The organism is Sedimenticola hydrogenitrophicus, from assembly GCF_029017505.1.
In the GTDB taxonomy this organism is placed as follows: domain Bacteria; phylum Pseudomonadota; class Gammaproteobacteria; order Chromatiales; family Chromatiaceae; genus Sedimenticola; species Sedimenticola hydrogenitrophicus_A.
The window spans coordinates 1-99383 of sequence record NZ_JAQGEI010000019.1 but is presented as its reverse complement, the minus strand read 5'-3'; the positions used below and the strand labels follow the sequence as shown (position 1 = coordinate 99383).

87 protein-coding genes, 1 other RNA gene and 1 pseudogene are annotated in these 99383 nt (G+C 60.4%); 28 read left to right on the top strand and 61 right to left on the bottom strand.

The window, feature by feature from the left end; translation table 11 throughout:
- Positions 1-112 precede the first annotated feature (112 nt).
- From O9K64_RS13315 to O9K64_RS13225, 19 genes are all read right to left on the bottom strand, one after another.
- On the bottom strand, positions 113-5941 hold the full coding sequence (locus O9K64_RS13315) for a DUF3320 domain-containing protein (protein WP_275098566.1): 5829 nt from the start codon (positions 5939-5941) through the stop codon (positions 113-115).
- A 379-nt stretch (positions 5942-6320) separates the two neighbouring features.
- Positions 6321-7235, bottom strand: coding sequence for a hypothetical protein (locus O9K64_RS13310; protein WP_275098565.1), 915 nt, complete (start codon positions 7233-7235; stop codon positions 6321-6323).
- A 381-nt stretch (positions 7236-7616) separates the two neighbouring features.
- Complete coding sequence (locus O9K64_RS13305) at positions 7617-8579, bottom strand: M23 family metallopeptidase (RefSeq protein WP_275098564.1); 963 nt, start codon at positions 8577-8579, stop codon at positions 7617-7619.
- A 137-nt stretch (positions 8580-8716) separates the two neighbouring features.
- Positions 8717-8986: a type II toxin-antitoxin system BrnA family antitoxin gene (gene brnA, locus O9K64_RS13300; RefSeq protein ID WP_275098563.1), complete on the bottom strand. Its 270-nt coding sequence runs from the start codon at positions 8984-8986 to the stop codon at positions 8717-8719.
- A gap of 87 nt (positions 8987-9073) precedes the next feature.
- Positions 9074-9376: an HNH endonuclease gene (locus tag O9K64_RS13295; RefSeq protein WP_275098562.1), complete on the bottom strand. Its 303-nt coding sequence runs from the start codon at positions 9374-9376 to the stop codon at positions 9074-9076.
- A 514-nt stretch (positions 9377-9890) separates the two neighbouring features.
- Positions 9891-11378 (bottom strand): ATP-binding protein, encoded by a 1488-nt coding sequence (locus O9K64_RS13290; protein WP_275098561.1) that lies wholly within the window; start codon positions 11376-11378, stop codon positions 9891-9893.
- The gene (locus O9K64_RS13285) at positions 11372-12079 is read right to left on the bottom strand and encodes a response regulator transcription factor (RefSeq protein ID WP_275098560.1); all 708 of its coding nucleotides are present in this window, start codon (positions 12077-12079) and stop codon (positions 11372-11374) included. The genes O9K64_RS13290 and O9K64_RS13285 overlap by 7 nt, the downstream gene beginning before the upstream one ends.
- Before the next feature lie 301 nt (positions 12080-12380).
- Complete coding sequence (locus O9K64_RS13280) at positions 12381-12674, bottom strand: hypothetical protein (protein ID WP_275098559.1); 294 nt, start codon at positions 12672-12674, stop codon at positions 12381-12383.
- Between the two features lie 495 nt (positions 12675-13169).
- The gene (locus O9K64_RS13275; RefSeq protein WP_275098558.1) at positions 13170-18008 is read right to left on the bottom strand and encodes an NAD-glutamate dehydrogenase; all 4839 of its coding nucleotides are present in this window, start codon (positions 18006-18008) and stop codon (positions 13170-13172) included.
- A gap of 476 nt (positions 18009-18484) precedes the next feature.
- The gene (locus O9K64_RS13270) at positions 18485-18796 is read right to left on the bottom strand and encodes a hypothetical protein (RefSeq protein ID WP_275098557.1); all 312 of its coding nucleotides are present in this window, start codon (positions 18794-18796) and stop codon (positions 18485-18487) included.
- 77 nt (positions 18797-18873) lie between these two features.
- A complete protein-coding gene (gene recR / locus O9K64_RS13265; RefSeq protein ID WP_275098556.1) occupies positions 18874-19470 on the bottom strand; it encodes a recombination mediator RecR in 597 nt (198 codons plus the stop codon).
- Between the two features lie 13 nt (positions 19471-19483).
- Positions 19484-19807 carry a YbaB/EbfC family nucleoid-associated protein gene (locus O9K64_RS13260; RefSeq protein ID WP_260293247.1) on the bottom strand — a complete coding sequence of 108 codons (324 nt, stop codon included), beginning with the start codon at positions 19805-19807 and terminating at the stop codon, positions 19484-19486.
- A gap of 67 nt (positions 19808-19874) precedes the next feature.
- Complete coding sequence (gene dnaX / locus O9K64_RS13255) at positions 19875-21575, bottom strand: DNA polymerase III subunit gamma/tau (RefSeq protein WP_275098555.1); 1701 nt, start codon at positions 21573-21575, stop codon at positions 19875-19877.
- 195 nt (positions 21576-21770) lie between these two features.
- An RNA gene (gene ffs / locus O9K64_RS13250) (signal recognition particle sRNA small type) lies at positions 21771-21867 on the bottom strand.
- 549 nt (positions 21868-22416) lie between these two features.
- The gene (locus tag O9K64_RS13245; protein ID WP_275098554.1) at positions 22417-22752 is read right to left on the bottom strand and encodes a hypothetical protein; all 336 of its coding nucleotides are present in this window, start codon (positions 22750-22752) and stop codon (positions 22417-22419) included.
- Positions 22749-22997: a sulfur carrier protein ThiS gene (gene thiS, locus O9K64_RS13240; protein WP_275098553.1), complete on the bottom strand. Its 249-nt coding sequence runs from the start codon at positions 22995-22997 to the stop codon at positions 22749-22751. The genes O9K64_RS13245 and thiS overlap by 4 nt, the downstream gene beginning before the upstream one ends.
- Positions 22998-23255: 258 nt before the next feature.
- Complete coding sequence (locus O9K64_RS13235; RefSeq protein ID WP_275098552.1) at positions 23256-24512, bottom strand: NAD(P)/FAD-dependent oxidoreductase; 1257 nt, start codon at positions 24510-24512, stop codon at positions 23256-23258.
- A 127-nt stretch (positions 24513-24639) separates the two neighbouring features.
- Positions 24640-26490 carry an aldehyde ferredoxin oxidoreductase family protein gene (locus tag O9K64_RS13230; RefSeq protein WP_275098551.1) on the bottom strand — a complete coding sequence of 617 codons (1851 nt, stop codon included), beginning with the start codon at positions 26488-26490 and terminating at the stop codon, positions 24640-24642.
- Positions 26491-26505: 15 nt separating this feature from the next.
- Positions 26506-26988 (bottom strand): 4Fe-4S dicluster domain-containing protein, encoded by a 483-nt coding sequence (locus tag O9K64_RS13225; RefSeq protein ID WP_335342294.1) that lies wholly within the window; start codon positions 26986-26988, stop codon positions 26506-26508.
- A gap of 621 nt (positions 26989-27609) precedes the next feature.
- On the opposite strand from O9K64_RS13225, the gene O9K64_RS13220 reads away from it, so the two are divergent.
- The 4 genes from O9K64_RS13220 (at position 27610) to glp (ending at position 31268) form a co-directional block, all read left to right on the top strand.
- Positions 27610-28416, top strand: coding sequence for a substrate-binding domain-containing protein (locus O9K64_RS13220; RefSeq protein ID WP_275098550.1), 807 nt, complete (start codon positions 27610-27612; stop codon positions 28414-28416).
- 7 nt (positions 28417-28423) lie between these two features.
- Positions 28424-29125, top strand: coding sequence for an ABC transporter permease (locus O9K64_RS13215; RefSeq protein WP_275098549.1), 702 nt, complete (start codon positions 28424-28426; stop codon positions 29123-29125).
- Positions 29122-29847 carry an energy-coupling factor ABC transporter ATP-binding protein gene (locus O9K64_RS13210; RefSeq protein ID WP_275098548.1) on the top strand — a complete coding sequence of 242 codons (726 nt, stop codon included), beginning with the start codon at positions 29122-29124 and terminating at the stop codon, positions 29845-29847. The genes O9K64_RS13215 and O9K64_RS13210 overlap by 4 nt, the downstream gene beginning before the upstream one ends.
- Before the next feature lie 155 nt (positions 29848-30002).
- On the top strand, positions 30003-31268 hold the full coding sequence (glp, locus tag O9K64_RS13205; RefSeq protein ID WP_275098547.1) for a gephyrin-like molybdotransferase Glp: 1266 nt from the start codon (positions 30003-30005) through the stop codon (positions 31266-31268).
- A 217-nt stretch (positions 31269-31485) separates the two neighbouring features.
- On the opposite strand, the gene O9K64_RS13200 is transcribed toward glp, so the two are convergent.
- Together O9K64_RS13200 and O9K64_RS13195 are read right to left on the bottom strand one after the other, a co-directional pair.
- On the bottom strand, positions 31486-31968 hold the full coding sequence (locus O9K64_RS13200; RefSeq protein ID WP_275098546.1) for a GNAT family N-acetyltransferase: 483 nt from the start codon (positions 31966-31968) through the stop codon (positions 31486-31488).
- A 367-nt stretch (positions 31969-32335) separates the two neighbouring features.
- Positions 32336-36598 carry a PAS domain S-box protein gene (locus tag O9K64_RS13195; RefSeq protein ID WP_275098545.1) on the bottom strand — a complete coding sequence of 1421 codons (4263 nt, stop codon included), beginning with the start codon at positions 36596-36598 and terminating at the stop codon, positions 32336-32338.
- Positions 36599-37064: 466 nt separating this feature from the next.
- On the opposite strand from O9K64_RS13195, the gene O9K64_RS13190 reads away from it, so the two are divergent.
- A complete protein-coding gene (locus tag O9K64_RS13190; RefSeq protein ID WP_275098544.1) occupies positions 37065-37448 on the top strand; it encodes a glutaredoxin family protein in 384 nt (127 codons plus the stop codon).
- 428 nt (positions 37449-37876) lie between these two features.
- On the opposite strand, the gene O9K64_RS13185 is transcribed toward O9K64_RS13190, so the two are convergent.
- Positions 37877-38479, bottom strand: coding sequence for a TlpA family protein disulfide reductase (locus O9K64_RS13185; protein ID WP_275098543.1), 603 nt, complete (start codon positions 38477-38479; stop codon positions 37877-37879).
- A gap of 6 nt (positions 38480-38485) precedes the next feature.
- Entirely contained in the window at positions 38486-38923 is a 438-nt protein-coding gene (locus O9K64_RS13180; RefSeq protein WP_275098542.1) for a hypothetical protein, read from the bottom strand.
- Between the two features lie 215 nt (positions 38924-39138).
- Between O9K64_RS13180 and O9K64_RS13175 the strand changes: the two genes are divergently transcribed.
- Positions 39139-39492, top strand: coding sequence for a hypothetical protein (locus tag O9K64_RS13175; protein WP_275098541.1), 354 nt, complete (start codon positions 39139-39141; stop codon positions 39490-39492).
- A 15-nt stretch (positions 39493-39507) separates the two neighbouring features.
- Here the strand turns inward: O9K64_RS13175 and O9K64_RS13170 are convergent, their stop codons facing one another.
- From O9K64_RS13170 to O9K64_RS13145, 6 genes are all read right to left on the bottom strand, one after another.
- Positions 39508-40140 carry a trimeric intracellular cation channel family protein gene (locus O9K64_RS13170; protein WP_275098540.1) on the bottom strand — a complete coding sequence of 211 codons (633 nt, stop codon included), beginning with the start codon at positions 40138-40140 and terminating at the stop codon, positions 39508-39510.
- Between the two features lie 138 nt (positions 40141-40278).
- The gene (locus O9K64_RS13165; RefSeq protein ID WP_335342293.1) at positions 40279-41457 is read right to left on the bottom strand and encodes an acetyl-CoA C-acyltransferase family protein; all 1179 of its coding nucleotides are present in this window, start codon (positions 41455-41457) and stop codon (positions 40279-40281) included.
- Between the two features lie 377 nt (positions 41458-41834).
- Entirely contained in the window at positions 41835-42248 is a 414-nt protein-coding gene (locus tag O9K64_RS13160; protein WP_275098539.1) for a c-type cytochrome, read from the bottom strand.
- A gap of 268 nt (positions 42249-42516) precedes the next feature.
- Positions 42517-42897, bottom strand: coding sequence for a heavy-metal-associated domain-containing protein (locus O9K64_RS13155; protein ID WP_275098538.1), 381 nt, complete (start codon positions 42895-42897; stop codon positions 42517-42519).
- Between the two features lie 3 nt (positions 42898-42900).
- Complete coding sequence (locus O9K64_RS13150; RefSeq protein ID WP_275098537.1) at positions 42901-43371, bottom strand: c-type cytochrome; 471 nt, start codon at positions 43369-43371, stop codon at positions 42901-42903.
- Positions 43372-43437: 66 nt separating this feature from the next.
- Positions 43438-43818 carry a hypothetical protein gene (locus tag O9K64_RS13145; protein WP_275098536.1) on the bottom strand — a complete coding sequence of 127 codons (381 nt, stop codon included), beginning with the start codon at positions 43816-43818 and terminating at the stop codon, positions 43438-43440.
- 202 nt (positions 43819-44020) lie between these two features.
- Here O9K64_RS13145 and O9K64_RS13140 point away from each other — a divergent pair, with 202 nt between their 5' ends.
- From O9K64_RS13140 to O9K64_RS13100, 9 genes are all read left to right on the top strand, one after another.
- Positions 44021-44344, top strand: coding sequence for an ATPase (locus tag O9K64_RS13140; protein ID WP_275098535.1), 324 nt, complete (start codon positions 44021-44023; stop codon positions 44342-44344).
- A gap of 18 nt (positions 44345-44362) precedes the next feature.
- Positions 44363-45406 carry a V-type ATPase subunit gene (locus O9K64_RS13135; RefSeq protein ID WP_275098534.1) on the top strand — a complete coding sequence of 348 codons (1044 nt, stop codon included), beginning with the start codon at positions 44363-44365 and terminating at the stop codon, positions 45404-45406.
- On the top strand, positions 45399-47294 hold the full coding sequence (locus tag O9K64_RS13130; protein WP_275098533.1) for a V-type ATP synthase subunit I: 1896 nt from the start codon (positions 45399-45401) through the stop codon (positions 47292-47294). The genes O9K64_RS13135 and O9K64_RS13130 overlap by 8 nt, the downstream gene beginning before the upstream one ends.
- Before the next feature lie 103 nt (positions 47295-47397).
- Entirely contained in the window at positions 47398-47841 is a 444-nt protein-coding gene (locus O9K64_RS13125) for an ATP synthase subunit C (protein WP_275098532.1), read from the top strand.
- A gap of 9 nt (positions 47842-47850) precedes the next feature.
- Positions 47851-48201, top strand: a complete 351-nt coding sequence (locus tag O9K64_RS13120) for an ATPase (RefSeq protein WP_275098531.1) — start codon at positions 47851-47853, stop codon at positions 48199-48201.
- Between the two features lie 2 nt (positions 48202-48203).
- Positions 48204-48848 (top strand): V-type ATP synthase subunit E, encoded by a 645-nt coding sequence (locus O9K64_RS13115; protein WP_275098530.1) that lies wholly within the window; start codon positions 48204-48206, stop codon positions 48846-48848.
- Positions 48845-50644: a V-type ATP synthase subunit A gene (locus O9K64_RS13110; protein WP_275098529.1), complete on the top strand. Its 1800-nt coding sequence runs from the start codon at positions 48845-48847 to the stop codon at positions 50642-50644. The genes O9K64_RS13115 and O9K64_RS13110 overlap by 4 nt, the downstream gene beginning before the upstream one ends.
- Complete coding sequence (locus O9K64_RS13105; RefSeq protein ID WP_275098528.1) at positions 50641-52020, top strand: V-type ATP synthase subunit B; 1380 nt, start codon at positions 50641-50643, stop codon at positions 52018-52020. Before O9K64_RS13110 ends, O9K64_RS13105 begins: the two co-directional genes overlap by 4 nt.
- Positions 52021-52037: 17 nt before the next feature.
- Positions 52038-52679 carry a V-type ATP synthase subunit D gene (locus O9K64_RS13100; protein WP_275098527.1) on the top strand — a complete coding sequence of 214 codons (642 nt, stop codon included), beginning with the start codon at positions 52038-52040 and terminating at the stop codon, positions 52677-52679.
- A gap of 99 nt (positions 52680-52778) precedes the next feature.
- Here O9K64_RS13100 and O9K64_RS13095 read toward each other — a convergent pair whose 3' ends face one another.
- A complete protein-coding gene (locus tag O9K64_RS13095) occupies positions 52779-53528 on the bottom strand; it encodes an FAD-binding oxidoreductase (protein ID WP_275098526.1) in 750 nt (249 codons plus the stop codon).
- A 148-nt stretch (positions 53529-53676) separates the two neighbouring features.
- Here O9K64_RS13095 and O9K64_RS13090 point away from each other — a divergent pair, with 148 nt between their 5' ends.
- Together O9K64_RS13090 and O9K64_RS13085 are read left to right on the top strand one after the other, a co-directional pair.
- Positions 53677-54138 (top strand): Rrf2 family transcriptional regulator, encoded by a 462-nt coding sequence (locus O9K64_RS13090; RefSeq protein WP_275098525.1) that lies wholly within the window; start codon positions 53677-53679, stop codon positions 54136-54138.
- Positions 54139-54238: 100 nt separating this feature from the next.
- On the top strand, positions 54239-54745 hold the full coding sequence (locus tag O9K64_RS13085; RefSeq protein WP_275098524.1) for a hemerythrin domain-containing protein: 507 nt from the start codon (positions 54239-54241) through the stop codon (positions 54743-54745).
- 19 nt (positions 54746-54764) lie between these two features.
- On the opposite strand, the gene O9K64_RS13080 is transcribed toward O9K64_RS13085, so the two are convergent.
- A complete protein-coding gene (locus O9K64_RS13080) occupies positions 54765-55232 on the bottom strand; it encodes a DUF4863 family protein (RefSeq protein WP_275098523.1) in 468 nt (155 codons plus the stop codon).
- Between the two features lie 174 nt (positions 55233-55406).
- On the opposite strand from O9K64_RS13080, the gene O9K64_RS13075 reads away from it, so the two are divergent.
- A complete protein-coding gene (locus O9K64_RS13075) occupies positions 55407-56810 on the top strand; it encodes a class II fumarate hydratase (RefSeq protein ID WP_275098522.1) in 1404 nt (467 codons plus the stop codon).
- 86 nt (positions 56811-56896) lie between these two features.
- On the top strand, positions 56897-57205 hold the full coding sequence (gene hspQ / locus O9K64_RS13070; RefSeq protein ID WP_275098521.1) for a heat shock protein HspQ: 309 nt from the start codon (positions 56897-56899) through the stop codon (positions 57203-57205).
- 101 nt (positions 57206-57306) lie between these two features.
- Here the strand turns inward: hspQ and O9K64_RS13065 are convergent, their stop codons facing one another.
- Positions 57307-59331 (bottom strand): methyl-accepting chemotaxis protein, encoded by a 2025-nt coding sequence (locus O9K64_RS13065; RefSeq protein WP_275098520.1) that lies wholly within the window; start codon positions 59329-59331, stop codon positions 57307-57309.
- A 543-nt stretch (positions 59332-59874) separates the two neighbouring features.
- Here O9K64_RS13065 and O9K64_RS13060 point away from each other — a divergent pair.
- A complete protein-coding gene (locus tag O9K64_RS13060; protein ID WP_275098519.1) occupies positions 59875-60468 on the top strand; it encodes an ANTAR domain-containing response regulator in 594 nt (197 codons plus the stop codon).
- Here O9K64_RS13060 and O9K64_RS13055 read toward each other — a convergent pair.
- Positions 60435-61904, bottom strand: a complete 1470-nt coding sequence (locus O9K64_RS13055; RefSeq protein ID WP_275098518.1) for a PAS domain S-box protein — start codon at positions 61902-61904, stop codon at positions 60435-60437. The genes O9K64_RS13060 and O9K64_RS13055 overlap by 34 nt on opposite strands.
- Positions 61905-62125: 221 nt before the next feature.
- Between O9K64_RS13055 and O9K64_RS13050 the strand changes: the two genes are divergently transcribed.
- The gene (locus O9K64_RS13050) at positions 62126-62932 is read left to right on the top strand and encodes a CbbQ/NirQ/NorQ/GpvN family protein (protein WP_275098517.1); all 807 of its coding nucleotides are present in this window, start codon (positions 62126-62128) and stop codon (positions 62930-62932) included.
- A gap of 1 nt (position 62933) precedes the next feature.
- Complete coding sequence (locus O9K64_RS13045; RefSeq protein WP_275098516.1) at positions 62934-65039, top strand: nitric oxide reductase activation protein NorD; 2106 nt, start codon at positions 62934-62936, stop codon at positions 65037-65039.
- A 447-nt stretch (positions 65040-65486) separates the two neighbouring features.
- On the opposite strand, the gene glcF is transcribed toward O9K64_RS13045, so the two are convergent.
- The 8 genes and pseudogenes from glcF to dctP all read right to left on the bottom strand — a co-directional run bounded on the left by glcF (position 65487) and on the right by dctP (position 73752).
- Positions 65487-66695, bottom strand: coding sequence for a glycolate oxidase subunit GlcF (glcF, locus tag O9K64_RS13035; protein ID WP_275098515.1), 1209 nt, complete (start codon positions 66693-66695; stop codon positions 65487-65489).
- 14 nt (positions 66696-66709) lie between these two features.
- Complete coding sequence (gene glcE / locus O9K64_RS13030; RefSeq protein WP_275098514.1) at positions 66710-67774, bottom strand: glycolate oxidase subunit GlcE; 1065 nt, start codon at positions 67772-67774, stop codon at positions 66710-66712.
- Between the two features lies 1 nt (position 67775).
- Positions 67776-69248, bottom strand: a complete 1473-nt coding sequence (locus tag O9K64_RS13025; protein WP_275098513.1) for an FAD-linked oxidase C-terminal domain-containing protein — start codon at positions 69246-69248, stop codon at positions 67776-67778.
- A gap of 31 nt (positions 69249-69279) precedes the next feature.
- Complete coding sequence (locus tag O9K64_RS13020) at positions 69280-69714, bottom strand: GlcG/HbpS family heme-binding protein (protein WP_275098512.1); 435 nt, start codon at positions 69712-69714, stop codon at positions 69280-69282.
- A 95-nt stretch (positions 69715-69809) separates the two neighbouring features.
- A pseudogene (locus O9K64_RS13015) lies at positions 69810-70016 on the bottom strand (hypothetical protein); the annotation flags it as partial.
- Positions 70017-70070: 54 nt separating this feature from the next.
- Complete coding sequence (locus O9K64_RS13010; protein ID WP_335342292.1) at positions 70071-71624, bottom strand: TRAP transporter large permease subunit; 1554 nt, start codon at positions 71622-71624, stop codon at positions 70071-70073.
- Entirely contained in the window at positions 71621-72322 is a 702-nt protein-coding gene (locus O9K64_RS13005; protein ID WP_275098511.1) for a TRAP transporter small permease subunit, read from the bottom strand. Before O9K64_RS13005 ends, O9K64_RS13010 begins: the two co-directional genes overlap by 4 nt.
- A gap of 65 nt (positions 72323-72387) precedes the next feature.
- Positions 72388-73752, bottom strand: a complete 1365-nt coding sequence (gene dctP / locus O9K64_RS13000; RefSeq protein WP_335342291.1) for a TRAP transporter substrate-binding protein DctP — start codon at positions 73750-73752, stop codon at positions 72388-72390.
- Between the two features lie 62 nt (positions 73753-73814).
- On the opposite strand from dctP, the gene O9K64_RS12995 reads away from it, so the two are divergent.
- Complete coding sequence (locus tag O9K64_RS12995) at positions 73815-74555, top strand: FCD domain-containing protein (protein WP_275098510.1); 741 nt, start codon at positions 73815-73817, stop codon at positions 74553-74555.
- 303 nt (positions 74556-74858) lie between these two features.
- Here the strand turns inward: O9K64_RS12995 and O9K64_RS12990 are convergent, their stop codons facing one another.
- The 8 genes from O9K64_RS12990 to O9K64_RS12955 form a co-directional block, all read right to left on the bottom strand.
- On the bottom strand, positions 74859-75314 hold the full coding sequence (locus O9K64_RS12990; protein ID WP_275098509.1) for a GFA family protein: 456 nt from the start codon (positions 75312-75314) through the stop codon (positions 74859-74861).
- 82 nt (positions 75315-75396) lie between these two features.
- Positions 75397-76458: a carbon-nitrogen hydrolase family protein gene (locus O9K64_RS12985; protein WP_275098508.1), complete on the bottom strand. Its 1062-nt coding sequence runs from the start codon at positions 76456-76458 to the stop codon at positions 75397-75399.
- A 9-nt stretch (positions 76459-76467) separates the two neighbouring features.
- Complete coding sequence (locus O9K64_RS12980) at positions 76468-77403, bottom strand: carbon-nitrogen hydrolase family protein (RefSeq protein ID WP_275098507.1); 936 nt, start codon at positions 77401-77403, stop codon at positions 76468-76470.
- A 200-nt stretch (positions 77404-77603) separates the two neighbouring features.
- On the bottom strand, positions 77604-79289 hold the full coding sequence (locus tag O9K64_RS12975; protein ID WP_275098506.1) for a winged helix-turn-helix domain-containing protein: 1686 nt from the start codon (positions 79287-79289) through the stop codon (positions 77604-77606).
- A gap of 102 nt (positions 79290-79391) precedes the next feature.
- Positions 79392-79589: a DUF1059 domain-containing protein gene (locus O9K64_RS12970; RefSeq protein WP_275098505.1), complete on the bottom strand. Its 198-nt coding sequence runs from the start codon at positions 79587-79589 to the stop codon at positions 79392-79394.
- Between the two features lie 454 nt (positions 79590-80043).
- Complete coding sequence (locus O9K64_RS12965) at positions 80044-80307, bottom strand: RNA recognition motif domain-containing protein (RefSeq protein WP_260293196.1); 264 nt, start codon at positions 80305-80307, stop codon at positions 80044-80046.
- A 98-nt stretch (positions 80308-80405) separates the two neighbouring features.
- Entirely contained in the window at positions 80406-80606 is a 201-nt protein-coding gene (locus O9K64_RS12960) for a cold-shock protein (RefSeq protein ID WP_260293195.1), read from the bottom strand.
- A 277-nt stretch (positions 80607-80883) separates the two neighbouring features.
- Positions 80884-81522, bottom strand: coding sequence for a hypothetical protein (locus O9K64_RS12955; protein WP_275098504.1), 639 nt, complete (start codon positions 81520-81522; stop codon positions 80884-80886).
- A gap of 356 nt (positions 81523-81878) precedes the next feature.
- On the opposite strand from O9K64_RS12955, the gene O9K64_RS12950 reads away from it, so the two are divergent.
- Complete coding sequence (locus tag O9K64_RS12950) at positions 81879-82274, top strand: phasin family protein (protein ID WP_275098503.1); 396 nt, start codon at positions 81879-81881, stop codon at positions 82272-82274.
- 76 nt (positions 82275-82350) lie between these two features.
- Here O9K64_RS12950 and O9K64_RS12945 read toward each other — a convergent pair whose 3' ends face one another.
- The 9 genes from O9K64_RS12945 to O9K64_RS12905 form a co-directional block, all read right to left on the bottom strand.
- A complete protein-coding gene (locus tag O9K64_RS12945; protein ID WP_275098567.1) occupies positions 82351-82941 on the bottom strand; it encodes a DUF3501 family protein in 591 nt (196 codons plus the stop codon).
- Positions 82942-82976: 35 nt separating this feature from the next.
- The gene (locus O9K64_RS12940; RefSeq protein WP_275098502.1) at positions 82977-83264 is read right to left on the bottom strand and encodes a ferritin-like domain-containing protein; all 288 of its coding nucleotides are present in this window, start codon (positions 83262-83264) and stop codon (positions 82977-82979) included.
- 17 nt (positions 83265-83281) lie between these two features.
- Positions 83282-84613, bottom strand: a complete 1332-nt coding sequence (locus O9K64_RS12935) for a heterodisulfide reductase-related iron-sulfur binding cluster (RefSeq protein WP_275098501.1) — start codon at positions 84611-84613, stop codon at positions 83282-83284.
- A gap of 371 nt (positions 84614-84984) precedes the next feature.
- Entirely contained in the window at positions 84985-85401 is a 417-nt protein-coding gene (locus O9K64_RS12930; protein ID WP_275098500.1) for a rubrerythrin family protein, read from the bottom strand.
- Between the two features lie 205 nt (positions 85402-85606).
- On the bottom strand, positions 85607-86146 hold the full coding sequence (locus tag O9K64_RS12925) for a DUF3750 domain-containing protein (protein ID WP_275098499.1): 540 nt from the start codon (positions 86144-86146) through the stop codon (positions 85607-85609).
- A 134-nt stretch (positions 86147-86280) separates the two neighbouring features.
- Positions 86281-88863, bottom strand: a complete 2583-nt coding sequence (locus O9K64_RS12920) for an acyl-CoA dehydrogenase (RefSeq protein WP_275098498.1) — start codon at positions 88861-88863, stop codon at positions 86281-86283.
- Positions 88864-88959: 96 nt separating this feature from the next.
- Positions 88960-89685 carry a DUF169 domain-containing protein gene (locus O9K64_RS12915; RefSeq protein WP_275098497.1) on the bottom strand — a complete coding sequence of 242 codons (726 nt, stop codon included), beginning with the start codon at positions 89683-89685 and terminating at the stop codon, positions 88960-88962.
- 307 nt (positions 89686-89992) lie between these two features.
- Entirely contained in the window at positions 89993-90664 is a 672-nt protein-coding gene (locus tag O9K64_RS12910; RefSeq protein ID WP_275098496.1) for a cysteine hydrolase family protein, read from the bottom strand.
- 53 nt (positions 90665-90717) lie between these two features.
- Positions 90718-90948 (bottom strand): hypothetical protein, encoded by a 231-nt coding sequence (locus O9K64_RS12905; RefSeq protein ID WP_275098495.1) that lies wholly within the window; start codon positions 90946-90948, stop codon positions 90718-90720.
- Between the two features lie 142 nt (positions 90949-91090).
- Here O9K64_RS12905 and gcvA point away from each other — a divergent pair, with 142 nt between their 5' ends.
- From gcvA to O9K64_RS12890, 3 genes are all read left to right on the top strand, one after another.
- Complete coding sequence (gene gcvA / locus O9K64_RS12900) at positions 91091-91981, top strand: transcriptional regulator GcvA (RefSeq protein WP_275098494.1); 891 nt, start codon at positions 91091-91093, stop codon at positions 91979-91981.
- Positions 91982-92168: 187 nt separating this feature from the next.
- Entirely contained in the window at positions 92169-92894 is a 726-nt protein-coding gene (locus tag O9K64_RS12895) for a hypothetical protein (RefSeq protein WP_275098493.1), read from the top strand.
- A gap of 32 nt (positions 92895-92926) precedes the next feature.
- Positions 92927-93934 carry a DUF6976 family protein gene (locus O9K64_RS12890; protein WP_275098492.1) on the top strand — a complete coding sequence of 336 codons (1008 nt, stop codon included), beginning with the start codon at positions 92927-92929 and terminating at the stop codon, positions 93932-93934.
- A 102-nt stretch (positions 93935-94036) separates the two neighbouring features.
- On the opposite strand, the gene O9K64_RS12885 is transcribed toward O9K64_RS12890, so the two are convergent.
- Both O9K64_RS12885 and O9K64_RS12880 read right to left on the bottom strand, forming a co-directional pair.
- Positions 94037-94957 carry an energy transducer TonB gene (locus O9K64_RS12885; RefSeq protein ID WP_275098491.1) on the bottom strand — a complete coding sequence of 307 codons (921 nt, stop codon included), beginning with the start codon at positions 94955-94957 and terminating at the stop codon, positions 94037-94039.
- A 201-nt stretch (positions 94958-95158) separates the two neighbouring features.
- Positions 95159-97276, bottom strand: coding sequence for a TonB-dependent receptor family protein (locus O9K64_RS12880; protein ID WP_275098490.1), 2118 nt, complete (start codon positions 97274-97276; stop codon positions 95159-95161).
- Between the two features lie 519 nt (positions 97277-97795).
- Here O9K64_RS12880 and rssA point away from each other — a divergent pair.
- Positions 97796-98716 (top strand): patatin-like phospholipase RssA, encoded by a 921-nt coding sequence (gene rssA, locus O9K64_RS12875; RefSeq protein ID WP_275098489.1) that lies wholly within the window; start codon positions 97796-97798, stop codon positions 98714-98716.
- 115 nt (positions 98717-98831) lie between these two features.
- On the opposite strand, the gene O9K64_RS12870 is transcribed toward rssA, so the two are convergent.
- Complete coding sequence (locus O9K64_RS12870) at positions 98832-99170, bottom strand: hypothetical protein (RefSeq protein ID WP_275098488.1); 339 nt, start codon at positions 99168-99170, stop codon at positions 98832-98834.
- Between the last annotated feature and the right edge of the window lie 213 nt (positions 99171-99383).

Below are 99383 nucleotides of genomic sequence, written 5' to 3'. Positions count from 1 at the left end.
AGGTCAGAGCCGAATGCTACTTAGTTAAGAGAATATTGCGTTGCTTTTCAATAATAAGGTGACGGAGGGAATAAATAATATTCCCTCCGTCACTTTTTTGTTTCTTTTTTGTTTAAACCTCCTCATTTCTGGATGTAACCGCCGAAGATACTGCAGCTAACCTGGCTCTCATCTGCTGCGTCAGACGTGATATGCCAAGTGCCTGAGAAAACTCGACAAACTGGCCACTATCATTACAATCACGGAGGATCTGGGTGAGTTCCTCCCCGCAGATATAGTCCAGTTTTTTAGTATCATCATCTCGTCCCCGTGTGCGAGCAAATTGTATAGATGGATTCCCATCTAAACTGGGCCAGTAGAAGCTACCCACATCCTCCTGGGTACTATTTCGGTCCTTGTCAGCGGCTTGTATAACCCTATCCCGGATTTGTCGCCCTGCACGTTGAAAACCATGTTCGCGCGCAATTCTCCGCACCAGGACTTCCTCATGTATCGGGCCTTCGCTATCAATCACATGCAGAACCATGTCCTTGATCAAGCCATCATACTCTGGCTGGTAGAACTGTTCAGGATCGACATCAAATCCTGACAAAGTCGCCCGAGAATAATGCGTAATGATGCCATTCTGATTAGCGTCACCCCTTTCCTTAGAGGGCTCTTCGGGCTTGGCTGAAGGAACTGCATCAACGACCTCTTTCTCAGCCAACGCCGCCTTCTGCGCTATTTCTTCACGCACCTTCTCGAGGTGTTGAGTCAAGGCAACGTGCAGTTCGTCCAGCGCTTTGGTGCGGTTTGTCCACCAATCCGTAGACCACACCCGGAACAGGGTCCAACCCAGACTTTCAAGCACCGCTTGGCGGATTTTATCTCGTTCTCGGGCGTACGCGGAGCTGTGGTACATCGCACCATCGCACTCAATACCCGCCAGATAGAGGCCCGGTTCATCGGGATGCACAATGCCCAGGTCGATTCGGTACGCAGATACACCAATTTGAGGGTGGAGGGTCCAGCCCTTGTCCTGAAGCGCCCTGGCGACTGCGACTTCAAACGGCGACTCAAAGTCCCCCATGGAACCGTGAACAGCGGCTCCCAGAGCCGAAGCGCCGCGCTCTGCATACTCCAGGAAATGCTTGAGATCAGCAACCGCCCGGGCCTGCGTTCTGGCCAAGTCGATACGCTCTGGCGGCATGGTTGAAAACACCATCATCTCTGAACGTGCCCGGGTCATGGCTACGTTCAGACGCCGTTCGCCACCGGTTCGGTTAAGCGGGCCAAAGTTCATAGTGACGTGGCCGGCTTCGTCGGGGCCGTAGGTAATACTGAACAGAATAACATCCCGCTCATCACCCTGCACCGTCTCCAGGTTTTTCACGAATACCGGTTCCAGGATGACATCCTCGGAGAATGCCCACTCAATGGACGGAGCATCCGAGCGGGCCTTATCCAGCAAATCCTCAATCAAGGTCTGCTGTTCCGTATTGAAGGTCACCACACCAATGGACTGATTGCGCACAGCAGAATCGGACGATGTCAGCCTGCGCACGATTTCGGCCACAATCGCCTTGGCTTCGCCCTGGTTGTGACGCGCCTTGCCTCGGGCATAAAAGCCCTCTGGCCGCACCAGTGACACGCCCTTATCCGGGTGTACCGGGGCCGGGAAGGTAATCAGTGAGCTGTGGTAATAGCGACTGTTGGAGAAAGCAATCAGGCTCTCTCGTCGCGAACGATAATGCAGGTTGAGAACACGTTGAGGAATACTTGCCCCAATCAGCTCATCCAGAATACTCTCCAGATCACCCTCTGTGTCCACATCGCCATCCGGATCATCATCTGACCGGGCGAAGAAGTTGGTAGGCGGCATTTGCTTGGGGTCACCGGCAACAATCACTTGCTTGCCTCGCGCCAGGGAACCCACCGCATCCCAGACCGTAATCTGGGAAGCCTCATCGAAGATCACCACATCAAACAGCGCTTGCCCGGCGGACAGGAACTGGGCAATCGACAGGGGAGACATCATTAAGCACGGTGCGAGGGATGTAACAACATCCGGAATCTCCTCCATCATCTCCCGAACCGGCTTGTGTCGGGTCTTCTTCTGCAGCTCATGGCGCAAAACACCCCAGGAGGAACTGCGCTTGATGTCATCAGGGTCCGGTATTTCACCCGCGAGTTTTGCCGCAATGTACTGCGCCGTTAAGTCACTGAATTGCGTATCCAGCTCCCTGAAGTGCTGGATCGCCGCTTCATGCTCAGGCGAAGAGAAGGTTCTGAGTACCTCATCCTCACCGATCACCGCAGATGACCACCAGGCGCAGTAAGCGGCCTCGAACACATCGAACACCTCTCCAGCCGCTACGCCTCCATTTTCAATGGCCTCGACCAGCGGCCCCAGCTGGAAGTCCAGCGCCTCGGAACGTCGCCGCACCCAGGCACACCAGTCCTTCAGGGAAATATGGTGCTTCACAATCTCCTGACAAAGAGCCCCCACAGCCTCAAGCGCCGGGGAGTCAGCCGACAGCTGGGTACCCAGCGCACTGCCTATCAAACCCTGGAACTGTCCTTTGATAGCGTTGAAACTCTCCAGTGAAGCCAGGAAATCCGTAATCACCCGGCCAACGGGCGCATCCGGTGCCAGCAAATCATTGGCATCGTAAAGCAGCGTGCGGATCTTGGAGCGCAAGGTGGCCAACGATTCCGCATCATCCGCCAGCTTGCCCACAGCAACACGGGCACGGGAGCCGAGCAGTTTCAGCGAAGCAATCGCATCCGGGTCAGAGTTATAGGAGTCCCACTCACTCAATCCCTTCAGAACACCATCTAGACGGTCGATATTCCTGCCAGTTTCCCGCAGCTGCTTCAGCACCGCAATGTCGTTATCCGGATTCGGATCGCCCTGGGCGCCGCCCTCGCGCATCTGCTTCAGCACCTTGCGCTTGGCAAAGAAACTCTTGGGCCACCAGGTGTCGTTCGCCTCGGCCCATGACTTCTCGAGACTATCCGCATCAAGCTTCTGCCAGGCCAGCGCTTCATAACTGCAACTGAGTCGCGCCTGAGTCTCGATATAGGCTTTCAGTTGCGCGACCGCCGCTTCCAGTGCATCCAGACGATCCGGCGCATCCGGTTCCAGCGCAAAAGAGGCCTGTTTGCGGTAGGCATCCAGCAATACCTGACCGCACTCCGCAGCCGCTGCCAGTTTGGCTAGGTTCACAGTGCCAAGGCTTATTCCTAACGCCTTTTCCATGGCTGACAAATCGCGGGCCACATGATCCGCGCTGGCCTGTAACTGTCTGGCAGAACCAACCACCTCTTCCTGCCACTGAGGCCGCCAATCGTAATTGGTGATGGCTTTCAGGGGATGATCGGCAAGATTGCCTACCGCTCTGGCCTGCACGCACAGCAGTTCGGCCATGTCCCGCAGCTTCTGAAGCTGCTGAGCGTCGTGATAATCCGCATTGGGCCAGCCCAGCTTCACCTTGGCCGCCAGGTCCCCATCGCGCACCTTCACGCCAATGGCATAGTGGGCCGTCAACCCGTTGCGGCGGCGTTCGTGCAGGGCGTTCACCACCCGGTTCAGGCGGTCCCGCAGGGTTTTCAGGCGCTTCGCCTCTGCCTGCCAGTCACTCACCCGGGACTGAGAGAAGCTGTTCCAGGAAGTCCGCAGTTGATCCAGAACATCCGCCTTTTTCGCCTTGTTGGAGTGCAACTCCAGGCAGAACTGCCCCAGGCCGATACCCTTCAGGCGGCGGTGCACCACCTCCAGCGCGGCGGTTTTCTCCGACACAAACAGCACCTTCTTACCCTTGCCCATCATGTGGGCGATAAGGTTGCCGATGGTCTGGCTTTTGCCGGTCCCCGGCGGCCCGATAATGACAAAATCCTTACCACGGTCTGCCGTGGCAATGGCAGACATTTGCGAGGAATCCGCCGGCAGCGGCGTCAGCAGATCCGCCGGGGTGTACTCCTTATCAATATCTCCGGGATCCACAAAACGGATATCGCTTTCGTAGGGCTCCCTGGGGGTATCCAGCAGATGCTTCACCACTGGGCTCACTCTCAGCGCCTCGGAGCGATCAACCAGATCCTTCCACATCAGGTACTTGGCGAACGAGAAATGGCCAAGCACCACCTCTTCCACCACCTCGAAACCCGGTACATCCTTAATCGCCTGCCGGACCCGGTTCCAAACACCCTCCACATCCACACCACTATGGTCTTGCGGCAAGGCGCTATGCAGGCCGTTAATCTCGATACCAAAGTCCTTCTTCAGCATCTCCAGCAAGGTGGTGTTGAATCGGGGTTCGTCATCATTGGAGGTGATCTTCACGCCACTACGCACGGATTTCCGCTCCAGCGAAACCGGCAACAGAATCAGTGGGGCACGATAGCGGCGGTTGTCTTTCTCCTTCTGCTTCCAGAACAGAAAACCTACAGCCAGGAACAGGGTATTGGAGCCACCTTCCTTCAGGGACGTTTGCGCCTTGCGGTAGATCTCGACGGCGCGTTTATCCAACTCTTCCTGAGTCAGCTCGACCAGCACCTGCTTCTTGGTCAGGGCATCCCGTGCATAAACCTCCTTCAGATCCTCACCGGTACGCTGACGATAGATCTCTTCGTCCTGATCCTGGGTCTGGAATTTCGGAAACGGTGCAATAGATATCCTCGCCCCTGTTGCCAGCACATCTTCAAGCGCACCAGGATCACCACAAACAATGGACAAACTGCTTTTACCGGGCTTGTGATTCAGTAGCGGGTTGCGAGCCGATAAGTCCAGCAACTTGCGCTGCCAACGGTCCAGGCGACCGCTAGGCGTGTTTTCGGGAGCATGCTCCTCCACAATGACGGGATTGGAGGGCAACACAGGCGCATCCTCTAGCCCCGGTTCGATGATCTCGCTCTCACTGTCTGCTCCAATCACATTGGATGACAGAGACTTGAGGCTGATGGGATTAATGCGATGCCCTCTGGCACGGCGGATATCGATCGCCGCGACAAATTCATTATCTTTTTCCAGAGACACCACCTGATTGCCCACCTTTACCGCCTGCGAGAAAGGCACCGCCGGATGAGACGTGGCCAGGGTGGTCTCAATCAGAATCAGCTCTTTGAGGGGAATACGCTGCCGGAGGGTTTCTGCTTCATCCACCACCACGCTGGACAGGTCCTCTGGTTGCAACCAAATCCCCACCAGCGCGTGCCCCTCAGTGACTACCACTAGGGGATTCAGGCGCGCCTGCTCAAACGCAGCTGCAAACAGCAGTGTGGTATCAAGGCAAGTGGCCACCTTGCCACTCTCAATCTGGCCGGGCAGGCGGATTTTTTGGCCATTTTGCTCAAAACTGGCGGGCGGCAAGGCGTAACCCAATTGCATTTTGACTACGGCAGAGTAAATCGCAGACGCCATCAGCCATATCCGCTCACGGCTGTTGGTGCTATAGCCATCGATAGCATCCGGCTTGCCCGCCTTGCGGAGAATCCGGCTGGCCTGGCCCAGTAGCCGATCCACCGCCGGGTCGTTGGGCGTGCAGAACGCAGCCAGCAATTCCGGCATAAAGCCCGCGCCTCCCCACTCGTTGCAGGCCAGCAGCTCCACGTTGATCACCTGTTCAGCCAGGATGGCACCGGCACGGTTGACGCGAATAGTCACCGTCCCGCGCATGGACTCGGTGAGCCCGAACAGAAAGCCGCCATCCAGCTCAAGGTCACGGTCTTTCATGGAAAGCAGACCACCCGCCGCGAGCCGGTCTACTGTCCATGTCTTCTGTTTCAAGAATCCCGGCGACGCCTCCAGGACAATCGACAGATCAGACAGATCCTCGTCGTTATCCAGATTCTCAATCTGCAACTCCCTCAACACCGCAAAGGCGCTTTGATGGCAGGCGAAATTGATCTTTTCGACGAAGGTGGTGTGGAACTTGATCTTCAACGCATCCTGGTCAGACATGGGTGTACCTCCCACAACAAATATTCTTAGAATTCTGTAGCTTCCTAATGCAATTAGGTAGCCTGATAGCTCTGTTCCACCAGTGTTTTTGCCCTTTGCCAGTCTTCCGGCGTGCGTAACGTCAGCTCCAGATTGCCCATACCCCAACCTGATTAGCAATGAACGTCAGCTACGCGTACCGGACCGGAGCATCAGCACCCGTCATTCCCGCGAAGGCGGGAATCCAGGGTTTGCTGGCACCTCGAGTTGCGGCTGGGTTCCCGCTTCTGCGGGAATGATGGAACTTGGCTGACCTTTCTTTCTAATCAGGTACCCCAATGACCAATCCGGGTAACATCGCTACTAAAGCCATCTTCCTTTGCGATTTCACCTGGCAACTTCAACCCACAGTGATCCGATCCACGATGGATCTCATATCTAGCCCGAACCGTTCCCCATTGGTCGGATCAAGGTCGATCATGAACATCTCATCCCAAGTCTGCTGCAACCCCTGCCACGGAGGCAGAGGCGGCATGACGGCTAACCGGGCCTCGACTTCTCTTTCCGGCAAGCCGGTCTCGGTGAGCATGCGCTGTCGAATTCTCTCCGTGCGCTTAAGCCGCTCAGCGGGGCGCATTGACTTAACGAGACATTCAACCAACGCATCGTAAGCTAGGATAGCAAAGGGCTCCCATTCAAAAGTGACCGTGCCAGCTTCGCGAGAAGCGCTTTCGGCAATGTCAGCCAGTCTTGGCTTCTGGTCGAGCCAGCGTCTGTAGAACTCCTTGGCCCCCCAGAGCAGATTGGTCGGCATCACAGGTGCATCAGGCCCCACTAATGCGACAGCAGGAGCACGAGGGCCGCGGCGTAGCGCCTGAATTCCAGCAAATCCGGTACAAGCGGCGACAACCACTACCAAGTTGCACCGCGTTGCAAGATTCAACTCCTGCAAAGGTTCGGTCAACTCATCCCAGGCCAGCAGATCGGTGCCGCTGCTTCCGTTCGGTCCTTCGAGCCCCGCGACACCGCCGTGGGACTCTAGGTGGAGCACCGGGCGCAACTCAGAGCGCTGAGCCCGTTCTGTTGCCTTCTTGATTGCAGCGATGACGTCATTCTTGCTTCCACAAGAGAAGTATGCGGACCATCCTTGGCGCCGCTCCTTCATCCAATCGTGCAGCAATCGCCCAGTTGGGGTTTCATTCGCCGGAAGCCACTCCACAATCCAAACGTTTGATGCGCGAATCTCTGCCATCTCCGGCGGGCCCGGGAGCGTCTCAATCAATTCGTGTTCGTCGGTTGTCAGTTCATCGCTCATGCGCTTGCAAGCAGTCCAACTCAACTAGTACCGGGTGCTGCCCAACAGTTAAGCATTTATGCCGCGTGCTCCGCATGCGTCATAAATGTCTGTTGAATTGAGCCGCCCTCGATAGGGTGCCCAACCCTAGATTAATAAGCATTTGTTTTTTTACCGGTTGCCCGGCGGTTCGCTATTCGGGGTGATAGCGCAGGAAGGTCTTCCGTGTCACTGGTTTCGGGCCCGCTTCCTGAAGGCTATCGATCGTCTCATACGGCGATTTTTCTTCATGATGCCTCATTTTCCGGCCTTTGACCACTACTGGCCGCAGCCCCCCGTATCTATGGGATCATACCTATGGAATCAGACTTGGGCGATCTGAAATGAAAACAGATGGAGCCCTTAATGTGTGCCTTGACTGATAAGTTTGCTCCCTTCGCTGGGGATGACAATTGCACCCGTACCATCAAAAAACCTGAAGGGTATGGAGACCTCCCTCATTCCCGCATTCTTAGTCACAGCAAAATGCAAATGGGGGCCACTTGAATAACCTGTATTCCCTGAAAGGGCAATTAATTGCCCTCCTTTTACTCGCTGCCCAGGTTTAATAGCCACGGATTCAAGTGATAAATGGGCATAGGTGGCCATGGTGTCATCATCGTGAAGAATTCGGACAAAATTGGCCTTTTCCCCAAAACGCTTCCTGTCAGTTCCCCCACTTATAAAATCTTCCGCCACGTCCACCACAATCCCTGCTCGTGCGGCGATAATGGGCGTACCAATAGGTAGTGCAATATCAACGGCATAGCGACTGTGATCATCATTGTGAGTCCGCCCTCCGTTAAATCCTTGAGATATTAAGCGCCCTCCCCTGCTGACAAACGGGATGCGGTAGAGATCCGTTATACCATTACCTGAAATGGGCCTCCCAAGAGTATGGCTATACCTCAGGCTAAAACTCCAGTCATCGCGCCTATTCTCTGGCCATATAGTGGCAACATGACGCTTCTCACCCGCATCCAGAACAAAGGATGTGGGCAGCCGAGGCCGAGAGGCACTGTTCTTGAATACGTTTGACTCAAGGCGAACTTCTACCGGCCCAGCATAGCCATTGATGAATTTAATCTGATAGGTGTTATCTGAGGTTTTGTTCTGGAGGTAATGGAGTTTTTTGTTGTGGCTATTAACGTCCATTCGCTCTACCGAGACAAGACTACCTTTATCTGACTCACTGTCTTTAAGTGGGGCATCGCTGAATAACCATTTCCCGTTTTCATCTTGATAGCGATAAAGCTTTTTGGCCTCTGCTACGTGAAGCGAAAAAAAGACAAGAGAGAAAACTACGAAGTACACACTAATTTTCATTGCACCTTCACTAAAGAGGTCAAAGCCCTTAAGCCTCCCCACCTATCCTGGATCAACGCATACCTGGCATATATGGCCATCATCATATGATCCATATTCGTCTTCGCCATAGATCATCTTCCATACCCAACTCCCCGCTAATGTACGCCGCTGGTGGCGTTTCCATTTGGCAGTTTATTCGCGGCTTCAGCCCTTAGACGCTCAACCAGCCAGACTTTAATAATTGACTGCCGTGTAACACCTATACGAGCGGCTTCACGATCCAGAGACTCTACGACCCAGGACGGAAAGTCGACATTGATACGCTTTTGTTCCTGGCTGACACGGCGCGCTGTCGAAAGATCGAGATCATCAATGATGTCTTCCTTGCCTTTGTCAAATTTCTTACCGAAGTCCTTAGCTTTCATATAGCTCTACCTCTTTCGTACGGGATCACCTAAAGAACTAAAGAACTAAATGAGTCAGAGCCCTCTAAGATTGAACGATTGGACACCTTATCTCTTAAGCACATGCTTGTTGAACCATTTCTCAGCTTGGGCACGCTTGAGTTCTACAAAAGCCTTTGCTTCCTCGAAGGATTCGCACACATGCGAACCTTTGTACAAATTACAACTGTGACAAGCAACAACCAGATTTGCTTCGCTATCAGTTCCGCCTGCGGACACGGGTTTAATGTGGTCAATGCTTAGGTTTGCAACAAACCAGTTACTGAAATCGCGATCACCGCGCCATCCGCAATAGCGGCACGTGAAATCGTCGCGCTCGAATATCGCCTGATTTGGGTACTCGTCTGCCATAAACCACTCGCTCAATCCAAACGTTAATCATACGTCTCGCGCATTTCCCGAAAAATGTTGCTCACGCATTATTTGTAATATGCAACTTATCGTTTTACCCATTGCCCTGCCTTTTTCAGTTCCTCTGACTCGGTTGAAACACTGGACTGGAGGTTAATTCAGCATCCCGCCAAGCAGATATTTCTTATATCTCAACAGCCTACCAGACAATGACCGGGAGGTGAAATAATTTCTCTTCGACTACGAATCGCGGCGGAGCCGTTCCTACATGGTGATCGACTGTTTACCCAATAGTTGCATTAATCATGACCCAATGATTTATTTCACCCCGTTATCTGCCGGATGAAATAGACATGTTGCTGGTTTCCTGGGATGCACCGCTGGTGGAGTTGAGCATTGCACACTGTAGGAGGCCCGCCCCGGTCCGATTTCGCGGCGAGGCGCCGCTCCTACAGGTTGATTTTTGCAATGATCGGGTTTACCCAATCGAGAAGTTACACCAGTCGCCCATTTATCACTCCGCCGGCATCAGCACCGCCGCCAGCGGCAGGATGAAGGTAAATGTGCTGCCGCTGCCGGGCGTGGACTCCACCCGGATCTCCCCTTGCTGCAGGGTCATGATGCGCTTGGCGATGGCCAGGCCGACGCCGGCGTGTTCGCCGGAGGTGCGTTTTTTGGCGGACTGGTAGAAGGGGTCGAAGATGTGCGGCAGGTCTTCCGGGTTGATGCCGCAGCCGGTGTCCTGCACGGTGATGGCGACGCCGTGCTGTTCCGCCGTCAGGGAGAGGGTGATGGCGCCGCCGCTGTCGGTGTGGGTGAAGGCGTTTTCGATCAGGTTTTCCAGCACCCGCTCGGTCAGGCCGATATCGGCGTAGACGAAGGGGAGCGCCGGGGGCGGGTTCATGCCGAGTTCGATCCGCTGTTGTTCGGCGCGCAGGCGGTATTTCTGCACCACGTCCTGCACCAGTTCGGCGGCGGCAAAGGGTTCGCAATGGGGCTGGGTTTCACGGGCATCCAGGCTGGCCAGTTCAAACAGTTCGTCGACCTGCCGGGAGAGGCGCCGCGCCTGGCGCAGCGCGATGCCGGTGTATTCCCGGCGCTCGGCCTCGACCATGTCGCTGCCCTTCAGCTCCAGGGACTCCAGGTAGCCGAGCATGGAGGCGAGCGGGGTTCGGAGATCATGCGAGACCTGGGCCACCAGTTTGCGCCGCAGGCTGTCCTGCTCCTTGAGCTGCTCCAGCTGATTCTGGATGTGCGTGGCCATCTGGTCGAAGGTGAGGCCGAGCCGGTCGACCTCGTCACTCGGTCGTTTCTGTTCCAGCAGGTAGGGCTGGTGGGAGATGAAGTTGCTCTGGTGGAAATCGGCCATCAGCCGTGACAGCCGGTGCAGCCGACGGGTCAGCAGCCGCAGCACGATCAGGCCGACCAGCAGGCCCATGCCGAGGCTCACCACCACGGCCCAGCCGCTGAGCCGCATGAAGTAGCTCTCGCGGATCACCTTGTCCACCGAGTCGAACTCCTCGCCGCGCAGCACCACGTAGAGGTAGCCCTCCGGGTGGGCGGTGGTGGGCACCGGGGTGACGGAGAACGCCTTCTGGCCGTCGTGGCTGCGCGGGTCGTCACCCAGCAGGGGGTAGGCTTCCGATCCTTCGAGAAACGCCTTCAGCGGCGTCAGGGAGACATTGTTGCGCTTCACCTTGCCGGGATCGGCCGAGTAGGCGAGGATCTTGCCATCGAGATCCAGCAGGTAGATCTCGATACTGGGGTTGATCACCATGTATTGGTGGAAGGTCTCCTTCAGCGCCTCCTGGTTGATCCGCCCCTCTGCCACCAGGTTGCGGTCCATGACCAGGTTGCGCGCCAGTTCCTTGTTGAAGGACTGGTTGACCTCCTGCAGGTAGTACTTGGTGGCGGTGGTGCTGATGACGGCATACAGCAGCCCGATGGTGACGAACAGCACCACCAGTCCGGCCGCCAGTTTGGCGTAGAGGGTCCTCAGCATGTCTCGGCGAACTTGTAGCCGACACCCCAGACCGTGAGGATGTATTGGGGATTGGCGGGGTCGGCCTCGATCTTGGTGCGCAGCCGGTTGATGTGGGTGTTGACGGTGTGTTCGTAGCCTTCATGGTTATAGCCCCACACCGAGTCCAGCAGCTGGATGCGCGAGTAGACCGAGCCGGGATGGCTGGCGAAGTGCAGCAGCAGATCGAACTCGCGGGCGGTCAGCTCCACCGGCTCGCCGCGTACCTGTACCTGGTGGCGGGTGACATCGATGACGATATCGCCGCGGTCGATGACCGCCTGTTCCGGTGGGTTCGTCCGCTGGCTGGTCAGCGCCTCGGTGCGGCGAAACAGCGCCTTGATGCGGGCCTGCAGCTCCAGCACGCTGAACGGCTTGGTGAGGTAGTCGTCTGCCCCCATCTCCAGGCCCAGCACACGGTCCAGTTCGGAGGATTTGGCGGTGAGCATGAGGATGGGTACGTAACCCTCGCTCTTGCGGATCTCGCGGCAGACGGCCAGCCCGTCCATGCCCGGCAGCATCAGGTCCAGTACCACCAGGTCGTAGTGGCCGTGGTTGAATCGGCTGACCCCTTCCCTGCCATCGCCGATGATATCCGCCTGGCAGTCGATGTCATCCAGGTGCATGCGTACCAGCCGGGCGATGTCCGGGTCATCTTCGATGATCAGTACGCGATGGGTCATGGGTGAGGTTCGCTCTGCCGCTGGCGCTGGATACATGATACATGGCCTTCCGAGGGGTGGCTAATGGCTGAAAGACGTGCTCTGGACCCCTGTATGCGTTCCCACGTGGAGAGTGGGAACGAGGAAAAAGCCGGCGTGTGCCCATCGGGGTCGAGGGCAACTATCGACCGGGATTGATGGCACGTCGCTTCGCTCCTTGGGTATGCATTCCCACGCGGAGCGTGGGAACGAGGAACATAGCGCATTCAAACCTGTCAGCGTGGGCACAAACGACGTGCCCACCCTACCAAGCGGTTACCCCCTACTTCTTCATCTTGTCGTCCATCATGGGCTTCTTTTCCATTTTGTCATCCATCATGGTTTTCTTGTCCATCTTGTCGTCCATCATCGGTTTCTTTTCCATCTTGTCGTCCATCATCGGTTTCTTTTCCATGTTGTCCATCTTGTCCATCTTGTCGGCCATCATCGGCTGGGTGACGCCCATGACCGGCTGCCCGGAGCCGTCCTTGACCATTTCAGCCGCGGTGGCGATACCGGCGGCGGACAACATGATGGCCATGGTGCAGATTTTCAGTGCGGTGGATTTGTTTGACATGATCTTCTCCCTGAGAGGTTTTGTTCGCCCTTCGGCACGATTGCCAGCGGCGACGCGGATTCGCTCCCGGCGGCTGGCTTGAGGTAATTAAACAGGAGGGAGATCCGGCTTGGATCACGGAAAGTTCACGATTTGATAACGGTTGGGTTAGTTTTGCGGATGCGTTTAACCACCCTACGTCCTTGCAGGGGCATAGGGCGGGTGGAGCAGAAACGACGGAACCCATCAATCGGTGCAGCGGCACCCGCCCGGCATGTCACCCATCGTCCGGGTTCATCCGAAGATGGGTTACGGCGCGCCCTGGCTACGGAGAGTCTCCAACAACGGAGGTTGTGCGCCTCCACCCATCCTACACGTAGAACACGATCCATAAGGCGCCGTTCAGTGGGTGCGGTCCGCCCCGCCGCGATCATCGATCCGCCGCGGGATCCGGTGAGTGAAACAAACCGCACCATGGTCATCGATGCGGTTCGCGGTGTTCACCACACCCCTCTCCTAGATATCCGATTTCAACAGGGTGCCGACCCCCGCCACCACCACGGACATCATGGCAAAATCGACCGAGGTGCGGGCCTTCAGGTCGGTAATGGTTCTCTGATGCCGATTGTAGGCGAAGCGGTACTCTTCGGCCCACTGCTCGATCATCTTCCTGGCGTTTTTCTGTTTCTTCACGGTGGTGGCCAGTATCTGCGAAGTGAGCTCCCGCTGGTGCCGGTTCAGGGTATTGATCAGGCGTGTCTTGGCCATGCTGTGCCAGTGGCTCTGCTCCGCCAGCTTGGCGATCTGGTCACGCACCCAGTGAAATTCCAGGGTGGAACCGAGGTTGTAATAGAGGGAGGCGACCACCTGGATCTGCCGCTTTCGCTGCCTGGCGACCTCCACCAGATCCATGGCCGATGCCAGCATCACGGTGCGGCTCACCTGTTGCGCCACTTCGCGGGGCACGCCGGCGTTCAGGTAATATTTGATCTGCCGGTTCAGGGTCAGCCGATCCTTGGAGGCGAGGGGTTTCGGCATCTGCTCCAGCAGCTCCTGGACCCCTTCCTGGAAGTAATCCACCAGGTCGCGTACCACGATTTTCTGACGCGACCGCAGTATCCACAGCACGCTCTGCTCCAGCAGGCGGGCCATCATGCGCATCATCTCCAGTTGCACCGAGGCGGCCACCTGGTTATCCAGCGCCTCGATCTCACGCCACAGCTGATCGGTGGAGAAGATCTTGCTGGCCGACAGATAGGCGCGGGTGACCCCGGCGATATTGGTCCCCACCTCCTCGCGCACGCGGAAGCCGAATCCGGGGCCGATGTGATCCACGATGCTGTTGGTCAGGTGGGTGGAGATGATCTCCCGCTTCAGCTGATGCGAGCGCATCTCCTTGCTGAAGCGCTCACCCAGGGCCTTGGGGAAGTAGTCCATCAGCTCGACTTCGAGGAATTCATCATCCGGGATATCGGAGTGGATCAGGGCATCGAAGTAGGTCATTTTGCTGTAGGCGAGCAGGACCGCCACTTCCGGTTTGGTGAGGCCGCGCTTCTCCGCATGGCGTTCGGCGATCACCTTTTTGCTGGGCAGATACTCCAGCGCCCGATTGAGCCGCCCTTCGCCCTCCAGAAAGTCAATGAAGCGGCTATGTTCGTTGAGACGCTCGGGCGCCTCGGAGAACACCATACTGATCGACTGGGTCTGGGCGTAGTTGTCCGCCAGTACCAGTTCGGCCACCTCGTCGGTCATCTGCACCAGCAGTCTGTTGCGCTGTTTTTCGGTCATGTCGCCGTTGGCCACCACCTGGCCCAGGAGGATCTTGATGTTGACCTCGTGGTCGGAACAGTCGACCCCGGCCGAGTTGTCGATGGCGTCGGTATAAATCAGCCCGCCCTTGTTGGCAAACTCGATCCGCCCCAGCTGGGTGACGCCCAGGTTGCCGCCCTCGCCCACCACCTTGCAGCGCAGCTCGTTGCCGTTCACCCGCAGCGAATCGTTGGCCTTGTCGCCGACGTCCCCGTGGCTCTCCAGTTCGGATTTGATATAGGTGCCGATACCGCCGTTCCAGATCAGATCGACCGGGGACTTGAGCAGCAGGCTGATCAGTTCGGTGGGCGTCATCCGGTCCACCTTGGCGCCGGTCATCGCCTTCACCTCATCGCTCAGGGTGATGGACTTGGCGCTGCGTGGGAAGATGCCGCCACCCGCCGACAGCAGGCCTTTGTCGTAGTCGGTCCAGCTGGAGCGTGCCAGCTTGAACAGCCGCTTGCGCTCCTTGTATGAGCGCTCCGGATCGGGATCCGGATCGAGGAAGATGTGCTGGTGGTTGAACGCCGCCACCAGCTTGATATGCCGGGACAGCAGCATGCCGTTGCCGAACACGTCACCCGACATGTCACCGATCCCCAACACGCGGAAATCGCTGTTCTGGATGTCGACCCCCAGCTCGCGGAAATTGCGTTTGACCGATTCCCAGGCGCCACGCGCGGTGATGCCCATCTTTTTGTGGTCATAGCCGACCGAGCCGCCGGAGGCGAAGGCATCCCCCAGCCAGTAGCCGTACTCGGCGGCCAAGCCGTTGGCGATGTCGGAGAAAGTGGCGGTTCCCTTGTCCGCCGCCACCACCAGATAGGGGTCATCCTCGTCGTAGCGCGCCACGTCGACCGGTGGCAGCACCTTGCCATCCTTCAGGTTGTCGGTGATATCCAGCATCCCCTTGAGCAGGGTGCGATAACAGTACACCACCTCTTCCATCATCTGCTCGCGCTCCAGTCCCTCCAGGGGGCGTTTGACGATAAAGCCGCCCTTGGAACCGACCGGCACGATCACCGTGTTCTTCACCATCTGCGCCTTCATCAGGCCCAGCACCTCGGTGCGGAAATCCTCCATCCGGTCGGACCAGCGCAGTCCGCCACGGGCCACCTTGCCGCCGCGCAGGTGCACCCCCTCCATGCGCGAGGAGAAGACAAAGATCTCGAACATCGGCATCGGCAGGGGCATGCCACTCACCTGGCGCGGGTCGACCTTGAACGAGATGTAGGACTTGAGCCGCCCTTCGGCGTCCGGTTGGAAGAAGTTGCTGCGCAGGGTGGACTGGATGATGTTGACATAGCTGCGCAGGATGCGGTCCTGATCCAGGCTGGCCACCGCTTCGAGCTGGGTGTCGATCTTCTGCAGGATGGCGTCGATCTGCGATGCCCTCGCCTTGCGCGCCGGGTTGAACTTGAGATTGAATAGGTCCACCAGCAAGCGGGTGATATCGGCGTTGCGGGTCAGACTCTCGATGATGTAGGAGCGGCTGAAGGGGAAATGGATCTGTTTCAAATAGCGCGAATAGGCGCGCAGCAACACCACCTCCTTCCACATCAGCCCGGCATCCAGCACCAGCTGATTGAAGCCGTCATTGTCGACCTCGCCCTCCCAGACCTTGAGGAATGCCTCCTGGAACAGCCGGCTGATCTCGTCGGTCAGGTGTTCGTGACCGCCGGCGTAGCGCATGGAGAAGTCGTGTATCCAGACGTGTCCACCCCGATGGCGAACCCGATAGGGCCGTTCGCCGAATACCGTCAGGCCCATATTCTCCAGGATCGGTATCACATCCGAGAGCGGCACCGGATTGTCCGCAAAGTAGAGCCGGCAATGAACATACTCGGAGGATTCGAGTATCGGGCGGTAGAAGTGGAGGCCCAGATGACCGCTCTGCCGTGCCTGTTCGATCCGCGCCACATCGGCCGCCGCGGTGCGCGGATAGAAGTCTTCGCGAAAACCGCTCGGGAAGGCGTTCTCATAGATCTTGTAATACTCCGAACCCTGCGCCTCGCCGTACTGTTCGATGAGCGCGGTATGCAGTTCATCGCGCCAGGTGGTGGTGGCGCCGATGACCAGCGACTCCAACTCCGCCGGGTTGCACGCCATCTCCTCGCCGACCGGCGTGTGGATGATCAGATGGATACGCGCCAGGGTCGATTCGGTGAACTGGGTGCTGAATTCGACCTCGGTCCCGTTCAGTGCATTCACCAGCACCTTCTGGACCGCCAGCCGCAACCGCCTTGAGTAGCGTTCCCGGGGCAGGTAGATCAGACAGGAGTAGAAGCGCTTGAACAGGTCCCGGGTGACGAACAGGCGGGTGCGCTGCCGTTCCTGCAGACCGAGGATACCCATCGCCAGCCGTTCCAGCTCATCCACCGGGGTCTGGAACAGTGCATCGCGCGGGAAGGTAGCGAGGATGTTGTCCAGCGCCTTGCCCGAGTGGCTGGAAGCGGAGAGACCGGCGCGTCGAATCACCTCGCGGGTCTTCTGCCGCAGCAGCGGTATGTCCTTCGGCGGGCTGTTGTAGGCCACGGAGGTAAACAGGCCCAGCAGGCAATAGAGCCCATCCACCTCGCCCTGCCGGTTGAAACGCTTGATGCCGATAAAATCCATGTAGGCGGGGCGGTGTACCGTGGACTTGGCATTGGACTTGGTCACCACCAGGAATTCCTGGCTGGCGATAGCGGATTCACCGGCCACCGGTATGACTGCCCCCGCCTGCTGGTCATTGAGGCAGGATTCGCGAAAAAGCCCCAACTGCGAGGTGCTGTTGAGCTGCAGCGCCGGGGCCTCCCCCGTACCGACCAGATCGAATTCGCAATAGGCCAGGAAGGTGAAATGCTCGTTATTGATCCATTTGAGAAACTCACCGGCTTCAAACTGCTTCGTGGCATCGATCGGCAGTTTATCCCGGTCGAGGATTTCGCTGATCGCGGTGACCCGCTGTTTTATCTCCTGCCAGTCGGTATTGGCGTGGGTGACGTCACGGATCACATCGCGAATCATCGTTTCCAGCCCATGCAGCACATCGGCGGAGAGCTGCCGCTCCACTTCGAAGTGGATCAGGGACTCCACCACGCCCTCCTTCTCGCCCCCCTTCTCTCCTGGCGCCCTGATCTCCTGCAGGCGTCCCGCGCTGTCCCGCACGGTGCGTACCAGGGGATGGATAGTCAGGTGAATCGTCAGCCCCTGCCGATTGAGACCCATGGAGAGCGAATCCACCAGGAACACCCGGTCGGTGGCGACGACCTCGATGATGGTGTGGGGGCTCTGCCAGCCGTGCTCTTGAAAGTTGGGGTTATAGACCCGCACCGACGGTTCATCCCCCTTGCGCGCCTTCAGCAACTGCCAGTGGGCGATAACCGCCCCCACCAGGTCGGCGATCGTGGAGGACTCCAGGTCCACCGCCGAGATGTGACGATAATATAAACCCAGCATCTGTTCGATCTGGGTGCGTTCCTCCGGGGTGAATCCGGAATCGGGATATCCGGCCAGGTTGTCCAGCAATTGCTGCAGCAGGGGATTCCCCTTGTGTTTCATCATGTCTTGGTTCCAGTGCGATTGGCGAGTTGTTTATGTCGAAGCCGGTCGGCGAAGCATTATTTTTGTTTCGTCACAACTGATACTAAACGTAGCGCAGGCACAGAACTTTATCCAGACAATTATCCGAAAAAGAAATGCACCGCTAGCGGTTTACAGGCAAAAGGAGAGGAGCAACATTAACAGGTGATAGCGCGCGAAGTCAGGATGTGAAGGGGTCGGAGTCAAGCCGCCCGGTCATGGAAGCATTTCCCACCGCTGGTGTACGGCTTGACTCCGACCCCTGCGGGAGAATCCGTCCCTTTTTTGGTGCGGTTCGCAAGCTCACCGGCACCCTACGAAACTGCCCTTGCCAAAAAGCGTAACGCAGACGGAGGGGGTCAGTGGCGACCGAATACCGGAATTTATTTTTTTCGCGAGCCCGTATCATGAGTCACCGCCCGATGGGGTGGGGGCCGGTCAGTGGAACTGATGCGTTGTCAGGCATATTCATCCACCCCCAGCATACGGCTCACCTTCTCCCGCTCTTCGGCGTCTTCGAGGGTGCGATAGGCGCGGATGGCCTGGCGGTTTTTGGCATTGATGCCGTCGTCCATGAGGTTCTGCTGGTAGATCAGGCCGGCCCGGCCCTCCAGTCCGGTGCGCAGTTCGCCGGCCGGGACGACGGCCCGGGGTGGCAACGGCGGAGCGGCGCGGCGCGACGGGTCATCGCCCCGAGCGGCCGGCTGGACAGGGACCAGCGAGCGGGCGATGGCGGGATCGTAAGAGGCGCTGCCGATGGTGTTGATCATGCGGATACCGAACAGTGGGAGTGATCAGCCTGGAGGCCGCCCATTGGATGGATAGACAGGAACGCCACCCGCATGGTTCAAAACTCCCGGCGGCCGCTGAAGGCGTGGGAGAGGGTGCCCCCGTCCACGTACTCCAGATCCCCCCCCAGGGGGACGCCGTGGGCGATCCGGGTCACCCGGACCCCCCTCGCCCGCGCCATCTCACCGATATAGTGGGCGGTGGCCTCGCCCTCGACGGTGGGATTGGTGGCCAGGATCAGTTCCTGGATATGGCCCTCGGCCAGCCGCCGGTCAAACAGGTCCAGGCCGATCTCCCGGGGGCCGATCCCGTCCAGCGGCGACAGGTGTCCGCCCAGCACGAAATAGCGCCCGCGAAAATCGGTGGCCTGTTCAATGGCCACCACCTCGGCAGGGGTCTCCACCACACAGAGTTGACTGTCATCCCGCCGCGGGTTGCCGCAGAGGCTGCAGATATTAGTCTCGCTGAGGGTGCGGCAGCGGCTGCAATGGCCGATGCGCTCCATCGATTCGCCCAGTACCCGCGACAGCAGCCGGCCGCCCTCCCGGTCACGCTCCAGCAGATAGAACGCCATCCGCTGGGCGGATTTCGGCCCCACCCCGGGTAGACAGCGCAGGGCCTCCATCAACTGTTCCAGCAGCGGACGATTGGACATGGTCAGAGCCAGCCTAGAACGGCAGCTTGAAACCGGGGGGCAGCCCCATACCGGAGGTGACGTCGCTCATGCTGTTCTGGGTCTTCTCGGCCACCTTGTGCACGGCGTCGTTCATCGCCGCGGCCACCAGATCCTCCAGCATCTCCTTGTCGTCACCCAGCAGCGACTCGTCGATCTCGACCCGGCGCACCTCGTGCTTGCCATTCAGAGTGACCTTGACCAGTCCGCCGCCGGACTCACCGGTCACCTCCTCTTTGGCCAGGCGCTCCTGCGCCTTCTGCAGATCCGCCTGCATCTTCTGGGCCTGCTTCATGATGTTGCCTAAACCGCCTTTCATTCCGATATTCCTCGATAAAGTAAAATGCTGTCTCTTTACAGTTAACTACCCCCGGTAGACCGGGGGATTACCCCGTTGACTCATCCACCGGGCGTACCGAACCCGGGATCACGGCCGCCCCGAACCCGGCCTCCAGGGCCAGCACCATGGGGTCTTCGCGTATCGCCACCTCGGCCGCCTGCTGCCGGTCGGCCACGGCCTGGGCCTGGATCTTGGCCGGGGTCGCCGCCTGCACGCTCTCCGGGGTGATCTTCAGCTTGAGCTCGCGCCCGAGATGGGCTTGCAGCGCCGCATGCAGCCGCTGTTCGGTACTGCCCACCAGCATGTGCTGGTGGGCCTGATCCAATTTCAGGCTGAGGGTCACGCCGTCCCAGTAATCATAGACACAATTATTGGCCAACTGCTTGGCGATGCCCCCCAGGGAGAGCAGATCCACCACCTGGTGCCAGTGGCGAAATTCAACCGGATTCCCGGCACGCTCCGGGATGGCCGCGGCCGCCACCGCCACGCGCTCCGGGGCGGGTGCCACGCTCGCCAAGGCGGCGGGCTGGCCGGCCGCCTTGGCGTCCGGCCTGATCGCGGCCCTTGTGGCAGCGCTTACAGCGACTCGCGGAGCCGTTTCAGAGCGTTTTTTTTTATCCGACCCGTCGCGTTCCGGACCCTTGGCCGGGCGTTCCCCATCCCCCTGCGGGCGGAAGGCCAGCATACGCAGCAGCACCATCTCAAACCCGGCCCGGGGGTCCGGTGCCAGCGGCAGATCGCGTTGCCCGATCAGCCCGATCTGGTAAAACAGCTGCACATCCCCGGGCGACAGTTTCTCCGCCAGGGTGCGCACCTGGGCCTCATCGCCGGCGCTGTTGTCCATGGCGTCCGGCACCGCCTGGACCAGGGCGATCCGGTGCAGCAGCGAGAGCAGGTCCTGCAGCACGCCGGCGAAGTCCGGCGCCATCTCAGCCAGTTCGCCCACCAGCGCGATCACCCGGTTGGCATCCAGGTCGGCCAGGGCGTCCAGCAGGTCATGCACCCGGTCCTGGGCGATGCTGCCGAGCATCGCCTGCACATCACTCTCCAGCACCTTGCCGCCGCCAAAGCCGATCGCCTGATCCAGCAGGCTGAGGGCGTCACGCATGCTGCCGTCCGCCCCCTTGGCCAGCAGCAGCAGCGCCCGATCCTCGTGCTGAATGCCCTCGCGATTCAACAACTCCTTCAGATACGCCTGGATCTGATCCAGCGGCAGCCGTTTCAGGTTGAACTGCAGACAGCGCGACAGGACCGTGACCGGCACCTTCTGGGGATCGGTGGTGGCGAGGAGGAATTTCACATGCGGCGGCGGCTCCTCCAGGGTCTTCAACAGGGCGTTGAAGCTACTGTCGGAGAACATGTGGACCTCGTCGATCAGATAGACCTTGTAGCGGCCCCTGACCGGCGCATAGGGGACGTTCTCCAGCAGCTCCCGGGTCTGATCGACCTTGGTGCGTGAGGCGGCGTCCACTTCCAGCAGATCGACAAAGCGCCCCTCGTCGATCTCGCGGCAGATACTGCATTGTCCGCAGGGGGTGGAACCGACGCCGTGTTCGCAATTGAGCGATTTGGCGAAGATCCGCGCCAGGGTGGTCTTGCCGACCCCCCGGGTGCCGGTGAACAGGTAGGCGTGATGCAGCCGGTCGTTGTCCAGGGCATTGCTGAGCGCGCGCACGACATGCGCCTGCCCCACCAGTTCACTGAATATCCGCGGACGCCACTTGCGGGCTAGCACCTGATATGACATGGATTCCCTGCGAGCTCTACTTGTTGGATTTGACCAGAGCGGGAAGTGTACCTCAATGGCAGGCGGTATTCACACCCGGAAGTGGTTTTGGGATGGCGGGTGCATCCCGGAATATGCCGCAGGTGGTTGTTTCGGTAGGGGAGGTGCCGACTGTATCCAGGCTACGCTGCTGGATATGTCGTAAATGGTGGCAGCCCGCACCAGCCACACCCCGGCACACGAGTCCACTGCTGCGGCTGCTCCCTTCCGGGCCTGACCGGGTTGACAGTTTTTCGTTGCGAGGGGACCGATACGGGCCGCCATTACCTGGATGATACCACCACCGCCTGGATGGGGAATCGAGCTGGGGATTATCCGGGTCTGCCGAACGGGGGTCAACCTCGACGTGGTTTTTCTTTGCCACGAACCGGTACGCCAGCTGTACAAGCGCACCATTCAAATTGAATCGGCGGCCATCTGCCCCTGCAAACAGCGTCCCGGTGGCGACGATCAACCGCCGCCACGATGAAAATAGGTTTTGTAGGGTGGGTTAGGCGCGCCCTGCGCAGGGGATGGCCGTTTGCGTTGCACTGTGCGCGCGCCGTAACCCACCATTTGGCGGTCGGGGGATCGGTGGGTTACGCGGCGCCCGGGTGTTGTCGTGGTCTGGAAGTCTGGTGCCTGTGCGCCGCTAACCCACCCTACGAAACTCATAACCCCAACCGCCGACGTCGACCCGTAGGGTGCCGGTGAGCTTGCGAACCGCACCAATGCCGGAACCCCATGCGATGCGGTTCGTTTCACTCACCGCATCCTACAGACTGGTCACCTGCGGCTTAGAACGACGTCCCGGCGGCGACAATCAACCGCCGCCGCGATGAAAATAGCGGTCAAAGCGCTGCAGAAAGTGATCACGATCGGACGCATCCAGCCTGACGAACTCGAACTCCACCGGGGTCACCGGCAGGCTCAGGGAGGCGATGCGCCGCTGCCCGGTCTCTCCCAGGGTGATGATGATCGAACCGTGCGGATGGGTGATAGTGAAGACACGTCCCTCCTGCCGATAGGTCAGGGGCGCGATGGCGGGCGGCAGTGAACGGACAAAGTCACTCAGGGTGAGTCCCATGTCACGCTGCAATCGGCTGGAGACCGGCCTGTTTGCCGCCCCCTCCCCCGTCGTGGCAACGCCGCCGGTCACCCGCCGGCCACCGCCGGCCAGACCGCCAGTTCGTCGCCCTCCGTAAGGGGATTGTCCCGTTGACCGGGCGGGATGAATACGCCGTTGACCAGCACCAGGTGCACCTCCGCCTGCGGCACGCCCTGCTGGTCCAGCAGTCGGGCGGGGCTGATTCCCGCATCCACATCCAGGGCAATCTGGTGGTCCTCGGCGCCGGGCGGCAGGTACTGCCCCAGGGAGGCGTATAACTTAAAATTAACCTTCATAGTTGCTTGTATTGTCTCTGCCATAGATTTGATACCGGTCGCGGTCGTCACTTAATACCCGGGGTCGGAGTCAAGCTGCACGAAACGGCGCAGCGGGCTCCCGGAGCAGTTCAGCTTGACTCCGACCCATCCGAGTATTATCTGCCCTACAACATATCCAAACTGCATCCTATCCACCCTACAACTTTTGGTGAATGCGCCCCGCTGGCTTAGCCACCCTAGCGCTGCCATCAACTCGTTAACGGTCGCTGACCGGCCTCAGCCGGCGGTCAGCTGCGCGGCGCCGAGGTATGCCTCCATGATCCGGGTCGGGTCCTCCATCAGGTGCTGCTTCCATCTGCCCAGGGGCAGCCGGGTCTGTATCAGACCACGCAGCACGCCGACATGTTCCGTCATGCCGAGGGTGATGGCCCCCACCAGCCGGTCCTCCTGGAACTGCAGCTTGATATAGCGGTAGGCCGACTCATCGATCCGATGCACCTCGTCGCCCCCATCGACCCCCATCCACTGGCCATAGGATACCGAGATCAGCCCCAGGGTATCCAGCACATTCATCGCCATGCTGCCGGTGTGGCGGGTGGGCCGCCCACACATGTTGAGCGCTGCGGTACGCCCGGTTTCGGCGGCCACCGGCTGGATGGCATGGACAGCGCGCTGGCCGGTGCCCCAATCCATACCCTCGCAGGTGTCCCCGGCGGCATAGATGCCGGGTACCGAGGATTCGAGGAAGTCGTTGACCACCACGCCCTGACCGATCTCGATACCACTGCCGTCCAGATAACCGGTTGCCGGCTTGACCCCGGCCGCTACCACCACCAGATCGGCATCGATGGCATCCACCGGATCACAGGTGAGACGGAAGCGGACACCGCCGCTGTTGCTCGTCTCGACCCCCAGCACCCGGGTGGAGGTGTGCACATCCACCCCCTTGCCGAGACACCACTGCTTTATCAGGTTTCCGGAGGCCTGATCCATCATCCGCGGTACCATGCGGTCCCCCATCTCCACCACCGTCAGTTTGACGCCGCGGGCGACCAGCGCCTCCATGATGATGCAACCGATGAAACCGGCACCCATCAGCACGACGCGCGATCCCGGCTCGGCATATTTGACGATGTTGCGGGCGTCCTCCAGGGTCCAGCAGTGGTGCACCCCGGGCTGATCCAACCCCTGAATCGGCGGCTTGATCGGATTCGAGCCGGTGGCCAGCAGCAGCCGGTCAAAACCGACCGGGTCCTTTCCGGCCAGTTGCAGCTGTTTTGCCGCGCCGTCCACCCGGGTCACCCGACTCTGTATCTGGCCGATGCCCAGTTTATCCAGGTGATCCGGATCGTGACGCAGGTAAGTGCCCCGCTCTCCGATCTTGTTCGACAGGTAGTAGGGAATGGCCATTCGCGAATAGGCGGGTTCCGGCTCGTCGCCGATCAGCACCACCTCCGCGGCCGGGTCCTGTTTACGCAGGGTTTCGGCAGCGGTTACGCCTGCCGGACCTGCACCGATGATGACATGTCGCATGGATCAATACTCCTTGGCTGAAAGGGCCGCTCCCGCACATCCCTGTGCTTCGCTGGATAAGTCCATCCCTGGACAAAACAGAGGAGAGCAGCGACGGGCTACTCTCCCCTGTTTCACCCCTGATGGTTTATGAAAGACCGAGATTCTGCAGGGTGTCCGAAGTCGGCACGCCCTCCTTGGTCCAGCCACGCAGCTCGTAGTACTCGGGCAGCATCTGGTCCAGCCCATTCACCTTTCCCTTCGCCGGTCCGCTGGTGGCCGGTTCGGTCAGCATCCGCTTCGGCAGGGTGTCGTCCTGGGCGGTAAAGCCGGCCGCCAGGTTGAACTGGCGCTCCAGGTTCCAGATCCGTTCGCCGGTCTGCGCCAGACGTTCCAGGGTCCATTCCCCCTCGCAGGCGGCATCGATCTGGGGATAGAAATCCTCCAGGGTCCAGGCGAAGGTGGTGAACAGACAGAGGCCGCTGGAATCCACCGCCGCGGTGGCATCCTGGAACGCCTTCACCAGCCCCGCCTTGCCTCCCGTCACCAGCGGATCGGTCTTCTCCGGGATGCCGAGGATCTCCGATGCCACGGTGTAGCTGCGCAAGTGGCAGGCGCCCCGGTTACTGGTGGCATAGGTGAGCCCCATGCCCTGGATGCCGCGCGGATCGTAGGCAGGGAACTCCTGTCCCTTGACGCTCATGGAGAGCTCCGGATGGCCATATTTCTCGCACAGCCGCTTGGAACCCAGACCGAGAATCTTGCCGAAACCTTCATTTTTGCCCACCTGCTCCGCCATGGTGGTGAGCGCCTCCGCGGAGCCGAAGTTCAGCTTCACGCCACCGGTATCCGCGTCGGTGATCACCCCCTTTTCGTAGAGCTCCATGGCGGCCGCCAGGGTGGCGCCGAAGGTGATCGGATCGAACCCCTGTTCATTGCATATGTAGTTGGCGAAGGTGAGGGCATCCAGGTCATCCACCCCGCAATCGGCGCCCAGCGACCAGGCATTCTCATACTCCAGGCCACCCGAGGCACCCCAGTACTCGGGGCGGTTCTTGACCGTGTAGTGCTCCTTGTCGATCCGTGAGATACGGCCACAGGCGATGGTACAGCCGAAGCAGGCCTGGTTGGTCACCAGATTGGTCTTGCCGTCACTGGCACGTGGCTCATGCATCGCCTCGCCGGAGATCTTGGAGGCGCCGTCGAACTGCACCGCCGAGGAGTTCCGGGTGGGCAATGCACCCACCTCGTTGATCACGTTCATCAACACCTGGGTACCGTAGGTGGGCAGGCCCTGTCCGGTCACCGGATTCCCCGCCAGGATCTTTTTCTTCTCGGTGACGGTCTGCATGAAGCGCTGCGGATCCTTGACCGAGACCCCAATGGTGCCGCGCACGGCGACCGCCTTCAGGTTTTTCGACCCCATCACGGTGCCGACTCCGGAACGTCCGGCTGCCCGGTGCAGGTCATTGACGATGCAGGCGTACATCACGCCCTCTTCGCCGGACCGGCCGATGGCGGAGATCTTCAGTTGCGGGTCCTGATGCCGGTCATGGAGGATCTTGTCCGCCTCCCAGACGCTCTTGCCCCAGATCCCGTCCGCCGGGATCAGCTCGGCCTGATCATCGTTGATATAGAGGTAGACCGGTTTTGGCGCCTTGCCTTCGAAGATGATCATGTCCCAACCGGCGAATTTCAGCTCCGCACCGAAGTAGCCGCCCGAGTTGGAACAGGCGATGGCCCCGGTGAGGGCGCCCTTGGTGACCACCGAGTAACGCGCACCGGTCGAAGCAGCCGTGCCGGTCAGCGGACCGGTGGCGAAGATCAGTTTGTTGTCCGGCGACACGGGATCGACCTTCGGGTCGACCTCCTCCACCAGATATTTTGTACCCAGGCCCCGCTGCCCCAGATAATCCGCCGCCCACTCCATGTTCAGCGGCTCAGGGGTACAGGTGCCTTCGGTCAGGTTTACACGCAGGATTTTTTTCTGCCAGCTCATGATCTGCTCCCTTGTCTATGCTCGTGCCGCGGATTGGTTATCGGTGCGGGAGGCCCAGGCGCGCATCCTGTCGTAGCCGGTACCCTCCGCATCGATGTAGGTGATGGCCTGGGTCGGGCAGGCCTTGGCACAGGCGGGATCACCGCCACACAGATCGCACTTGATAACCTTGCCGGTGACGGAATTGTAATTGATGGTGCCGAAGGGACAGGCGATGGTGCAGACCTTGCAGCCGACACAGAGTGCGTCATTCACCATCTTGGCGCCGGTTGCGGCATCCAGACTGATCGCCTCTGTCGGACAGGCACTCATGCACCAGGCTTCATCACACTGGGTGCAGGTGTAGGGAACGAAACGGCCCTCGGAGTGAAAAGTAAATACCTTGATACGGGATTTTGCTGGGTTGAACGTGCCTTCATGCTCGAAGGAGCAGGCCATTTCACACTGTAGACAGCCTGTGCATTTGTCCGGCGAGATATAGAGTGACCTCTGCATCATTGCCTCCTCTGAATAGTTATATGCTTAGTGCTATATTGCGAGTCTGTCCGGCGCTGCCACGGAACCTGAAGCGATAGAAGCCGATCGTTGCCAGGGCTTTTGTCTACTTCGATTGTGTCTGTTGATTCCAAGCTAATCACCTGCACACACGACAAAGGGCCAGTACGGATAAATCCGTTCTTATACTTTAGTATTATTGTTGATGCGATGAGCCTCCTTTTTCCCGCGCTTCCTTTCGATTCTGTTTTTTATTGGTTAAAAGAATATAGAAGAAGAAACCCAAATTTGCGAGCCAGGATGGGCGTTAAGTTACTTATTTCGTTATGTTTTCTTATGCATAACGTTTAACACGGCTCCTTTGAGCAATCACTGACTGACCCGGCCTCGTCCGTGGCCCGAACAGTTACTATAGAAACTGTATGGTTGTTATCGATCGTTGTTGTCGGCAAACGTTATGTGCTATAAAACATAGCGCCGCAGGGGTTCGTCGTTATCATTACATTCGCAATGCCCCGAGCGTTGATTCGCCCAGATCAATGACAAACGGATGCCACCTCCCACGGTTAATCATGCGGAGCGGTCACCGTGTCGCCACCGATAACAAAATAAGGATGAGTACCCATGTATAAAAAAATCCGTCTGTTGTTCTCCCTCTGCCTGTTCTGGTCGCTGGCACTTGCCGTCCAGGCGGCGCCTCTGCGCCTGGCCACCACCACCAGCACCCAGAACTCCGGGCTGCTGGAGATCCTGTTGCCCGCCTTCCAGGAGCAGACCGGTATCGAGGTCCATGTGATCGCCGTCGGTACCGGCAAGGCACTGAAGATGGGCCGCGACGGTGATGTGGACGTGGTGATGGTCCACGCGGTGGCCGCGGAGGAGCAGTTCGTCGCGGATGGTTTCGGCAGCGACCGTGTCCAGTTCATGTACAATGATTTCGTGCTCGTCGGACCCGACAGCGATGCGGCCGGTATCAAGGGCGTCAAAACGGTGACCGAGGCGTTGAAGAAGATCAGCAGTTCCCGGGCCAGATTCATCTCCCGCGGCGACGACTCCGGCACCCACAAAAAAGAGCAGGCGCTGTGGAAGGCTGCCAATATCCAACCGGGTGGGGGCTGGTATATCGAGGCCGGACAAGGCATGGGCAAGGTGTTGCAGATGGCCGGCGAACTTGACGGCTACACGCTCACCGACCGCGGCACCTGGCTGGCCTACAAGGGTAAGGTGGAGTTGTCCCTGCTCAATGAGGGTGATAACAAATTGAGCAATCCCTACGGTGTCATTGCGGTCAACCCGGCCAAACATCCCGACACCAACTATGCCGATGCCAGGAAACTGATCGATTGGGTCAGCTCGCAGGCGGGTCAGGAGCTGATCCGGGACTACCGTCTGCATGGCGAGCCGCTGTTCATTCCCCTGTTGTTGAAATAGGCCAGCTATGGAATCACTGAGCGCTGCAAGTTACCAGGCCCTCTATCTGCTGTTCACCGGAGATAGCGCGCTCTGGGCCATAATCGGCATCTCTTTCAGCGTCTCGGTGCGCGCCCTGCTCTATGCCGCCCCGTTCGGCATCCTGACCGCCTTCCTGCTGGCCTACTTCTCATTCCCCGGCCGACGGCTGCTGGTATCGGTATTCAATACCGCCCTCTCCATCCCCGCGGTGGTGGTCGGACTGACGCTCTACATCCTGCTCTCCAAGTCGGGACCGCTGGGCGATTGGCGGCTGCTGTTCACCCAGGACGCCATGATCCTGGGGCAGATCTTTCTCTGCTTTCCGCTGCTGGTGGCCATGGCCCACTCCGCCCTGCAAGCCTCGGATCGCCGCGCCTGGGAGACGGCCCTGACCCTGGGCGCCAGTCCCTTGCGGGCGCTGTTGACCATCCTGCATGAGACACGCTTCGGCCTGATCGGCGCGCTGGTGGCGAGTTTCGGACGCATCATCGCCGAGGTGGGCAGCTCCATGATGCTGGGCGGCAACATCCTCAACTACACCCGTAATATCCCCACCGCCATTGCGCTGGAGACCAGCAAGGGGAGCTTCGCGGAGGGCATCGCGCTCGGCCTGGTGCTGCTCTCCCTGGCGCTGTTTCTGAACATCCTGCTCGGCCAGGTGCAGGGCAAGGGTGAGGTGATCCAATGATACCCGATACCCCCCAGCCCTGGCTGAAGCTCGAACGGCTCTCCTTCAACCGCGGCGAACGAACCATTCTCAAGGATATATCGCTGGATCTGCGAGCCGGCGAACTGACCCTGCTGACCGGCCAGAACGGGTCGGGAAAGACCACGCTGCTGCGCATTCTCGCCGGCCTGCTGAAACCCCACCAGGCGGGATTTCAGTTTGCCGGCAGCCACCGGAAATGGCGCCAGAGCTACCGCTTTCTGCGCGAACAGATCTGCTACCTGCACCAGCACCCCTATCTGTTCGACTGTTCGGTGTATGACAATATCGCCTACGGCCTGAAGCGCAAGAAGCTGAGCCGCCAGGCGATCACCACCCGGGTTGGCGAGGCGCTGGAACTGATCTCCCTGGAACATCTGGCGCAGCGCAATTGCCACGAACTTTCCGGTGGCGAGAAGCAGCGGGTCGCCATCGCCCGCGCCTGGGTGCTCTCCCCGCGCCTGATGTTGCTGGACGAACCCGTTTCCAATCTGGACAAACGCTCGCGCGGCATCTGTTACGACCTGATCAATCGGCTGCAGCAACAGCAGATCGGAGTGATCTATACCAGCCATGAACCCCAGGTCGGGCGGCTCAATCTGAGTCGCCATATCCACCTCTATGGCGGCGAGCTGACCATGAAACCGCTGCAGCCGGAAAAACCGATCGTGGTGGAGTTGCACAAGGGGACCTCCGGGTTGTGAGCGATAGGGACTTTGGATGGGGAAGGTTACGCGCACCTGACCGGTAGGAGGCCGCGACCGATCTGTTTCAGAATAGATTGGTTTTCAGGTTCGTTATCCGGTAATTTATCTAGCCCATCGCAACCGTTTTACATACCAGACCTTAGATACCGATCATGACCGATATTAACAAACCCAGCGACTGCTGCATGGACGCCACCGACAGCTCAATCAGCGCCAGCGACGCCCTGCGGATGATCGCGGCCAAGCTCCGACCGGTTGACGGGATTGAGGCGGCCCCGTTGCGCAATGCCCTGGGACGCATATTGGCTCGCCCCATCGCTTCCCCGATCAATGTGCCGGCCTATCGCAACTCCGCCATGGACGGCTATGCCCTGTACGGCAAGGATATACCCCTGGATGGGCAGCGCCGGCTCAGGGTGGTGGGCAGTGCGTTTGCCGGCCAACCCTATCGGGGAGAACTGAACCGCGGCGAGTGTATCCGCATCATGACCGGGGCCAAGGTCCCGGAGACGGCCGACACCGTGATCATGCAGGAGTGGGTGGAGCGGGACGGCGACGAGGCGCTCATCGACGCCCGCGGCAAACCCGGCGCCAATGTGCGCCAGGCGGGTGAGGATATCCAGGCCGGTGCCGTGATCCTGCAGCCGGGAGACGAAATCGGCCCGGCACAGCTGGGCCTGCTGGCCTCGCTCGGCATCCCGGAAGTCGCCGTGTACCGCCGCCTGCGCGTCGCCTTCTTCTCCAGCGGGGATGAGATCCGCAGTATCGGCCAGCCCCTGGAAGAGGGACAGATCTACGACAGCAACCGCTACACCCTGTTCGGCATGCTCAGCGAACTGGGTGCCGATGTGATCGACATGGGGGTGATCGCGGACGAGGCGGCCGCCATCCAGGCGGCCATGACCCAGGCCGCCCGCGAGGCAGACCTTGTGCTCACCTCCGGCGGCATCTCGGTGGGCGAGGCGGACTTTATCGCCGAGGCGATCCCCCAGCTGGGGGAGGTGCATTTCGCCAAGGTGGCGATCAAACCGGGCCGCCCGCTCACCTTCGCCCATATCGGCAACGCCGGCTTCTTCGGCCTGCCGGGTAACCCGGTGGCGGTGATGATCACCTTCCTGCAGTTTGTCCGGCCGGCGATCCAGCGCCTGCAGGGCAAACGCGAACAGTTGGCGCCGACGCTGCGGGTAAAGGCCGGCTCGCCGCTGCGCAAACTGCCGGGGCGCACCGAATTTCAGCGCGGCATCCTGTCGCTGGATGAGCAGGGTGAACTGGTGGTGCGCAGCTCCGGGCGCCAGGGTTCGGGCGTGCTCAGCTCGATGAGCGATGGCAACTGCCTGATCCGGCTGTCCGACGAGACCGGCAATATCCAGCCGGGCGATCTGGTGGAGGTGCAGCCGTTCGACCTGCTGCGACATTGAGCGGGTGCGCGGGAAGCGGAGAAAATCGCGGGGGCTATTCGGAGAATGAATGATGGGTTACGTCGTACCTCCTCCACCCATCCTACTCGTTCCTTCGCAGTCCCGTAGGTTGGGGTGAGGAACGAACCCCAACATCTCGACGCACACACATGAAACCTCGTTGGGGTTCGCAGGCTCACCCCAACCTACGGGCTGCGGACCAAAACTCAAGGCACCATCAACCCAGCCGCTTCTCCCAGAACAGCGCCCGCCCCTTGTCCGGGTCCAGTTCATAGCCGGCGAAGCCGGCGCTTCGATACACCGCCTGGGCGGTCCGGTTGCCCTCCAGCACCTCCAGGGTCAGTTTGCAGCAGCCGCGTGCGCGGGCCTCGGTTTCCACCTGCTGTAGCAGCCGCCGGGCGATGCCCTGGCCCCGGTAATCCGCCAGCACCACCACGTCATGGATGTTGAGCAGCGGCCTGCAGTTGAAGGTGGAGAAGCCTTCGAAACAGTTCACCAGCCCCACCGGGCGCTCCCTGTCAAAGGCCAGAAACACCACCGCATCCCGCCGTTCAGCCAATGCCGCGGGCAGATCGCGACACACCGCCTCGGGCAGCGGCTGGCCACCCCCCATCGGGTCGCGGGCGTAGGCATCGAGCAGCGTCACCAGCGCGGCGGCATGGAGGGGTTGCAACAGGTCGGCTTGTACGATTTCAATCATGATCATCACCCAATGTACCCAGTGGTGGATGCGCTACCGCCCAGATCGGGGTGAGGAACGAACCCCAACATCATGGCGCTCACGCATGAAACCTCGTTGGGGTTCGCAGGCTCACCCCAACCTACAGTCTTGAAAGAGAGGATTTGACTGCTTGATTGACGGGTGTCCGCGGCTATGGATGGCCGCGGCAAGCCCCCAGGGGTGAGCTGCGCAGCAGCGAACGCACACCCAGGGACGGGTGGGCCGGACTTTCATGCGAAGCAGGATGCGTAGCATGAAAGGGTTTACGGCGTCCCGGTAAGCAAGCAGGCAGATCCTCGCCCTGCCCAGAGTTAGTACGACGGCCTGACTCCGCCCCCTCCAATACTCAACGCAGAAAAAACCGCTCCAGTGCCAGGCCGCTAATCGGCTTGCTGAAATAGTAGCCCTGGGCGAAATCACACTTCTCGGTCTGTAGTATGGCCAACTGCTCGGCCGTCTCGACCCCTTCGGCGATCACCTTCAGGCCGAGGCTGCGCGCCATGGAGATGGTCGCCACCACCAGCTCCCGGTCATCCGGGTCGGTGGTGATGTCGCGGACAAAACTGCGATCGATCTTCAGGGTGTCGAAGTGGTAATGGCGCAGATAACTGAGGGAGGAGTAGCCGGTACCAAAATCATCCATGGAGATGGCGATGCCCATATCGCGCAGGCCGTTGAGTATCTCCACCGAGTTGATCTTCTCGCTCAACAGCACATTTTCGGTCACTTCAATCTCGAGAAAACTGCCCGGCAATGCGTACTCCTTGAGGATCGCCTCCACCATGGGCAGGAAGTCCCCCTCCTTGAACTGCATCGGTGAGACATTCACCGCCACCCTGAAACCCTGTTCATTGCGGTCGCGCCAGCGACGTGCCTGCTGTACCGCCTGGCGCAGCACATATTCGCCGATCTGTACGATGCGCCCGGTGCGTTCCGCTATCTCGATGAACTCGGTCGGCGCCACCTGGCCCAGCTTCGGGTTGTTCCAGCGCAGCAACGCCTCGGCGCCAACGATGCCCTGGGTGTAGATGTTGACGATCGGCTGGAACAGCAGGTAGAACTCATCATTCTCCAGTGCCGTATACATCTGCTCCTCGAGTTCCACCCGGCGCGATACATCCTGGTTCATCGCATCGGTGTAGAAGTTGGCGGCATTCCCGCCCACGGCCTTGGAGTAATACATGGCCGTGTCCGCATTGCGCAGCAGTATCTTGGCCGTGTCACCATTTTCCGGGTAGATCGATATCCCGATACTGGTGGTCAGAAGAATCTCCCGGTCGTTCAGGGAGAATACGGTCCTGAACGCGGCCAGGATTTTCTCCGCCACCCGCTGGGCATCGCGCTTTTCATGCAGACGGGAGAGCAGCACGATAAATTCATCTCCGCCCAGGCGTCCCACGGTATCCTCTTCCCGTATGACCCAGCGCACCCGGCGCGCCGCCTCCTCGATCACCTGATCGCCCACCTCATGCCCGAGGGTGTCGTTCACCTTCTTGAAATCATCCAGATCCAGGAACAGCACCGCCGCCTGATGATCCTCGCGCTGGGCGCCGCGCACGATCTGGGAGAGACGGTCCAGGGCCAGGAATCGGTTGGGCAAGCCGGTCAGGCTGTCATAATGGGCCTGGTGCAGGATCTTCTCCTCCTGCACCTTGCGCAGGGTGATATCCTCCTTCACCGCCAGGTAGTGGCGAATCCGCCCCTGGCTGTCGAAGATGGGGGAGATATGTGCATACTCCCAGAACAGTGAGCCATCCTTGCGCCGGTTCTGGAACTCGCCCTGCCAAGAATTGCCGCTGGTTATGGTGGCCCAGAGCTCCTGATAGAATTCCGGCGCGGTGTGGCCCGAACTGAGCAACCGGGTATGCCGCCCCCGCATCTCCTCCGCAGTATATCCGGAGGAGCGCTCAAAGCCCCGGTTGGTGTATTCGATCACCCCGTCCAGGCCGGTGATCACCACCGATACCGGACTCTGCTCCATCGCCTGGGAGAGGGTGCGTATGGTCTCCTCGGTGCGCTTGTGCTCGGTAATATCGGGATAAGTGAAGATAGCGGCGATGTGGCTGCCGTCCTCGCCATAGATGGGGGAGGCGTTGGCCAGCACGAAGGTTTCCAGCCCATCTGCCCGGCGGATGATCATCTCCTTGTTGCGGGTGACCCGCTGCTCCTCCATCGCCCGCACCAACGGGGTATCCTGCACCTCGATGGCGTTACCGTCGGCATGCAGCATCTTCCAGGTGCGGGCCTCCACATCAACCAGCCCACCGTGAACAAAGCGGATCTTGCGCTGCTGCTCCACCGCCGCACCGGTAATCCGCTGCGCCTCCCGATTGGCCAGGGTCAGGGACCAGTCCTCTTTCGTACCCTCGCCCAGAGTGATCGCAAAGGGGGCCTGGTCGATCACCGCGTGCAGCAGGGTGTTGGTACGCTGCAGTCGCTGTTCGGCATCACGACGCTCGGTGATGTCGCGTAGCGCGGTGACCCGGACCATGCGATCCTGATAAGGCATGGCACGGCCACGGATCTCCGCCGGAAAGGTGGAGCCATCCTTGCGCAGTGCCAGCACTTCGTAGGGCTCGCAATAACCGCCCAGCATATTCTGTTTCACCAGCTCCCGTGATTCCGGGGCGAACCACTCCAGGCCGGAGCGACCCAGCGCCTCGTTCAGGGTATAGCCAAAGTGCTTTTCCGCCGCCAGGTTCTGTCCCAGGCAGAGCCCCTCTTCCGATATGAATATCGCCTCGAACGCCGCCTCGGAGAGGGCTCGAAGATGTGCCTCGCGTTGGCCGAGCGCCTGCTTTGCGGCGAGTTGCTCGGTGATGTCATGGGCGATGCCGAACACCAGGCCACCCGCCAGCGGCACCACGCTCAACAGCGCGGTCCGTTCTGTCCCGTCGGGACGGACATAGATCACCTCTCCCATGCCACGGGTTGTATCGAGGCTCTGTGCCATCTCGCGTCGTTCCCGGGCACCCGCCGGACAGACCTCCGATGAAGTCAAGGTAATCAGCTCATCGAGCGTACGTCCGGTCAGCTTCTCGGCGGCCCGGTTGGCATCGAGATAGTGGCCGGTTTCAGGATTCATCAGGAAAATGGCGTCATTGGACTGGGTAAACAGCGAACGGAACCGGGCATCACTGTCCGCCTGCGCCTCCTGGGCATTGACGCGGGTACTGATATCGTTAAAGGTGACCACCGCCCCGACCACCTCACCCTGTCGGCGCATGGGGTAGGCGCGATACTCCACCGGCAGGCATTCGCCCTCGAAGGTGCAGAAGACCTCATGCTCCCGATGCACGCGCTTGTCGCCGTGGATCGCGTTCAGTATCGGTGAATCGTCCGCTGCGTAGGGCGTACCATCACAATGACAGTGATGCACGATGTCGTTCAGCGGTCTCCCCAGCAGATCCTGTTCGCTCCTATAGTTGAGCGTCTCGACACAGGCCATGTTGCAGAAGGTACAACGCCCCTGCAGATCGATTCCGAAAATACCGGCACCGGTGGAGGCCAGCAGCAGCTCGATATGCTCGTGCGAGGCAACCAGCTCATGGGTGCGTGCCGCCACTTCGTCTTCCAGCTCGTGCTTGGCCAGCCTCAGCGCGGTTTCGGCCAGTTCCCAGCGCCTGCCGACACTATTGGCAAACACCAGCCCGAAACCGGCAATACCGAGCAGGATCAGCGCCGTGGTCGCGGTGATGACATTGGAGCGGGGTTGCACCTCGCGCAACAGAGATTCCCGGTCACGCAGGGCAACCATGCGCCAACCCGAGGCCAGCGGTACCGTGAAGGCGTGAAGTACGCTACCCAGGTTGGGGTCCTTCAGTTCCTGATAGCCTATCTCCCCGGGACCCTCGGCCCGGGCGTCCTTCAGCAACCGGCGTATTTCCGGCCGCCGCTGAAACGCCTCCCGCTGGTCGGGCTCCAGCCACTGCTGGCTGCCGTGTGCCACCAGACTGCCGTTACGATCAAGCAGAAACAGCTCATCAAACGCCGCGGAATCGATACTGCGGATCAACCGGGAGAGATGATCCAAGTGAAACACCCCTCCCAGGTGGGCTGTGATTCCGGCCAGTGCATCCCTTATCGCGGTGTTGATCGCCACCGCAAGCTTGCCGTCGGCACCAATAAAGCTGCTGGAGAGCACCGTTTCGCCACGACGCTGCGTTTCCTGGAAATAGTCCCGGTCTCGCATGTTGTACTTGGTGACGCCGCGCTGCACCTCGAACGGCTCGGCCAGGTAGTGATCCCCGTTGGGCGCCAGCATGAAGAGGACGGAAAAATCGGGATTCTCTATCAACAGCCGCTGCAGGATCTGCCGCTTCTCCTGTTCGGAGGAGTCGGCCACGCCGCCGATGGCATGCTCGATCTCCAGGGGATTCGCTAGCTGTTGGAATTGCGGCAGATTGGCGACCAGGCGCAGCACCGACGCGGCCTGTTCTATTTTCTGCTCCACCCGCCCGGCCAGGGTCCTGGCCAACGGCAGATTGTTTTCCTGCCAGCGCTGCACCGCCTCCCGTTCCAGCGCATGATGCAGGTAGATGGAGACCACCAGCACAGTGAATATCGCCACCACACCGCCGATCAGAATCATCCATTTCTGGCTGGTCAAATCCGACCCTGGTAAACCGGTCACTTTCTCAAAACGCATAGGGGTGCAGTAAACAAAGCATTATAAAAACTCGGCGACAGACCTGTTAGCTATTCCACACCTCCCTGGCGAAAACTTTCATTCGGATGTTATAGGAGTCAGGTTAGAATTTCATCCAGGTTGTCCCCGTGTTTTTTTGATTACTCTTTAACCCGCCATCAACAACTGGCAAGAGCCTATCATGAACGCCGCAGGATCGCTGCCATAAATAAGGGGATTCTCCAGACATTTCAATTAGCTAGGCGTCTGTCTGGCTTGACCGATCGTGGCGAGGGAAAGCCAGTTCTGCGACTATCAGCCGCGGCTCCCTCTCCCCCCGGGCATCGCCGCGTGCCCGGCGCGGGCAAAATCCTGATTACTCCATGGTTGAATCGGCGGCACCCCATGATAGGATGCCGCGCCTGATTGACAGTGACCGGAGAAATGAATGGCAATTATTCGCTGGATCCTTGGACGACTGATCCTATTGATCGATGCCCTCACGGCACCACGCGGCGTCAAGCGCGCGTCGGAACTGCAGGAGTCGCTCGACCGACACACCGCACAACTCGCCCTCTACCAGTTCAAGGCCTGTCCCTTCTGCGTCAAGGTGCGCCGTTTTCTGAGAAAACACACACTGAATATAGAGACCCGTGACGCCAAGGGCGATGCACAGCACCGGGAGGCGCTGCTGACGGGTGGCGGAAAGATCAAGGTTCCTTGCTTGCGCATCGAAGATGAACAGGGCGGCAGCCGCTGGCTGTATGAGTCATCCGAGATCATACGTTACCTGGAGCAGCAGTATCTGCAGCCTGCCCCCGCCTCCCGATAACGGGAGAGCGCCTCTCCGCTGTCCGCACCCGTTTAACCTAAATTTCTCATTTCAACGGGTGCAATCGAAAGTGTTGGTCAGCTTATTTGGTAACCGAAAAAAACGGTTATTTACGGATTCAGCCCGTAGGGTGGATAAGCCGGTAGGCGCATCCACCATTGCTACGGTGAGGAGTGGTACATGGATGTACCGTTTACGGACCTGAGGATGGCAGGCGCAAGCTTATCCACCCTACAGTACGACTGACCAACACTTTCGATTGCACCCCATTTCAACCACAAAAGTCACGAAAAGACACGAAAGATCAAAATGTTGGCTGTAGAATACAAATCACCCGATGGGTGAAGAGCATGGCAAACTTATCTGTTTGAAATATTCCGTGTTTTCCGTGTTTTCCGTGGTTTAACAGCTTTTTTAGGTTTAACTGACTATTCCGTCTCCGCCAGCTCGATTAGCCGATCAATGATCTCGTCGCTGTCCCACTCGCGCAACCCCATGGCACGGTAGACGATCCGCCCCTGCCGATCCAGCACAAAGGTTGCCGGTATACCGGAGAACGGCCACCGCTGCGACGCCTTTCCATCCGGGTCCATCAGGATAGTAAAGGTCACCCCGCTTGCCTGCAGAAACCGCCCGACCACCTCCGGATCGTCCTGCATCGCTACCCCCAGCACCGTCACGCCAAAGGGCCGCAGCCGCTGCCAGGCCTGTTCCAGTGCCGGCATCTCCCGGCGGCAGGGGGTGCACCAGCTCGACCAGAAATTAACCACAACCACCTGGCCCTGATAGTCGCTCAATCGATGCGGTACCCCGTCAAGCGCCGCCAGCTCCAATGGGGGTGCCGGTGTGGCGGGGGTTACCGGTGTCAGCTGAAAAAATCGCAGCGGATCGCGGGAGGCATGACCTGCCTGCGGTGCCACGCCCTGGAACAGCAGCAGCAACAACAGACCCAGCCCCAATAATCCCGGCCGCGGGGTCGATTCCCGGGTCAAGGGAGTACAAGCGCGATGGGGTTCCGCTGGCATTTTCATAGTCGGTTACCGCCGCTGCCACTGATCCAGTCCCTGTTCTTGCTGTCGCCGGAGTTGTTGAGCCCTGCGCTGCTTTTCCCGCGCTCGCTCCAGGCTCCATTCCAGCCGGTACCCGTCCGCATGTTTCACCCAGAACTCATCCGCGGCAATGGCCGACGACCGCTCACTGAACTTCCCCACGACACGCACCTTGCGCAGCACGTAGCGGAGCTTGGTGTTCCAATCCATGTTGGTGATGTAGAAAATTTTCCCATCCTCGGTCTGGATCACAAAGTCCCGTTCCAGCAGCACGTGGGGATCATCCTTGTCTGTCGGGCACACTTCACCCCTTGACGCGCACGCCAGTCCGTTCAAACGTCCCTCGATACGATCGGCCAATCCGGTAGCCGGAACCAGCACCAGCAGTATCGGCCATATCCATAGGAAACGTTTCAATATTCGCATAGTCGATTGCCCGCTGGAGCGGCTGTGCCGGGTGGGCAGCAACCGTGATTTGCATTATTTTTCCGCTTCTGTCTAATAAGGACCGGAATATCAGGGTTATTATTTCATCAATTGCTGATTATCATACCGGGGGCCTTTCCAGTCACACAAGCAACAACGATTTTTATCCGCCATAATGGATGGCAGTTTCTTCAACCGGCCAAGCGAGTCGCCGTATGACTACACCCCACATCCTGACCGCCATTCCCCAGCGACGCTACCAACTCGGTTCCTTTCTGGTCAATATCCTGGGCGATATCAAAACCGACGATCCCACGGAATACCGCTACATCATGGCACTGATCGACGAGGGCGAACAGCAGCCCTGTCTCTACGTCACCGCCGAGGTTAATCCGCCGACCGAACGCCGGCAGGGGCGTTACCGCATCCGCGTGGTGCTGGATGCACAGGAAAAAGAGATGGGTTCGGCCGATGAGTGGGGCGATATCGAAAACTTCTCCATTTTCAGCATGGGTATCGCCGCGAAACTGTATCAGCTGAGCGACGAGGAACCCCGACGGCTGGGGTGACCGGCGATCCGGCCTTCAGGTGTCGGGACACCGGTATCGGGGCAACTTCAGCCCGAACAGGATGGCCGCCGAGCGCAGGCCGAAGCCGACCGCGAAGGCGCCGAGGGTGGCGACCGTCTCCCCCACCGACGCCAAGCGCAGCAGCAGGTAGGCCGAGGCGCCGGCAACCGCCGCCGTGACATAGAGTTCGCGCGACGAGAGCACCAGGGACTCGGCACAGAGTACATCGCGAATTATGCCGCCGAAGGTAGCGCTCATCACCCCCATGCAGACAGCAATCAGGGGCGCCACCCCCTGGTTGAGCGCAATGGCGGTCCCGGTGATGCAGAAAGTGGCCAGGCCGATCGCATCCATCCAGATCAGCGCCCGGTAACGGGAGGCCAGATAGGGCGCCATAAAGTAGGTGACTACCGAGGCGACCAGACAGATCATCACCATCTCCGGCTGCTGCACCCAGTACACCGGGGTCGCCCCCAACAACAGGTCGCGCAGCGTTCCGCCCCCCAGGCCGGTGACACTGCCGATGAGCAGAAATCCGAGTATATCCATCTCCTTTCTGGCCGCTTCCAACGAGCCGGAGATGGCAAACACGGCGATTCCGAACAGGCCGATCCAGTTGATAATGCTGCCCAGGTTCAGTCCGGTCATGGAATCAGCGTCCGTCGCTCGATGACAGCTGGCGGGAGCCGGTCGCGCGCCAGCCCCCGGCACGGCGAAACGCACCACCCCGCGGGAAGCGGGGTGGTGCGGCGCATTGCCCCGAAAGGCGGCGGGTCGAAACAGGACTCAGATCCGCTCTAAGGCCGCGGCGATCCCCTGTCCACCACCGATGCACATGGTCACCAGGGCGTAACGGCCGCCGCTGCGTTGCAGCTCATGGACCGCCTTGGTGGTCACGATACTGCCGGTGGCGCCGATCGGATGACCCAGTGAGATGCCGCTACCATTGGGGTTGGTCAGATCCATCGGCAGACCGAGATCGCGACACACGGCGATCGCCTGGGCGGCAAACGCCTCGTTCACCTCCAGTACATCGAAGTCCGCCACGCTGAGACCGGTCCGCTCCAGCAGGCGCTTTACCGCGGGTACCGGTCCAATGCCCATATAGGCCGGCTCACAGCCAGCATGGGCGTATCCCACCAACCGGGCCAGCGGCTTGAGCCCGTTGGACTCGGCATACTCCGCACTGGCCAGCACCACGGCCGAGGCCGCATCGTTCAGGCCGGAGGAATTGCCCGCCGTGACGCTGCCATCCTTCTTGAATACCGGGCGCAGTTTCGCCATCCCGTCCAGGCTGGCGTCGGCACGAAAATGCTCATCCCGCTCAAACAGGGTGGTGTCTTTGCGACTCTTCAACTCGATCGGAACGATCTGGTCGTTGAAATAGCCCTTCTCCCACGCCTGGGCGGCACGGCGATGGGACTCCACCGCCAGCATATCCTGCTCCTCGCGGCTGATACCCCATTTTTCGGCGATATTCTCCGCGGTCACGCCCATGTGCACCCCTTCAAATGGGTCGGTCAGCGCCCCCACCATCATATCGACGATCTGGGCATCGCTCATGCGTGCCCCCCAACGCAGGCTGGGCGTCATATAGCCGGCCCGGCTCATGTTCTCCGCCCCGCCAGCCACGGCCACATCGCAATGACCGGTTTCAATCTGCTGCGCCGCCGAGACAATCGCCTGCAGACCGCTGCCGCAGAGCCGGTTCAGGGTGAAGGCGGGGGTCTCCACCGGCAGGCCGCCGCGAACCGAGGCGTAACGCGAGATATACATATCCCGCGGCTCGGTATGGATCACATGCCCCAACACGGTATGCCCGACATCGGCCGGGGTCACCCCGGAGCGCTCCACCGCGGCACGCACCACGCTGGCGGCCAGGTCCACCACCGGCACATCCTTCAGGCCGCCGCCGTAACTGCCCACCGCGGTGCGCACCGCGCTCAGTATCACAATCTCTTTCATCGTGCCCATATCCATAGTCCTTTCCACATTCAGGGATGAATGGCACTAAGTTAAGGCAGGAGTCCATTTTTTCGTCATTCCGGCGCAGGCCGGAATCCATAAATTCACCGCGGATGCGGGTTCTGGATCCCGGCATGCGCCGGGATGACGGGGGCTCTGGGCTTAACTTAGTGCCATTCCATTCAGGGATAACATCCGTCAACCATCCTTCCGGCAGCAACAGCCGGCCGCAACAAGGACAACCGCGCGGCATAGCGCTCCAGCTAACTTTAGTGGAGCCGAAGCGGGCAATGCAAGCGGGTATGACAAACCGGAGCCGGATGCAACCCGATCCCTCCGACCGTCTTGGCCAAGCCCGCCCCGCGTCGCCGCTGCCGTCACATACAGCTCATGTGCTTCGGCCCCTGACAGGCGACAATGCGGGGACTCCAGAAGCTTTTGAGATAAGTGACCAGCTGCGCAGCCTGATCCGTTGTAATGACCCCCTTCCAAGCCGGCATCCTCTGGGTGCGCTCCAGTCCCTGCAGAATGGTCTCCACCAGTTGTTCATCGCTGTGGTGCCAGGCATGGGAAGCCTCATTGAGCGGCATGGCGGTGAGATAGCCCGGCGCCCGGATAGTGCTCGGTATGGGCGGTTCACCCACCCCATTCTCCCCGTGACACGCCAGGCAGTATCGCCCATAGAGCGCCTTCCCCGCCGCCACCTGGTCCGGTGACGGCGGCTGACCGGTTTCCGCAAATACCCACTGGCTGACCATCAGCAGTGAAACGATGCATAGCTTCTTGAACATACCAAATACCTTCGTTATAGGCCGAAAAAATCGCGGCCCGGTTAGAAACAAGCGGGCCCTTAGGGCTCGCGAAAGAATAATTTCGTAGTACCGAGGGTGTTCCTGGGCCACGCTGGCAAGGCACGCTTTGCAGGCAATGGCCGCTCCCTTGCCAAAAAGCGTAACGCCGACGGAGGGGTCCAGGGACGACCGAATACCGGAACTAATTTTTGCGCGAGCCCTCAGGCCTACCTGTGGATTCGCGGCACGCTGGATCGATTGGCCCGTCCTACTTTTTCTGCGTGCGATCCTTGGTGATTCCTTTTGGATTGCTGCAGCAGGGAGGCTCCGGGGCATTGGCGTTCTCCCGGGCATTGCGATCCAGGTACTGAAACCACTCCGCCTTTCTGAGCGACCACCAACTGTCCGAGGCCGGAAAGCCGATCGACTCCATGCGCTCCAGTATCTGCTGAAAATCGACCCGAGTCTGGTCATAGGTGACCCGGATACGCCGTTTTCCCGGTATCGTCTGGACCCGCTGCATGCCATCCAGTTCCGCCAGGGAGTGCTCGAGCTGCAGGCCATCGGCCTCGTGGGAGAGTCCGGGAACGGTGATCCAGTGCCGGGTATCCCAGGCACCGCGCATTTTGATGAATTGATCTCTGCTCATGACTTATCCCCGGTTGGCCTGTGCCGCCGCATCACGCTGCACCCAGCTCTGGTAGATCTCCTGCGGCCACTTGGACTGGAACCAGGCGATAGCGGCGATAATCTCGTCATCGGTCAGTTTGCCCGCCCAGGCCGGCATATTGCCCTGACCACCGGGGGAGCCGTTCTTGATCGTGTGGAACAGGATTTTCAGGGGATGATGCCAGGCATGTCCGCTGCCGTTCAGCGGCGGTGCCGGATACTTGCCGTCCGGGCCGGCCTTGCGCCAGTTATCAGCCCCTTCGGCCAGTTTGCCGTGACAGGCCGCGCAGTTCTCCTGGTACACCCGGGCGCCGGCACTGACCTGGTCAAATCGGTACCAGGATCTCACTGCCGCCGAAGCCTGCTGATCGCCTACGGCATTGGCGGCGGGTTCCTCGGAACAGGCGACCAGCAACAGGGACAGAAGTCCCGCAACAATAATTCGGATTTTCAAAACACGCTCTCCAGAGCAGGGCCCGTGGGCCGTATGAAACGATACCCCGGCATTCAGTGCCAGGGGTTACCAAGTCCAGGAGCGTGCGGGAGGGGGTCGTAGCAGGGTGGGCGGGATCGGGCCGGTTGTCCAGACATCACTGGCAGCCTGGAACTGCCGGTCCGAGGAGATCAGCAGGCCATATTCGACGGCGACGCCGGGTTGCGCCCCGAACAAGCTGTCACACTGGTCGCTGCAACAATTCTCACCGGCCGCTGAGACGAGTGTCATATCGAGACAATGGGCATTGTCACCAGGCTGTGCGCAATCGACCTGCATGATGTGCTGATGCATCTTCTGCTGGAGATCGGGCACAGTGACGGTCAGCCCATAGCTGAATCTGAACGGCAACAGGCTGACAAACAGTGCCAGCACAAGGATAAACCGTTTTTTCAGCAGATGATTCATGACGCGGAACAATCCCCTTTTTCATCCGGACTGTCAAGGCGGTGCGGCTACCACAGCGACCAATTATATGACCATTAATCCCATCGTAAGTTTCCCGCCCTGTCCGTTGCGGGGTTGAAAACCGGCCCGCCATCTGATCTGCCGCAATATCAACTACATCGGTAGTTGCTAAACTGTTAATCAGAATAAAACGGGGAACCTCATGGACCAGACACTACAACGCCTGCTGGACGCCGAACGGAGGGCGGAGACCATCGTGCGCGAAGCGGATGAGGAGCGCGACCGGATCATCCAGGGCGCGCTGCAGGAGGCGCATGCCGAAGAGGAGCGATTCGAGGCGCGCATTCCGGATCTGCACCGGTCCTTCATCGACAAGGCGGAACAGCGGGCCGATCAGACCAACAATGAACTGAAGAAACGCTTTGACGAGCACCATGTCGAGCTGCGCAACCTGGCGGAAGAGCGGGAGGCCGAGGCGCTGGAGGCCGCCTTTCAACTGCTCACCGATCCACTGGCCGACGGCTAGGAGAAGACAGGAAAACTCATGAACCCGATCGCCAGCCAGACCTATCTGAAGACCCGCACCAGCGTCATGTCGGGACGGCTGATTGATGACGCGGCGTTTGAGGCCATGCTGCAGGAGCCGTTGCCGCGGCTGGAGGGTGAATTCGGTCTGACCGGGATCAGCGAGCGTGGATTGAGTGAGGCGGAGCTCAACCGCCATATTGAACGGGGCCTGATCCACAGCCTGATGCAGGAGCTGTCGATCCTGCTGCGGCCGCTCGGCGGCACCGCCCGGGATATCCTGGTCTACTGGTCACGCAAGTTTGAACTCCTTAACCTGAAGGCACTGATCCGGGGCAAGCTGAACCATCTCCCCTATGATCAGATACGCGAGAGCCTGCACAGCCTGCCGCCGCTGATCAGCCTGCCCCATGAAACCCTGTTGCGTACGGAAAATGTGCCGGAGCTGCTGCGCCAGCTGGAGCAGACCCCCTACGAAGCCATCGCCCGCCAGGCGCGCCGGGTCTATGAAGAGAAAAACGAGTCCTTCTCCCTCGATGCCACCATCGATCACCGTTACTATACCGGCCTGCTCAGGCACGCGCGGCACTGCGACGCCGCGGATCAGGCCCCGCTGCTGAAACTGATCGGCTCCCTGATCGACCGGCAGAACCTGCCGTGGCTGCTGCGCTACCGCCTCAACTATGCGCTCTCCCCCAGCGAAACCTATTATCTGCTGATCCCCTCGGGACGCCATCTCCACACCGACCTGCTGAAACAACTGGTCAATATGCAGGAGATGGCGCGGATCCTGGAGGCACTGCCCGAGCCACTGAACAGTCGGCTCGCCGGCCTCAGGCAGATCATGGAGGTGGAACAGTCACTGACCGACGACCTGAACCGGCAGGCGCGAAAATGCCTCCAGCTCAGCCCCTCGGCCGTCGCCCGATCCCTGGCCTACATGATGCTGCGGGAGATGGACCTGCGACGGGTGTTCGCCATCATCCAGGGGCGGGTGCTGGCCCTGGACCCGCAGTTGATTCGTCAGGCCGCCGACCTCGGCCGCGGGGTGCCCGGTGTTTAGACCCCTGCCGATGAAACAGGTACTGATCCAGCTGCTGGCGGATGACCTGCCGCTGGCCGCGCTCACCCTGGCGGAGCTGGGTATGTTCAGTCCCGGCGGCGGTGACGACTTCAGCGAGCAGTTTCCCGACGTCCCCGGCACACGCTACCGGGAACTCTATCACCAGGCCTGCACCAGGCTGCAGAAGATCGAATCCCATATCACCCTCAGACCGCTGGGGCCGCTGGCCCACACCCGTGTCATCGGTGAACAGGAGCTGGCCACCACCAATGACTGGCTCGGCGAGGTCTGGGAGCGCTGCTCCTCGTTTGAAGAGCATTTCCGGCGCCTCACCGACGAGGAGCACATGCTCGGCCAGCTGGAACAGACCCTGGATAACTTCGCCGCGCTGAATTTCGACCTCTCGCGGCTGCGCGGCGAGCGCCTGTTTCTCGATCTCCACATCGGCATGCTGCCCAGCGTCAACGTGCCGAAACTGCGCGAGGCCATCGCCCTGGCCGACTACCTGCTGTTCAATTACATGGAGAACACCGACCACACCCATGTCATCATCCTGGGCCCCAAGGGCGCCCGGGAACAGGAGCTCAGGTCGGTGCTGGATACCGCCGGCTTCCACGCCCTGGAGATCCCCCCGGAACTGGATGACGAACCGCAGCGCATACAGGGCGATCTGCGGCAGCGCCGAGACGCGCTCGCCAACGAACGCGCGACGCGCCGCCAGGCGATGCAGACCTGCGGCGACGAGCTGCGCACACAACTGGAGCAGTCTCGCGATCGGCTGATCATGGCCGAACCTTTCGTGGCGATGGAGGATGCCGCACGCAACCGGGGCCAGCTGGGCATCATCTCCGGCTGGATACCCGAACGTGAACTGAAACGGACCGAGTCAGCCCTGCGCCGCCGGCTGGACGGCCCGTTCCGCATCACCGCCACCACCCCGCCGCGGACACGTCACCGGGACGTCCCCACCTACCTGCCGGTCAACTGGCTCACCCGCGCCTTCTCCACCCTGGTCAAACAGTATGGCGTGCCGCGCTATGGCGAGATCAACCCCACGCCGATCTTCGCCGTCTCGTTCATCGCCATGTTCGGCATGATGTTCGGTGACGCGGGGCACGGCGGGGTGATCATCCTGGCGGCCTGGCTGGGCCGAAAGAGACTCAAGAGCTTCACCCCGTTTGCCATCTGCGCCGGCCTCTCGACCAGCCTGTTCGGTCTGCTCTACGGCAGCCTGTTCGGCTACGAACACCTGTTTCAGGCGGTCTGGATCCCGCCCCTGTCCGACCCGCTGTATATGCTGCGCATGGCCCTGTTCTGGGGTATCGGCTTCATGGTGATCATGAGCCTGCTGTATATCCATAACCAGTTGGTCTCCGGCGAGATCAGTCACGCCCTGTTCGCGACCAACGGGGTGGTCAGCGTCACCTTGTATCTCAGCGTACTGACGGGTATCTACCGTTTCGTCAACACCGGGCAATTCGGTCTGCTGCCGGCCGGCCTCAGCCTGGCGGCACTGCTGGCGCTGCTGGCCTTCAAACTGATCGAGACCCAGGCCCCGCCGGGCGAACGCATGCTGGTGGCCGGCATCGAGACCTTCGAGACCCTCACCGGGTATATCTCCAACACCCTGTCGTTCCTGCGTGTGGCGGCCTTCAGCCTGAACCATGTGGCACTGGCCATCGCCGTCTTCACCCTCGCCGACATGATGGAGGGGACGGGACACTGGCTGATGGTGATCGGCGGCAACCTGTTCATCCTGATCCTGGAGGGGGCCATCGTCACCATCCAGGCATTGCGACTGGAGTATTACGAGGGGTTCTCCCGCTTCTTCTCCGGAGACGGGCAGGAGTTCAAGCCGCTGACGCTCTCCCTGCAGGGGGTGAAATGAACCAACCACTGGATAGAACCCGTGGCATGAGCAGAGCGTGGCGTGCCCAGCAAACCCGCCACCCAACACCAACCGATCGAATGTTACCGACAAGGAGTAGAAGATGTATTGGCTGATTACACTGATGACCCTGGGCATCCTCGGTCTCATCATCACCGGGGTAGTCATCGAGCTGCACCCGGACAAGGCGCTCGGCGCCCGGCGCTGGTTCAAACCGGCCATCGGCGGCAACCTGCTGCTGTTCGTCGGCGCCCAGGCACTGCTGGTGTTCTTCGGCATCCAGGAGGTGGCGGCCGCCCCGGCGCTGGCCGATGCAGCGGGCGAGATCTCCCTTGGCATGGGCCTTGGCATTATCGGGGTCGGCATACCCACCGCCTTCAGCACCATCGCGGCGGGTATTGCGGTGGGGCCGATCGGCGCCGCCTCGCTGGCGGTACTGGCCGAGAAACCGGAGATTTTCGGCCGCACCCTGATCTATCTCGGTCTGGCCGAGGGTATCGCCATCTACGGTCTGGTGGTGAGTATCCTGCTGCTGGACAAGCTGTAGAGGCGCACAATGGATCCGCATGGCGACGAATCGACACCCACCCGCATGCTGTTCATGGGGGAGGCGGCAGTGACCGAGGGCTTCCGGCTGATCGGATTCGAGACCTGGGCCGACCCGACCCAGCGGATACTCGACGAGTTGCTGGAGACACTGCTCGACAACCGCCAGAAGGCGTTCATCATCCTCGGCCCTGCCCTGGCCGGATGCGACAGCCCGCTGTTGAAACGGGTCCGCGCGGAGGGGGGACACATCGTCGTCACCCAGATCCCCTCGCTGGCCTCCGCGGATAACTTCCAGTGTGAGATAGACGACCGGCTGCAGTTGCTGCTCGGCGGCGCGGCGCAGTTCTCTCAGGAGTAGTCATGGAACAGGTAAAGGAACTTGAATCGGCCATATTCGAACGTGCCAACCGGCTCGCCGTGGAGTACCGCGAACGGGCCGGGCGCAGTCGCGACAATATCCTGCAGGAGGCGCACAAGCGCCTGCATCTGCGGGAAGAACGCGAAGTGCTGCTGGCCAAATCGCGGGCCGAGCGCACCTTCCGACGCCAGGTGCAGGCGAACGAGTTGAGACTGCAGAAGGAGATGGACCATCTGCGCTGGAACCTGGTGGTGGCAGTACAAAACCAGCTGCGCGACCGGATACTCGCCCTGGTGGAAGACGAGGCGCGATATCTGCCGCTGCTGCAGGCACTCCTGGCCCGTGCCGCCGGCGCCTTCGAGCGGCGACAGCTGGTGGCCAGTGTCAATGCCCGTGACCTGGGCCGGCTGCGGCCGGTCTGGGAACAGTTTGCCGGGGCTGCCGCCGCCGATAAACAGCTCTCCCTCGATACCACCCCCATCAACTGCATCGGCGGCGTAATCGTCAGCAGCGAGGATGGGTTGATCCGCTTCGACAACAGTTTCGAGGGACGGGAGGAGCGGCTGGCCGACCGTATGCACCAGCTCATCCTGGAGCGTCTCTTTCCCGCCGGCACCCTGCATGACAACCTGGGAAGCAGGCGATGAGCAAGAGCGAAAAACAGGGCATAATCCGCGAAATCAACGGCCCGATCCTCACCATCCGGCTACCCGGCATCCGCAACGGCGAGCAGGTGAAGATCGGCCAACTGGGGCTGTTCGGCGAGGTGATCGCGCTCCAGGGCGAGACCGCCCTGGTGCAGTCCTACGAATCGACCGAGGGGGTGCGGCCGGGTGAACCGGTGATCGGCCTGGGCCGGCCGCTCTCGGTCGAGCTGGGCCCGGGACTGCTGGGCAGCATTTTCGACGGGGTGCAGCGGCCGCTGGACAAGGTGTTGCTGGCGTCGGGCGACCATATCGGCCGCGGTATCCATCTGCCCGCGCTGGACCGGGAACGGCTCTGGCACTTTGTTCCGGAACCGGCCAGTGAAATCGGCAGCACCCTCTCCCCGGGGCAACTGATCGGCCGGGTCCAGGAGAGTGCCATTATCCAGCACCGGATCCTGGTGCCGCCCGACCTGTCGGGCGAGCTGCTGGAACTGGCCCCCGAGGGGGAGTATCGCCTGGATGATCCGATCGGCCAACTGAAACTGAGCGACGGCAGAAGCCGCAAACTGAAGCTCTATCACGAGTGGCCGGTACGCGCCCCCCGGCCCTACCGGCGACGCGACCACGGCCTCTCGCCGCTGATTACCGGCCAGCGCATTCTCGACACCTTCTTTCCGCTGCTCAAGGGTGGCAAGAGCGCCGTACCCGGCCCCTTCGGCGCCGGCAAGACGGTGGTTCAGCAGCAGATTGCCCGCTGGTCCAACGCCGATATCGTCATCTATGTCGGCTGCGGCGAACGCGGCAATGAACTGGTGGACGTGCTGGAGACCTTCCCGCAACTGCAGGACCCCTACTCCGGCCACCGTCTGATGGAGCGCACCCTGCTGGTGGCCAACACCTCCAACATGCCGGTAGTGGCCCGCGAGGCCTCGATCTACGTCGGCATCACCATGGCCGAGTACTACCGCGACCAGGGCTACGATGTGGTGCTGCTGGCCGACTCCACCAGCCGTTGGGCCGAGGCGCTGCGCGAGGTCTCCGGCCGGCTCGGCCAGATGCCGGTGGAGGATGGCTATCCGGCCTACCTTGCCTCCCGCCTGGCCGCCTTCTATGAACGCGCCGGCCGGGTCGAGACCCAGGGATGCGGCAAGGGTTCGGTCACCCTGATCGGCGCGGTATCACCGCCCGGCGGCGATTTTTCCGAACCGGTCACCGCCCATACCAAAGAGATCATCCAGACCTTCTGGGCACTCTCCAAGGAGCTGGCGGATGCCCGTCACTATCCGGCCATCGACTGGGTCGGCAGCTTCTCAGAGCATGTCGCCACGGCCGCCCAGTGGTGGCATAAGGAGATCAGCCCGGACTGGCAGCGGCGACGCGGACAGGCATTGGGACTGCTGGCGCGGGACGCTGAGCTGGCACGCATCGTCAACCTGGTGGGACCGGAGGCGCTCTCCTCCGCCCAGCGCTGGGAGCTGGAGGGGGCGGCCCTGATCAAGGAGGGCGTGCTGCAGCAGAGCGCCCTGGACCCGGTGGACACCTTCGCCTCGCCGGAGAAGCAGTTCCTGCTGCTGGAGATGATGCTGACGATCTATGACCGGGGAGCAGAGCTGATCGAACTGGGCATCTCGGTGCAGGAGCTGACCGACCTGCCGCTGATGGCCCGGGCACGGCGCGCCAAGCAGACCTACAGCAGTGAGCAGTGCGACAAGATCCGCGCCCTGATGGAGGAGTTCCGACAGGCCTTCGCCAAGATCCGCCTAGAATACGCCAAGTTCAAGGAGCACACCCAATGAGCGCCCGGGAGTACCGTACCGTTTCATCCGCCCAGGGCAGTCTGCTGGTGGTGCGCCAGGCGCCCGCCGTCGCCTTCGGCGACCAAGTGCTGATCCGCGATCACCGCAACCAGTTGCGCCACGGCCAGGTGATCCGCTGCAGCGAGGCGGAGGCGTTGATCCAGGTGTTCGAAGGCACCGGGGACCTGGACCTGGAGAACACCTGGGTACGGTTTCTCGACCAGCCGCTGGAGATCAACCTGGCGCCGGAGATCCTCGGCCGCATTTTCAACGGCCTGGGTAAACCGAAGGATAGCCGGCCGCCGATCCTCTCCAATGTCCGGCGCAACGTGAACGGTTCCGCCATCAACCCGGCGGCGCGCACCTATCCCCGGGAATTCATCCAGACCGGCATCTCCTCCATCGACGGCCTCAACTCCCTGGTGCGGGGCCAGAAGCTGCCGATCTTCTCCGCCTCCGGACTGCCGCACAACCGGCTCGCCGCGCAGATCGTGCGCCAGGCCAGACTGGTGGATGAGGAGAGCAGTTTCTCGGTGGTGTTTGCCGCCATGGGAGTCTCCTACGCGGATGCCCGCTTCTTTCAGGAGGAGTTTGCCGACTCCGGGGTCCTGGGGAACGTGGTGATGTACATCAACCTGGCCGACGACCCGCCGGTGGAACGCCTGGCCCTGCCGCGGGTGGCGCTGACCGCCGCCGAGTATCTAGCCTTTGACCTCGACCGGCACGTGCTGGTGGTGCTGACCGACATGACCAACTATGCCGAGGCGCTGCGCGAGGTGGCCACCGCCAAGGGTGATGTGCCGTCGCGCAAGGGCTACCCTGGCTACCTCTACTCCGACCTGGCGGAGCTCTACGAGCGCTCCGGCCGGATCAAGGACCGCCACGGCTCCGTCACCCTGGTACCGGTGGTCACCATGCCCTCGGACGACATCACCCACCCGATCCCCGATCTGACCGGCTACATCACCGAGGGGCAGATCGTGTTGAGCCGGGAACTGCACAACCAGGGCATCTATCCGCCGGTCTTCATCTCCCCTTCCCTGTCACGCCTAATGAAGGACGGCATCGGCAAGGAGGATACCCGGGAGGACCATCCCCGGGTGGCCAACCAGCTCTACGCCCTGTATGCCAAGGCGCTGGAGACACGCAACCTGGCGGCCATCATCGGCGCCGAGGAGCTGTCGGAACGGGATCGCCGCTACCTGCACTTTGCCGAGGCGTTCGACAGCCAGTTCATCGGCCAGGGCGAAGATGAGGACCGCTCGATCATCGAGACCCTCAACCTTGCCTGGGAGCTACTGAGCATGTTCCCCAAGGACATGCTGACCCGGGTCAGCGAGACCGACCTGGCCAGGTACCACCGCTCCGACAAGTAGGGAGAGCAGCGAAGCACATGAGCCGACACCAGCTGATTAAGGTCCCGCCGACCAAGAACACCCTGCTGGAGCTGAAAAAGCAGGTGCGCTTCCTGGAGGACGGTCACGCCCTGCTGGAACGGAAACGGGAGCTGCTGACCCGGCTGGTCTATGAGCGGGTGGATGAGTACCAGCAGCTGCGCCGGGAGACCCATGCCGCCATCAAATCCGCCTACCACTGGCTGGGCATGGCCCATCTGCGCATGGGCAGCCGCGCCCTGCAACAGGCGGGGCTGGGAATCGCCCCGACGCTGCGGATCAACATCATCCCCAAACGCAGCATGGGGGTGGAGTACCCCGCCATCTCCAGCGAGCGTCTGCCCATGGAACCGGTCGGGCTGCTCGGCACCGACACCAGCTTTGACGAGACCCGCAAGGAGCTGACGGAGACCGCCCTGCTGCTGACCCGCCTGGGGGAATCGGAGATGGCCCTGAGCCGCCTGATGGCGGAACAGCGCAAGGCCCAGAAACGGGTCAATGCCCTGAAGTACAACATCATCCCGCGTTACCGGGAGACCATCCGTTATATCGAATCGGTACTGGAGGAGGAGGAGCGCAACGTGCTGTTCCAGATCAAGCGGCTGCGTGAAAAGGAGGAGCAGAACAGCGGAGGTTGGTAGCACGGTAGGATGCGGTGAGTAACACGAACCGCATCGAGTCTTTCCGCAAACGATGCGGTTCGCAAGCTCACCAGCATCGATTCCTGAGGAAGGTATCTCTTAGAAGGTGGAAAACTTGTACTTCTCACGCTTCACGCTGCGCGGTGAAAAATCGCGCGCCAGGAACCAGGAGCCAGCCTCGTCGACCATGTCGGGATTGCCGCAGATATAGACCAGGTCCCGCTGCGGTTCGGGAGCCAGCGGTTCAAACAGCACCTGCACCCGGCCGGCCCGTTCATGGTGCCTGGGTGTCTCCGGCATGTGCCGGCTGTAGCAGGCGTGAAAACGGAACCCGGGATAGCGTTCCGCCACCGCCTCGAACTCCTCGCCATAGATCAGTTCCTGCGGACGGCGCACCCCCATCACCAGCTCCACTCTCAGCTCCGGATTCTGCGCCATGCGCAGTTCCAGTTCCGGCAGCATCGCCCGATAGGGTGCCACACCGGTGCCGGTGCCGATCAGGAGGTAGCGGGCGGGGTCGCTACGCGGCAGCACCAGGGCGCCGAACGGGCCGCTCATTTTCGCCCTTTCACCGGGGCTGGCATTAAAGAAATAGTGAGAAGCGGCACCGTTCGGCACGGCCGAGATGGCGAAGCGGAACTCCCGGTTGTTCTTCAGATCGGCCACCCGACCCGCGGCGCTGTAGCTGCGGGTCTTCTCTTCACCCTGATGGAAGAAATCGATAGAGAAAAACTGCCCGGGGAGATAGCTGATGGCCGCCTCGTCCTCGCGTATATAGGTCAGCTCGAGCGTATTGGGCGCCAGCACGCTCTTCTCTTTCAGAATCACCGGGTAGCGGGGACTGACCATGACAAGACTCCTCCAGCCGCCACCCGTTGCCTACAACAATCAGGTGCCGACAATCGCTCCTAAAAAATATATCAAATACATCTTTTATATATCACGCCATTGATCGATAATCAATATATTAAATACTTCTTATGGACCCAATCCAGATATGCGGCTAACCACGTTCACCGATTATACACTTCGGGTACTCATCTACATCGGCCTACGGCCGGGACAACGGGCGACCATTGCTGAACTGGCCGATGTCTACCATATCTCGCGCAACCACCTGATGAAGGTGGTACACCATCTGGGACAGACCGGCTATATCGAGACCCTGCGTGGCAAGGGGGGTGGTTTTCTGCTGGCGCGGACCCCCGAGAAGATCAATATCGGCGTCCTGATACGCGATACCGAACAGCACACCACGCTGGTCGAATGCTTCACGGATAGCGACTGTGACTGCCGCATCAGTCCGGCGTGCCGGATGAAGGCAATGCTGAACGAGGCGCTCAACGCCTTTTATGCCGTCCTCGATCAATATACCTTGGCCGACCTGATCAGGAACAAGCGACAACTCGAACGGCTGCTGCCGGCGCCGACCCTTGCCGGCCGGGGGCCAACAACCTGAACCCGATCACACAAATGCCGTTTTGCCCCGTTCATCACCCCGGAGCAGCATCCCATGGTATAAACTCCGATGACATCAGCGCGTATAGTCGGGTGGAAACATGTTCAGCTTTTTCAAAAAGAAGAGGAGTCCGCAAGCCGCGTCCTCGACAGTTACCGCACCCAACACCACCATCACTTATGATGCCGATCTGATCGAAACCCTGATCGAGGATCACCAGATCCTGCTGGAACACTACCAGCGGGTGGAAAAGAGTGCGCGGGCGCAACACTTCAAAGAAGTGCGCGCGGAACTCAACCAGTTCAAGAACCTGTTCCACCAACATATCCTTCTGGAGAACGTGAAGCTCTACGTCTACCTGTCCCGCAGCCTGCCCGCGGATAGCGAACAGTGCCGGCTGGTCAGCGGGATGCGCCGGGAAATGCGCCATATCGGCAAGGCGGTGAACCAGTTCATCGAGCGCTACGATGTCTGGCCCTGGAATGCCGAGATGGAGGCACAATTCATCGGCGAACTGGAGCAGATCGGCAGCGCCCTGGTCGCCCGTATCCAGACCGAGGAGGAGGCGCTGTACCCGCTTTACGATATTCCCCGCGAAACCGCCTGACCATCATCGTTTACGAGGTTCAACCGCGGGTGAACTCGATCTGCCCCTCGGGCAGCAGATAGAGCACCAGCGACCGGCCCTGGGTCACGGTGGGCCGATGCTGGGAATTCGGCTCATAAACACACCAGCCGCGCGGTTTGCCGTCGAACAGCGCACCCTCGGTCACCGGCAGTACCATACAGATTTCGCCCAACGGGTGGCGGTGATGGGGCCCGGCGATATCAACCAGATCCACCACATCGACACTCAGGCGCGCGGTCTCGTCGGACGGCTCGATCACCCGGCCGAAGCGCCTCCCCTCACCGCCCTGCGCGCACATCCAGCCGGCGGCAATCGCCTCATGACAGGCCCGGTCGATGGCATTGAACAATTCACTGCCGGCGGGGAACTTGGCCTCCAGGGCGGCTTCGAGCCCCTGATCAACCGGCATCCCGTCAACCAGGTCGGTGATCGGTTTTAACAACTGTTGAAACTGTTCTACATTCATCTGGCCATCCTGTTTTACCGAGGTCGAATCGTCCTGAGGATAGCCGGTTTGGGTTGAATGATAAAGCCGGTCGCTGATTGCCATGGGCATGGTGCGGCCGGTTCGCCCCGGCATTCTCAGAAATCGGGTTCATACTAGTGGTAGACACGCACCATTTCAGCGAGGAGCCGCAGGATGACGCAATCAGACTATCGCATCGAAAGAGACAGCATGGGCGAACTGCGGGTACCGAGCGATGCCCTCTACGGCGCCCAGACCCAGCGTGCCGTGGACAATTTCCCGGTCAGCGGCATCCGCCTGCCGCAACGTTTTATCCAGGCGGGGGTGCTGATCAAACGAGCCGCCGCCGCGACCAACCGGGAACTGGGCCTGCTCGATCCGGCTATCGCGGACGCCATCATCGAGGCCAGCAGCCAATTGCTCGACGCCATCCCTATGGAGCAGTTTCCGGTCGACGTATTCCAGACCGGTTCCGGAACCAGCAGCAACATGAACCTCAACGAGGTGATTGCCGCGCTGGCCAGCCGCAGCGGCACGCCGGTGCACCCGAACGATCACGTGAATATGTGCCAGAGCAGTAATGATGTGATCCCCGGCGCCATCCACCTGAGTGCCGCTCTCGCCCTGGAGCAGCAGCTGCTGCCATCCCTGAAGCAACTCTCGGACCGGATAAAACAGCGTGCCGAAGCCCTGGACGGCGTCTGCAAGACCGGACGTACCCATCTGATGGACGCCATGCCGATCAGGATGGATCAGGAACTGAACGCCTGGGCCAGCCAGGTGGACCAGGACATCGAACGTATCCGGGAGTGCCGGCGGCGGGTGTGGCAACTGCCCCTGGGGGGTACCGCGGTCGGCACCGGGATCAACGCCCATCCGGAGTTTTCCCGGCGCATCCTGCAGCGGCTGAGTCAGGACACCGGCCTGGCGCTGACCGCCAAGCCCTCGCTGATGGAGGGACTCAGCAGTCAGGACAGCGCCGTGGAGCTGTCGGGACAGTTACGGGTCACTGCCATCAGCCTGCACAAGATCGCCAACGACCTGCGCTGGATGAACAGCGGTCCCCTTGCCGGACTGGGCGAGATCGAACTGACCGCCCTGCAACCGGGCTCCAGTATCATGCCGGGCAAGGTCAACCCGGTGATACCCGAGGCGGTGATGATGGTCTCGGCCCAGGTGATCGGCAATGACGCCAGCATCGCCATGGCGGGCCAGTCCGGCAATTTTCAACTCAATACCATGCTGCCGCTGATCGCCTACAACCTGCTGCAGAGCATTGAACTGCTCGCCAATGCCGCGAAACTGCTGGCGGAAAAGGCGGTTGCCGGCTTCAAGGTCCAGGAGGAGAAACTGAAACAGCGCCTCGCCCTGAACCCGATTCTGGTGACCGCGCTCAATCCGCTTGTCGGTTATGAAAAGGCGGCCGCCATCTGTAAGCAGGCCTATCGGGAAGGACGCGCGGTACTGGATGTGGCCGAGGAGCAGACCGCCCTCAGTCGCGGCGAACTGGAAAAACTCCTCGACCCGGTGCTGCTCACCCGTGGCGGCATCCACGGGGAGCCAGAGAAAAAGAAATGACAAGGCGATGAAACGGAACGCCCGGCAGCGGGGTCTTAGAGATAATGAAGCATCATCCGCATGCGACCCATGCCGGGGAGAATGAGATGAAATATGCAAAATTGAACGTCGGACAACTGGTTCACCACAAACTGTTTGGTTACCGTGGGGTAATCTACGATGTGGATGCCGAATTCATGCTGACCGACGCGTGGTATGAACAGATGGCCAAAAGCCGCCCACCCAAGGACGAGCCCTGGTATCGGGTACTGGTGGATGGTTCCGACTTCGAGACCTACGTCGCCCAGTGCAACCTGGAGCCGGACGGCCGCCAGGAACCGATCCAACACCCGGATATCAAAAGAGTTTTTACCGCCTTTACCGGTGACCGTTACCTGTCCGGACAACCAAACTAGCCCCGATTATGCTCCCATCCCGTTGGGGTGAGCCTACGAACCCCAACGGCTTCACGCGGGTGCGCCATGCTGTGGGGGTTCGTTCCTCACCCCAGTTTCGCCTACACCCTGAAGCGACCCACCAGGCCCTGCAGCTCCGCGGCCAGCAGCGTCTGATCACTATTGGCGGCCGAGGTCTGCTGGGCACCCACCGCCGTCTGCTCCGTCATCTCGTTGATCTGTACGATATTCCGGTTGATCTCTTCAGTTACCGCGCTCTGCTCCTCGGCGGCACTCGCGATCTGGGTGCTCATGTCATTCACCCGTTGGATGGCACCACTGATGCTGGTCAGCGCCTCGCCAGTCCGGGCAGCCTGCTCCACGGCCGCGCGGGCCAGTACCTGACTGCCGTTCACCGCCGCCACCGCCTCGGCGGAGCCGGACTGCAGCTTGCCGATCATCTGGTTTATCTCTTCCGTCGAGAGCTGAGTCTTACTCGCCAGATTGCGCACCTCGTCCGCCACAACGGCAAACCCCCGCCCCTGCTCGCCGGCACGGGCCGCCTCGATGGCGGCGTTCAAGGCCAGCAGATTGGTCTGCTCGGCGATACCCTTGATCACGTCCAGAATGGTGCCGATCTCGACGCTTTGCTGTTCCAGCTGCTGGATGACCGATCCGGCGCCTTCCACGGTATCGGAGAGCTGCTGGATCTTGACGATGGTGTCATGCATCGCCTGTTGTCCCGCCGCCGCCTGGCTATTCACCTCGTTGGCCGCCTGAGATGTCCGGCCGGTGCTGGAGGCCACCTCCTGCACGGTGGCGCTCATCTCGTTCATTGCCGTGGCCACCTGGGTGGTTTCACCGAGCTGGGTCTGCAGTGCCTGATGGGTCTGTTCGGTGATCACCGAGGTCTGTTCCGCCATGGTCGCGAGGCGGCCGGTGGCATCGGTGATCTGCATCACCACTGCCCTGAACGCCTCGCCCATGTTGTTGAAATCGGTACCAATCCGCTGCAGCTCGTCGCGCGTATTCAGGTTCAGCCGGGTATTCAGGTCGCCCTCGGCCAACCGGCGAGTGGCATCGCCGATAAGGCTGATGCTGCCCACCACGGAGTTATAGAGCCCGGCAAACAGGTAGATCAGCAGTATCAACACCGCCATCACCACCGCCAGCGTCCTATTCTTGATGGCGCTTTCAGCGGCGATGCGTGCGCTTAACAGGCTGTCCAGTTCATCGGCAATCGCATCATACAGCTGGTAGGAGCCGGAGATCGCCACGGTGGCCATATCAAACACGGTTTTGTCATCGACACTGATCTGTTCCGGATCGGCCAGGATCTGATCCAGCAGCGCCCGCATCCCGGCGATTGCCCGGCTGTTGGCGGCGACCGCCTCGCTCAACTTCACACCCACCACACTGTTGGCCTTGATGGCCGCCTGCAGCCCGGTGTCGGAGCGTTGCGCATAGGCACGGATATTGTTCGCCAGCACCGACAGCCGGACGAAGGAGTTGCGGTCATGTACGCCCCGTGCCGCCGCCCCCGAGCCAAGCGCCCGGGCCTGGCCCATGTTCTCGGTCAGATTGATCAGGTTATGCACCACAGCATCCCCCAAATAGGAAGTATCCAGCGTGGGATCCAGGGTAATCGCCGAGACATCGGCCACGTAACTCATCAGCCCTATCAAGGCGGCCAGCAGATCCGAATGGGCCCGGATCGCCACCGCCGGCTCCTGATCCAGGGAGGTGGCCTTGATGGTCTCCCACTGCCGCATCAACGGGTCCAATTTGCCGGCGGTATCCAGTGCACCACCCAACTGCTGGTCCACCGCCAGCAGCGCGGCCAGCTTCCGGTCCACCTCGCCACGCTTGCTCATGAGGCGCTCGCGAAAATTGTCCGCGCCGTTCAGCAAGGCGCTGGTCATGCCGCGATGCTGTTGTATATCTTCTATCGGTTGCCGAATGGCCCTGATATAGGCCAGGCCCTGGCGCTCATGTCCGGTGAGCACAATCCCTTCATCGATATGCCGGATCAGGGTGATGGAGAGCAGCACCAGCGGTGCCAGGATGACCAGGAATATCAGCCCGAATTTGAGCGGATAGCGTAGCTGCTCCATCAGGTACACGGCCGGAAATAGAATACGTCTCATCATGCAATCCCCCCTTTTGGTCTCTTTGAACATCTTGTTATTGGCTCTCTGCAACCGATGCCCGCAGGTTCTGGCGGCCGTCGGTCAAACTGTTTCTTGAGGAGATGCGGGAGATCCGGAACCTGTCCGCGAGTCGCCGCTTTCCGTATAGAAACAGGAGCGTTAGCTGCCGCGCGTGCGGCAGTGCTATCACTAGGCGGGGGAAGGGCCTTGAGTGGAATTATCCGGGACTTTCCGGTCCCGGCGGTAGCCGTCGGGACCGGTGACGGCATCACGACGGGAAGGGTGATGCCGGCAACGGCAATACCCGGAGCAGTGCTCCGGGCGGAATTCTGCCGGTGGCCCTATGTAACGGCAGATCGGCACATTCCTTTAAGGATTTATCCCGACTGACGCAATCCGGCTCACGGGCGTAGCCGAAAACGGGAAGGATACCATTTAGGGAAAAAATTGATATAAAGCAAGGTCTCGTTTCTCCACGGACTGATACCCTGAACCTGCCACGGGGTTCAGATAACAATAAACGGGTTGGGAGAATATCCGATGACCAAGAAGCTCCTTCTGGTTGATGATGACGCGCTGGTGCTGGCCACCTTCGGCCGCGGACTGCGGGATGCCGGCTACACCATTCTGGTGGCCGCCACCGGGGAGGAGACGCTGGAGCTGGTTGCCAGAGAGAGACCCGACCTTGCCATCCTGGACATCCGCATGCCGGGGCTCTCCGGTATCGAGGTATCGAAACAGCTCCATGGGCTGGCCATTCCGGTGGTCCACCTCTCCGCCTATAACGATAGCGAGACGCTGCAAAGTGCCCTGGCCGAGGGTGCTCTGGGCTATCTGGTCAAACCCATCGACGTGGCCAAGGCGATACCCACCCTGGAGGCCGCGCTCCAGCGCGCCCGGGAGTTGCAACGACTGCAGGCGAGCGAAACGCGGCTGAGCCAGGCATTGGATACGGCGAATACCGTCAATTTTGCCGTCGGCATCCTCTCCGAGCGCCACCGTATCGACCGGCACAGGGCGTTCGAGTTGATGCGCGATCAGGCCCGTTCGGAACGCCGCAAGGTGAAGGAGATCGCCCGCGAGATACTCGATGCCACGGACTACATCAACCGCTTCGGTTCCGATCCATCCTGAGCAACCGGGCACGCCTTCAGGCTGACGACGGGCGCCTCCAGGGTCAGTTGCGCAATCACCCGGTCGGCCACCGAGGTCAGGGAGAGCCCGGCCCCACGGTGCGGCAGCAGATCCCGCGCCAGGGTCAGGCCGGTACCCAGCCCAAGCCCCTTTTGCAGATCGAAATCCGCCGGCAACGGCAACGTGCCTGGATTGCTCAACTGCAGGATCACCCTCTCACCCTCCCTCAGCAGCGTTGCCGTTAGCCCGGACGAGCGGATACCCGCCGGCGGGCTGTGCTTCACGGCATTCTGCAGCAGCTCATTGATGATCAGTGCCAGTGGCACACCGTCGCTCGGCCGGACCACAATATCCGTCGAGCGGCAGCCGATCTCCAGTCGAATCTCCGTGGAGCTCAGTTTATTCACCGCCGCGCAGATCATCTGCAACAGCGCCTTGAGCTCGATCCTGCCCTGGTTCAGGCGGCTCTGCAGACCGTGCACCAAGGCGATCGACTCCACCTGGCCGATGGCCGACTCCATCGCCGCGGAGAGCTCCGGTTTGTCCCGGGTGTGGTTGCGCAGCAGACTGATAATCCCCTGCAGGTGATTCTTGATGCGATGGTGGACCTCCCGGACCAGGGTGTCGCGCTGGCGCTGTACCGCCTGCAGCCGCTGCTGCTCCTTCATCCGGCGTTCCGTGACATCCCTGACGAAGGAGAAGATAAACCGATCCGCTCCCACCGTGGCCAGGGTGGCGCTGATATCCAGATCGATCAGGCGCCCGTCACGGCACCGGTGACTCGATTCGAAATGGTCATGCCCCTGGGCCTCGATCTTGTTGATGTGTTGTGCCGCCTCCCGGGCGGTTTCGCTCGCCTCCAGATCGGCGAGCCGCATCTTCAGCAGGCTCGGCCGCTCATACCCCACCATCCGGCAATAGGCGTCGTTCACCTCGCGCAGGGAGCCGTCGAGGTTCAGGATGATCAACCCGTCATGGCTGTTCTCCAGGATCAGCCGGTTGCGCAGGATCTGCTCCTGCAGCGCCGCCTCGGCCTGGATGCGGCGCGTGACATCCTGCACTACGCCGAGCATGCGTAGCCGTACGCCGTCCCGGTCGCGCTGTACATCGCCCCGTTCCAACACCCAGCGGACGCTGCCGTCGGGCCAGACCACGCGGTGTTCGATCTCGTAGGGCTCGCCGCGCGCGACACAACCATCGACCGCCCCGACCACCGCCTGCCGGTCTTGCGGATGGACCGCCGACAGGAAGTTTTCATAGGTGGTCTCCAGTTCGCCCGGCGGGTAACCGAACAACGGACCGATACGTTCACTCCAGTAGAGTTCCCCGGTCCGGATATTCCAGTCCCAGGTGCCGATCTCCGCAAACGCCTGGCTGCGCACATGGCGGTCCAGGATATCCTCCACTGTCATGCTGCTGCTCACTCTGTCCCGCATGAAACTGCTCCTGTCAGCCGGAATGGTTAAGCTTTTTGAAAGTTATTGAATATGCTTCCGTTTTTCAACCAGAGAAATGCACCCGAAGGTCGAGCGATGCGCCTTCCCTTCCTGCCTGCCACTATAGCGCCATAAAAAAATCCTTACTTTCCGCTTGTTGATCTCGCCCCCGATCCCCAGCATGCTAGAGCGCCCAGGCAGTAACCCAGGAGTATCCACGGATGCGCACCTTCAGACTGGATGAGTACCGGATCGAGGATGAGCCCTATTACCAGCCCACCGGCGACGAGATCGAACTGTTCGAGGCGGCCTACCGCAACCAGCTGCCGCTGCTGCTGAAGGGGCCGACCGGCTGCGGCAAGACCCGCTTCATGGAGTACATGGCGTGGTGGCTCAAGCGGCCGCTGATCACCGTCTCCTGCCATGACGACCTGACCGCCTCCGACCTGGTGGGACGCTACCTGATCAAGGGCGGCGAGACCAGTTGGATCGACGGCCCCCTGACCCAGGCGGTCAAGGCGGGCGGCATCTGTTACCTGGATGAGATCGTCGAGGCGCGCAAGGACACCATGGTGGTGATCCACCCCCTGGCCGATGACCGCCGGGTGCTGCCGATAGAGAAGCTCGGCACCCTGATCGAGGCCGATCCGGAGTTCGCCATCGCCATATCCTACAACCCCGGCTACCAGAGCGTGCTCAAGGACCTGAAACAGAGCACCCGGCAGCGCTTCGTGGCGCTGGAGTTCAACTACCCCGGGGCGGCGCTGGAGGGCGAGATCGTGATGCGCGAATCGGGACTGGACCGGGAGCTGGCCGGACGGCTGGTGAAGTTCGCCGGCATGACCCGCAACCTCAAGGGCAGCGGGCTGGAAGAGGGGGCCAGCACCCGCCTGCTGGTACACGCCGCCAAACTGATGGTGGCCGGGGTCAACCCGGTCTCCGCCTGTCAGGGGGCGATCGCCCAGGCCCTCACCGACGACCCGGAGATGCTCGCCTCGGTGAACGAACTCTCCTCCTCCCTGTTCTGAGATGAAACCCGGGGTCCCGCTCTCCCTGCCCGCGGTCCGGCAACAGCTGGACGAACTGCTGGAGGTGGAGTACTCGTTCCGCGACACGGCGCAACCGGCCGCCGCTATCGCCGCCCTGCCGGCAGAGCGCCAGGCCCGGCTGATCAGCTGGATCCGGCGCATTGCCAGTACCCACGTGGAGCTGGGCTACCAGGTCGCCTGTCGCGGCGTGGCGGCGCAGGCGCTGATGGCGCCGGACGACTTCGAGGCCTGGATCTTCCACAGCATGGATCGCTACGATGCCGAGGGACTGCGCCCGGCCCTGCGGGTGATCGAACAGTACCGGCAATTTGCCGGGCAGCAGCAGGCTCGGTCACGCGGCGCGTTGCTGCAGGAGCACGAGGGGGTGCTGAGCCATTTTCTCCGGGGGCTCTCCGGGCGGCCGCTCAAGCTCAGCGCGGCGGACACCATCCATACCGATAGCGAGACCCTGTTCCTGCCGCCACTTTTGGCGGGGTTGCCGACCCCGGGGCAAAACTTCCAGCTCTACAAGGTCACCTGCGCCCTGCTCTGGGCGCAGATTCGCTTTGGCTCCTTCCGCCCGCTGCTGTCCCTCAACGCTCCCGATCCCGGGCTCCTGGCGCTCTATCACGCCATGGAGCTGCTGCGCCTGAAGGCGTGTCTGCGACGCGCCCTGCCGGGGCTCCATCGGCAGCTCGAACAGATCTGCCAGGCGCTCGGTGAGGCGGCCCTGCCGGCCGAGTGGACAGGGCTTCTGGCGCGGCTTGAGACACCGGAAACCCAGGCTACCGATGTGCTGGTGCTGGCCCGGCAGCAACTCGGCCGACTCACACCCTACCCGTCCACCGGACAGCCGATCATCCTGGACCTGGAGGCGGTGCGGACCTGCATGCAGGTGCGGATCGAAAAGGAGCGAGCCCGTTTCAAGGTGGCGCTGAACAGCCTGCTGGAGGAGCTGCCGGGCAATGTCCGGGAGAAGCGGCCATCCCGCTTTACCAAACAGCGCGAGGAGGACCCGTCCGTGCCGGAGGGTTTCCGCGTCGAGATCCTGCTGGACGATATGCCGGCGCCGCTGCCCGATGAGGTGCAGGCGCTGCAACGCTCCATCCTGCTCGACCTGGGGGAGATCCCGGACGACTACCTGCAACCCGCCGGGCCGGGCGACTATGATTCGGCCCTGCTGCGCGATCCGACGCGTGATGCTGACGATGTCTGGCGCGGCAGCTATCACGAGGAGGGGGCCCACCTCTATGACGAGTGGGACTTCCAGCGCCGCCATTACCGGAAAAACTGGTGCGCCGTGCGGGAGCGCGAGATCACCCCGCTGTATGACGATTTCGCGGCCCGCACCCTGGCCAAACACCACGGCCTGGTCAAGCACCTGCGCAAGACCTTCGAGGCGATGCGCCACGAGAACCGGCTGCTGAAACGCCAGCCGGAAGGTGATGGGGTGGATATCGATGCCCTGGTGGAGGCGCTGGCGGATGCCCACCTCGGTTTCGAGATGACCGAACGCCTGCTCACCAGGATGCAGCGCAACGAACGTAACATCGCGGTGGTCTTCATGGTGGACATGAGCGGCTCCACCAAGGGCTGGATCAACGACGCCGAGCGCGAATCCCTGCTGCTGCTGTGCGAGGCGCTGCAGAGCCTGGGCGACCGCTACGCCATCTACGGCTTCTCCGGCATGACCCGCAAGCGCTGCGAGCTGTTCCACATCAAGCACTTCGAAGAGCCCTATAGCGAACTGATCAGGGGGCGGATCAGCGCCATCGAACCCCAGGACTATACCCGCATGGGCTTTGCCATCCGCCACCTGTCCCGGGTGTTGCAGCAGACCGAGGCCAAGACCCGCCTGCTCATCACCCTCTCCGATGGCAAGCCGGATGACTACGACGGCTACCGGGGTCAATACGGTATCGAGGATACCCGCCGCGCCCTGATCGAGGCGCGGCGCGGCGGCATCCACCCCTACTGCATCACCATCGACGAGCAGGCGCGGGACTACCTGCCCCACCTCTATGGCCCGGCCGCCTACAGCGTGGTGGACGATGTGCGCGCGCTGCCGCTGAAGGTCTCCGACATCTACCGGCGATTGACCCGCTGAACGGCGTCAGTCGACCGCGCCCACACGGAAAAAAACGCTGGGGTGAAACCACACCTCACTCAGCCAGCCGATCCCCGGTGCCGCCGACCTCCTTGGGTAAATCCTTGAACTTGGGCAACCCGTCCCGAATGGGTAGTACGGACTCCTGATAGTGCACATGGAATGCCGGCTCAAAGGGCACGGGGCAGGGACTGTACCTGCACCGCACCGGATGAAGAGGTTTTCTTGCCGGCTTTGGGCCCGCCATTCAGGCTGTCGTTCATGTTTTCTGTAATCCTTGCACAAGGCCTGCGCCACACCAACTGCCCAGCCCCCGCGTGCATTACCCGCACCTGAAACACGAAACTGTACGACTACACCGGGACGAGGCAGACTCAATGGGCGCTAGTTTATCACCCAAATGGCCGCCTGCCTGCATCCCGGCCTCAGACATGCCTCATCTTCGGCTCAGGCATCGAGCAGCTCGATCCAATGCTGGACCGGTCGGTCAGCCCTGGATTCCAGGTGCAGCTGACAACCGATGTTTGCCGTGACGATACGTTGCGGATTATCGATTGTCAGTGCCTCGAGCTTGTTCTGCAGCAGCTTCTGGCTCATGTCCGGTTGCAGGATCGAATAGGTGCCGGCCGAGCCGCAGCACAGGTGCCTGTCGCGGGTTTTGGCCAATTCGATACCGGCCCTTTCCAGCACCTGCTCCACCACACCGCTCTGCTTCATGGCGTGCTGCAGCGTGCAGGGGCAGTGGAACGCCACCTTGCCCGCCCCCTTGTCATGGCTGAGTACCGACAGGTCCTCCTGCAGCAGGATGTCCCCCAGATCCCGCGTCAGTTCGCTGACCCGGTATGCCTTGTCGGCATAGGCCGGATCATCACGCAACAGGTGCCCGTATTCCTGCACCATGGCGCCACAACCGGATGCGGTCATGACGATGGCCTCGGCGCCGGCCTCAATGGCCGGCCACCAGGCATCGATATTGCGCCGCATGAAATCCAGCCCTTCATCATGGGCCGACAGGTGATAGCTCACCGCGCCACAACAGCCGGCCCGGGGCGCCTCCACCAGGCTGATGCCCAGGCGGTCCAGTACCCGCGCCGTCGCTGCATTGGTGTTCGGTGCCGTGGCTGGCTGGGCACAGCCGGCCAGCGCCAGCATCACCCGCGGATGACTGCCGGCCGGCCAGGGGCTCGGCTCCCGCCTCGGTGGCAGCTTGGCCTTGAGCACCGCCGGCAACAGCGGCTTGACGCTTTGCCCCAGGCGCAGCAGAGCCCCAAAACGCGCCGGATATGGCAGCACCCGGCGTAGCCCCCAGCGCAGCAGCCGCTGCGCGGGCGGACGCTGAAGTTTTTCCTCGACGATGCCGCGGCCGATATCCACCAGCCGGCCGTACTGCACCCCCGACGGGCAGGTGGTTTCACAGCTGCGACAGGTCAGGCAGCGGTCCAGATGGGTGCGGGTTTTCTCGGTGACCGTGCCCTCCTCCAGCAACTGCTTGATCAGGTAAATACGCCCGCGCGGGCCATCCCGCTCGTCATTCAGTTCCTGGTAGGTCGGGCAGGTTGCCGTGCAGAAGCCGCAGTGTACGCAGCTGCGCAGGATCGACTCGGCTTCCTGTCCCCGGGCACTGTCTTTGAACTGCGCCAATATGTTCGTTTTCATTGCAAACCTGCCTGTTACATCCAGCCATACAGACGCCCGGGATTGAACACGCCATCCGGGTCGAAAGACTGCTTGAGTCGCTGTTGAAGAGTCTGAAGGGCCTGGGGTTGATGATGCATGACCTCGGCCTGGCGATCGCCGCCACGAAACAGGCTGACTTGGCCGCCCGCCGCCTCTGCCATTGCCTGCATCTGCGCCATGGACGCATCCCCGCGGTACCAGCGCTGGGCGCCGCCCCAGTCGATCAGCCAGTCACCCTCGAGTGCGGGATTGGCGGCGGTCGGGTTCACCGAAAAGCGCCACAGCGGCGCCTTCCCTGCGAAAAACGCCAGTTTCTGGTCGCGCAGTGCCACCCAGAATGCATCGCCATCGTCCAGTCGTTCCCCCTGCCCCAGCCATTGCCGGACAGTGGCATCCACTGCCGCCGGGGCACCGCTGAGACGCAGGTAAAGGCGGTTGTCCAGCCAGCAGGCCGCCGACAGCGGCTTGGGCTCGGCAGCGCGCCGGTTCATCAGCCCCAGGGCGTCTTCCAGCCCCAGATCGAACGCCAGGGTGCAGCTGACGGCAGGCCGGGGCAAGACCTTGAGACTGACTTCAGTAATCAGACCGAGGCTGCCCATGGCACCGGCCTGCAAACGCGAAACATCATAACCGGCCACATTTTTCATCACCTGGCCGCCAAAGCGCAGGTGCTCGCCGCGGCCATTGAGCAGCCGGACCCCCAGCACCTGATCGCGCACCGAGCTCCACCAGGGCCGGCCGGGCCCGGACTGGTTGCACGCCAGGGTGCCGCCCAGGGTCGATGCCGCACTGAAGCGCGGCGGCTCAAAGGACAGCATCTGGTCGTGTTCGTCCAGGGCTGCCACCAGTTCGATCAGCGGCGTCCCCGCCCGAGCCGTGAGCACCAGCTCGACCGGCTGATAGCTGACAATGCCGCGGTGACCACCCACATTCAGGGGGTCACCGCTGGCGACACGGCCCATAAAGGCCTTGCTGGTGCCACCGATGATATTGAGTTTGGTACCCTGATCCCTGGCCGACAGAATCTGCTGCTGCAGCAGTGGAACGATATCCGCCATATCAGGCTGCTCCCTTGACTGAGGTGGATGGGGGCATGGTTTTGGTCTCCAGTGAGCGGTATTCCTGACAGTGGCGCAGCGTCGGTACGCCCTTGCCGGGATTCAGGGTACCGGCAGGATCAAAGGCATCCTTGATGGCATTGAACTGCAACAGCTCCTGCTCGTTGAACTGGATCGGCATCTGGCGGATTTTTTCAATGCCCACACCATGTTCGCCGGTGATGCAGCCCCCGACCTGGACACAGAGTTCCAGTATGCGAGCGCCAAACTCTTCGGTTTTCTCGAATTCGCCCGGCACATTGGCATCAAACAGAATCAGCGGATGCAGGTTGCCATCGCCGGCATGAAAGACGTTGGCGACGCGCAGCTGGTATTCGCCGGACAGACGCTGCATCTCGGTCAGTACGTGGGCCAGCTGACTGCGCGGAATGGTCCCGTCCATACAGTAATAGTCCGGCGAAATGCGGCCGACCGCCGGAAATGCCGACTTGCGACCCTTCCACAGCAGTGCGCGCTCGGTTTCACTTTGGGAGGTGCGTACCGAGGTGGCGCCGAAGGAGGCAAACAGGCCCTCCACCTGGGCGATATGTTCCTGTACCTCCTCGATGGTGCCATCCACTTCGCACAATAGCAGCGCCTGGGCATTCCCGGGGTAACCGGCCCTGGCGAAGTCTTCCGCCGCACGGATGGCGTGGGTATCCATCATTTCCAGGCCGGCGGGAATAATGCCCCGCGAAATGATGCCACCCACGGCATCAGCGGCCTGCTGCACGCTGTCGAAGGCCGCCAGCACCACCTGGGCCTTCTCGGGCTGGGGCAGCAGCTTGACGGTAACCTCGGTAATAATGCCCAGCAGGCCCTCGGACCCGGTGATCAGCGCCAGCAGATCCATGCCGCAGCTGTCCAGCCCCTGGCTGCCGATGCTGAGCTTCTCGCCCTCGACGCTGAGCATTTCGACGCTGAGAATATTGTGTACGGTAAGACCGTATTTCAGGCAATGTACACCGCCGGAGTTTTCGGCCACATTGCCGCCGATGGTGCAGGCAATCTGGGAGGACGGATCAGGCCCGTAGTACAGACCCTGTTCGGCAGCGGCTTCAGTAATGGCCAGGTTGCGCACGCCCGGCTGTACCCGGGCGCTGCGCGCCAGCGGGTCGATCGACAGGATGCGGTTGAATTTGGCCAGGGACAGCACCACGCCCTCGGCGTGGGGCATGGCACCGGCACAGAGTCCGGTTCCGGCCCCCCGGGCCACCACGGGAATCGAATGCTGGTGGCAGATGCGCAGCACCTGCTGCACCTGCTCGACCGTATCCGGCAGCACCACGACCAGCGGCATTTCGCAATACATCGACAGGCCATCGCACTCGTAGGGGCGCTGGGTCTCGGCATCGTCAATCACAGACTCGGGATCGATAAAGCGGCGCAAGAGTTCAACCAGCCGGGCCTTGTCAGGTTTCGATACTTCGGTCATCACAGCGCTCCACATGGGCTTGGCGTTTTACTCAGGCACCCTGGTGCCGGCTTTGCAAAAAATGATCGATACCGGCCTGGGCACAGTCCATGTCCTGGGCCGGCGTACCGGAACTCAGGCCGATGCCGCCAACGACTTCGCCGTCCACAATGACCGGCAAGCCCCCGCCCACCACACAGAGGCGTCCGCCCAGGGCCGTGTGTATGCCGAACATCAGATTGCCCGGCACACAGGCTGCATTATATTCGTGGGTAGCCTTGCGCGCGGCACTCGCGGTAAAGGACTTGTCCTGGGCGATGGTAATACTGATGACCTTGCCCCCGTCCATGCGTTCGAAGGCCAGCAGGTTGCCGCACTCATCGGTGATGGCGATACACATGGGTATGCCGATTTCTGTTGCCCGCGCCGCGGCACCCGCGATAAGGAGGCGCGCATCGGCCTGGTCGAGTCGGTTAATGGTCAACATCTGTGGCTCCTTGAAAAATGAGCATGGCGAGCGCGCTTGAACCCTCGCCCGGGGGCGCCGGCAGGCTGCCCCGTTATGGGAAGAAAACGCTTTAATCAACCGGCCTGACGCGCGAATTGCAACGCCTTTTGTTGACCACGACGCTGGTGCAACAATGGCTCGGTATAACCACTGGGCTGTTCACAGCCCTTGAAAATCAGGTCACAGGCTGCCTGGAATGCCACACTGCGCTCCAGGTCCGGCAGCATGCGCCGGTAAGCGGGATCAGCCGCATTCTGAGTATCCACCACCACAGCCATGCGCAGCGGGCTCAGTCGTTGAACGGGCCGCCCACCGGACGGCCCGGGTAGATGCGTCTAGCCATACACCAGATTGGGCAACCAGGTCACCACGCCCGGCATGAGCACGCAGAGCATCAATCCCACCGCCTGGAGCGCGAGGAAGACCAGCGACGACTTGAAGATGGTGGCCATGGTAATTTCCGGCGGACAAACGCCGCGGATATAGAACAGCGCATAGCCAAAAGGCGGGCTGAGGAAGGACATCTGCATGTTCACGAGATAAAGAACGCCGAACCAGAGCACCACATCATCTCCGGCGACACCCGGCAGGCCAAACAGACCCTCGAATTGCAGCGCCTGGACGATGGGAATGAAGATAGGCACCGCCAGCAGCAGAATGCCAACCCAGTCAAGGAACATGCCCAGAATTACCAGCAGGATCATCAGCAGAAACAGGATGCCATAGGCCGACATGCCCGTGGACAAAATTGACTGGGTAATAAACTCCTGGCCGCCCTGCAGAATGTAAAAGCCGACGAACACCGAGGCACCAAACATGATCCACAGCACCATGGCGGATGCCTTGGCGGTGGTCACGGAGGCATCCTTTAGCGCTTCCACCGAGAAAGCACCGTGTTTCATCGCCACCAGCATGGCGCCGAAGGAACCGATCCCGGCCGCTTCTACCGGCGTGGCGATACCCCCGAACAGCAGGCCAAGCACCAGCATCACCAACACCAGGGGCGCAACCAGGTCCTTGAGCAGCAGCAATTTCTGCCCGAAGGAGATGCGCTCTTGCGGCGGCACCGGTGGCCCCAGTTTGGGGTTAAGCTTGGTGCGGATCAGCACATAGGCAATATACATGCCTGACAACATCAGCCCCGGAATGATGGACCCAAGGTAGAGTTCGCCCACCGACTGCTGTGCCACCACAGCATAGAGGATAGCCAGGATCGACGGCGGAATCAGAATACCCAGGGTGCCACCGGCCATGATGGAACCCAGCGCAATCTGATGGTCATATCCGCGTTTGAGCATGGCAGGCAGGGCAATAATGCCCATGGTCACAACGGCCGCGCCGATAACACCCACCATGGCAGCCAGAATGGTCGATGCCAGAATCGTAGCGGTCGCAAGACCGCCGCTCAGGCCCCCCATCCACTTGTAGACGACGTTGAACATTTCCTCGATAAGACCGGCGCGTTCCAGCATCGACGCCATGAAGATGAACAGCGGTATGGCGGCCAGATCCGAGTTGGTCATCATGGGGAAAATACGCCCCGGAATGATGTTCAGCATGGTGGCATCACCCACCAGATAGATGAACATCACCCCCAGACCGCCGGTCACGAAGGTCAGTGGTAGCCCCATCATCAGCGCCACCAGCAGAGAACCAAACATCAGGTAGGTCAGGGGTCCGATGGCCACATCTTCCATGCTGCCAGCCAGACGAAACAGAAAGTAATCGTCTTCATAAGGGTCGTAGAACAGCGTATTGATCATCTCGACACCGATAATCACCGCCATCGACAGGGTCGCCAGAATCATCAGCCAGGTACCCAGGGTACCTCCGACTGAGCCGCCCGTGCGGGCGCCGGCCAGGTTCACTTGCATCACTTTGGTATTCACGTGTTTGTCTCCCGCCCCATAAGGACGAACAACGCAATGTCCTTGATCAGTTTCGAGATTCCGGCCAGCAGAATCAGTACGGCACCGAGCAGCATGACCGCCTTGACCGGCCAATACTGGATACCCCAGGTTTCCACCGTGGTTTCGCCCATGGAGTAGGCATCGGCAAAAAAGGTCCAGGAGGTCCAGACCAGGGCCAGCGCGAAGATGAAAAAGAACATTGACGTAAATATATCCATGCCGACACGTCCACGCTCCGGCAGGAAGTTGTACATGACATCCACCCGCACGTGTGATCCGTGCAGCAGCGCGAAGCCGCCCGCCAGCAGGTACTGCATGCCCAGCAACAGAAAGCTGGCCTCATGCACCCAGACCGTCGGCATGTTGAACACATAGCGCATGATGACTTCGAAAAAGTAAAAGCAGACCGCGTTTACCGTCCAGAAAGACACGAAAACACCGGATTTCTCGCTCGCCCAATCGATAATCCGGGTCAGACGGTTACCACTGGAAGGGTATTTGATAACCGGATCGTCATCGGCCTTGAGTTCGCATTCCAGTATCGTCGAAGATTCAAGCGACCCCCTTTTTTTTATTTCCCGCCGATCCAGCGCAATCATGATCAGCGGCATAACCGCCAGCCAGCCCCAGTAAAACCAGTGCGGCATGACGAAACCAAAGCCTTCTAAATCAGACATGACGTACCACCTCGCATAATGAACAGGGAGGGCTCGCAGCCCTCCCCCGAATTCGGCCTGCCGGGTTACTCCATACCCTTGATGTCATCGGGGCTGATGTAGCCGACGGTCTCGTTCATCATGTATTCGAGCTGCATGTCAAATATCGCCCGGGCATCTGCATCCTTGTTGGCCCAGTTGAACCAGATGGGAATGGCAGCGCGACGAAACGCCTCTACGTCCGCCTGGGACAGACGTGATACCGCGGTACCGTCGGCCTTGAATTTCTCCATGGCCAGGATGTTGCGCTTCTGGATAGTCAGATAATGACGTTGCGAATAGCTGCGTACCTCGTCTTCAACAATTTTCTGCACCTTGGGTGACAGCTTGTTCCAGGAACGCAGGTTAACGGTGAGATCCATCAGATCCACCGGCTGGTAGATCGACATGACGCCCGGAGGCCCCATCAGGATGGTATCGGTCACCTGTGAAAAGCCCAGTTCGTAGTTCACCGCAGGACCGACATAGTCCGCTGCATCTATGGTGCCTTTCTCTAGCGCCGGAAAGATATCCGACCCCGGCAGGCTGACGCTGGATACGCCAAACTTGCCAAACACTTCCGCCACCATGCCGCCTGGCAGACGCATCTTCATGCCGTGGAGGTCTTCCAGGGATTTGACCGCCTTCTTGGCATGGATGATGTTGGCGTCATGCTGAATGGGGCCGACATAGAACAGGCCGAATTTTTTGTAGATCTCACGGGTTTTTTCCAGCATGCCCATGCTGTAGAACATGGTGTCCCACTGAGCGGGCTGATCGGGGCCTGCCGGGTAAGAGGTCAGAAACACGGACGCAGGGATCTTGCCGGACCAATAGATGGTGAAGGGGTTCATGCCCTGCAGCACGTTGTTGCGCACCGCATCGAACAATGCATTGTTATCCGCTGCAACTGATTTAGCCGGAAACGGCTTGATTTTCAGCTCGCCAGCGGTTTTTTCCTCCATCTCGTTGGCCCATTGCTCAAACAGGTCGTAACCCACGGTACCCGCGTCCCATACGGATTGAACCTTCCAGGTCTGGGCGGCGGAGGCCTGGGCCGGTGCCAGCATGGTGGCGCCCAGCAGGGCGGCGGATGCCAAGACGGCAGATTTCAGAAATCCGCGTCGATGCGGTGCGGGGGTATCGGTCTTGGTGTACGGGTTGATCATGGGATGTTCTCCTTTGGCCTCGTTATTTGTATGGGCTAGCTCTGCATGGACGTAAACCGCGGGGCTGGATCCAGGGTCTGTGGTACCCTGTTCATCTTCATCCAAACGCCGCGCAGCACGCCTTGCTGACACCGAGATTCGCCAGTTTACGGTGCGGCGTCCATCGAATTCATAACTGGTCTGACCAGTTTGTTCTGTGCCTGTGTGGACGCTCCAGGGACGATAGCCGATAGTAAGCGGCATGAGGCCATACCACCGCCGCCCACAGAGATCCCACGGAGAACTGGTCTAACCAGTACACAAAGATGAAAAACAAAGCCCCGCCCATCGCCCAGTCGATCGCGCGCCACCTGGAAGAACTGATTCTTGATGGCACCCTGGCACCGGAACAGAAAATACCGTCCGAACGTGCGCTTGCGGCAAAGCTGGGCGTTTCCCGTGCCATCATTCGCGAGGCCCTGCACGAATTGCATGGGCGCGGCATCATTGAAACCCGCCATGGCCAGGGGTCCTTCGTTTCCAGTATTGTCACAGAGCCTGACGATACGGGCCCGTTGGTGAACCTGTATTTTGGGCATGCCCGCACACTCTACGACCTGTTCGAAGTGCGCGAGCAGCTCGAAGGCCAGGCGGCCTATCTCGCCGCGCAGCGTGCCACCGGCAAGGATCAGTACCGCATTACCCAGGCCTTCGAGGCTATGGAGGCGGCTGACCCGCTGACCAACGCCAATCTTGACCACGCCTTCCACCGCGCCATCGCCGGCGCCGCCCACAACCCGGTGCTGGTGCACATTCTTAGCAGCCTCAAGAACCTGATGCTGTACTCGGTGCAGGCCTCGGTACTGAATCTCAGCCACCGTACCGCCTTCAAGCAGCAGATCGACAAGCACCATCGACAGATCTACCACGCCGTGATCAGCCGCCAGGCCCGGTGGGCACAAAAGGCCGCCATGGCCCATGTGCGCCATGTCAGTGACGCCCTGCGCCAGATCGAACAACAGGAAAAGAACATCCTTCGCTCGGCCCTCACGGACAGCGACGCCTGATCCACCGCGCAAAACCTTCCCATCATCAAGGGTGCCTGACGTTTGCGATCAGGCCGCTGTGTCGCTACGCCCGACCTCTGGCACCCTGCGCAATTCGCAATGCGCAATAGAAACCTGATAACCGATCCATAGCCCTGCCCTCTGCTTCCTGCCGGGTGAACCCTGCTCCTCGTCCCCGGCACTGCCCCGCCGTCCGCCCAGCCATAACAAATGCTTAATTGAAAACAATTTCTATGTACCACTCCTCACCCGACGAAACTACGGTTGGTCAAACCCGACAGGCTCCCAGGGTGAAACCGCACCTCACTTAGACAGCCGATCCCCGCTGCCGCCGGCCTCCTTGGGTAAATCCTTGAACTTGGGCAACCCATCCCGAATGGGTTGTACGGACTCCTGATAGTGCACATGAAATGCCGGTTCAAAATGAAAATGATCAATTACCGCTGACGGGACATCAATCAATCCCATGGTGGGGTGATCGGTATAGAGATGCCCGCCGCATACTTTGCACCACTTGCGTTTGCTGACCACCTGCTGATGATCAGAACGGGGGTTTTGCTCATAACTGGCTATCTGTTCCGCACCCCGGGTAATCGCCAGGCTCTCCGGTTTCCACAAGGTAAAGGCACTGACCCGACCGGCGGACCAGCGGCGGCAGGAGTCACAGTGGCAGTAGGCCATCACTTCCGGCTCACCGGTCAGGGTCATCGCTACCCCGCCACAAAAGCAGCTTGCATGATAGATCGTTGTCGCATTCATGATGTTCTCCTCATACCCAGAGGATCTGAATTGACACCGGCACTATCGCCAGCATCGATCACCGCCCCTGTACAGATACCGGTTACAGCATGTACTCCGGTATATATTCGTTGATTTCAACGCTCTGCAGATAAGGCCGGGTGACCGATTCGTAATAGCGCGCTCCGCTCGTCAACCAGCGTTCCCAGGAGGAGCGCCAGGGTTGCGGCATCCGCGCCGGCAACCAAAAAGTGTCGGGCAGTGGTTGCAGCGGCTGGGCATGTGCCGGCAAGACGATATCGGCCAGCACAACCCCGGCACCCTGGGTCGCATCCCTTCGCGCCAGCACCCGCCCCTGGGCATCCACGATCATGCTCTCCCCCAGGTAGCTGGAGTCATAGGGCACATCCGGCAGGTCGGGGCTGAAGAAGCCGTTGAACCGACCGGCGTGGGAGGCGTGCACCACCGGCACGCCCAGGATACGGGCACAGTTCACCGGCGCCTGGCGCAGCATTTCCAGGTTGATGGCGCGCAGGGGGTTATCCGCCTCCACATCGTCACTCAGGGTCCACCAGCAGGAGCCGCACAGCAGCAGCCGCACCCGACCGTGCAGGCGGCGCAGGGTATCGGAGCGGATCATCTCCCAGCAGAGTGCCGCACCGACCCCGCCGAGCGGGGTGTCCAGCACCCCATCGTCCATTCCGCCGCGGTAAAAGCAGCGCTCCCAGTAGGTGGGCAGATCCTTGTCATGCTGTTGCACCTGGCCATCGGGATGACAGAGCAGAAAACTGTTGTAGACCTCTCCCTGGCGGCTGGCGAGAAAGGAGCCGCCGATGGTGCAACCAGTGTCACGGGCAAGACGCCGGAGCAGCGCGGCCGGTGTACCGTCGTGCGGTTGGATGGCGGCCAACATATCCGGGTGGAAGGCGGCTGCCGTGGTGAACAGTTCCGGTAATACAATCCATTGTGCCCCCTGCTTCCGGGCCTGGCGAATCAACTGTTCCGCCTGGGCCAGATTGGCCTGCAGGTCGGCCAGCCTGGGTGTCATCTGCAGGGCGGCCACGCGCAGCGGGGTGCCGGCGGTGGCCTGCGGTCGCACCGCACCGCTCCATCCAGCGCAGAGGGCGGCGGCCAGCCAGCCGTTGAAATGGCGCCGGTTTATCACGGCCCGGACTCAGGAGAAATCCACCGGGCACTGTGGCTGCCGGTTGACCTTGAGCTGAAAGAGATCCGGCCGCGCGTAGTGACCGGCCACGTCCAGGGTACGACGGGCCAGCCCAACTTTGGCCGCATCCACCTCGGCGTAGAGGATGCCTGCCTCGCGCCGCAGCGGCCCGGCCACCACCTCGCCACCAGGGGCGATGACCACCGAATCCCCCGGATTCACCCACTCTTCGGGATCCGGATAGAGGGCAGCCAGATCGGCCACATCCACCCGCAGATCCTCTCCCCGCAACAGCGTCCCGCTACCCACCACCCAGCAACCTGCCTCGCGGGCGATGTGGCGCAGGCTGCCGATCCAGTCGTCGTCGCTGTCATAGGTCGGAGCCACATAGAGCTCCATGCCCTGGGCATAGAGGGCATAACGCGCCAGCGGCATATAGTTCTCCCAACAGAGCAGCGCACCCACCCGGCCACAGGGGGTATCCACCACGTTCAGCCCAGCGGCGTCGCCGAAGCCCCATACCATCCGTTCCGGATTGGTGGGCATGACCTTGCGATGACGGTTCAGCACCGTCCCCTCCGGCCCGACCACCAGGTAGCTATTGAACAGGGTGGCGCGGCTGAAATCACTGTCCCGCTCATTGATCCCGCACAGCACGGTTACCTGATGCTGCCGCGCCGCCGCGCAGAGGGGTTCCAGATCGCCCCGTTTCAGGTCCACCGCCTGATCCAGCAGGCGACCGTGCAACGCCTCGCACGCTCCCCAGTCGGCGCCCGGCCTGAGACGCCAGGCCCAGGCGGGATAACCGGGGATAAAGGCCTCGGGAAAAACCACCAGTTCCGCCCCCTGGGCGGCCGCCTCCTCGATCTGGCCGACGGCCCGCTCCAGGGTCTTCGCCCGGTCCAGAAATACCGGTGGCATCTGCACTATCGCCAACTTACTCATGCCCGCTCTCCTGTGAGTTGATTGCGGACAGCGTGGGATAGCCCGTGCTGCCTGAACGGAGGTATAGGTGGAGAGGCCTGGGAAGTTCCGAATGATTCCCTAAGAAATTACGAAGAAACAGTTTTAATTTGTTTTTCAATAGGTTTCACGAGGAGTAAAGAAGAAAACGAACTGCGGCTTGTCGTCGTTGCAGAGACCGATTACGGCTTTTGCACACTCACGGCCGTTTCCACCAGACCCAATGACGCCAGTGCGGTTCGCAATTGCCGGCCCTGCCGCTGGTCGGTCATCGGGTAGGTCTGCAACCAGTTGTCGGCGTTGAAGTCAGTCTGCAGGGTGCGTATCTCTTCCGCCTCCCAAAGCGCCCCTGTCCGGTCTCCGGACGATGCCAATACCGCCGCCAGATAGATATGCCCTTCCAGATTGGCGGGATTGCGCATCAGCGCCTCGTTGAGATTGATCAGCGCCTGCTCCCAATCCCCCAGATAGAAATATGCGCGACCGAGCAGCAGGAAATAGAGATAACCGGCATCCGGATTGAGGCGAATGGCGGTGCGGATCAGTGCAGGTGTCTTGGCAGATTGCCCCATATAGGTGTTGATCCCTCCCATCAGGGCATAAGCATCGGCGAATGACTGGTCCAGGGAGATCGCCTTTTTCAGCAACCCGATCGCCTTCTCGTGCTGCCGTTGCTGGGCACTCACATAGGCCAGCACCCAATAGACTTCGGGAATGTCCGGGTCGATCTGCAGTGCTGTCCTGGCCATACCGCGCGCTTTTTCCAGCGCGTTACCCCCCACGGGCATCCACTGATTGCGGTAATCCGCCGCATGACTCAGGGCCAGACCGGCATAGGCGCGGGCGAACGAAGGGTCCAGAGCAATAGCCTGGCGATAGAACGTCCGAGCCTTTTCATTCTCGTCTTTCAAACGGACCAGGAGTAATGACTGAGCCTGCAGAAAATACTCATAGGCGGGAACGCTGTGGGTATAGCGGTGTGCCAGGTGCCGCTGCTCCGCTTCACTCACCTTGAGCGACAGGGTCGCGGCGATTTGCCGGCTGATCTGTTCCTGGATCTGGAACAGGTTGTCGATCGGTTGGTGGTAGCGTTCCGACCAGAGCTGACGACCGCTCGTCACATCCTGCAGATGGACCTGCACGCGCAGTTCGTCCGCGGCACGCTGTACCTCACCGGTGACCCGATAGCGCACCGGCAGCGCGTCCTTCCCGTCATCCTTCTGACCGAGAATGGAGCGGGACCCGATCACCCAGAGACTGGAGAGACGCGACAGATCGGTTATCAGGTCGAATGTCAGACCCTGGGCCAGGTAGGCTTGTGAGGCATCCTCCCCGAGTAATTGAAAAGGCTGCACCGTCAGCGTCGGCAACCCCTCGGCGGGCACCGGCTTAAGCGTGGAGACATCGGGCAGCCCGCTCATCGGTTGCGGCACGTAGAGTGTGCGATAACCCAGCACACCAATCAGAATGACCGCCGTCACCACCAGCAACGCCCAACCTGAGCGCTGGCGATTCAACGGCCCGGCCAATGCCGCTGGCGGGGAACGGTCAACCGCAACACAAAGACGATAACCGCGCTTGGCTACCGTCTGGATATAGCGGGGAGTTTTCGCATTATCGCCCAACGCCTTGCGCAGCTTGAGCACCGCCTGGGTCAGGGTGTCGTCACTGACGACAACGCCCGGCCACAGGGCCTCAAACAGCTGCTCACGGCTTACCGTATTCCCGGCATGTTCCGCCAGGTACAGCAGCAGACCCATCGCTTTCGGTTCGAGCGGGACCCGCTTGCCGTCACGGCACAGCTCATTGTCTGCCGGCATTACCCGCCAGGCACCCATGTTGAACGCTTCTGGTACGGATTGACTCAATCAGCTGTCCTGTATCGTGTTCGCTATCCGGTTACCTGATGGTCATCCACAACAGAACGCTACGACACGGATCATCCCTGGCCTATCTCGGGGATACCGGCGTCAGCTTGCCGGTGCCTCCCCCTCCTGGAACATCTTCAGCATCTGGTCCCGCAGTTCCGGACTATCCTGGTGGCCGTGCACTTGGCTGGCGTGTTGCACCGCCGCCTCCAGCAGTTCTTCCTTGCTGTCGGCGGAAAGGGCCACCGTGCAATTGGCCTCACTCGGGTAGTCGCGGCAATCGATGTAGTACCTGGCCATGATCAACACCTCCAAAACGGCTGCGATGATTGAAGCAGCGGCCCTGTCGGGCCGTCGCACCCCGTCCTGTATGAACGGAACCAACCAGCCTCTCCAACAGCTTGAGTATAGTTAAACAGAGCCATCTACCCAGAGCGATTTTCACTCAGCGAGTGCCTCCCGAGGCTTGCGAACGGCGGGATTGTTTTGGCCGTATCACAATGACAAAGGTATTTTATCTCTTAGTATGGAAAAGTTCCCTTGCTGCTGAGCGCTATCAGCAACGAGAAGCGCATCGATCAAACTTGCTGCGCATCGCGGCGCCCGGCGTATCCTGGAAGAAGCCTGTTCTCACGGCGCTGGAACGGAAAATGGAAAGGTGATCGGCGCATCAGACAACCCGTCGGACCAGGTGGTCGACGGACGGGAGGAAACAGCGGGATCGATGCTGATCCCCGGGTCTCTGGCGCTCGCCCTAGCGGCGGCGACGGCCACCTGGCTTGGGGGTCTCGAAGTTGACCTTCAGCGACTTGCCGTTGAACTCTCTACCATTCAGTCCGGCGATGGCGGCACGCGCCTCGTGGCCTTCCATCTCGATAAAGCCGAAGCCCTTGCACTGGCCGGAAAAGACATCCATGACCAGCTTGGATGCGCGCACCGTACCGAATTCGGAAAACAGGGTCTGGATATCTTGTTCGCTGGTGTCGGATGGCAGATTCCCGATAAATATCTTTTTCAATGAGGTTCCCCCTTTGCATCATGCAAACTGTTACTGCGGTAATAAAGAACCCCGCCGAAGCGGGGTTCTGCATATCGGTTTAGCCGATGAGGTGAGGCTTAGGCGCTAACCTTGCTCGCCTGCAGGCCCTTGGGACCCTTCTCAACATCAAAGGTGACCGGCTGGCCTTCGGCTAGGGTCTTGAAACCCGAACCCTGGATCGCATTGAAATGTACGAATACATCGGGGCCGCCATCATCCTGAGAAATAAACCCAAAACCTTTGGACTCGTTAAACCACTTTACAGTACCTGTAGCCATAAAACTTTTACCTGAAATAAATTAAACAATGTGCTTGTTGCTTACAGGTAATGAAACGAGGAATTGAGGGGGTAACAAGAATGGAACGACCAAAACTGCCGATAACAAAATCTGTAGCTGGGGACACTATAGGCCATGTCTATAAGATTAGCCAGGAGTATTTTTACATTTCGGTCAGATATTCCCGATCGCCCCGCCACCCCGGTAATCCAGGGAGCGAAAACGCCGTCTGACAGGGCAAACGTTGCCTCACCGGTTCCGCTCAGAGCCCAAGCCGCTAACCCTTTTTATCACGTTTCTTCTCTCTCTTTTTCTTTTTGTCGGATGATTTGTCCTTTTTGTCCTGCTTGTCTTTCTTGGGCGACTTCTTTTGCTTGTCCGACTGCTGCTTTTCGGTTTTCTCCTTCTTATCGCCCTTTTTCTGCTTCTTCTCCTTCTTCTCCTTCTTCTCCTTCTTCTCCTGCGCGTCAGGCTTGCTTTTCTGTTTCAGTTTATCCTTCTTTTCCTTCTTTTCCGGTTTGGGCTTCTCATCCACGGGTGTCGTTGTATCGGTCGTTGTCGCTTGAGGGGGGCTCTTTTCCGTCTTGTGCGTTTTCCGCTCTTCCGCCGGCAGGGCTGCCCCGGTTTCGTTGAACGGACGGTCGGCAGCGGCATTTTGCGCCGGATCGACCGGCTGACCGGTCGGTACCGGGTCACCGGCAACGGCAGCCTCGCCGATCCGCTTGAGCAGTCTGCGTGCCCCTTTTACGAAGGCCTCTCCCCGTTTCTCCAGCGTGGGACAGCGCTGTTTGAACTCGGCGATGGACATCCCGGCCAGCTGATTGGCCGTCTGGATGCCATATTGCCTCATCCTGACCGCCGCGCTGGGGCCGACGCCTCTGACATCAGTGAGGGGGATCTGCGGCTTAGCGGACATGGGTTACTCCTGAATGGTCAATTGCGGAGCACGATATTAGAGTTTCCCTGTCTCCGCAATGGGAAGAGCAATCGCTCCTGATTCCTAAATGACCGAAAACGGGGTGGTCTTCCGTGAATTTTTAAAACGTAACTACTCACCCGGTCGGTAAGTGATTGGCCTACCTTGTTAGTCGATCTTGATGGCGCCATCACGTGAGGCCGGCAAGTCAGGCCCGTCACCCAGTGAGTAGTTACTTTTAAACAAATAAATAGTTCACAAAAAATTCACCCACTAGTTATTGCACTGCAACAATTCCAGTGCTATGCTGCATCGCACCATCTGGGTAATCCCCTCTACTAAGGAAGGCCATTGTCATGACAAATGAAATTTTTGAAAAGTTTACCGCACAGGTTCAGACTGTTCTCTCTCCGGTCCAGGAGCTGAACAAGCTGTATATCTACAACATCGAGAAGCTGGCCGAGATCCAGCTGGGCAGCGTACGCGAATATACCGATATCTGCCTTGAGCAGTTGCGTTCCGCTTCCGAGATCACCGACCAGAACGCACTGGAAGCTTTCTTCACCAAGCAGGGCGAGACCTTCAAGCTGATCGGCGAAAAAGTTATTGCCGATTCACAGGCCGTGGCCAGTATCGGTAGCCAGTTCTCAACCGAGGCGCAGAAAATCGCCGAGAAGAGTATTGAGGTGGCAACCGCTGCCGTGGCACCGGCGGCCAAGAAGGCCCCTGCCGCTGCAAAGAAAGCCGCTTAATCAGCTCTTTCTGATCGAACAGAAACCGCCACTCGAAGGCTCGGGTGGCGGTTTTTTTATGGGTTAAAGCATCGCCCTATTGCAGGTCTCCCACCAGCGAGTTGCGCACATTTTCATCCAGCACGGTCTCCGCGCTATAGGCCGGGTGGCTGATGCCCGCGCGGATGGCGGCGCCGCCCTTGGCCGCCGCCGCCATCTCCGGGGTGAGCTCGAAGCGCACGAAATGGACCGATGCGGTTTTATCCTCGGTGGTGCGTTCCAGGTCTTCATTGGCCACCGGGTGAACCTTGTCGAAACCCTCCACCTGAACCCAGAGCGCCTCATCCACGCCTATCAGACGGGCCAGTTCACGCCGCCGCTGTTCCACATCGGCGTACTCCATCATGAAGGTGGCCTTCCAGTTCTGCCCATCCGGGATCAGTGGATTGTACACATCCAGTTCATCCTGAATCCCCCTGGCTTCAAAGATCCGCTCGATCCTGAGCATCTCCTGCACCTGGTACTGCATGGTGAGGGCATCCTCAAAATAGAGCGCGGCGTGTTCACCGATGGCGACCCGCCGGTCCTTTTTATGCGCCATCACCTGGGCCCGGAACTCGGGACGGATACGGGCATACTCTTCCAGGCTGTAAAGATTTTCGTGTGACAGTTTGCCCATCTCTGACATCTCCTCGCTAATGTTCATTCCATCCTTTTGCACCACTACTCGTGGGTAATGGGTTTGTCGCTGAACAGGTAATCCTTCAGCTCATGTTCGAATCGCGGATCGTTGCGGCGGATCCACTCCAGCACCATCGAGGCGTGCTCCTTCTCCTCGTCCCGGTTATGCGCCAGGATCGCCTTCAGTTGCGGATCGCGGCAGGCATCGACCCGCTGGTTGTACCAGTCGATCGCCTCCAGTTCCTCCATCAGCGATATGATGGCGCGGTGCATGTCCCGGGTCTCCGCCGAGAGTTCCGCTATCGGTTCGTGGTAGCCTTCATTTGCCATGATTTCTCTCCTTGGAGTTATATGCCGTAGGCTTTTCTCAACAGACTCATGGGGTGCTCGGTGCGGCTGCCGTCACCCATGCCGTGCTCGATGTGCCGGCCCGCCATCGGGCAGTCACTGCCATAATGATCGGCGCTGGCCTGTTTTACCCGGTTGACCACCGGACGCACGATCTTCATCGAGATCTCGTGGCACTCCTTCTTCACCGCATAAGTGCCGTCATGACCGGAGCAGCGCTCGATCACCTCGACCGTGGTATCGGGAACAAGCGCCAGCACATCCCGGGTTTTCGCACCGATGTTCTGCACCCGCTGATGGCAGGCTGCGTGATAAGCCACCTTGCCCAGCGGCCGGCTGAAATCGGTCTTCAGCTTGCCGTGCTTGTGGCGCAGGAACAGGTATTCGAACGGGTCAAAGATCGCCTGACTGACCTTCTTCACAGCGGGATTGTCGGGAAACAGCAACGGCAGCTCCTGTTTGAACATCAGGGTGCAGGAGGGAACCGGGGCGACAATATCCCAGCCCTCATCCACCAGCTTGGCCAGTACCGGAATATTGGCCTGCATCGCCTTCTCCACCGCCTCCAGATGACCCAGCTCAAGCTTCGGCATACCGCAGCACTGCTCCTTTCGCGCCAGCGTCACCGGGATCCCGTTGTGCTCGAAGACCGCCACCAGATCCTCACCGATAATCGGTTCGTTGCGATTGCCGTAACAGGTGGCGAACAGCGCGACCTTGCCCTGGGTGGGGCCGGCCGGCCCGGCGTCGGCGGAAGCGCCCACGTTCCGGCTCAGGCGCTTGCGCATGGTCCGGGAGTGGAACTCCGGCAGGCGGGCATCCGCATGCACCCCGAGCACCGACTCCAGCAGCTTGCGGGTCGGTTTCGCCTTGTTGGCCGCGTTAACCACATCCACCACCACCGGGATGCCGGCGATCGAGCCGACCGCGTCGGTGCTGGTGAGGATCCTGTCCCGCAGCTTCATCTCGCCCTTTTTGTACTTCACCGCCTTGGCGCGCAGCATCAGGTGCGGGAAGTCCACGTTCCACTCGTGGGGTGGCGTGTAGGGACACTTGGTCATGAAGCAGAGATCACACAGGTAACAGTGATCCACCACACCCCAGTAATCCTCCTTTTTCACCCCGTCCACTTCGTAGGTCGGGGACTCGTCGACCAGGTCAAACAGCGTGGGGAAGGCGTTACAGAGGCTGACACAACGACGGCAGCCATGGCAGATTTCATAAACCCGTTCCAACTCGGCCATGAGCGAGGATTCATTATAAAAATCGGGATTCTTCCAATCGATCGGGTGGCGTGTCGGTGCCTCCAGATTACCCTCTTTTACTGCCATGTTGTCCGCCTCCTGGAATCCTGATAACGGTGTTAGCCCGTAGATACTCTGTTCCAATGCAAGTCCAATCTGCATCCAGTCCATAAAAACATTTATCAGGCAATCGCGTCGGGTCGGCACGTAGTCTGTGCCCACCTTTTTGCCCCGTGCCGTACCTTCCGCGTGGGCACAAAAAGCGTGCCCACCCTACCAAGCTTGATGGCCAAGCCGTAGGTTGGGGTGAGCCTGCGAACCCCAACATGTGGTGTTGAACGCAACCATCGTCCGTTGGGGTTCGCTCCGCTCACCCCAACCTACGGGCTGAGATCAAAACTGGGGTGGTGCAGGAGGACCGGGACTGGACCCATCCCGGTCCTGTTCCGAATGAGAGATCAGTCCATCTCATCCAGCGCACGCTGGTAACGGTTGGCATGCGAGCGTTCCGCCTTGGCCAGGGTCTCGAACCAGTCAGCAACCTCATCAAAGCCCTCATCACGCGCGGTTTTGGCCATGCCCGGGTACATATCCGTGTACTCATGGGTTTCACCGACGACCGCACTCTTCAGGTTGTCCGCGGTGCCGCCAATCGGCATGCCGGTAGCGGGATCGCCACAGCTCTCCAGATACTCCAGATGACCGTGGGCGTGTCCGGTTTCACCTTCGGCGGTAGAGCGGAAAAGTGCGGAGATATCGTTGTATCCTTCAACATCCGCCTTGGAGGCGAAGTAGAGGTAGCGACGATTGGCCTGCGACTCACCGGCAAATGCATCCTTCAGATTTTGCTCGGTCTTACTACCTTTCAGTTCCATAACTCTCTCCTCGTCTAAGTTCTGTTATTCGCACACTTACCTCAGTACGTGTAGAAAGGATAGATGATGAAATTTAGTTTATCTAATTGATTTTTTATTATTTATTTATCGTTTTTTTCTATTTATAATCGCTATCGTTGATAAACAGCGGGGACCGCTTCGCCTTGCTCATGCAGCACTTGGAGGACAGGCAGGCAAACTGCGCCTAGTCGACGTAACTTTTGCCGATCGCGGACAACGGGAGGTTCAGGCCAAGCTCCGGCACCCGCTTGGCGATCCAGGCGGTGAAGGTGTTGCTGTTGGGTCCCGGAAAGGCCTGGTAGGTGGTTTTCCAGGGGTAGTCACGGGCCGCCTTTTCCACCGCATCGATCAGCCGGTCGACGTCCTTCCCCCGGTGCTCCTTGATGATGCGGGGACGCTCTCCATACCAGTAGCGGTCCGGGACATCCCGGGCGATCCGCATCACCGGCTGACCGCTGCGGCCCCGCCAACCGACCACGTCGTACACCGTATAGGTGTCAGCGCCCGTCCGTTTGGCGGCGATCCAGGTATGAATGGCAAACCAGCCGCGCCAGCCCCAGGCATCGGCGCCGTAGACCTGCAGGACGGCTTCAGGGGTCACCGCGGGTGCGGGGGCGATGCCTGCCGGTTCCCGGCTGGCGGTCCGCCAGTCCCTGGGAGAAGAACATCCCGCCGACACCAGTCCCAGCAGAATAATTACCGACAATCGCTTCAGGTTAGTCATCGATTGCTGCTTCCCTTCTCCACCAAACAGTAACCGTGGGGCGGCATGAATATGGGTTTGATGAATGTACAGTTTAGCGCTTTTTCAGCGGGACACCGGGCGCATTGCCTCCGACGATGCCGCCCCGCGGGTCCTCAGTCGCCCTGTTTTTCCACCGGTTCGGTGGCACGCTTTGCGACAACCGGCTTTTTCACCACTCTCTTCTTGCTGGCTTTTTTCTTGCCGGCCTTCTTTTTCGCCTGCGGTTTTTTCACCGGGGCCCGGGCGGCCCCGGGCGTTGCAGCGGTTTTGCGGACAGCCAGCTCGGCAGCGGCGAAATCATCCACATCGATCAGCGCCATCACCTTGGCATCGAAACTTCTCAGTTGCGCGGCTTCGTCAGCGGTTAGGATACCCTTGCGCTCCGCCTCATTGATCTGCGAGGGGGTGTCCTCGGACTCAAAAAGTCCGTCCCGGCGGGCATTAAACACCTTGCGCTCCAGAGGCTTGACCGACTCGGTCAGTTCCAGCGCCTCCTGCAGCAGGCCCAACGGATTATTGGGCTCGACGGCCTGATAGATACCCTCGCAGAGCCGCTCGCGGCTGTCGCAGGGCCTCATGATCAGCTCGGCAATCTGCAGTCCCAGCTCGTCCGACGGTGCGGAGTAGCTACGGCCCCGGGGAAAGACGAACAGGCGCAACAGCGCGCTCGCCCAGCGGTTGGGCAGATTGCGCAATAGCCCGTGCAGCTGTTCCTGGGCGTCATAGAGCAGCGAGCGGCAGGCCCACTCGACAATCGGTAAATCCTCCTCCGGGCTGCCCTGATTGACATGATGCTTCAGCACCATCGAGGCGAGATAGATGGCACTCAGCACATCCCCCAGCCGGGCCGAGAGCAGCTCCTTGCGTTTCAGCGCTCCCCCCAGGGTGAGCATCGCCACATCCGCCGCCAGGGCGAAGGAGGCGCTGTACCGGGAGATGTGCTGGTAATAGCGGCGTGTCCCATCCCGCGTTGGCGCCATCACATAGCGCGCCTGGGTCAGGGCCATCACCAGGGAACGGGCGGCATTGCCGACGGCATAGCCGAGATGCCCGAATAGCGCCCGGTCGAACGCCCGCAGCCCCGCTTCGCCTTCGGCCCCGGCCGCCTCCATCTCCTTCAGCACATAGGGATGGCAGCGGATCGCCCCCTGACCGAAGATGATCAGGCCGCGGGTGAGGATGTTGGCCCCCTCCACCGTGATGGCGATGGGCATGCCCTGGTAATTGCGCCCCAGGTAGTTCTTCGGACCGAGCATGATCCCCTTGCCGCCCTGTACGTCCATGGCATCGTTGGCGATGGCACGCCCCATTTCGGTGTTGTGGTATTTGAGAATGGCCGCGGGGACCGCGGGCTTCTCCCCGGCATCGATGGCACCGATGGTGACATCGGCCGCGGCGGTCATGATATAGGTGCGCCCGGCCATGCGTGCCAGCACCTCACCGACCCCGTGAAACTTGCCCACCGGCAGGCCGAACTGGCGGCGAATCCTGGCATAGGCGCCGGAGGCGTAGACCGCCGCCTTGCCGCAGCCGACGGCATTGGAAGGCAGGGTGATGCCGCGGCCGACCGAGAGCTGCTGCACCAGCATCTTCCAGCCCTCCCCGGCCCGTTCCGGTCCACCGATAATGGCGTCCAGCGGCACGAACACGTCCCGGCCCTGGGTGGGACCGTTCTGAAACGGGATATTCAGCGGGAAGTGGCGGCGGCCAATGGTGACGCCGGGCAGGCGGGTCGGCACCAGACCGGCGGTGATGCCGTAGGCGTCGCGGTCCCCCATCAGGTGGTCCGGATCATAAAGCTTGAAGGCGAGCCCCAGCACCGTGGCGATCGGCGCCAGGGTGATGTAGCGCTTGTCCCAGTTGAGCCGGATACCGATGATCTCCCGCCCCTCATACTCGCCCCGGCAGACCACCCCGGTATCGGTGATGGCGGTTGCGTCCGAGCCGACCCGAGGCGAGGTGAGGGCGAAACAGGGGATCTCGTCACCGGCCGCCAGGCGCGGCAGATAATGATCCTTCTGTTCCTCGGTGCCGTAATGCAGCAGCAGCTCCCCAGGCCCCAGGGAGTTGGGCACCCCCACCGTGGAGGCGACCACCAGGCTGCGGCTGGCAAGCTTGCGCAGTACGCAGGACTGGGCCAGGGCGGAGAACTCCAACCCGCCATACCGTTTCGGTATGATCATGGCGAAGAACTTCTCCTGCCTGATATAGGCCCACACCTCTGGCGGCATGTCCGCCAATTCATGGGTGATCTGCCAGTCATCCAACATCCGGCAGAGCGTTTCGGTGGGGCCGTCGAGAAACGCCTGCTCTTCACGAGTCAGGCGGGGTGCCGGCATCTGATACAGCTTCTCCCAATCCGGCGCGCCGGAGAAGAGGTCCCCCTCCCACCAGACCGTGCCCGCTTCCAGCGCCTCGCGCTCGGTATCGGACATGGGCGGCAGGATCTGCCGATAGAAGGCAAGCAGCCGACGCGAGATCGTAGTGCGCCGAAAATCCTCGAAGTTGAGCAGTAGCAGACCGAGGAAGAGCAGCCAGAGCAGCGACAGCCAGAAGCCCCCCGCGTTACCGAGCAGGGTATAGGCGAGCAGCAGGCCGCCCATGACCAGCGTGGAGCGTTTGAGACTTTCCCGCCGGTAGGCCAGTGTAACCGCCACCACCGGAAACAGCAGAAACCAGAAAAGCGTTGCCAACATCCCCTTCCCCCTGAAGATCAGCGTTAACTCCGACAGACGCCTAGGGTAGGCCAGATCCAATGGGAGGTAAATGAATAACGCATCAATCGAACACCATCACACGCGAAAACGCCTGGAATCCTCACTGGCATAGTTCGCCACGGCGCCATCGATGACTGCGGTCGTTTTGATCATCTGCGTCACCTCGGCCAGCCGGCTGCCCGGTATGGCGCAGGTCATTTCGCTGTTCGGCAGACCGGTCCGGACGCGGCTGAGCATGCAGCCGACGCTTACCGCCACCATCTCCTGCTCCTTGGCAATGGCGACGATATGACACTGCGGCTTGCCCTCGAAACGCAGGCCCGGGATGGCATCCGACAGGGTCATGGCCTGCTTGGCATTGATGCGCAGGAACACCACGTCCGGCAGCCTCGGTGAATCCTTTAACGGCCCGTAGGTGACATAACGAAAACGCTCGGTCACCACCGGAATCTGTGGGAACATCTCCGGCGCCACCCAGCCGGACCCTACCAGCGCACCCACATCGGACAGGTTACCGACCTCTTCGAGCGTCTTGAACCCGTGGGTGACACTGCCGACGCTGCAGTTGCCATGGTCTTCCGCCACCGTGCTGAAGGTGCGCTCGGCGGCCTTCATCCAGAACACGCAACCGGCCGGGACACGTCCGCTGCGGCCATCTTCGGTGGGTGCCGGCATGGCCTCGGCGAACTGTTCGACGCCGGGTACCGGCTCCTGGGTAAAACTGATTGCCAGCGGTTGATGCTGCAGCGCCAATGCGCTGATCAGCTCCTCCGCCAGTTGTTGATTTGTCTGTTGCGGCATGCTTCTCTCCCTGATAGTTCGTCGGACGAGGCGGTGCTGATCCACCTATAGCCACACCTTAGGGCCCGCGCAAGAATAATTCCGTAGTACCGAGGGCGTTCCTGGGCCCCGCTGGCAAGGCACGCTTTGCAGGCAATGGCCGTTCCCTTGGCAAAAAGCGTAACGCCGCCAGCGGGGTTCAGGGACGACCGAATACAGGAACTTATTCTTGCGCGGGCCCTTAGTGCCTGTAGAAGTATAGGAGAGACTCGCCGTCCTCATAGGGAGAGCACCGGGGGCGGTTTCCCATTGGCTGATGCGGTAGGGTTCAAAGCTCCATGATCGCCACCAGCTCACGGCTGGAGAGCACCTGACAATAGATCATGTTGATGATCTCCAGCTCGCGCCGGTGCAGTTCCTCGGTGCCGGCGGCACAGCCATCCTCAACCACGATCACATTGAAGCTCTCGTCGGCCAGGCTACGCACCGTGGAGGAGACGCACTGATCGGTGAAGATGCCGGTCATCACCACGTTCCTGATCCCCATATTGTGCAGCACCAGGCGCAAGTTGGTGCCGGTCAGGGCGCTGTCGGTGGTCTTGGTGACCACCACTTCGCCTGGCGGCGGGGTCAGTTCCGGGACAAACTGGGAACTCGGCTGGTCCCGGGGCAGCAGCAGGTAGTTCCAGCCCGGTTTCTTCTGGCTCAGGGAGCGGTCGCGGCCATCCTCCAGCAGGCAGGCGATACGGGCATGCAGCACATCCATGCCGCGGGCACGGAACCGGGCCTGCAACCCCTGTACGGTGGGGATGACGATCTCCCGCATGCGCTGCTGGAACGGCGCCCAGCGCGCCCGCTCGGCGGGGTCGTCCGCCAGCTGCAGGTAGATATTCTGGATATCGATCGTGAGCAGCGCCGTCTCCCCGGGGGGGAGGCACAGATCCTCGGGTTCCGGCGCGCCCTGGTAATAGAACGAACGATAATCGGTTTTCCAGCCCATACTCCCCCCGCTTGGTGCCTGTGCGAAATCCCCTGCAGAATCCCTGTGCAGAATTAAAGCATAGTGCAGTCTGTCCGGCCGGGGCGCGGCGACGCGTCATCATGGCGGAAAAACGGCAGCACCCGGCTCATGTGGCTGATGATATCCCAGGCGGCCCTGGAGCGCAGGCAGTGGGCACGCCGCCGGTAGAAACACATATCGATACTGCCGTCCAGAGCCCGGCGGATGCGGGTGCCCTCCGCCTCGTGGTTCACCGTCCTGCGCTGTTGCTGACGCTGGTCCATGACAACCTCCTGAATGATAAAAAACAGTTCAACACCGATTCGAGGCAGCGCCTGCGAATCCTGCTTGAATTGAACTATATTCAGGCGTAAAGCACTGGACAAACGATCAATTTTCATTTATTGATGAATTTTTCTAATCTATATGAATACCATGTTGATGCCACCACTGAACGCCATCCGCACCTTCGAATGCGCTGCCCGCCACCTCAGCTTCAGCCAGGCGGCGGCCGAACTGCACGTCACCGCCTCGGCGGTCAGCCACCAGATCAAGAGCCTGGAGGAGTACCTGGGCACCCGGCTGTTCCTGCGCAAGACCCGCCAGGTGGAGCTGACACCGGAGGCCGTGTCCTACCTGCCGGCCATCCGCATGAGCCTGGAGCAGATCAGCGAGGCGACCCGCCGCCTGATGAGCCGGCAGGATGAGGTGATCCGCATCAACGTCGCCCCGGCCATTGCCGGCGGCTGGCTGATCCCCCGCCTGTATGACTTCTACAGCAGCCACGCCGGGGTGGAGATCGAGATCACCACCTCCATGCGACTGGTGGATTTCACCCGCTCCGACGTGGATCTGGCGGTGCGTTACGGCAAGGGGCAGTGGCCGGGCCTGAAGAGCCACCTGCTGCTCCGGGAGGAGCTGGTGCTGGTGTGCAGCCCGAAACTGCTGGAGGGCGACCGGGGACCGCAATCGGCGGCGGATCTCAAGCGGTTGCCGCTGCTGCATGTCAGGCCCAAGGAGACCGACTGGCAGGAGTGGTTTGCCGCCGCCGGTATCGAACCCTTTGATCTGGCCAAGGGGATCGGTTTCCAGAGCTCGCCGCTGATGCTGGATGCGGTTGAGGCGGGGCTGGGCTACGGCATCGTCAGCCGCCACCTGATCCAGCAGGAGCTGGCCAGCGGTCGCATCGTGATCCCCCTGGATATCAGTGCCACCGGCAGCAACGGTTACTTCCTGGTCTACCCCGACAGCCGCTGCGACGATCCCAAGGTGGTGCTGTTCAGGGACTGGGTGCTGGGGCAAACAAAGCCGTACTGAGCGGGATCCGGATAGGGTCTCCATCTAAAGTTGAATGGCCGCACGCTGCCCTGGCGTTACCATGATCGAAATTAGGTGGTTTATTCGGGTATCGGGGCGAGAGCAGCCCTCCCGGTCGATGGAGCCGGGATTGGCATTTATGCATTCCCGGAACATGAGATGACAATCATAAATACATGGAGGAATCATGCTTGATATGGAGTTCTATGAACGCATATTGGGAATAGCGTCGCCGTGGCATATCACCAAGACCAAGCAGTATATTAATCAGCAGCGCGTGGATATCTGGATTGCGCAGCGGGAAAAGGGAAGCTGGTTTAAACAGCCCCTGATCCCCAAAACCTCCGGCAGTGAAGAGGTGTGGCAGCACCTGGGGCTGGGGCGATTCAGGACCTACATCCATGCCGCGATCGGGGAAAACCGCATCCCGGACGCCGCCTACCCCTGGATGGGCCAGAAAGGCATGCCTTTTACCCACGCGCTCACCAAGCGGGTCCTGGAAATGCTCGGCGAACGGATGAGCTATAGCGTGGTGTGCAGCCTGCTTAACGTCGACTTACAGGATGTCTGGCGGTTAAAACACTCCCTGGACATCGGCACTCCCCGCGCGGACGCGCCGGTCGCTGGCCTTCAGGTAACGAAAGGTAGCGACATATCAGCCAAACCCTCGGCCGAACCATCGACCGACATCCCCCCCGCCGAAGACCCCATATGGCACAAAGTCATCAGCAATGAGACGGAAGTCGACATACGCCAGTTAGGCTTGAAACTGCTGATCAGCCGGGTGCGCAATCAATACATCAACGCTGATTCGGATGAACTCAGAACCCTGCGCAAGAGCGAACTGCGCAAGTACTTTATCCGGCATGAACGGTCGCTGCAGCATGAGCTGCGACAGATACTACCGTTATAAACAACTAAATACAGTCCATCGGGAAATAATTGATGATGCACTCCGCAACAGGATTTCAGGGACTCGTCTCACTGCAACAGGCGGTCGAATTAATCGACCAGGATCATGCACTTGCCATCGCCGGAGATGAGTCCCTGCTGAAACAGTTGCCCCGGGGTAACTGGATTGGTGGAACCATACCCTACTTTATGGATCAGCGCGGCGGGACGGTGAGCCGCGACAAGCTGTATATCAATGATCTCTCCGGCATCGGGAGCAGGATCGATATCAGAAGTTACAGCACACACAATTTGCCGGCACTGGTGAACGAGGCACCGGATAACGGCTTCTCACTCATTATCCTTCCCGGCGGCAGTGACATACTTTCGTGCTACGCAAAAAATGCGCCGGACTATGAGGATATATTCTTAAAACCGATTATCGGCTGGGTATCCGGGCATCACCTGGATGACGCTGGATCAGCCACCCCAAAGGTGATCAACGGCCTGGATGGTGAGCCCTGGGACAACCGGGCGGTGGCGATGCACGTCGGCCTCCCGGAAACAAAAATGGCCCAACTGGATATCGTCAACCTCTTTCAACAGGGTGAGGGACACACCTTCCGCTTTGCTGATTCCGGTTTCACCGCGGGGGACTGTCTGATTGATGGCGCACCGGGCAACTTCGCCGATTTCCTGCGGCAACAAGAGATCGATACGCGCCTGCCGCTGGTCGCGGATTACAGCGGCGCCATGGTCAATGTGAGCATCAAGGGTTCGGACAGCGAGCGGGGCACGGTGGATTTTTACGCCCCGGTGTTCAGTGGCGTGGATTACAAGCTGGCCGCACCAGTGGTTGACTATATTGACGAATTCACGGCGGTCACACCCAACGCGGGCGGCAGTTGGGTGTTCTCCTGCAACTGCATACTCAACTATCTTTATATGGACCTGGAGGGGAAACGAACCGCCAACATCACCGGCCCCTTCACATTTGGTGAAATTGCCTACCAACTGTTGAATCAGACACTGGTTTATCTGTCAGTGGAAGATCAGAGGTAACGACGCCATCCAGGCGACGGGGGTGAATTCTGTGCCGTTTCATCCGCGTGGGCACAAAAAGCGTGCCCTACTTGACTGATCCCACCCGCAAACACCCATCGATTACTGAAGAGCGAAGCGCAGGATCACCCGCATCGGCCATTCACGCCTGGAAAGTTCATCCGGAATAGGCCTGAAACGGTGCAATCGTTTGAGTGTCTGCAAGGCCGCCCGGTCCAGATGTCGACTCCCTGAACCGCGCAGAATGGCAAGTTGTTGCAGAGTACCGTCCTGAAGCACAACAAAAGCCACCTCCACCTGGCCTTCAACACCGCGTCTTTGTGCGCCACGCGGATACCGTTTGTTGGCCTCGAGCGCCAGTAGCAGCGCACGCTTGTACGTCTCGGTAATGTTGGCCAACCGGTCTGCCGAGACGCCGCGCGGCTTCTGCACCGCAGGTGGACTGGGTTCAGAACCACGCTGTCCGGTCTCAATCCTGGCATCCGGCTGCGCTGGCTGAACCCGTTGCCGCTTCTCTGGCCTGTACGTTCCGGGTGTGGAAGGCGCCGAACCGGATGCAGGCTTCGCCACCCTGTCCGGTTTGGGTTCGGGTTCGGGTTCGGGTTCGGGCTCCGGTTTTGGCTCCGGTTTCGGCTCCGGTTTCGGCTCCGGTTTCGGCTCCGGTTTCGGCTCCGGTTTCGGCTCCGGTTTCGGCTCCGGTTTCGGCTCCGGTTTTGGCTCCGGTTTTGGCTCCGGTTTTGGCTCCGGTTTTGGCTCCGGTTTTGGTTCCAGTTTCGGTTCCGGCTCTACCGGAGACGCTGTTTCGGTCCTTATCCTGCGCAAGGTCGTTGCCGCTTCCGGGTTCACGGCTGGCGGTATGCCGGATGCCGCACTCTGCTGCCGCTGCGGAACCAGCGTGACCCGCACAGGGTGTGCCACGCTGCCTGTGCCTTGTTGCTCGAACAGGTTTAGATCGAGGGTCGATAGCAACAGCAGGAGATGCAGTACCGATGCCGCAAACAGGCTGTTGGATATCGCTAACATCGTCTCCCTTCGACTCCTGACCACGCGCGGGATATCGATACCAGCAGCAATGATCGGTGGTTCAGCGGGACCGCTATCATACAGAGGCAACAACCGGGCGGGCGGGCTTCAGATCTCCGCGCAGGCCCGACAGGCGATACATGATGTTGCTCCCGCGCCTGCCGTGGTGGCTCGGGAGCCGAAGATCATGTGCTAAGGACCCTAATTAAACCGCACAGCGATACCCGCAAACAGATTCCGCTCGGGTGCCGGCTCAAAGTAACGGCTATTTGCCTCGTTCACCCGTACACTGCCGATATACTGCTTGTCAAAAATGTTGTTGATCCCCAGGAATGTGGTGACCTCGGTTTCGCCGTAATACCGGCTATACCCAAGGCGCAGATTCGAGACGCCGTAGCTGCTGGCGCTGTCGGAATTGGCGTTATCCACAAACACCTTGTCCACATACTGGGTATCCCAGATGGCATAAAAACCGGAAGGGGCATAATAGGCCAGCTCGGCAAAGGCGGTGTGCTCGGGGATACCCGGAATCCTGTTGCCCTTGAAAGAGGTACCGCTACCGTCCGTGAAACGGCTGAATTCAAAGTCTGAGTAGGTATAGGCGAGTGACAAATTCACCCCCGGCATTGGCTGCAGGTTGACACTGGCCTCCAGGCCATGGCGCAGAGTCTCACCGGCGTTGGTATAGTAATCCGATCCGGCCGGATTCTGCCCCGCCAGGATCAATTCGTTGTCGGTCTCGATGCGAAACAGCGCCAGTTCGTAGTCACTTCTGGGAGTGAGCGCACCCTTGATACCAAGCTCGTAGTTGACTGCGGTCTGTGCCTTCAGAGCCGGATTGAATCCACCTGCGGCGGTGGGATTGGCAAATTCACGGCTGCTGGGCGTCTCGAACGAGGTACCCAGATTGCCATAGACATTGAGCGCGTTGTTGAGACTCCACAACAGGCCGACTCGCGGGCTTATTTCACTGAATGTGATGTTTCCCGAATCATCGCTACCATCCACAAAATAGCGGTCGCTGAAGTCAAACTCCACCTCGTCATAGCGAGCCCCCAGGGTCAGTTCCAACGAGTCACTGAGGGCCAGTTCATTCTGCATGTAGAGCCCCCAACTAAAGACATCCTCGTCCTGGTCCAGCGACTTGGGCCCGATCACATTGCTGTCGATAATATTGGTGTAGTTAACCCGCTCATCCATCTGGTTATCGATATCCAGCCCCACGCTAAAGCGGTTTTTCATCCCGGAGAGCGCGCCCGTATAGCTGTACTGACCGCCGCCACCGACGAAAAAGCGTTGCAGGTCAACAATACCCCCCGAAGGCACCAGTGGTCCGCCAAAATAGCCGAACGGAAGCTTGGCATCGAAATCACGAAACACGTAGTAGTTGCGAAGCGTGAACTGGTGCTGGGCACCGATCGACTTGTTGTAGAGCAGACCCAGTTGCTGTTGCTTGACCGACTCCCCGGCATCGAAGCGCAGATTGTTGCGCTGCGCCGCACTGGGGGTGGAGAGATCCACATTGAAGGCATTGCCGGTCCGGCGCAGCCCGCCGGGATCATCCGCCTCCGGCGAGTCGACCGCATTAAAGGTAAGGGTTACATCGGAACTCTGATCGATATCGTAGCGAAACTTGGTGTTCAGCAGCACGTTTTCGGTCTCGCTGTGATCCCGGTAACCATCCAGTTCCAGCCTGGAGAGGTTCACCAGGTAGTTGAGCCGATCCGCCTGCCCTCCCGCCTTGAGCTGATGCTTGCGAAAATTGTACGAGCCAAAACTGGTGCGCGCCTCAATAAACGGCTGATCCTCGGGACCATCTTCGGTATACATGTTGATAACACCGCCGGAAGCGGTACCGTAGAGCGAGGAAGCGGGACCGCGCACCACCTCGATACGATCCAGGGAACCGATGTCGATACTGTCGACCCCGCCCTGACCATCGGGCAGGGTGGCCGGAATCCCGTCCACGTAGAGTTTGATGCCGCGGATACCGAACGACGATCTGGAACCGAAACCGCGAATGGAGATACGCAGGTCCTGCGCAAAGTTATAGCGGTTCTGCATGAACAATCCCGGGACCTTGACCAGGGATTCGTCTAGTCCCAGTTGCTGCCTGCCAAACTGGATATCATCCTTGTCCACGTAGCCGACGGCAGCAGGCACCTTGTAGAGTGACTTGTCCACGCGCGTCGCCTGGACCGTGATATCGCCCAGGAGATCAGCATCCTGCGCTTCTGCCGATACAGCGGCGCCTGCCAGCAATAAGGCCAGGGGTACCGGCAGTAACCCGCTCACATTCAGCGTTATTTTTCGCAACACACTTCCTCCGTTAAATTAATTCGCCGCAATCAACGCCGCCAGCCGACGGCCAGAACACTCCGATTCCGACGACCAATAACATATATTTTGTATGGTTATATCGTGACCGGTGAACATTAAGCCCGCTGCAAGGCGCTGCTCAATACAACAAAAGTCTAAGAAGGCGGCATGCGGATGGAATGAGGACCGGGAGTCTGGGGGGTTGGGAGTATTACACAATTGTTCTGAATTCGCGGTGGCGGGGCTGGCACCTTCTGTCGAGGGACGCCGTTAATCCATTGCATCCTCGGCTCCGTAAACGGTACATCCCTGTACCACTCCTCATGGGGGGCTCGCTGCCGCCATCCCTGGCGGCAGACGCCCTCGGCAGAAGGCACCAGCCCCTCCAGACGAACGTGTAATGCTCCCGGCGGGCCTGACCAATAGTAGCGAGCGGATGCCGGCCAACGGCAGTACCCAATTCCACACCCTCCGTGTAATCTTGCCTGTATGGGAGTTCGGTGATCGGGAAGAGAGGCCATGAAAAGCATAAAGATCGGCCTGGCCCTGGGCAGTGGTTCGGCCCGTGGCTGGGCACACATCGGCGTGATTCGAGCGTTGGAGGAGCAGGGAATCAAGCCCGATATCGTCGCCGGTTGCTCAATTGGCGCACTGGTGGGCGCCGCCTACTGCGGCGGCCATCTCGACGCCCTGGAGCAGTGGGTCAAGGGACTGAGCTTCTGGGACGTGGTGCGACTGCTGGATGTAAAGATGACCGGCGGACTGATTGAAGGCGACAGCCTGATGGCATCGTTTGAGGACAAGCTCAGGGATGTCAATATCGAGGAACTGCCCCTGCCCTTCGCCGCCGTGGCCACCGATCTGGCCAGCGGACGTGAGGTATGGCTGCAGGAGGGCCCGCTACCCTCCGCGGTGCGTGCCTCGATCGCGTTGCCCGGCCTCTTCTCCCCCATTCACCTGAACAACCGCTGGCTGGTGGACGGCGGCCTGACCAATCCGGTACCGATCTCGCTCTGTCGGGCGATGGGTGCCGATGTGATCATCGCGGCCAATCTCAACAGCGACCTTATCGGGCGCCACCTGAAAACCCGGGCGGAACAGAAACAGCTCTTCGGCGGTCAAGAGCGGGACCTGTTCAATCAGCTGCTGAAGAAACTCAACTCCGGCATTCTCGAATCGAAATTGGCCAAATGGACCCGCGAGAAAAGAAGCGGGGAGACGGCACCGGGACTTTTCGAGGTCATGGCCAGCTCGATAAACATCATGCAGGACCGCATCACCAAAAGCCGTATGGCGGGCGACCCGCCCGATGTCCTGCTGTCGCCACGGCTGGGCCAGCTCGGCCTGCTGGAGTTTGACCGTGCCGGCGAGGCGATTGCCGAAGGCTATGAGAGTGTGCAACGCATGGATACAGCCCTCCGGCATGCCCTGGCCCGGTAATTGCCGAGGCCAAAGTCGGAACCGGAGCCGGGACCCCGGTCCACGTCCCGGTTACCGCCGGTAACGCCACAAGCCGGCTCGAATCGAGCCTGAACGCTCCCGCGACGGGCGCGGGTCAGGGTTTCACATCGACACACTCGGTCAGTGGATTCTGGTCACTACCGCTCTCCTTGCAGTAGTGCAGACGGCCATCGGCATGACCGATCCAGGCACGCTGGTCGCTGTTGCCGATGTCGGTCACGGCAGAGCCGTTCGCCTCGACCACGGTGGTGCAGTTGTGCCAGTATGGAATGGCAGTGCCGCCCCCCCCGGTACAGAAGCGCACGCTGCCGTCGCTGTAGCCGATCCAGGCGCCATTGACGCCATTGACACTGATCACGCTGACGCCGCCGGCGGCCATCACCGCGCCGGTCGTCAATGCCAGCAGGGGAAGTGCTACCCATCTCTTGTTCATGACTGCTCCTCTGTCATTGCCTTCGGGTTTCGCCTGGTACTACTTTAATTTGATGAAGTACTTTTGTAGGGTGGATAAGCGACAGCGCATCCACCGCGGCGATGGTGGATGCGCCTACCGGCTTATCCACCCTGCGAAACTTACTTAAGGCGAATTACAGGATTTTCGTCATTCCGGCGCAGACCGGAATCCAGGAATACCGCCACCATTAAG

Bases quoted from the DNA above. Each gene is read 5' to 3' on its own strand.
- O9K64_RS13315 (WP_275098566.1), bottom strand. From the start codon at position 5,941: ATGTCTGACCAGGATGCGTTGAAGATCAAGTTCCACACCACCTTCGTC.
- O9K64_RS13310 (WP_275098565.1), bottom strand. From the start codon at position 7,235: ATGAGCGATGAACTGACAACCGACGAACACGAATTGATTGAGACGCTC.
- O9K64_RS13305 (WP_275098564.1), bottom strand. From the start codon at position 8,579: ATGAAAATTAGTGTGTACTTCGTAGTTTTCTCTCTTGTCTTTTTTTCG.
- brnA (WP_275098563.1), bottom strand. From the start codon at position 8,986: ATGAAAGCTAAGGACTTCGGTAAGAAATTTGACAAAGGCAAGGAAGAC.
- O9K64_RS13295 (WP_275098562.1), bottom strand. From the start codon at position 9,376: ATGGCAGACGAGTACCCAAATCAGGCGATATTCGAGCGCGACGATTTC.
- O9K64_RS13290 (WP_275098561.1), bottom strand. From the start codon at position 11,378: ATGCTGAGGACCCTCTACGCCAAACTGGCGGCCGGACTGGTGGTGCTG.
- O9K64_RS13285 (WP_275098560.1), bottom strand. From the start codon at position 12,079: ATGACCCATCGCGTACTGATCATCGAAGATGACCCGGACATCGCCCGG.
- O9K64_RS13280 (WP_275098559.1), bottom strand. From the start codon at position 12,674: ATGTCAAACAAATCCACCGCACTGAAAATCTGCACCATGGCCATCATG.
- O9K64_RS13275 (WP_275098558.1), bottom strand. From the start codon at position 18,008: ATGATGAAACACAAGGGGAATCCCCTGCTGCAGCAATTGCTGGACAAC.
- O9K64_RS13270 (WP_275098557.1), bottom strand. From the start codon at position 18,796: ATGATCAACACCATCGGCAGCGCCTCTTACGATCCCGCCATCGCCCGC.
- recR (WP_275098556.1), bottom strand. From the start codon at position 19,470: ATGTCCAATCGTCCGCTGCTGGAACAGTTGATGGAGGCCCTGCGCTGT.
- O9K64_RS13260 (WP_260293247.1), bottom strand. From the start codon at position 19,807: ATGAAAGGCGGTTTAGGCAACATCATGAAGCAGGCCCAGAAGATGCAG.
- dnaX (WP_275098555.1), bottom strand. From the start codon at position 21,575: ATGTCATATCAGGTGCTAGCCCGCAAGTGGCGTCCGCGGATATTCAGT.
- thiS (WP_275098553.1), bottom strand. From the start codon at position 22,997: ATGAAGGTTAATTTTAAGTTATACGCCTCCCTGGGGCAGTACCTGCCG.
- O9K64_RS13235 (WP_275098552.1), bottom strand. From the start codon at position 24,512: ATGCGACATGTCATCATCGGTGCAGGTCCGGCAGGCGTAACCGCTGCC.
- O9K64_RS13230 (WP_275098551.1), bottom strand. From the start codon at position 26,490: ATGAGCTGGCAGAAAAAAATCCTGCGTGTAAACCTGACCGAAGGCACC.
- O9K64_RS13225 (WP_335342294.1), bottom strand. From the start codon at position 26,988: ATGATGCAGAGGTCACTCTATATCTCGCCGGACAAATGCACAGGCTGT.
- O9K64_RS13220 (WP_275098550.1), top strand. From the start codon at position 27,610: ATGTATAAAAAAATCCGTCTGTTGTTCTCCCTCTGCCTGTTCTGGTCG.
- O9K64_RS13215 (WP_275098549.1), top strand. From the start codon at position 28,424: ATGGAATCACTGAGCGCTGCAAGTTACCAGGCCCTCTATCTGCTGTTC.
- O9K64_RS13210 (WP_275098548.1), top strand. From the start codon at position 29,122: ATGATACCCGATACCCCCCAGCCCTGGCTGAAGCTCGAACGGCTCTCC.
- glp (WP_275098547.1), top strand. From the start codon at position 30,003: ATGACCGATATTAACAAACCCAGCGACTGCTGCATGGACGCCACCGAC.
- O9K64_RS13200 (WP_275098546.1), bottom strand. From the start codon at position 31,968: ATGATTGAAATCGTACAAGCCGACCTGTTGCAACCCCTCCATGCCGCC.
- O9K64_RS13190 (WP_275098544.1), top strand. From the start codon at position 37,065: ATGGCAATTATTCGCTGGATCCTTGGACGACTGATCCTATTGATCGAT.
- O9K64_RS13185 (WP_275098543.1), bottom strand. From the start codon at position 38,479: ATGAAAATGCCAGCGGAACCCCATCGCGCTTGTACTCCCTTGACCCGG.
- O9K64_RS13180 (WP_275098542.1), bottom strand. From the start codon at position 38,923: ATGCGAATATTGAAACGTTTCCTATGGATATGGCCGATACTGCTGGTG.
- O9K64_RS13175 (WP_275098541.1), top strand. From the start codon at position 39,139: ATGACTACACCCCACATCCTGACCGCCATTCCCCAGCGACGCTACCAA.
- O9K64_RS13170 (WP_275098540.1), bottom strand. From the start codon at position 40,140: ATGACCGGACTGAACCTGGGCAGCATTATCAACTGGATCGGCCTGTTC.
- O9K64_RS13165 (WP_335342293.1), bottom strand. From the start codon at position 41,457: ATGAAAGAGATTGTGATACTGAGCGCGGTGCGCACCGCGGTGGGCAGT.
- O9K64_RS13160 (WP_275098539.1), bottom strand. From the start codon at position 42,248: ATGTTCAAGAAGCTATGCATCGTTTCACTGCTGATGGTCAGCCAGTGG.
- O9K64_RS13155 (WP_275098538.1), bottom strand. From the start codon at position 42,897: ATGAGCAGAGATCAATTCATCAAAATGCGCGGTGCCTGGGATACCCGG.
- O9K64_RS13145 (WP_275098536.1), bottom strand. From the start codon at position 43,818: ATGAATCATCTGCTGAAAAAACGGTTTATCCTTGTGCTGGCACTGTTT.
- O9K64_RS13140 (WP_275098535.1), top strand. From the start codon at position 44,021: ATGGACCAGACACTACAACGCCTGCTGGACGCCGAACGGAGGGCGGAG.
- O9K64_RS13135 (WP_275098534.1), top strand. From the start codon at position 44,363: ATGAACCCGATCGCCAGCCAGACCTATCTGAAGACCCGCACCAGCGTC.
- O9K64_RS13125 (WP_275098532.1), top strand. From the start codon at position 47,398: ATGTATTGGCTGATTACACTGATGACCCTGGGCATCCTCGGTCTCATC.
- O9K64_RS13120 (WP_275098531.1), top strand. From the start codon at position 47,851: ATGGATCCGCATGGCGACGAATCGACACCCACCCGCATGCTGTTCATG.
- O9K64_RS13115 (WP_275098530.1), top strand. From the start codon at position 48,204: ATGGAACAGGTAAAGGAACTTGAATCGGCCATATTCGAACGTGCCAAC.
- O9K64_RS13110 (WP_275098529.1), top strand. From the start codon at position 48,845: ATGAGCAAGAGCGAAAAACAGGGCATAATCCGCGAAATCAACGGCCCG.
- O9K64_RS13105 (WP_275098528.1), top strand. From the start codon at position 50,641: ATGAGCGCCCGGGAGTACCGTACCGTTTCATCCGCCCAGGGCAGTCTG.
- O9K64_RS13100 (WP_275098527.1), top strand. From the start codon at position 52,038: ATGAGCCGACACCAGCTGATTAAGGTCCCGCCGACCAAGAACACCCTG.
- O9K64_RS13095 (WP_275098526.1), bottom strand. From the start codon at position 53,528: ATGGTCAGTCCCCGCTACCCGGTGATTCTGAAAGAGAAGAGCGTGCTG.
- O9K64_RS13090 (WP_275098525.1), top strand. From the start codon at position 53,677: ATGCGGCTAACCACGTTCACCGATTATACACTTCGGGTACTCATCTAC.
- O9K64_RS13085 (WP_275098524.1), top strand. From the start codon at position 54,239: ATGTTCAGCTTTTTCAAAAAGAAGAGGAGTCCGCAAGCCGCGTCCTCG.
- O9K64_RS13080 (WP_275098523.1), bottom strand. From the start codon at position 55,232: ATGAATGTAGAACAGTTTCAACAGTTGTTAAAACCGATCACCGACCTG.
- O9K64_RS13075 (WP_275098522.1), top strand. From the start codon at position 55,407: ATGACGCAATCAGACTATCGCATCGAAAGAGACAGCATGGGCGAACTG.
- hspQ (WP_275098521.1), top strand. From the start codon at position 56,897: ATGAAATATGCAAAATTGAACGTCGGACAACTGGTTCACCACAAACTG.
- O9K64_RS13065 (WP_275098520.1), bottom strand. From the start codon at position 59,331: ATGAGACGTATTCTATTTCCGGCCGTGTACCTGATGGAGCAGCTACGC.
- O9K64_RS13060 (WP_275098519.1), top strand. From the start codon at position 59,875: ATGACCAAGAAGCTCCTTCTGGTTGATGATGACGCGCTGGTGCTGGCC.
- O9K64_RS13055 (WP_275098518.1), bottom strand. From the start codon at position 61,904: ATGCGGGACAGAGTGAGCAGCAGCATGACAGTGGAGGATATCCTGGAC.
- O9K64_RS13050 (WP_275098517.1), top strand. From the start codon at position 62,126: ATGCGCACCTTCAGACTGGATGAGTACCGGATCGAGGATGAGCCCTAT.
- O9K64_RS13045 (WP_275098516.1), top strand. From the start codon at position 62,934: ATGAAACCCGGGGTCCCGCTCTCCCTGCCCGCGGTCCGGCAACAGCTG.
- glcF (WP_275098515.1), bottom strand. From the start codon at position 66,695: ATGAAAACGAACATATTGGCGCAGTTCAAAGACAGTGCCCGGGGACAG.
- glcE (WP_275098514.1), bottom strand. From the start codon at position 67,774: ATGGCGGATATCGTTCCACTGCTGCAGCAGCAGATTCTGTCGGCCAGG.
- O9K64_RS13025 (WP_275098513.1), bottom strand. From the start codon at position 69,248: ATGACCGAAGTATCGAAACCTGACAAGGCCCGGCTGGTTGAACTCTTG.
- O9K64_RS13020 (WP_275098512.1), bottom strand. From the start codon at position 69,714: ATGTTGACCATTAACCGACTCGACCAGGCCGATGCGCGCCTCCTTATC.
- O9K64_RS13005 (WP_275098511.1), bottom strand. From the start codon at position 72,322: ATGTCTGATTTAGAAGGCTTTGGTTTCGTCATGCCGCACTGGTTTTAC.
- dctP (WP_335342291.1), bottom strand. From the start codon at position 73,752: ATGCCGCTTACTATCGGCTATCGTCCCTGGAGCGTCCACACAGGCACA.
- O9K64_RS12995 (WP_275098510.1), top strand. From the start codon at position 73,815: ATGAAAAACAAAGCCCCGCCCATCGCCCAGTCGATCGCGCGCCACCTG.
- O9K64_RS12990 (WP_275098509.1), bottom strand. From the start codon at position 75,314: ATGAATGCGACAACGATCTATCATGCAAGCTGCTTTTGTGGCGGGGTA.
- O9K64_RS12980 (WP_275098507.1), bottom strand. From the start codon at position 77,403: ATGAGTAAGTTGGCGATAGTGCAGATGCCACCGGTATTTCTGGACCGG.
- O9K64_RS12970 (WP_275098505.1), bottom strand. From the start codon at position 79,589: ATGGCCAGGTACTACATCGATTGCCGCGACTACCCGAGTGAGGCCAAT.
- O9K64_RS12960 (WP_260293195.1), bottom strand. From the start codon at position 80,606: ATGGCTACAGGTACTGTAAAGTGGTTTAACGAGTCCAAAGGTTTTGGG.
- O9K64_RS12955 (WP_275098504.1), bottom strand. From the start codon at position 81,522: ATGTCCGCTAAGCCGCAGATCCCCCTCACTGATGTCAGAGGCGTCGGC.
- O9K64_RS12950 (WP_275098503.1), top strand. From the start codon at position 81,879: ATGACAAATGAAATTTTTGAAAAGTTTACCGCACAGGTTCAGACTGTT.
- O9K64_RS12945 (WP_275098567.1), bottom strand. From the start codon at position 82,941: ATGTCAGAGATGGGCAAACTGTCACACGAAAATCTTTACAGCCTGGAA.
- O9K64_RS12940 (WP_275098502.1), bottom strand. From the start codon at position 83,264: ATGGCAAATGAAGGCTACCACGAACCGATAGCGGAACTCTCGGCGGAG.
- O9K64_RS12935 (WP_275098501.1), bottom strand. From the start codon at position 84,613: ATGGCAGTAAAAGAGGGTAATCTGGAGGCACCGACACGCCACCCGATC.
- O9K64_RS12930 (WP_275098500.1), bottom strand. From the start codon at position 85,401: ATGGAACTGAAAGGTAGTAAGACCGAGCAAAATCTGAAGGATGCATTT.
- O9K64_RS12925 (WP_275098499.1), bottom strand. From the start codon at position 86,146: ATGACTAACCTGAAGCGATTGTCGGTAATTATTCTGCTGGGACTGGTG.
- O9K64_RS12920 (WP_275098498.1), bottom strand. From the start codon at position 88,863: ATGTTGGCAACGCTTTTCTGGTTTCTGCTGTTTCCGGTGGTGGCGGTT.
- O9K64_RS12915 (WP_275098497.1), bottom strand. From the start codon at position 89,685: ATGCCGCAACAGACAAATCAACAACTGGCGGAGGAGCTGATCAGCGCA.
- O9K64_RS12910 (WP_275098496.1), bottom strand. From the start codon at position 90,664: ATGGGCTGGAAAACCGATTATCGTTCGTTCTATTACCAGGGCGCGCCG.
- O9K64_RS12905 (WP_275098495.1), bottom strand. From the start codon at position 90,948: ATGGACCAGCGTCAGCAACAGCGCAGGACGGTGAACCACGAGGCGGAG.
- gcvA (WP_275098494.1), top strand. From the start codon at position 91,091: ATGAATACCATGTTGATGCCACCACTGAACGCCATCCGCACCTTCGAA.
- O9K64_RS12895 (WP_275098493.1), top strand. From the start codon at position 92,169: ATGCTTGATATGGAGTTCTATGAACGCATATTGGGAATAGCGTCGCCG.
- O9K64_RS12890 (WP_275098492.1), top strand. From the start codon at position 92,927: ATGATGCACTCCGCAACAGGATTTCAGGGACTCGTCTCACTGCAACAG.
- O9K64_RS12885 (WP_275098491.1), bottom strand. From the start codon at position 94,957: ATGTTAGCGATATCCAACAGCCTGTTTGCGGCATCGGTACTGCATCTC.
- rssA (WP_275098489.1), top strand. From the start codon at position 97,796: ATGAAAAGCATAAAGATCGGCCTGGCCCTGGGCAGTGGTTCGGCCCGT.
- O9K64_RS12870 (WP_275098488.1), bottom strand. From the start codon at position 99,170: ATGAACAAGAGATGGGTAGCACTTCCCCTGCTGGCATTGACGACCGGC.